Here is a 115,343-nt window from a genome sequence, read left to right on the forward strand (position 1 = left end):
AACACCAGAAGCTGTGTTTGATCAGTTGAATATGTTAGTCGGAATGTTTAAAGAAATCTTAGGGCAATTTGGTCAAGGAGATCGCTTGCAGTTGTTAGATAAAGACAAAGCAAACCCTCTGTTGATTCAAGATAAAACGCTGGCAAATTTAGAACCGCAAATCGCAGGTACTATTAAATTTTTAGTGGCATCTGGAAAATTCCCTTTCCCTATTACTGATGCTGAAATTGCCTTTATCGCTAAAAGTTTTGGACAAGCAAGACACGCTACGCAAAAAGATTTAATGCTATTGACAAGTAGAGCTCAAATTGGTGCTTCTTTTAATACCGGAAACCCGACAATGGACGCCATGCTGATTAAAGGTATTACCTTCCCAATTGACGATAAGTATGTATTAAATACCGTAGAACAACAGAAAGTTCAAGCTGCTACAATTGCGTTCAATACGATTATTAAATCTGTAGCAAACGAGAAAGGATTAGCTGTTGCAGATATGAATGAGTTGATGCGTAAAGCAGTAAGCGGGTTAAGAGTCGAAGATGGACAAATTTATACCGCAGACTACTTTAAAGGAATGGGGAACCTAAACACCGTGTTGTTTTCACTTGATGGAGTGCACTTAAATCCTAGAGGGTATGCTTTTATAGCTGCAGAAATCTTACGCGTGATTAACAACCACTACAACGCAAATATCCCCTTGGTTAATCCAGCTGTTTATCCTGGACCAACCTTAGTACTTCAGAACTAAAAAGAAAAAATATGAGTTTTATTATTCGATTATTAGTTACAACTGCCTTGGTCGTTTTCCTTTGTTGGTTGCTTCCAGGTGTTCACGTTACCGGATGGACTTCCGCACTTTGGGTTGCTGTGGTAATGGGGTTGCTCAATGTGTTTTTAAGACCTGTTTTGGTTTTTATGACACTGCCTGCTACTCTTGTGACCATGGGGCTATTTCTTTTCGTTATCAATGCAATCATCATTATGCTCAGTGCTTATTTTGTTGATGGATTTCAAGTGGACGGATTTTGGTATGCCTTGTTATTCAGCTTAATCCTCGTGTTTTGCCAATCGATAGTAAATGGGATTTTCTTAAAAGGAGAACCAAGAAAGATGTAAAAAATTTAATAGTTGAAAGACAAACACTTAAAAAGTTGGACGGGTTGTAAAAATAATTTATTTTTGCAACCCAATTTTATATGTAAATACATCAAAAAATGAATATTACAAGAAATAATGTAGATGCTCTTAATGCAATTGTTACTATTGAACTTGCAAAAGAAGATTACCAAGGTAATGTAGATACTGTGTTATCTAACTACAAAAAGAACGCAAATGTTCCTGGATTTAGAAAAGGTGCTGTACCGATGAGTTTAATTCAAAAACAATACGGAAAATCAGTATTGTTTGAAGAAGTAAACAAAATGTTGCAAGAGAAATTGAATAATTTTCTTGTAGATGAAAAATTAGATATTTTAGGAAATCCTCTTCCTGTAATGGATGAGAACTTTGACTGGGACGCCGATGTATTAAAATTTGATTTTGAATTAGGTTTAGCTCCTGAGTTTTCAGTAGACTTAGAAGGAAAATCAAATGTAACTAAATTTAATATCGTTGCTGATGAGGCGATGTTAGATGAACAAGTTGAATACATTCAAAAACAATACGGGAAATTAGTATCGAAAGAAGCTGTTGAAGAAACTTCTGAATTAGTAGGTACTTTTACAAACGAAGAAGAAGGAATCAACAAAGATGTAACAATCGCTGTTGCTGATTTCAGAACAAAAACGAACCAAAAGAAATTCTTAAACAAAAAAGTTGGTGATCAAGTTACTGTAAACACAAAAGGTTTATTCGAAGACGATCACAAATTAATGGATGTTCTAGGAATTGATCACGATAAAGTTCACGGATTAGAAGTTGATGTTGTATTTACAATCAATGAAATCAACGAATCTGAAAAAGCAGAATTAAACCAAGAACTTTTCGATAAATTGTTTGGTAAAGATGTTGTTACTTCTGTAGAGCAATTAAAAGAAAAAATCAAAGAAGATGCTGAAAAACAATTCGCTTCTCAAGCAGATCAAAAATTCTTAAACGATGTTTTTGAATCATTGTTAGAAACAACTTCTTTTGAATTGCCTTCAACATTCTTGAAAAAATGGTTAATGACTGCTGGTGATACTCCAATGACTGCTGAACAAGCTGCTGATGAGTATGAAAAATCAGAAAAAGGGTTACGTTACCAATTAATCGAAGGAAAAGTAATGACTCAATACGAGTTACAATTGACTTTTGAAGATATCAAAGCGTATACTACTAAATTAATCAAAGAACAGTTGGCTCAATTTGGTCAAACTGAACCAGATGATAAAACAGTTGAAGATATCGTAGCTAGAGTTATGTCAAACCAAGATGAGGTAAGACGTATTTCTGAACAAGCAATGAACGAAAAAATGTTAGCTTTATTTACAGATAAAGTAAAAGCAAAAGTGAAAGAAGTTTCTTACAAAGATTTCGTTAAGGAAATGTACGGAGAATAATTCTTTCCTGAAAAATAAGTATATTTGAGCGTCTATTTGAATGAATAGACGCTTATTTTTTTAATCATAAAAAGCAAAAGTTTATGGACTACGGAAAAGAATTTCAAAAATATGCGACCAAGCATCACGGTATAAATAGTATGTATTACGATAAAATCGTAAGTAGTATGACTCCTTACATCATTGAAGAACGCCAAATGAACGTCGCTTCAATGGATGTGTTTTCACGTTTAATGATGGATCGTATCATTTTTTTAGGAACTGCAATTGACGATTATGTGGCTAATATCATTCAAGCACAATTGTTGTTCTTGTCTAGTGTTGATAATGAAAAAGACATTAGTATTTACGTGAATTCTCCAGGTGGAGGAGTATATGCTGGTTTAGGTATTTACGATACAATGCAATTTATTAAGCCAGATGTAGCTACAATTTGTACAGGAATGGCAGCTTCAATGGGTGCTGTTTTACTTTGTGCTGGTGCAGATGGCAAACGTTCGGCTTTACCGCATTCGCGTGTAATGATTCACCAACCTTTAGGTGGAGCTCAAGGTCAAGCGTCTGATATCGAAATTACAGCAAGAGAAATTTTAAAATTAAAAGACGAATTGTATCAAATCATCGCTAAACATTCTGGACAATCTATGGAGAAAGTACATCACGACAGTGATAGAGATTATTGGATGATTGCAGAAGAGGCAAAAGCCTACGGTATGATTGATGAGGTACTAATTAGAGAATAATTTATGGCTAAAGAAGAGATGAGATGTTCGTTTTGTGGACGTCCAAAATCAGAAACGAATATTCTTATAGCAGGAATTGATGCACATATCTGTGATCGTTGTGTGGATCAAGCTTATGGGATCGTTCTTGAAGAAGAAGATGCCAAGCATTTAGAGGGGTTGTCTAATGCATTGTTGCTAAAGAAACCTATGGAAATAAGAGCCTTTTTAGATGAATATGTGATCGGTCAGGATCAAACGAAGAAGGTTATGGCTGTAGCAGTTTATAATCACTATAAACGCCTGTTGCAAGAAATAAATGGGGAAGATGAAGATATTGAAATCGAAAAGAGCAATATCTTGATGGTCGGACAAACAGGAACAGGTAAAACATTAGTAGCGAAAACAATTGCCAAAATGTTGAATGTGCCTTTAGCGATTGTTGATGCGACTGTTTTGACGGAAGCAGGATATGTAGGAGAAGATGTGGAAGGAATCTTAACCAAGTTGTTACAAGCTGCAGATTACGATGTAGAAAAAGCAGAACGCGGAATTATTTTTATTGACGAAATAGATAAGATTGCACGTAAAAGTGATAATCCTTCTATTACACGTGACGTGTCTGGAGAAGGAGTACAACAAGCATTGTTGAAACTATTAGAAGGAAGTATTGTTAATGTGCCACCTAAAGGTGGACGCAAACACCCAGATCAAAAATTTATCGAAGTAAATACAAAGAATATTCTATTTATTGCTGGTGGAGCTTTTGATGGTATTGAACGCATTATTTCTAAACGCTTGAATTTCCAGGCGGTAGGTTATAGCTCAATCAAAGAGGGAGATAAAGTTGATCGTACGAATTTGATGCAGTACATCATTCCTAAAGATGTAAAAGACTTTGGATTGATACCCGAGATTATTGGGCGTTTACCAGTTTTAACCTATATGAATCCGTTGGATAAAGAAACGCTTCGAGCAATTCTTACTGAACCTAAAAACGCTTTAATTAAACAATATGTGAAATTATTTGACATGGATAATATTGCTTTCTCTATTACAGACGAAGCTTTAGATTACATTGTGGATAAAGCATTAGAGTATAAATTAGGTGCAAGAGGTTTGCGTTCGCTTTGCGAGGCGATTTTAACAGATGCGATGTACGAGCTACCAAGTAAAGAAGAAGTGACAGAATTAGTCGTTGATTTGGCTTATACGGAGCAAGCGTTGAATAAAAACTTAATGCAAAGATTAGAAGCGGCAAGTTAGTCGTTGAACGTCGAAATAAAGGAATAAAGGAATAAAGGAATCCAATACTTGTATTGGATTCCTTTTTTTGTGCCTTTTTTGTGCGTTGTTGAAAACAAGTTTTTTCTCTTTTTAAGGAATAAATACCGCAAATAGGTGATTTTTTTGCAGGACCTTTTGTTTATATTTGCCCTTTTTGTTTTTGATTGTCTGATAATGAGTGTGTTGTGGTTTTTTTGAGATAGGTGAGCCTCGTTTTTATCACGAGTAGGAAGATCTGCTTTCTTTTTGAAAGAAGGAGGTACAGTGAAAAAAAATAGCAAGAGAACTGGTCAAGTATTTGATTTTCAAAAAAAGAAGAACATATCGAACTAACTTATTACTAAAAATACCACGTCATGAATACGTTATCTTATAAAGATTGGGTAAGCTTTCTAAATCAAGAGAATGTCAAAATGAACACCAAAGGGCAAAATTCTTCTCTAGAATCTAGAACATCTTATTACTTTATTTTCGATACAGCTGAAAATAATATTCCTTTTATTAGTTCTGCGTTTGCTCTGATTACAGGACATCAAATGAGCAGTGTTACTTCAGAGATGTTTATCAGTTGGATGCATCCCAATGATCGAAGTTATTTTTTTGAAAAAGAGCTCCAAGGCCAAGAGTTTACCAATAAATTGCGCAACGAGGAGTTGTTTAGGTATGTGTTTAAATATAGCTATCGCTTGAGAAAAGCCGATGGGAGTTATATCTTGGTTTTGCAAGAATATCAGGCGTTAGAGATCAATGAAGAAGGGTATTGGTGTAAATCATTAGTGACACATAAAGTAATGGATACAATAGTTCCTATTTGTTCGGAAACAGATTATAAGATTTATGATAAAGAATTGGGGGTGTACCTGGATTTAACCAATCGATTCAATCTTACGACTAGAGAGCAAGAAATTGTTCAACTCATTAAAGAGGGCTTAACGAGTAAGCAGGTCTCTGATTTACTGCATTTAAGTGTTAATACGGTGCTTACTCACCGCAAAAATATTTTAAGTAAAACGAATTCTACTAGTTTTATAGGACTACTCAAAAAACTAGAGGCTGTTCAGAAAAGTTAGGGTAGAGGAAGTATTTATTGGATGCAGTACAGCACAATAAAAAAGAGTATAAAAAAAGTCCTAAGTGTTAACTTAGGACTTTTGTACTCGAGGCGGGACTTGAACCCGCACGAACATTACTGTTCACTGGATTTTAAGTCCAGCGTGTCTACCACTTCCACCACTCGAGCCTCTGCTCATCAGTATTAGAACTGTTTTGCGAGTGCAAATATAGTATAAAAAGTACGTGTCACAAGAAAAAAATAAATTAAAATCAAACTTTTTTTTGATCTCAGATTCATTTTGCTGATAATCAGTATTTTGTTTTTTATTGAAGAGTGATTTTTTTTTACACTTTGTCTAGTCTTCTGGGAAATCTCCAAAAATATCGAGTGATAAATCGAGTGTTTCTGCCGAAACAAAGTTTTGAATTACTTCTTCAATGCCATTTTCAAAACGCAACTCAGTATTGAATCGACGACTTGTGCCGAATGTATTACCTTCAATAACGGTTTTAAAATAAAATTTTCCACTAGGTGTTTTGAAACGAATAGCCTCAACAGCCGTAAAGTTGTTTTTAAGGTAACTGATCGTTTCGTAAACTTCTTCTTTTGTGGCGTGTTCTTGGCTTGTAAGTAGAGTTCGTCCTCTGCGGTGTTCAAATGTGAACTTATACGTCTCATTTTCTTTCTGGCTAATAACGATTGCGCTCATAATAAAAATGTACTAAATTCAAGATTGTCAATATCAATGCGAATGAAATTCGCACGGGTATAAAAAAAAAGTCCCAAGCGTTAACTTGGGACTTTTGTACTCGAGGCGGGACTTGAACCCGCACGAACATTACTGTTCACTGGATTTTAAGTCCAGCGTGTCTACCACTTCCACCACTCGAGCGTAATTAAATTACTTGAGCGAAAAACGGGGTTCGAACCCGCGACCTCAACCTTGGCAAGGTTGCGCTCTACCAACTGAGCTATTTTCGCATTTTTTGTAAGATCGTGCATTACTTCTGTATTGCGAGTGCAAATATAGAATAGAATTTCTGCTTTTGCAAGTTTTTTGGTTATAAAAGTATAGCACTTTTGTTGTTTGTTGATAATGAAAGGGTTGTGTTTTTCTTTTTTATACACTCAAAGTGTATTGCGTCAAATACTCCTACAAAACAAACGGAAATGAAAGGATGCAAACCAAGTCTACAGGTGTTGTTTCAATGGCTTGCTTGTATATTTTCTATTTATTTTATTAAAAAAAAGTTAAATAAAAGAATATGTTTTTGTGTTTCGTGTTTCTATATTTATTAAATTGTTATTAAAAATCATTTTGTATTATTTATAGTGTTTTTTAAAAGTTAAAATAGTTTGTATATGTGATTTTTGTCTTGTGTTGAAATCTTAATCTGTAGAACTAAATAGTAAAATATGAATAACAGTACTAACCTTGTCGTTTTTAATCAAAAAAAACGGAAAATAACAAGAGGGCTTCACCTGCTACTCTTGTTTGCTACTTGTCTTATTGGGCAGGTATCTTTTGCTCAGTTTCCCTCACCCTATTGTGATGTAGACGCTTTTGATGTAGAAGAAATAACTAAAATTCAATTTGCAGGATTGACTATTGTCAATACCAATGAGGAAGATTTTTTAGTTAATCGTATCGCCGATGTTGCCAATGTGACTCGTGGACAGTCGTATACCTTGATTGTAGAAGGAAATACATATTATGACATGAATGAATTGGCAGCATTTATTGATTGGAATCAGAATGGTGTATTGGATGATGTAGGAGAAGTCTATAATCTAGGGGAACTGATTGAATCTAATGGTCATGATGATATAAACGTTTCATTGAGTATTCCAATTCCTGCTACAGCTGTATTGGGACAAACGCGAATTCGAATTACGAAAACTTGGACTTATGCCGAGTATGGTGGTTATTTAATAGAAGATCCGTGTTTTATTAGCTTTTTTGATCCTGATATTGAGGAAATTGATAGTTCTTATGGTCAGGCTTTAGATTTTACTTTAAATATTACAGATGGTACTACACCTCCTGAGGGAAATGAGGGGTGTGAAATAGAAATTAGCCTTACATTTCCAGAATTTGGTGATACCACGACATGGAAATTATTGGATGGCGCTGGTACTGTTGTTCTTCGTGGTGGACCTTACGAAGAAAGTGAGTTTATGATCTCGGAGTCTTATTATGGAACAAATCCTCCATATTCATTAGTGATTGATATTGATGATTCTATCTGGGGGTTTTGTGATAATGAAGTACAATATACAATTACAGTAGGAGACGTCGAAGATCAATCGGGCACAGTATCTGCTTGTGAAGAATTGGTTTCCGAAACAATTGCAATTGGTTCGTGTCCTCCAGGTTGTATGAAACCAGGCGTATTGAAAAAAAATAATATTACAGCTACAGGGTTTACTTTCTCTTGGGTGAGTGGTGGCAATGAGTTTGAAATAGAGTATGGGCCTCTAGGTTTTGTACAAGGTAGCGCGGACGGAACTATTATTTCTTCTATTACCACAACGTCTTATACGTTTTCAGATTTAAATCAAGATACAGCATATCAATTTTATGTTCGTCGAATCTGTTCGGATGAAGAAGGGGATCACAGTGCTTGGGCTGGACCTCTGACTTTTGACGAAATCATAACCACTCCCTCTCCTTGGCACGAAAATTTCGAAGCAAGCGATAGTTATCCATTAGCATGGCATCCTGTGGGGAATTCGCTCTGGGGGTTTGAATCGTATGATACAGATCATGGAACGAGTATGGTAACGATGTTATATAATTATATAATTTTTCCTCCTCGTGAAAAAGCTGAATTTACAACAATCAATGTCGGGCCTATTCGCACTGGGGATGTATTTTCTTTCAATTATCTTCTATTGGATGGTGCGGAATATCCCGCTTATGAAGGATTAGGGAATGTCGTCGTTAAATTATCAACAGATTTTGGCGCGACTTATTCTACTATTGAAACAATTGACGGTATTGAAGAAGAAGGTTGGCAAAACTTCTCTTTTGATCTTGAAGATTATGTAGGGCTTTATGTGAAAATAAAAATTGAAGCTAATGTTACAGATCTTTTTGAGGATTTTCTTGTTATTTTGGATGATTTCGATATATCAAATTCGGCGAATTGTAAGGAAATTACGTCGGCTGAGGTTGAGATGGATGCAACAGGGATGACGTTGAACATAGAATCTGAGGCTACTACATTTATTGTTGAATATGGACCAGCTGGATTTGAACAAGGAGAAGGTACCCTTGTCAACAATGTAACCGCTCCATATACGTTTACTGATCTTGAATTAGACACCGATTATGAAGCGTATGTACAAGCGCTACCTTGTGGAGATTGGTATGGTCCTGTACCATTTACAACTTTGCCTTTAACAGAACAAGTAATCACAGCTGAAGATGTTGCTAAAGTGTATGGTGAGGTTCCTTTTGCTCATGGAACTTCTAGCAGTGGTTTGCCGTTGAGCTATGTGATTGAAGATCCGACAATAGCGACTTTCCAAAATGGAAAATTTACAATTCGTAAAGTAGGAGTAACAGAGGTAACAGCAAGTCAAGCAGGGAATAGTTCGTTCTTACCTGCTGAAGAGGTAACCTTCACGTTGACGATAACTCCAGCGATGATAACTGTTACAGCCAATAGCGAACAAAGTAAACAGTATAGTCAAGTGGATCCTGTGTTGACGTATGGGGTTACTGGATTTAAATACAATGATACGGCTACTGTATTAACAGGAGCTTTGAGTAGAGAACCTGGAGAAGAAATAGGAACCTATGCGATAACACAAGGTACTTTAGCTGCAGAACCTAATTATGCGATTACGTTGGTTAGTGCGGATTTTAGCATTGGAGCGAAAGAAATTACAATTAAAGCGAATGGTCAACAAAAAGAGTACGGAGAAATAGATCCTGCCTTAACGTATGAGGTAATTGGATTGGAAGAAGGAATTTTACCAACAAGTGTTGTTGGTGGAGCATTAACCAGAATTGCAGGAGAAAATGTGGGCAACTATGCGATCAATATTGGTAGTTTGGAGGTTATTGATACGCATTATACAATGACATTCCAGGAAAGTCAGTTGAGAATTTACCCAGCAGTATTGAGTCTATACCCTGCTAGTGGTGCTCAAAAAGTATACGGACAAACTGATCCTGTATTTGAATTTACGGTTACAGGATTTAAATATAACGATACGAGAGAGGCTGTGTTAAGTGGTCGATTGGGCAGAATGACTGGAGAAAATGTAGGACAGTATATGTATACGCAAGGCTCTTTAGAAACAACGCATGGAAACTATAGCTTCACGGTAGCGAACCAAGAAAAGTTCAGAATTACTGTAGCTCCACTGCATGTTGTTGTCAACCAAAACCAAAGTAAATCCTATGGTCAAGCAGATCCTGTATTGACTTATACGTTAAACGGGTTGATGTTAGGAGATCACCAAGCCAACGCAACAAGAGGAAATCTTGTTCGTGAGGGAGGTGAAGAGTTAGGAGTTTACGCAATTCATCAAGGTAGTTTGGAAGCGCGTCCAAACTATGTTATCGCTTCGTTTGTAGGAGCAGATTTCGAAATTAAACAGAGTCAAATTACAGGAGTTGTTTTACCGTCTCAAACGTTTGTATATGATGGACAGGTAAAATCACTCGCGGTAACAGGAGTGGATCATCCAAATGCAACCATTACATATACCAATAATGATCAAGTGAATGTTGGCGTATATCAAGTAACAGCAACAGTTGATTATGGTTTGGATTATCAACCTTTAACAGTAAACGGCACATTGACTATTACAAAAGCAGATCAAATGATCGCTTTCCGCACCGTGTCTGTTGTTGTGATGGAAGATACACCAACCTTGCAATTAACCGCTTCTTCTAATGCTCAATTACCTGTTTATTACCGTATTAATAATGCGGACGAACAAGCGATAGCCTCAGTAGATGAACGTGGATTAGTTCGCTTCTTAAAACCTGGTTTTGTAACGATAACGGCATATCAAGATGGGAATGAGAATTACAATGCAGCAATGCCAGTTTCTAATACAATTGAAGTAACAAGTCGCGCTGTTAGTATTGAAAATCTACTTGTTGATGGAATTTCATATGGAAAACCAGAGAAAGATGTTTTTGTTGTGATTGGTTGCAATCAAGAACAAAATCAAGTGATTATTGAAGTTCAAGTTGCAGATGGTGTGGAAGTACTACCTTCAAAATACATTGTAGTACCTGTCAAAGAATATGGCGCGTATGAACAGCGTATTACGGTAATTTCTCCTCGCGGAATGGATGAGGAAACCTATGTCGTACACATTGAGAAACGCATTGATACCACACATTTGATCTATCAGAAATACAATAATGTATTGCTGGTAAATAACAACAAAGAAACCAATGGAGGTTATGTTTTTAAAGCATATGAATGGTTTAAAAATGGAGTGTCTATTGGACATAAACAATCGTATGCAGAAGGAAGTACGTCAGCAGATGTACTTGAAGTAGGAGCAGCGTATCATGTGGTATTAACCCTACATAACGGGAAGAAGATGGTGAGCTGTCCGATTTACATCGAAAATAAAGCAGAGGCAAATTGGGGCGTATATCCAAATCCAGTACAACGAACACAACAGTTGAATGTTCGTTTAGATGACGATCAGCAACAAGCCATGAGCTATGTAATTTACGATGCAAAAGGCCAAATGATACTAAAAGGAGATTTTATTGAAGGATCTACAGATAAGGAAATTCAATTGCCACCAACAGTAGCTGTTGGATCGTATTTCTTAGTATTAAAAGGTAGTGGAACACAAAAAAGTGTTCAGTTTGTTGTAAGAGAATAAACCTGCTAGATTTTAAAAAGATAGTTTTTACGATTACATGAAAAAGCCCGAAGCATTTTGCTTCGGGCTTTTTTTATGAAGAAGTTCTCTTGAAGTGAATTGGATTACTTGCGTGCATCAAATTCTTCTTGAGGAACAGGTAATTGAAAACGCTTGTCTAAGGGGGATAATGAAAGTTTTGTTCGGTGGTTGCCTGTGCGAGTGATTCCTCTTAACAATCGTTTCGCATCAAACCATTCTACTCCATTTTCACCATATAATTCTTTTCTTCTTTCAAGTAGAATAGCTTCCAATATGTCAGGACCTTGTATTGTACTTGATGTAGCAGCGGTATCTCTATTTTGACGAATTATATCTAATTGTTCACGCGCTTGCTTTTCTTTGCCTAAATGGTAAGAGGCTTCAGCTTCAATCAAAAGTAATTCTGGATATCGAATAATGGGAATATCTGCATCAAATGTAAACGTGAATTTTGAAGTGACATATTCTTGCCAATCTCCAGCGGTTTTTTCGTAAAAATTACTAAATAGATTGCGTACATCTGTTGCGCTAAATTGCTTCACAAAATCATCGTTAATAAATGTTCCGTGGTAGGCAACAGCCACGTGATCCATCATTGCATGAGGATGTGAGCGATAATATACTGTTTGATCCGTACTTTGAGGGAGCGCCCATAGCCATTCGGTCGCATTCATTGTGGAGAATCCTTTGTTGTACTCTCCTGCGTTTAATACATCAAGTGGGTGTCCTCCATACGCTTCTCTAGCGTTTTTTTCTGCCAGTTCCCATTTTCCCATGTATTGATAAACTTGAGCTAAAAAAGCATGTGCTACAGCTTTGTTGATATATGATTTGTTAACTCTTTCTTGAGGCAAACGATCACTGGCTTGCTCTAGATCTTCTACAATTCGATGAAAAAACTCTTCTTTAGTAGAAAAAGGAGCTGGTGTAGTGCTTGGCTTGATGTAAATAGGAGGAAAGACTGTATTCTCCGTAGCTTGGTAGGCTTCTCCAAATTCAATAGCTAATTGAAAGTAATAGTATCCACGTAAGGCTAATGCTTGTCCGATTAGCTCGTCTTTGTCTACTGCGTTAATTTTAGTACTTGCTTCTACACCTTGAATTAAATTGTTAACTTGATCAATGATCTTATAAGGCAAGCGCCATGAAAATATAGAACGTGTCCCTGTACTAACATAAACCTGATAGTCATAATCATCACCAAACCAAATTTGCTTTTGAATTAAATCAGCTCCTTTTACACTTCGAGCAAATAAAATGCTGTGAAGTCCAGAGGCTTCGTCGTTGATTAACGACATGCGTTGTAATCGCAAAATACCAGATAGAAAAGAAGTAGCTCCTTCTTTACTTCCAAAAACAACTTCTGGTGCTATACTGTCTTTGGGTTTTGGATCGTCTAAAAAATCAGATGAACAGCTGATGATTGTACCAGTTATTAAGGTGAGTACAATACCTTTTATGATTGATTGTATCATGAGTTTACGCGTTAAAAATTAATGTTTAATCCTATAGAAACTGTTGCAGATAAAGGAACACGATAGTTGGTTACTCCATTAATCGCTTGTTCTGGATCGATTCCTTTATGCGATTGAAACGTCAATAGATTTTCCCCTTGGATATACACACGAGCTTGTTTGAGTTTTATTTTCTGTAAATGCGCTACAGGAAGTGAGTATCCTATTGTTATGGCTTTGAGGCGCAAGTAATCGTTCTTGTATAAAAAACGCGTTGAGGTTGCTGCAAAGTTGTTTGATGCATTTAAAATTATCGGAGTGTTCGTCTTGTCACCTGGTTTTTGCCAACGATCAGCTAGGTCTGGTGAACTTTGATATCCTTTGGAAATACCTCCCATAAGACCAGCATAATCATTATCGTAGATATAACCTCCTAAACTAAAGTTGAAAAAAGCGCTGAAATCAAAATTTCGGTAAGACAAACTTGTGTTAAAACCACCTACAACCTTAGGCAGCGCAGATTGGTTGTAATAACGCGTTGCGTCGTCGTAGTTTTTGGTTGTTTCTCTTCCCGTTACTTTGCCCTGTGCATCGATCACATCTTTATACCACATTCCATAGCCGTCATTGGGGTCAACACCCGCCCATTCACGGATGTAAAAATCGTATAATGAACGACCTTCTTCCCAGCGATTCAAACCACTGATAAAACTATCTTGTGTCAGAGATTTAATCTTGTTTCGATCGATGGAGAAATTAAGAGTGGTATTCCATTTCCATTCATTTGAACGAAGAAGATGTGCTGTTAAACTGGCCTCTAATCCGTAATTTTCGATTGTACCTGCATTAGAGAGTATTTCGAGATTTCCTGTAGAAGAAGCCTGCGGAATAGCAAATAGCAAGTCAATAGAACGCTTTTTATAATAATCGATCGAACCTTCTAAACGGTTATTCAACAAGCTAAAATCCAAACCGATGTTGAATGAAGCTGTTTTTTCCCAAGTTAAATAAGGATCAGTCAAATCGCCTAAAATCACACCAGGACTATCTAATTGATTGTATCCGGTTTCGAATAACCTCAGGTAGGGAAAATATTTGTCTTTTAAATTGTTGTTACCCAACTCTCCATAAGAAGTTCTCAATTTCAATAAGTTGATAACGCTGCTCTGGGCTAAAAAGTTTTCAGAAGAAATAATCCACGATCCTCCGATAGAATAGAAATTACCTGTTCGCACAGATTTGTCAAAACGCGTACTTGAATCACGTCTAAAAGAACCTTCTACAAAATACGTGTTGTTGTAGTCATAACTTACTCTACCTAAGTAACTCGTTAATCGGTCTTCTACTTCATAACCTTCAATACGCTCAAGAGCCGTTCCACTGCCAATTTCTGCATTACCAGGCAGGTATCCCGTGGAGGATGCTTGGAACAGGTCCTGTTTAAAACGGTAAGCTTCTGTGATTCCATCTACTGAAAAATGATGATCTCCTACTGCTTTGTCATAGTGGATAGCATTGATGAAATTAATCGTTTCGGACGTGTCTTTTGACTTTTGTACACGTCCCTGTACACTAGATGCTTGACCATACTGAGCATTATTGTATTCTTTGACATTAAAATCGTATTTCTCATAGGATAAATTCGATTTAAAGTAAAGACCTTCTGCCAAGTCTACTTTAGCAAAACCATTCCAATTCAGTGAAGAACGTCGGTTGATAGTACTGTTGTTATACAAGATTCCCACAGCATTTTCTCCACTCATGATTGGACGGACACTGTTGCTTTCTTTACTTGATGCATTGCCATAATCGAATATGCTATCACCTGAAGCATCGTAAACGAGTTGACCTTTGCCGTCTCTTTTGTATACTGGAAAAACACGGGGCATAGCATAGATCCAGTTCATTGGACTATACAAGTTGGTTCCGCTTTGGGTAGGGTAGTTCTGATTGGAAACAGCATAGGCAGAATTAGCACCTACTTGTAACCAATTGTTGATTTGACTTTCTAGGTTTAAACGAACGGTCGTACGCTCAAAATTTGCAGTTTTAATCATACCATCTTGGTTGAGGTAGTTAGCTGCTAAGAAATAAGTAGTTCGATCGCTTCCTCCACCAATGTTGAAGTTGTACTCATTTCGAAAGGCTTGATTGCGTTGTAGCTCTTTTTTCCAATCCGTTTCCCATAATAAAGGGTCTTTTACCGTCCAATTCCCATTGTAATCAACCGGTTGATTGGTGCCAAAAGGATTGTAACCAAAATAGCTAACCAACCCATCTGAGGCGTTTTTTCGTGCTAGGGATTCTTCTTGACCTAGGATATAGTGATTGTTGTTTTTTCTACCCTCCCATAAATAGGTAGTGTAATCTTTTGAATCTAGCACCTTATGGGTTTGTACGGCATCAAAAGCAACACCCGAGCTCAGTTTTACCTGTACCGCTGGATCGCTATGGCGTTTTCCCATTTTTGTTTGGATTAAGATCACCCCGTTTGCTCCTCTAGATCCGTATAATGCAGTTGAGGAAGCATCTTTAAGAACATTTATCGCCTCGATCTGATCTGCGCTGATTGAGTTGAGATTTCCCGAATAAGGTGCGCCATCCAAAATGATGAGAGGATCAGCAGAAGCGTTAATTGAACCTATTCCACGTACACGTATAGTTGGACTTTCCCCTGGTTGTGAACTCGATTGAATAATGTTTACACCCGCAACAGTCCCTTGTAGTGCACTTACAACCGAAGTGGCTACCTGTTTGTCTAAGACATCACTTTTAATCTGACTTATGGCACCTACTACAGCTTTTTGTTTTTGGGTACCATAAGCTACAATGACAATATCGTCTAAATTAACGGCATCTTCAAGTAAAGTGATATCTACAGTCGTTTGGTTGGTTACTTGAATGACTTGCGACTGAAATCCGATATAATCGAATTGGAGTTTATCTCCCGTGTTGACAGTTAAACTATACGTTCCGTTTAAATCGGTTTGCACACCTTGAGTTGTGTTTTGTACATAAACCGATACACCAGGTAGTGATTCGCCATTTTTTTCACGTACTACACCTGTTACCGTTACTTGCTGGGCTAAGGCTATATTGCATAGCAATAGCAAACTACTTACGAGTAGCCGAAGTTGAATACTTTTCATTTTTACTAAAAATTTGATTATTTTTAGCAGCATACAGTTGACTATCGTTTTTTGCTGCTTAAAAAACGATACGAAAAAAAAAGGAGGCTCTACCAAAGCCTCCTTTTTCGTTTTATACAAAAAATTAATAAAGCTTTGTTTCTTTTAAGGCATAGACATGCCTGCCATATTCATTGAAAAATACGGCATAGGAAGTTGTTGATTGAGTGGCTTTGAAACGTTGGGTATTAATTCTTGCATGTGATTTATTTTTTTATCGAAAACAACAGTGCAAAGGTAATGTATTGGTTTTTTTATCTACTATAGTGAATTAAATAAGGATAAAAAACCTATATATGTTTAATTTTAAAGAATAAAGTTTTGTTTAAATAAACTCTTATTTACTAGAACAGAAAATTTTACTTTTTGAGATAACGGAAGAGGGGTGTTTTACAGAAAATAAAGGGGAATAATTGATTTTTAGCCGATGGCTTTTCTTTTGTAGTTCTTCTTTTTTGATCAAAAAAAAAAGTCCCAAGCGTTAACTTGGGACTTTTGTACTCGAGGCGGGACTTGAACCCGCACGAACATTACTGTTCACTGGATTTTAAGTCCAGCGTGTCTACCACTTCCACCACTCGAGCTGATAAATACTCTCGAGCGAAAAACGGGGTTCGAACCCGCGACCTCAACCTTGGCAAGGTTGCGCTCTACCAACTGAGCTATTTTCGCAAGCGTTGTATGATCGTGCATTATTTCTGTAATGCGAGTGCAAATGTACTATAATTTTTTACTTGTACAAATGCTTAAATGCATTATTTTTTGCTGTTTTTTTTAAGCGTTTGGAATTCAGTATATAAAAAAGCATATTTTTGATAAAAAAAAATCAGTTTAGCTCGTAAACTAAACCGATTTTGAGTTATAATGAGATACAAAATGTACCTATTGGATCATCTTTTTGAGCTCGTGTAGTTTCATTAATGCTTCTACAGGAGTTAAGGTATTGATATCAATCATGGATAATTCATCCTTTATACTAGCTAAAAGAGGATCGTCTAAGTTAAAAATACTCAATTGCAAATCTTGTTCCGCGGGCTTTAAACTCGTCGTTTCTTCACTGCGATGGTTTTGTTCCAATTGTTTCAACATTTTTTGTGCACGATTAATTACAATCTGAGGCATTCCTGCCATTTTCGCCACGTGAATACCAAAACTGTGCGCACTTCCACCAGGAACTAATTTTCGAATAAATAGTACATTGTCTTTGAGTTCCTTAACGGAAACATTGTAGTTTTTTACCCCTTCGAAATGCTCTTGCATATCATTGAGCTCATGATAATGGGTAGCAAACAGCGTTTTAGGTTTAGACGGATGTTGATGCAAGAATTCTGCGATGGCCCAAGCAATAGAAATCCCATCATAAGTACTTGTTCCTCTTCCAATCTCATCCAACAACACCAAACTTCGATCTGAAATATTGTTCAAAATAGAAGCTGTTTCATTCATTTCAACCATAAAGGTAGATTCACCCATAGAGATATTGTCCGAAGCACCAACACGGGTGAAAATCTTATCAACAACGCCTAATCGAACAGAGGCCGCTGGGACAAAACACCCCATTTGAGCTAATAAAACAATTAAAGCCGTTTGACGGAGGATTGCTGATTTACCTGACATATTCGGCCCAGTAATCATGATGATTTGTTGGGTTGTATTGTTTAAGTAAACATCATTTGTAATGTAAGGCTTATCCAGAGGCAGTTGTTTTTCAATTACAGGATGACGCCCTTCTTTTATTTCCAAATCATGGCTGTCGTCTAGTATTGGTCGAACATAGTTGTTCTCTAATGCCAATTGGGCAAAAGAGGAGAGACAATCCAGCTGGGCAATTAAATGAGCATTCAATTGAACTGGTTGGATGTACTGTGCACACCAATGTACAAATTCGTCATAGAGTTGACCTTCGATTTGACTGATTTTTTCTTCTGCACCTAAAATTTTATTTTCGTATGCTTTTAATTCTTCGGTAATATAGCGTTCGGCATTGACTAAGGTTTGCTTGCGAATCCACGTCGTAGGAACCTTGTCTTTATGTGTATTTCGCACTTCGATGTAATAACCAAACACATTGTTGAAAGCAATTTTTAATGAGGGAATACCTGTGTTTTGACTCTCTCTTTGTTCCATCTCGTCTAAGTATCCCTTGCCTGTAGAAGAAATATTGCGCAATTCATCTAGTTCTTCGTTCACTCCAAAAGCAATAGCATTTCCTTTGCTAATCGACACTGGAGCATCTGGATGAATGGTTTGTGCAATGCGTTCTCTCAACAAACCGCAATCGTGTAGTTGATCACCAAGACCTTTAAGCGAATCGTTTTTACTTTTTAAAGCTTGCTCTTTCACCGGAATAATAGCATCTAAAGATTCTTTTAAATACAAAAGTTCTCTGGGAGATACCTTTCCCGTAGCAATCTTTGATGTCAAGCGTTCTAAGTCAGATATCTTTTTAATCTGGCCTTGGAAATGGGCTAATGTATCTTGTTTTTGAGTAAGAAATTCAACTACTTCATGACGCTCAACAATGCTCTTTTTCTTTTTTAAAGGAAGTGCTAACCAACGTTTGAGTAATCGCCCTCCCATAGGAGAAAGAGTTTTGTCTATTACATCCAAAAGCGTAATCGCATTAAAATTGCTGCTTTGATATAATTCTAAATTGCGAATGGTAAAGCGATCCATCCAAACATAAGCATCTTCTGCAATGCGTTGAATGTTTGAAATGTGCTTAATACGCGTATGTTGTGTTTCAGACAGATAGTACAACACTGCACCACAAGCAATAATACCATCCGTTAAATCTTCAATACCAAATCCTTTGAGCGAATTGGTTTGAAAATGTTTGGTTAGTGATTCAAAAGCAAAATCTTCTTTAAAAACCCAGTCATCTAAGAAGAAGAGGTTATAAGCAGAACCAAATTGCTGTTGAAAGGGAATTTTATTGTTTTTTTGAACTAAAATCTCACTGGGATTAAAATTTTGCAAGAGTTTATCAATGTACTCTTCATCTCCCTCTGCCGTGAAAAATTCGCCCGTTGACACATCCAAAAAAGCAATCCCCAACGCTTTTTTGGCAAAGTGAATCGCACATAAAAAGTTGTTGGATTTGGATTGTAAAACTTCATCGTTTAAGGCTACCCCAGGTGTTACTAATTCCGTAACCCCTCGTTTGACAATTGTTTTTGTCATTTTCGGATCTTCTAGCTGATCACAGATCGCTACGCGAAGTCCTGCCTTAACAAGTTTAGGTAGATAAACATTTACTGCATGATGAGGAAAACCAGCTAATTCTGTTTCACTAGAGGTTCCTGCACCGCGTTTGGTTAAGGTAATTCCTAAAATTTGTGCTGTTCGAACGGCGTCTTCTCCAAAGGTCTCATAAAAATCTCCCACGCGAAACAATAGACAAGCATCGGGATACTTCGCCTTTATTTCGTTGTATTGTTTCATTAATGGAGTTTCTTTTGTCGCTTTTTCTTTGGCTGCCATAGATGTATTTTTTAGGTAGTAGTACGAATTTACAAATATACAGTAAGATTACTGAGATAGCTAAAAGCAAAAGATTTTTTACGATAGGGGAATGTCGTAATAGCGCTTTAATTGACGAATGGGAATAGAGGTAAGAATTACAATCATCAACCCAATTAGACACCCAATCGTAACTGCCAAAAAACGCAATAAAGGCGTCATTTCTGTTAAACCTGTACTGGGTTGAACCAGGATAATCACTAAGGCAACTAAAGCCACGCGTGCCATATTGAGAATTTTGAAAAAATAACAAATCAAGATGGTTAGTACAATTCCAAAGAGAATCACATACAAATTGGGCGTGTGAATTTCTAAACATATTAATCCTACTACAGATCCAACCAAATTTGATTTAAATCGCTCAATAGATAGCTTCTTCGAGTTTTGACCTTCAGGAGAAATAACCAGAATAATGGAAATAATCGTCCAAAGAGTCTCGTGATCTTTGAAGTGAATAAAAAGATAATAGCCAATGCAGAAGCCAATTAGACAACGAATGGTGTAAATGAAAACGGCAGAGGTAATTATTTTTTTGATTATTTCGTGAATCATAGCTGAATTTTAACCCACAAAATTATTGAACTCGTACAGGTTGAACAAGTATTCTGTATCAAAGATTAGTTAAAAGTACAGTAGTGTTCATAGTAAATTTGATAAAAATATGTTTTTTGTGTTGTTTTTTATTTTCCTGAGCTAAATAGTGGGCTGGTATAAGGATAATCAATATTTTTGCAGAAATATAGTACATACGCATGCGAAAATTAGCCAATAGCGAATTAGATAGAAAGAGTATTGACGAGTTTAAGTCATCCGATAAAACACCAATAATCATAGTATTAGACGATGTTAGAAGTTTGCACAACATTGGATCTGTATTCAGAACCTGTGATGCTTTTTTAATTGAAAAAGTGTATCTGTGTGGGATAACAGCTACTCCTCCAAATAAAGAAATACACAAAACGGCCCTAGGGGCAACTGAAACGGTAGACTGGGAGTACGCAAAGGATATTGTAGATGTGGTGCAGCGATTGAAGCAAGAAGGGGTTTGTGTACAAGCCATTGAACAAGTTGAAAATAGCGTGATGCTAACTGATTTTCAAGTTCAAGATCAAACCAAGTATGCTCTGGTTTTTGGAAATGAAGTAAAAGGAGTGTCTCAAAGTGTTGTTGACCTAAGTGATGGTGTTATTGAAATTCCTCAACTTGGTACCAAACACTCTCTTAATATTGCTGTTAGTGCAGGAATTGTAATTTGGGATTTGTTTCAACAGCTCCAAAAAAAATAATAAATAAAAAGCTCCAATAAGTTGTATTGGAGCTTTTTTTTATTGTTAGGATGTTAACTTTGACTCGATTTGATCTAAAATATAAATGTAATCCGCTTGGTTGGCAACAAAGTCTAAATCTGAAATATCAATGACTAACACTTTTTCGTTTGGAAGAGTTTTCATAAAATTGAAATAGCCTTGAGTTACTTTATCTAAATATTGCCCCGAGATGTCACTTTCATAAGAACGACCTCTTTTTTGGATATTCTCTAATAAACGACCGGTATTCTGATACAGAAAAACATATAAATCAGGTTTCGGAGTTTCTTTATACATAATATCAAAGACCTGCTGATATAAGCTAAACTCATCTTCTTCTAAAGTAATTTGAGCAAAAATCAACGATTTGAAAATATAATAATCAGCAATAATAAACTCTTTGAATAGATCAAATTGTGCTAGATCATCCGATAGCTGAGAATAGCGATCTGCTAAAAAAGACATCTCCAATGGAAATGCATAGCGATTCGCATCCTCATAGAATTTGGGTAAAAAAGGATTGTCCGCAAAGCCTTCAAAAATACTTTTGGCATTGAAATCTTCGGCTATGCGATGGGTAAGTGTTGTTTTCCCTGCCCCAATGTTACCTTCAATGGCTACAAAATTTAATTTTCGAAGCGGATGAGCTTGTAGTTTAGTAGGTAAAAGTTCTCCCTTTTTGAAGGTAGTTTGATCCTTACAGTCGCGTATCAATTGGGTACAGTTTTTCTTGAAGATTGGATGAATCCAATCTAGCTGTAAATCTGCCATAGGTTGTAACACAAAAAGGCGATCTTGCATCAAGGGATGAGGAACTACTAAATTAGGTTCATTGATGATCTCATCATTGAAAGCAATAATATCAATATCAATAACTCGAGCGGCATAACCCTCTTTTTCCGTGCGGATTCGCCCTAGCTTTTTTTCTATCTCTAAGATTTTAACAATCGCGGTTTGCGCGTCTAAAAGTGTATGCGCAACCAGAGCACAATTGAAAAAAGGCTCACTTTCAAATCCCCAAGCAGGAAATTCGTAAATTGGAGAAAGCGTAATGATGGTGCCTACTTCGTTGTGAATTAGGTCTATAGCTTTATTTAGGTTTGCTTTTTTGTCTCCTTGATTTGTCCCAAGAGATAAAAGTAGCATGTTCTGCGTATTCATAGAGCAAAAGTAAGTAAAAGAAAGTTGAATTAATGCTAACTTTGCGGAGATATTGAAAGGAAAATAAACTTTATTGTAACATTTGTTGGATCTAATCTACTAATAGACTAAAATATAATACTATGAAATTCTTAAGAAATTTGTTAGCAACCATAGTCGGATTATTTATCTTTTTCGGCTTGTTGTTTTTTATTTTTGTTGCCATTGCGGCTGCGGCAGGAAGCTCAGAAAAAGTGATTGTTAAGAACAACTCCGTTCTTAGCTTAGACTTGTCAACTGTGCAATATGATTACGGAGGGAAATTTAGCTATAAAGATTTTAGCTTTAACGATGAGAATAAAGATGGCGTATCTGATGTGTTGATGGCTATCGAACAAGCGAAAAACGACGATCGAATCAAGGGGATTTCCATGTTAAATAATGTGTCTACATTAGGATTTGTTCAGCGTAGAGAAATTAGAGAAAAATTACAAGATTTTAAATCAAGTGGAAAATTTGTTGTTTCTTATGCTAATGTGCTAACACAAGGAGAATACTACCTGAGTTCAGTAGCAGATACAGTATATGTAAATCCTGTAGGAGGAGTTGATTTTCGCGGATTATCAACTGAAATTCTATATTTAAAAGGATTGCAAGATCAAACAGGAGTACACATGGAGGTCATTCGTCATGGGAAGTATAAAAGTGCGGTTGAACCTTACTTAGAAAAGCAAATGAGCGAGGCTAATAGAGAACAAATTACAGTATTCCTAAATTCAATTTGGAGTACACTTGTAAATGACATTTCGAAAAGTAGAAATATTAGTATCGATCGCTTGAATGAGATTGCTACAAATTTAGCTGCTCGAACACCAGAACGCGCTTTGGAGGTGAAACTTGTGGATAAGGTAGCGTATGAGGATGAATACCATGCCGGAATTAAAAAAGCACTTGCTGTCGCACAAGATAAAGAGTACAATAAAATAGATATTTTGGAGTATATCAAAGCAGGTGGACCAACTACTAAAAAAACAACTAGTGATCAAATTGCGGTGATCTATGCGCAAGGGCAAATTTTAAGTGGAGAAGGGAATGTAAGCTTTATCGGTGAAGGGTCTATCAATAGAGCCTTGCAAAAAGCGCGTAAAAACGATAAAGTAAAAGCAGTCGTACTGCGTGTAAATAGCCCAGGAGGTAGTGCTTTAACTTCAGAACTTATCTGGAGAGAAATTGAATTGACGAAAAAGGTAAAACCTGTCATCGTATCAATGGGTGATCTAGCTGCTTCAGGTGGATATTACATCGCTTGTGGAGCAGATCATATCTTTGCTGACCCTGCTACAATCACTGGATCTATTGGCGTATTTGGGATGTTGCCAAACTTTAGTACACTAGCAACGAAATATGGCGTGAATGCGGAACAAGTAAAAACACATCAAAATGCAGCTTCATATAGCCCATTTAGAAAAGTAGACGAATCATTCAAATCGGAAATAACAGAAAGTATTGAGTTTATTTATGAAACGTTTGTTAATCGCGTGGCTGCAGGTCGTGGGATGACTTTCGAAAAAGTAGACGAAATCGCACAAGGACGTGTTTGGACTGGAATCGATGCAAAAGAAAAAGGTTTGGTTGATGAATTAGGCGGATTAAATGATGCAATTGCCTATGCAGCAAAAAAAGTTGAAATCGATGACTATAAAGTGGTAAGTTATCCAGAGTATGAGTTAAAAATCAACGATTTATTGCGCAATTTTTTAGGCGCTTCTATTATGCAAACACAAGATGAATTGCTGAAAGAAAAAATTGGACAAGAAAACTTCGAAATGATGGAACGATTAAACTACTTCAACTCGCTCAAAGGCGCACAAGCAATTATGCCGTTCGAAATTAAAATTCAATAGGTTAAGATTTACTTAATATACGGAAAGAGTCAACCCAGCACATGGAGTTGACTCTTTTTTTTGTTATTTTGTATAAAAATAATTGATTATGAAGAAGAAAATTTGGTTATGGATTGGTGGTGTTGTGCTAGGTATATTCCTATTACTCCTTGCTGCACCATTCTTGTTTAAAGGGAAAATTCAGGATTTAGTATTAAAAACAATCAATGACAACTTAACAGCGACAGTTTCGTTTGATAAGGTGAATTTGAGTTTGCTAAAAAACTTCCCAAAGGCAACGGTTAGTATTGAAGGATTAACTGTCGTTAATACGGCTCCTTTTGAAGGGGATACGCTGGTTTATGCACAGACAATAGGATTGAAAATGTCAGTGATGGAATTGTTCAATGGAGCAAATGAACCCATGAATATTGAGGAAATTCAATTAAAAGATGCCAAAGTCAATGTCATTGTTAATGAACAGGGAATTGCCAACTATGACATTGCCCTGAAAGAAGATGACGATAAAGAAGATGACGATGATAAAGAAGACTCTCCTTTTTCTTTAGCATTGAAGCATTATCAGATTGAGAATTCAACTATTGCGTACACTGATTTGAGCTCTAAAATGAAAGTGGTGATCGATGAATTTAATCACGAAGGAAAAGGAAACCTAACAGCGAACGTTTTAGATTTAGATACAAAATCTCAAGCGAAGGTTTCTTTTGTGATGGACGGAACTTCTTTCCTAAATCAAGTGCAACTTTCTTTGGATGCGATGATTGGTATGGATATGGATCAACAACGCTATACATTTAAAGAAAATAAAGCTTTAATTAATCAGTTGCCTCTAAAATTTGATGGTCAAGTACAACTGGTAGAACAAGGACAAGCTTTCGATTTGTCCTTTGCAACACCTGATTCGGATTTTAAAAACTTTTTGGGATTAATTCCAGAGGCTTATGCAGGTGGTTTAAAAGGAGTTACTACAACAGGTGATTTTAAAGTAGCAGGGCAAGTAAAGGGAATGCTAACGGAAACAACAATTCCAACCTTAGCGATTGAAATGGCAGCGAATAATGCTTCCTTTAAGTATCCTGATTTACCTAAAGCTGTTGAACAGATTGTTTTGGATATGAAAGTTGTCAATACAACAGGTTTGATGAAAGATACATATGTCGATTTGAATACGTTTTCTTTTAAGATTGATCAAGATGTATTTAAGGCCAGTGCCAATGTGAAAAATATTACAGAAAATCCTTTAGTAGATGCGAAGTTGAATGGTATTATAAATTTAGCAAATGTAACAAAGGCTTATCCTGTAAAGATGGATATTCCACTAACTGGAATTTTAAAAGCTAATGTGACAACAAATTTTGATATGAACTCGGTAGAGAAGAGCCAGTATCAAAACATCAAAAATGCTGGAGATATTAGTTTGTCTAATTTTCATTTTGCTTCTGATGCAATGGCAAAGCCATTGGATATCAAAGAAGCAGCGATTTCGTTTAATCCCAATCACGTTAGCTTAAATAAATTCGCTTTAGTTACTGGACAAACCGATGTAACAGCCGATGGACGTTTGGATAATTTATATGGCTTTTTGTTTAATAAACAAACACTGAAAGGGAACTTTACAGTTCATTCTTCTAATTTTATCTTAGCTGATTTATTGAAAGAAGATACTGCAGCTTCTACAACGGATAAACCAAAAGAACAAGTTCAAGCAACAGCCGAAGCTTTAAAAATACCAGCTTTCTTAGATTGTACAATTAATGCAGATGCGAAAACTGTTGTATACGATAATCTGACGCTAAAAAATGTAAAAGGACGTTTGATTGTCAAAGATGAAACCGCGCGTTTAGAAAATATGACAACGGATATCTTTGGAGGGAAATTGGCATTTGCTGGCGATGTGTCAACCAAAGAAAAACAACCAAAATTTGCTATGGATTTGGGCCTTCATACACTAAATATTAAAGAAACATTTACGCAATTTGAATTCTTGAAAAAAATCGCGCCAATTGCGGGGATTATAGCCGGAAATATCAATGCAAATATCAAGTTGAATGGACAGTTAGAAGGTAGCAATCTTTCACCTATTATGAATACACTTACAGGTGATCTGACAGGTGAAATCTTAAATTCACAAGTAAATGTTGCTAATTCAAAACTACTTTCTTCTTTAGATTCGGCAGTGAAGTTTATCGATTTGAGTAAATTGGATTTGAACAATAAACGCATTCACTTAAAATTTAAAGATGGAAAAGTGCAAGTATCTCCTTTTGATCTGAAAGTGAAAGACATGAATGTTCAAATTTCGGGAGAACACGGGTTTGATCAACAAATGAACTATGCCTTAGACTTTAAAGTACCAGCTAAGATGTTGGGGTCAGACGTTGCTAATATCCTTTCAAAATTGAGCCCACAAGAAAGTGCTAAATATGACGCTATTCCTGTTAAAGTTGATTTGACTGGAAATTTTAGCGCACCAAAGGTAGGAACGAATATGAATGAAGTAGTTACTAATCTTACGAAGCAAATTGCAGAAGATCAAGCAAATAAATATCTTGATAAAGGAAAAGATGCCTTAAAGGATTTACTCGGAGGAGGAACTAAAAATAAAGATAATGCAGAGGCAGGAGAAGGAGAAAAGAAAAAGAGTGAAACAGAAGAAGCAGTTGATAAAATAGGAAAAGGATTGAAAGATCTCTTTGGAAAAAAGAAAAGTGAATAAGTAAAAGGAGTGAAGCATTTTATTGCTTCACTCCTTTTTTAATGACGTGTATTTATTTGTTTATAATGTTTTTTTAAATTTATTTTGTCACAAAAAAGAATTATTTTTGTGACAAAATAAACTAGTTTAAAATGGTAAAATCAGTTCAAAATCAAATCGAAAACAAAATCGTACAATCCTATAAAGGACATGTTTTTTTTGCGGATGATTTTACCGCTTATGGCACAGCTGATAATATTCGACAAGTGCTTTTTCGACTTGAAAAGAAACAATGTATAGAACGAATTGCACAAGGTATTTACGTCAAACCTAAAGAAGATCATTTGTTGGGAAAGTTATATCCTAGTATAGAAGAGATTGCTCAAAAAATAGCCAAACGAGATCAAATTAAAATCGCACCTACTGGAGTTATGGCGCAATATTTGTTGGGATTAACTACTCAAATCCCCTTGAAAGCGGTTTATTTAACAGATGGTTCCCCTCGAAAAATTGCTATAGGCAGTAGAACTATTTATTTTAAACGCACAGTACCTAAAACATTTTTGATTAAGGATAAGTTATTATTTCTCCTTGTGCAGGCATTGAGAGCAAAGGAAAAAAAAGAAATTACTCCTTCTTTTCTCAATCTGCTGTTGCCTGCTGTAAAACAAGTAGGTCAAAATGCACGAGAGACCCAGCTGAAACACGCTCCAAGATGGATTCAAGAAATAATTAATCAACTTTATTCGTCAACGGTGTATGTGGAATGACCTGGAAAAAGAACAAAAAAAAATAGTCATAGAGCAAACGAGTCTTTCTTTGGGGATACCTCTTTTTGCGGTTGAAAAAGATTGGTGGGTATGTATTGTACTAAAAGCTATTTTTCAATCGAAATATGCAAATTTTGTTTTTTTTAAAGGAGGTACTTCATTGAGTAAGGCCTATCATTTAATTGATCGTTTTTCAGAGGATGTTGATTTAATTCTTGATAAAAAAGTACTAGGTTTTGATTCGGTTTCTTCAAAAACCAAAATAAAACAAGTAAGAAAAGCTTCAGGGAGTTTTATTATTAACGAGTTTAGGAAAGAGTTAATCGTGCAATTAGAAGCGTTAGGTATCTCTTCTAATCACTATAGAATTGAATATAATCTACATGTAGATGATACAAGTGATCCTAATACATTAGCGATTTTCTATTCATCAATAGTTCCTGATCCTTCAAATTATATTCAAAAACGAGTATTGTTAGAAATAGGAGCACGGTCATTAACAGAACCTATTGAGTTGAAGGACATAATGTCTTTCTTGGATAAACATTATAGTTCTGCTTTTTTTTCGATGGCTTCATTTAGCGTTCAGACTGTACTTCCTACTCGAACTTTTCTAGAAAAAGTATTGTTATTGCATGAGGAATTTTCTAAACCTATTGATACTATTCGAACAGAGAGGCTATCAAGACATCTCTATGATGTAGAGTGTTTGATGAGATCTCCTTATGGTTCACTCGCTATTGCAGATGATGTGTTATTTGATTTATTAGTAGAACATCGTCAGCTAATGACACCCATAAGAGGGTTAAATTACAGCAATCATAAAAAGGGTAAACTCAGTATTTTACCACCGGAAGAAGTGATGAATCGTTGGAAGACTGATTATGCTACGATGCAAGAATATATGATTATTGGTGAAAGTTTACCTTGGGTTGAATTGTTGAGAAGAATAAAAGATATTGAAAATAAACTGAACAGAAATGAAATATAAAAAATGCCCCAAAAAGAGTCTAACTTTTTTAGGGCACTTCTATTAGCTTCCTTTTATTATTCAATGTCAATTTGTACAACGTACCCTTCATAGGTTCTAATATTGAAAACAGTTCCGTCTTCAAATAGTAAATACTGACCTTTAACTCCTTTTAAAACACCTTGATAGGAAGGCGTTTTATCTAAGTTTAAACTTTTTATTTTAGAGGGAAATTCCAATACTGGATAGTTCAATTGATATACTTCTGCTGCGGTAGAAGCAAAGTAAGGCTGTACTTCTTCAGGAAGTTTATCGACCAATGTATTTCTTACGCTTACTAAATCGGTATCAATGATGTCATTTTGCAACATTTTGCGCCAGTTAGTTTTGTCTGTAAAGAGATCTTTCAATGCAACTTCAGTGATGCCTGCTAAATAGCGATTGGGAACTTCTACCAGAGCAATAGCACTTGAGGCTCCTTGATCAATCCAACGCGTAGGTACCTGTGTTTTTCTCGTTACTCCAACTTTAATGTCACTAGAAGCAGCAAGATAAACGATGTGAGGTTGTAGTTGTACTTTGCTTTCATAATCCAAATCACGGTCTGCGATACCTAAGTGAGCTGTACTCAATTCTGGACGCATAATCCAATCACCAACAGCTGGACTTGCATAAAAACACTCATAACAAAATCCTTGACGGAATATTTTTTTGTGTACTCCACAGTTCAAACACTCATAATCAACAAATGTAATTTTGAGCTGTCGATCAAGTACTTGGTTTAAATTAATGAAGTTATTTTGAAAGACTAAATAGTATTCAATCGGACTGCTCCATTCCGTTTGCATTTTGTTTAAAACTCCTTCGTATAGCATAAATAAAATTGTTATTTTTGGGTAAGGAGTAAAAGTACGAAAACAATTTTTATTGTTTAGATACCCTTTTTATAAGGAAAAGAAGATTACTTTATTAATAATGTAAATATGGCGCTGACAATTGTTAATTCTATTGCTTCATGGATTCTTAAAAAGAGAATTCATCAAATAGATTTATTTCGAAAGTACCCAAATGAGGTACAAAATGATGTTTTTTTAAGCTTAATCAAGGCAAATGAAAAAACGTTACTAGGTAAGCAATATGATTATGCTAGTATTAAAAGCTATGAAACATTTGCAGAACGCGTACCGATGTATACGTATGAAGAATTTGAACCTTTTATAGAGAGAGCAAGAAAAGGCGAAAACAATATTTTTTGGTCAGAACCTATTCGTTGGTTTGCTAAATCTAGCGGTACAACAAATGCCAAGAGTAAATTTATACCTGTAAGTAATGAAGCATTAGAAAATTGCCATTATAAAGCGGCAAAAGACCTTTTGTGTTTGTATCTAAATAACAATGAAAACTCTCAATTGTTTACAGGAAAAGGACTTCGCTTAGGGGGAAGTAAACAGCTGTATGAAGATAACAATACAATTTTTGGAGATTTATCAGCTATTTTAATCGACAATATGCCTTTTTGGGCGGAGTTTAGTAGTACACCTTCCAATAAGACTTCGTTGATGGCAGAATGGGAAACTAAAATGAATGCGATCATCAAAGAAGTACAAGATGAAAATGTTACTAGTTTTATGGGAGTTCCTTCTTGGATGTTGGTCCTTTTTAATAAGATTATGCAAGAAACAGGAAGAGGAAGTTTGCTAGACTTGTGGCCTAATGCAGAAGTATATTTTCACGGAGGGGTTAGTTTTGAGCCCTATAAAGAACAATATCAAAAATTATTACCTAGTGATTCATTTAAATACTATGAGATTTACAATGCATCGGAAGGTTTCTTTGCGATTCAAGATCAAAACGGATGTAACGAGCTCTTATTGATGTTGGATTACGGTATTTTTTACGAATTTATTCCTATGGATACATTCGGTACAAGTAACCAACGAATAATATCTTTAAGCGATGTTGAATTGGGTAAAAATTACGCCATGCTCATTACAACTAATGCAGGGTTAGTACGTTATTTAATTGGAGATACTGTCCGCTTTACAAGTCTATTGCCTTATCGAATTAAGATTACAGGACGAACAAAACACCATATTAATGTTTTTGGTGAGGAGTTGATGGTTGAGAATACAGATCGAGCATTAGCTAAAGCGTGTTCTTTATTTCAAGTAGAAATTGCCGAATATACAGTAGCGCCAATTTTTATGGTAGGAAAAGAGAAAGGAGCACACGAATGGATCATTGAATTTACGAAAGCACCACAAGATTTAACCAAGTTTGCTGAGGTATTAGATCAGTGTATTCAAGAGGTGAATTCTGATTATGAAGCGAAACGCTACAATAATATGACATTAAATCCATTGGTGTTGCACCAAGCTCGTCAAGGATTGTTTTATGATTGGTTGAAGGTAAGTGATAAATTAGGAGGGCAACACAAAGTTCCACGTTTATCAAATGAAAGAAAGATCATGGAAGAATTGCTAGATCTAAATAAATAAAAAATAGAAACGAATATAAAAAAGAAAAGCCCCCACCTTGTGGGAGCTTTTTTTTATTGCTAGCTAAAATTATTTAGCAACTTCTTCTGTAGCTGGAGCTTCTGTAGCTGGAGCTTCTTCTGTAGCAGGAGCCTCTTCAGTTACAACTTCTTCAGTTGCAGGAGCTACCTCAGCTGGTGCTACTACTTCTTCTGTAGTTGTTACTTCTTCTTGAGCTGGTTCTTTTGCAGTGTCTTTACAAGAAACAAAAGATACTCCCATCATAGCTACTAAAGCAATGCTTAATGCGATTTTTTTCATTTTACTAAAGTTATAAAAGTTAATTATTAATTCGATACAAATATAGAAAATATATTATTCAATAATTTGTTTTTGTAAAATATTTTTCTATAAAAATTTATTTTATAAATAACTGAAAATCAACTAGTTATTTTTTGTTGTTTTTCGGATTTACCAATTTCATCTCATTTATCAGGTGTTTTGCATCTGCAAACTTGTCAATGATGAATAAAATATAGCGAGCATCTACCATAATATTTCTACATATAGCAGGATCATAATAGATGTCACTCATGGTACCTTCCCAAACGCGATCAAAATTTAATCCAATTAAATTTCCATGAGCATCGATTGCCGGACTACCAGAGTTTCCTCCTGTAGTGTGGTTTGTAGCAATGAAATTTACAGGTAATTTTCCGTCTTCTCCATATACTCCATAATCTTTTGTATTGTAAAGCTCAATTAGTTTAGCTGGTACGTCAAATTCGTAATCTCCAGGAACATATTTTTCAATGATTCCTTCTAAGTGTGTTACTGGCTCGTAGTAAATGGCGTCTTTAGGTCCGTAACCATCAACTTTTCCATATGTTACACGTAATGTACTATTTGCATCAGGGAAAATTCTAGCATCAGGATAAAGTTCCAACTGTGCTTTCATATAGGTGCGTTGAAGGGCTTTAATCTCGCGATCTAATTCTTCGTATTTTGGAAGAATGTTTGTTTCGTAGTTGTCAAATAAACTCTTTGCAAAAACATATCCTTTATCTGCTTGTAAGGCTGCTTTTACTTGGTTTGCGTCTCCATGTAATAATTCTTTCAAACCTTCGTAAGAGGTCAACTTACTTTGTGTGTAAATTTCTTGTGTTAGAGAAGCTACATCTGCTTGTTGTAACGCAGGAGCTAAATAAGCTTTTGGCGCATGTTCTTTATACAAAGTAACAATAGCTTTGAATACATCTTGGTCTACATTTTTATTGTAGTTTTTGTAGAAGCGCTCTTGTGATTGTAATAGATTGTTTTTTCTGCTTTCAAATTGCGCTTGATTGTCTAAAGCACGTTCAACAGCCGATAAACGCCAAGCTGTAGCTAGTAATTCTCCATTGCGCAAAGCAACTTCCATGAAGTAATCTCTACTTAATGAATACGGTGCAATTTCGCGATATAATTTTTCGAATTGGGGTAGAATAGCTGTGTATTCTTTTGCGTTTTTACTTTTCTTTGCTCTAGTAATAAAGTCTTGTTCAAAGGTTTTTTTAGCTGCTACTGCGTTGCTCTTTTTTAATCCTTGGCTTTCTCCAATCCACTTTTTCCAATAATTAGCTGTTCCAGCATATTTAGAGGCGTATTGAATTTTGATCGCTTGATCATTACGCATGTATTCATCTGTGATCTTTAAAGCAACATCTCTTACTCCAATTTTAGCCGGATTTAAGTCATTGATGATTTGTTCAATCGCATAAGAAGGCAAGTACTCTTGCGTTTGTCCAGGATATCCAAATACCATAGTGAAATCATCTTGTGCAACTCCATCTAATGAAATAGGGAAGAAGTGTTTCGGAGTGTAAGGAACGTTGTCTTTAGAATAAGCAGCAGGTCGATTGTTTTGATCTGCATAAATGCGGAATAAAGCAAAATCTCCCGTGTGACGTGGCCATACCCAGTTGTCCGTATCAGAACCAAATTTACCAATAGAAGAAGGCGGTGCTCCTACCAGACGAACGTCTGTAAATGTTTCTGTTACAAATAAAATATATTGATTCCCTTCGTAAAAAGATTTAATCTTGTTTTCTTGCCAATCTTTTTTAGGAAAAGTAGCAACAGTACGAGAAATATTCGCTTTTATTTTTTCTTGTTTTTGGATTTCTGTATCCTTTGCTTTTATTCCGTGCATAACTGCAGCAGTAACATCTTCAATGCGCACAATAAAAGTAACTTCTAAGTTGTCATTTGGCAATTCTTCTGCTTGGGATTTAGCCCAAAAACCATCTGCTAAATAGTCGTGTTCTACTGAAGAGTGCGATTGAATTTGACCATATCCACAATGGTGATTTGTCAATAGTAGTCCTTGTGCAGAAATGACCTCTGAAGTACACCCTCCATTAAAATGAGGAACCGCGTCTTTCATGCTGGAATTATTTACATCGTAAATATCCTGAATTGACATTTTCATTCCTAAGGTTGTCATTTCTTTTTCATTCATCCCTTCTAATAATGAGGGAATCCACATTCCTCCTTGTTGTCCATAAACAGGAACAATAAGAAGTGCAACGAGCAGTTTAAATGCGTTTTTTAATCTTAAGTTCATAAAATTGTTCGTTATATTTTTATGCAAGGCAAGATACAACTATTCATCTAATAGGTGCGATAGTTTGACAACGCTTCCTTTATTTTAAGTGTATTTTGAGAAAAAAAACATACTTTTTTGAAGTGATGGTAAATAAAAATGTGGTTTTTAATAGTGTATCAGATGAAAATTAAAGTGAAATCACTTAGATATTGCATTATTACTAGTTTTTCTTTTACTTGGTCTGACTGTAATTAAAAGCCGTTTACTCATGTGACAATTGGCGAATCGCAAAGCGTGTTAAAAAAAAGAGGATTCAATAGTCGTTTCTATTAGGGGGGGAGAAAAAACCGAAATCAACCTTAAATAGAAATGCAATAGATAAAAAATCAAGTATTTAGTAGCTTAGTTTTTAGAAATCAAATAAAAACTGTTGTGTCAATCGATAATTTGACTTATCTTGCTCATTCGGTATTGACCTAATTTTTATATACCTCTAACTTTCTATAAGTTACCTATAGTGTAATTATTAATTCATAGTATAAAAGGTAAGTAAACAAAAGTGTTTACTTACCTTTTTTTGTCTTTTAAAGGATATCTCCGGTAGTAGTTCACTAAGTTATCAACATTCTTTTTTAATTTCAATTGATCTGATTGTTAATAACTTTTTTGATTTCTTTTAATTGGTTTTTGTTTTGTAACTACTTGTTTTTTAATTAAATATATGTTTGAATATCTTTTTTGTTGCAGCTTTATTGGCTAGAATAAACGAGGAACTGATATCATTTAATTCACAACGATATGCATCATTTGTTAATAACTTTGATAAATTGTTAATAAAGTCATCTTCGTTGTTGATAACTATACAACTACCCAGTTGAATAAGGTCTTTTGCCTCTTGAAATTTCTTGAAATTCGGTCCGATAAGAATAGGGACACCAAAGGTTGCTGCTTCTAATATATTGTGAATTCCTGCACCAAATCCGCCACCGACGTAGGCAATAGTAGCATAACTGTATGCTTTAGTCAATAAACTATAAGCATCGATAATGTAAACTTGGGTTTGACTTAAATCGGTTGTCCCTGCTATATAGTTAGAATGAAGTTGCTTGGGTTTTTGTATGGATTCATACAGTTGTTTAATTTGTTCTGGTTTGATATTGTGTGGGGCAATGACAATTTTTAATTCGCTATCTGCTGTTTGGTTGATATAGTCAACGATAATCTTTTCATCTTGTGGCCATGAGCTTCCTACAAGGAGTGTTTGTTTGGTTTTTCCTTGTGTAAGTTCCTCTAAAAAAGGCAAAGTGTTGTCATTCTCTAAGATCTGACTTACACGATCAAAACGCGTGTCACCCACTACTTCACTGTTGTTTAATTGTATGCTAGATAGCAATTCTTTAGATTGTTGATTTTGTACAAAAAAATAGGTAAACGCAGTCAATGCCTTTCTGTAAAAACCACCATACCATTTAAAGAATACTTGATTAGGCCTGAAAATACCCGATATCAAATAGGTTTCAATGGATTGTTTTTTTAATTGATCAAGATAATTTGGCCAATACTCATATTTGACGAAAAATACTTTTTCGGGATGAACTAGTTTGAGAAAAGTTTCCGCATTCTTTTTCGTATCCATTGGTAAATATAGCGTTGCGTCTGCCAGTGTGTTGTTTTTTTTAACCTCATACCCCGAAGGCGAAAAAAAGGTGAGTACAATTTTATGGGTAGGAAATCGCTTTTTCAGTTCTTCCATAATAGGAAGCCCTTGTTCATATTCTCCTAAGGAAGCAACGTGGATCCAAAATACGCGGTCTGCAGGATTAATTTTTTGTTTTAAAATAGAGAAAGACGCTTGTCGTCCCTGAACAAATAACTTAATCTTTGCATTAAATAACGCAATGATTGGCAAGATTGCCACGGAAATATGAATAAGTAGATTGTAAAGAAATAGCATATAGAATGATTTATCTAGCGAAATTACATTTCTTTTGGTAAAGAAAAGATTTTTGAAGTAAAGAAATTAGTATTTTTGTGGTTATAAAAACATATCGACGGTCGAGTTATTTTGCTCTAGAAATAAGGAAGAGCAAGAGACTTAGAGATACTAAATCCAATGTGATGAAACAAATTCAAATGGTTGACTTAAAAAGTCAATATGAAGGAATTAAAGAAGAAGTTAATCAATCTTTTCAAGAAGTTTTAGAATCTTCTGCATTTATCAACGGCCCTCAAGTGCATACTTTTCAAGCAAATTTAGAAAAGTATTTAGGGGTTAAGCATGTGATTCCATGTGCAAATGGAACAGATGCGTTACAAATCGCGATGATGGGACTAGGTTTACAGCCTGGTGATGAGGTAATCACCGCTGATTTTACTTTTGCAGCTACAGTGGAAGTAATTGCCTTATTACAGCTTACTCCTGTTTTAGTTGATGTTTGTCCGAATACAATGAATATTGATGTTGATGCAATTAAAAAAGCAATTACTCCTAAAACAAAGGCAATCGTACCAGTACATTTATTTGGTAATGTAGCTAATATGGAGGAGATTATGAAGATTGCAGCAGCACATAATTTGTATGTAATTGAAGATAATGCACAGGGTATTGGTGCAAGTTATACTTTTGCCAATGGTAAAAAAGTAAAAACTGGAGGAATTGCTCATGTTGGAGCTACTTCTTTCTTTCCGTCTAAAAACTTAGGATGTTACGGAGATGGTGGAGCTATCTTTACGAATGACGATGAATTAGCACATATTATGCGTGGAATTGTAAATCACGGAATGTATGAGCGTTACCACCACGATGTAGTTGGAGTAAATTCTCGTTTAGATAGTTTACAAGCCGCTGTGTTAAATGCAAAATTACCGCGTTTAGATCAATATAATAAAGCGAGAAGAGAAGCAGCTAATCAATACTCAGCAGCTTTGGCGAATCATCCAAATGTGATTACTCCAATAGTTGAAGGAGATGTAGATAGTCATGTGTTTCATCAATATACGCTGCGCATTGTGAATGCAGATAGAAATGGATTAATGGCACATTTACAATCAAAGGGAATTCCTTGTGCTATTTACTATCCAATTCCGTTGCACAACCAGAAAGCTTACTTGGATCCTCGTTATAAAGAAGAGGATTTTCCAGTTACGAATCAACTGGTAAAAGAGGTATTGTCTCTGCCAATGCATTCTGAATTAGAAGCAGATCAGATTAAATTTATTACGGACGAGATTAAAGCATTTTTAGGATAGTCCAATTGATATAAAAAAAGCCTTGAGAAATCAAGGCTTTTTTATTTGCGATTGTTGTGTCATTGTGTTGATGAGTAGAGAGCAGAGTGCACAAGCCGCTAAGGAAAGTGCTACAATGTGCATGGAGCCATCATTCAAAGTATTCAATAAAACAGAAGTCAAAAAGGTAAAGGCCAATTGAGAAGCACCAAATAGCGCAGAGGCAATACCCGATTCTGCTTTAAAAGGTGATAAAGCCAAGGTTGTTGCCGTAGGGAAAAGCATTCCCAAAGGCATAACAAAAAAGAAAAGTGGGATAAGTTGGTAGTAAATAGAAATTTCCATTAAGATAAAAGCCAATAGGAGTAATGCAGCGATCAGTTGTATGCTTGTTCCAAAGGTGATGATTTGCTTGGCTTCTAGACGCTTTCTTAAAATAGAAGAGGTCAGGAATGATCCGAGCATCAAACCGCAAGAATTAATCATAAAAACAAAGCTAAATGCAGTACTGCTCAAACCACCTACTTCCATTACGAGTACAGGTGAATTGGAGATGTATAGCATCAAGCAACTAAAAGCAATACTTCCTATGAATGTATAGGTAATGAACGTTTTGTTTTCAAACAACTTACCATAGTTTTGTAGGATGGATTTTACCTCCAAAGTAGGTAATCGATTAGAGAAATCTTCTTTTAGAAAGGTAAAGGTCATCGCAATACTCAGAAGAGCAAACAGTCCCATTGCAGTAAAAATATGAGGCCAGTCAAAATAGTTTAAAACGGTATTACCAAGGATAGGCGCTACTATGGGAGCAATCCCTCCAACAAGAGCCAAGATACTGAATATTTTTAGTGTTTTATCTTTGTCAAAACGCTTGTTGACGATCGATCGAGCGATGACTAACCCTCCGCTACTACCAAAAGCTTGTAGAAAGCGATAAGCCCACATCATTTTGATGTCCGAAACATATAGGCAAGCAAAAGAAGTGAGTATAAAAATAGTTAAGGATAGGATAATTGGTTTTTTTGCGCCGTATTTATCCGAAATAGGCCCCCAGAATAGTTGTCCAATGGCAAGACCACCTAAGAATGTTGATAGTGATACTTGAACGTAGCTGACATCCGTTTGTAAGTCAGCAGCTATTTTTGGGAAAGCTGGTAGGTACATGTCGATCGCTAGTGGTCCTAAGGCGGTCAGACTGGCGAGTGTGAAGATTAATACCCACTCTTGAAGTGATAGTTTTTCCAAGATTGTAGATGAAATAGAAAATCCTTGATTTTTTTGAGATCAAGGATTTGTGATATATTGTAATTGTTTGTATTAGATGTTGAATGTTTCAGCGTCTTTATCAATTTTTTTGATAAGACCTGTCAATACTTTTCCAGGGCCTACTTCTGTAAAACTACTAGCACCATCAGTGATCATTTGTTGTACAGATTGCGTCCATTTTACAGGAGCAGTTAATTGTACAATTAAATTCTTTTTAATCACTTCAGGATCGTTTACAGCAGCAGCAGGTACATTTTGATATACCGGACAAGTTGGTTGGTTGAATGTTGTAGCTTCTATTGCAGCAGCTAATTCTGTACGAGCAGGTTCCATCATTGGAGAGTGAAATCCACCACCTACAGGAAGTAATAAAGCTCTTTTTGCCCCTGCTTCTTTTAATTTTTCACATGCTTTTTCAACAGCTACAGTTTCTCCAGAAATTACTAATTGTCCCGGACAGTTATAGTTAGCAGCAACTACAACACCTTCTATTTCGCTACATACTTGTTCTACAATTGCGTCTTCTAAGCCCAATACAGCCGCCATAGTAGAAGGCGTGATTTCACATGCTTTTTGCATAGCCATTGCGCGTTGTGCTACTAATCGTAAAGCATCTTCAAAAGCTAAAGTTCCATTGGCAACTAAAGCGGAGAATTCACCTAAAGAGTGTCCTGCAACCATTTCAGGTTTGAAGTTTTCGATTGTTTTAGCCAATATAACAGAATGTAAAAATACAGCAGGTTGAGTAACTTTCGTTTCTTTCAATTGTTCTGCAGTTCCTTCAAACATGATGTCAGTGATATTGAAACCAAGAATATCATTTGCTTGATCAAATAACGCTTTAGCGATAGGAGAACTTTCGTATAAATCTTTACCCATTCCTGTGAATTGAGCACCTTGACCAGGGAAAACGTATGCTTTCATATGTATCTTATTAATATAAAGGTTTAGGCAAAAATAAGGTATTTTTCTTACTTAAACGAAAAGGAATAAAAAAAGCCATCTAATTGTAGATGGCTTTTGATATGATTTATTGGATAATTCCAAGTCTGTTGTCTTTAATTTTAGCTTGATCTTTTAAAGCTTGTAATACTTTAGAAGTAGCACTTGAACGAACTACAGCTTCTGTTTTAGTTTTGTAGCTGTTGTAGTGATCTAAGTTTGGAGCTAAAGTAATTAGAGTTGTTTTAACCATATAAACTCCTTTAACACCATCGATCAATTTTGAACTTTCATTTTTAGTAGTAGCGAAAGCTGTACCTACAACTAAAGGTTCATTACCAATGTTTGTGATTAATGGATTTTGTCTTGTTGCATCCATAATAACCGCAATTGAAGCATTTGTTTGTTTAGCTACTTCTTCAACTGTAGAGCCTGTCATTTTTTGTCTAATGATTTGAGCTTTTTTCTCGTTCATTAAGATAGGTTCTACTATTTTTCTAGCTTCTTCAACTGATAATAGACCTGTGTTGTTTGTAGAAGCGATTTTAGCAATAATGTATCCATCTGGAATATCAAAACGCTTCACATCACCATCTTTTGAATCTTTGTTAAATGCCCAAGAAACAATCTCGCTTCTTGCTCCAACTGCTTGTAAATACTCATCAAAAGGACGAACTGTAACGTCTTGTTGAACAATTGCATTTAATTTTTCAGCTTCAGCAACAAAGTTTCCTGTTGATGCTGCTGATTCGATAGCTGTTGCTTTTGCGAAAGTATCATCAGCTGTTGCTTCAGAAGCTTCAATTTTTCTAGCTAAAGTAGCAATTTGTACTCCTTCTGATTTTCCTAATACTTGGATAACGTGGAAACCGTAATCTGTTTCTACTACACCAATTTTACCTGTAGGGTTGTTGAAAATAAAGTCTTCAAATGGTTTTACCATTTGCCCTTTAGAGATGTCTTCGTACTTCCCTCCGTTTGCTTTTGATCCTGGATCTTCTGATTCAGCTTGCGCTAATTCTGCGAAATTAGCAGCAGTAGCTTTTTTCAAAATCTCATCTGCTTTTGCTTTTGCTTCTTCTTTTGTTCTTGTAGCAGCGCTTTGAGGAGCACCAGCATAAGAAATTAAAATGTGAGCAGCATTTGCCTTAGCACCTGCTTTTTTGTTTACAACACGTGAAATACAGTAGTGGTCATTAAATAAATAAGGTCCAAATACTTCTCCTGGTTGTAAGTTGTATAATTGTTCTTGATACTCTAATGGTAAATCTTTTTTCGCATAAAATACGCTGTCAAATTTAACATCCGAATTTGCATTAACGAAAGCCGCTAAATCTCTAGTTGCTTTGAATCCTGCAATTGTATCGTTTTTCTTAGTTTCAGCATTGTATTGTACGGTAGGCATTAAGAACGCTTGAACTGTTTCTTTTACCTCTTCTTTATCTTTGTCTGAAGGTTTGCTTTCTACATAAGCATAAGTCAACTCGCGAGTAGGCTCAGATTTGAATCTATTCTCGTGTTTTTTCATGTAGTTAGTGATTTCAGTATCACTTACCTTAGCCTCATCATCATTGATTGTGCTATAAGGAACAGTTACGTAATCAAATGTTACTTTACTGTTTTCTCCATGGTATGAGTATTTAGCTTCTGTTTGCGTAGTGTATAAACCACCTTTGATTAAGGCATCATACATTTGTTGCAAACCGAATTTCTCTAATTCTACTTCATAGTTCAACCAAGCTTGCCATTGTTCAGGACCTGCTTGTTTCATTTGCATTACCCATCCATTGAATTTTGCAACGTCAAATTGACCTAATTGGTTTTGGAATTCAGGACTATTAGCAAACATAGGGTTGGTTTTCACTACGTTGATTAATTGTTCTTTTCCGATTTGTAAACCTAATTTTTCGAACTCCGTTTTTAGCAGTATATTATTCACTTCGTTATTCCAAACCATTTGAAAGGCTTGATTTCTGCTCATTTGATTCCCTTGCTCCGCTTGGGAAACTTTCTGTTGAAAAATCTGCGTATTGATGTCTTCACCATTTACGCTTCCAATATTTCTCGAAGAACCAGCACCTCCGCTTCTAACTACGTCTCCAATAACGAATGCTAATAAAGCAATACCAATTACTGCAATTAACAGCGCCGACTTTTGTCTAATTTTTGATAAAACTGCCATGTTTTTTTATTATGTGTAATTTTTTTCAGAGAGCGAAAATACAATTATCTCTTTAATAATAAAAGGGGTAAACCTATTATTTTAGAGAAAGAATGCGTTTCTCGACGATTTTTACTGTTAAAAAATAAAATTTTTTACTTAATGCTTGATTCTTGCTAGTAAAAAACAGGTGAGATCCCTAAATTTTTGAAAAAGATAAATAGGGGATAGACGAAAAAAAAACGCCTTGTTGAAGTTAACAAGGCGTTTTGATTTATTTTTTTTTGTAGTGATCTACCATTCTTTTGCTGTATTTTCTTCTAAAGAAGAACATAAAAACAGCGATACCCGCAACTAAAAAACTTGTCCAATAGTCTGAAAAAGGAACGCCCTCAGTTATTTTGTGAATGGCGTCAAAAATAAAGAGACAAGCAATGAATAAATATAAAAAGGGTATGATTTGTAATGCTTTCATGATCTAGTTTTCTTTTTTAATACTTTCGGCATAGCTATTTCTAGCTTTTATTACGTTTAGCTTTCCGTCGAAATCAACGCCTACACCTTGTGTGAAGTTGTCGCGATCTGTGGAAGCTTTGTATTTGCCATTGGTGTAAAACCAATCGCGCTTTTGATCGTAATACAATTGATCAGATTCTAATTTTTTATTGTCGTGTGTAGTGATAACTACATTACCTCTTAAATCTACAAGCTCTGTTGCTGTATATTGTACGGCGTAATCTGCTACTACAGTATTCTTGTTGTTATCATTGTCAAAGAAGGTTAAATGTATGCCTTCCGGAAATTCTGTGAACTTGTATCTTACGGTTGAATAATCAAGCATTTTATCGCTAACTAAAATGGCTTTTACTCTTCCAGAATCGACATACTGACCTTGCATTTTTTCTGCTATTCCCGCAGGATAAAACGGCGCTTTGTTGTGTATCTTTTGAATGTCTTTGAAATTGCTTTCGCAAGAAAAGACAGTGAAGATACAAAGTGCTAAAAGAATGAAAGGCGTTTTCTTAACTACTAGCATGAGTAAGGTGTGTTAGTCGAATTTGCGTTTTAAGAACCAGAAGTCATTCAACGATAAACCGATAGATAAATTAAAGTAGTTTTCTTTAATTAAACCACTGTTTTTTGTTCCTCTACTTCCATATTCAAGCCCAATGTTAATGTTAGATAACGTACGACCAAATAAAGGTAAACCAGCACCAACAGAGAAAGCGTAATCGTTGATTGATTCGTTTTTCAATACTAATCCCGTGTTTTCATAGCGGAATCCTGCACGGTAAACTACACGGTCAAAATAGCTAGTAAACGAGTTGTATTTTGGAATATAAAATCCACCAACAGAATAGCGTTTGGTATCTTCAAACTGAGAATATTGAGATGTATTCCAGCTTGTAGATAATTTGCTGTTTTCAATATAAGTGAATTGTCCTGAAACGAACCACTTTAAGTGTTTTCCAATACCTGCTCCAAGAGCTAATTCTTGCGGTTTTGTCAACTTCGTACTCGCATTGAAGATCTCTTTAGAATCAATAATAGCACCAGTGCTATTTAACAGCCTTAAATTCGTTAAATTATCTGCCGTTAGTTTTGTTTCTGGGCTATAGGTAAGGTTGGCTTGCCAATCGTAATCTTTGTATTTCCCTTGGTATTGAACAGCTCCGCGAATTTCATATCCTTTGTAATCGATTCTTCTAGTTTCGTTCGTTCTTGAAATTAAACCAAATCCATCTCCTGCATCTACCATAGAGAGCAATGTTGTGTGATCTGTATTTCCGAAGTAATAACTCGCTTGAACTCCAACTTGTATTTTTTTGTTGATTTCATATCCTGTTCCTAAGAACACGCGATTAATTCCACCTTTACCTTCCAGTTGGCTTTGTGTTTTTTGTCCAAGATCATTGGTTAACTCACGTTCGATTTTGTATCCCGTATTTGAGTATGGCTGTAACCCGAAAACGACGGTTGTTTTTCTATTAATAGGTAAACCTAAAGCAAAATAATCAAGAGATTGACGCTTTATGTTGTCACTATTGTCGTTAGATTTAAAATTGTAGAATTTTGAGGTAGATCCAATAGACAGCGTCGTAGCTTTTAATTGGCTAATAGCAGCTGGATTCATCAAGTTTAAGTGTAAACTGTCCGAATACACACTATTACCTCCCATAGCTTTATATTCATTTGTACCATGGTAACCTAAATCTCCGATCCCGTAATACGAATAGGGAGAAGCGGTTCCTTGCTGAGCGAAAGCTTGAGCGGATAAAATAAGGCTAAAGCTAAGAATGATTCTTTTTATCATTTTCAATTATGTATTGATATATATGGTTCAAACTTTCGGAAAGAAAGTTTGGATTAGCAAATATTATATTTTTTAATCTTTTTGCCAAAAAAACTGTATCCCCACCCGTTAAAATTATTGTTAAATCGGCATAATCTTTTTTATAACGATTAATAATATTGTCGATTTCTGCAATAATTCCGTTGATGACGCCCGATTGAATTGATTCTTGCGTATTTTGTCCAATATAGTAAGAAATATCTTCTGGTTGGAGATAAGGAAGTTTTGCGGTATAATCATTTAATGCTTTATACCTCAATTGGAGACCTGGAGAAATGGCTCCTCCCAAATATTCATTTTCGGCATTGACAAAGTCATATGTAATACAGGTACCTGCATCGATGATTAAACGTGCCGTATTGGGATATTGGATGGTTGCTCCTGCAGCTACCGCCAAACGGTCGATACCTAATGTATGTGGCGTTTTGTATTTATTGATCAGGGGTAGAGGAGTACTAGAGGTAATCTGAACTAAATCGGTGTTAGTTTGAAGCCAATTTTGAAGATTTGGATCAAGGTGAACCACACTTGCCAGTACAATTTTAGGCTTTGTATCATTTTTTTTTAAAAAAAATAATAATTCTTCTTGCAAATTTTTGGTTGAAAGATATTCGGTTTTTAAAAGGCTATTGTTTTCAAACATAGCGAGTTTGGTTCTGGTGTTTCCGATATCAAGGGTGTAGATCATGGTTTGATTGCTTTGTAGAACAAAGATAAATAAAGAAAAATTGACTTGGATGTTTTGTAAGAATAAAAAAGTATTATATATTTGCAACCGCTTAAGAGAACAAAAGTTCACTACTAAAAGCCAATTGGTGCCTTAGCTCAGTTGGTAGAGCAAAGGACTGAAAATCCTTGTGTCCCTGGTTCGATTCCTGGAGGCACCACAAAATTAGCTTTTAGTATTCTTAGTTTAAAACTGGTGCCTTAGCTCAGTTGGTAGAGCAAAGGACTGAAAATCCTTGTGTCCCTGGTTCGATTCCTGGAGGCACCACAAATTTTAAACTAACACAAGCAACTGGTGCCTTAGCTCAGTTGGTAGAGCAAAGGACTGAAAATCCTTGTGTCCCTGGTTCGATTCCTGGAGGCACCACACAAGTAAAACCGATAACAAACGTTATCGGTTTTTTTTTTTCTTATTAAATTAATATTCTTCTATGTAAATACTGAATAATTTCAAATATCTCCATAAAAAAGGACAGATAATTGATAGTCGTTTTTTTACAATTTTAAAAAAAACGAGCAGTACATGAAAGGAGAGTCTATAAAAAGATCAAAAGAGAATAAAGAGAACAGCAATAGCCCGAGGAACACTCACCAAAAGAACGTAGATGGAATTACAGCGCAGATGGCCTCTCTTTCCATACAAGAATCTACAAATTCTACTAAGACACAAGAGAAAAGAGAGGAACAGAATGCAACTGCGATTTTAAAATGTTTTAGACCAGGTATTCATCATCTTGTTGACTTAACACTGGTGGTAGAAGGACAGGTTTTGCGTAACTACAAAAGTTTTGATCTTAGACAAAGCATACGAAAACATCATGAATTTGAACTTGAATTATGTCATGATGCTTTAAAAGGGGAAGAAACCTATGAGATGAGTCAGGCACAACACCTGCTTGGCAAACGGATACTCGTTACATTTCAATACAAAGGGGTAAGGGATAAACCCGAACGAGATTTTTATGGTATTATTACCAATGTATCTTTTAAACAAACTCATGGAAACAAAGGCAATATTGTTCTAAAAGGATATAGCCCTACTATACTTCTAGATCAAGCTCCACATATTCAAAGCTTTGGTGGTAAGGAGCCTGAATCTCTTCAATCAATTGTACAACGAATATTGCAAGAGGGGTATACTTGTGGAGGAAAATACAAGGCATTGGTTGAACTAAGTAAGAACGTCAACTTATCGTATACGTGTCAATATAATGAAACCTCATATAATTTTTTAGCCCGTACTGCAGAAGCTTATGGTGAACAATTCTTTTACAATGGTGAAACACTGCATTTTGGCGATTTACCAGTGGGGGATAAACCTATACAGCTTGTTTATGGACGTGATGTCGAAGACATTACAATCCGCATGCAAGCAAAACATGTCAATCGATTGTTATATGGTTACAACAGTCATACGAACAAAAAGTTAAGCGCAGCGAGTGACTCCAAACTACAGGTCAAAGGAACTTTGGCGAAAGTTGCCTATCAAAAGTCAGAAAAAATATTTACTTCTCCTTCTCTACAATTAGCTCCAATAAAAGCTTCTACGGATCAAGATGTGTTACAAGCACAAAAGGGAATTATTGGAAGTGAAGGACTAGGGGTATTTGTAACTTCAGGTGTAACTTCTGTTCCTTTTTTATATCCTGGTTGTATTGTAGAGTTAGCTATGTTAGACCCAATAACCAAGGCGAATAATCACTTTACAACACTGATGATTACCGAAGTTACTCACAACGTTGATTCACTTGGTCGATATCAGGGGTATTTTGAAGCAGTAGATGCGCAAACAGGGTTTATTCCGCGTATAGTTTATACTAATCCTTTAGCAGAACAGCAAATTGCCACTGTGGTCAATAATACAGATCCCCAAGAGAAAGGACGGGTACAGGTACAGTTTGACTGGCAAAATAGAACGCAAGCTACAGAGTGGATACGCGTGATGACTCCCGATGCAGGTCGAAGTGATCAGGTAAACAAAAATAGGGGGCTGGTAGCTATACCCGAAGTGGATGATCAGGTGATGGTCAGTTTTATAGGCAACCACCCTGATAGGCCTTTTGTGTTAGGAGGACTATTTCACGGCGAGATTGCTGCCGGGGGAGGAAAGGATAATGCTATTCGCAGTTTTAGTAGTAAGAGCGGTAATACACTCAAGTTTAACGATACAGAAGGAAGTGTAATGCTACAAGATAAAGGGACGGTACAATTGCTCTTTGATGGAACAGGGAACGCTATTTTACGAGCGGATTTAAATTATACCGTTCATGCAGGACTAGCTTATGAAGTATACGCAGGAGCAACAGAAGAAGAACCTGCTCAAGCGGGTCTGAAAGTAGATGCAGATGGGAATATTCTTCTCGATGCGAAGACGAGTATTGTTTTTAAAGTTGGGGAAAATAAGATTTCAATTGATCAACAAGGCATTATAACGCTGGCGGGTTGTGGTAAAATTGAAACTATAGCGAAAAACGGACAAATAAGTATTAAAAGTGTTACTGATGATGTAATGCTAGAGAGTGAAGCTGCTGCCTTGTACGTAAAAGGTGCAGTAGAAACAAACTTGGGTGGTGGTTCCTCTACGAACTTGACAGGCGAAATTGTAAATACTAATGAAATATAAGAATGAAAAAGCGTATTCTAGATTTCTTTAGTATCGATATTTCGCCTAAAGAATTAAATAGCGAATTAAACACGTATGTTGTTGAGGGCAAGACGCAAACAAGAGCTGGAACCTTGTTTATTGAAAACGAATATACCTCACTTGTACGCTATAAAGATGAAAATAAGGGAACACAGCGAATAGCAACCTATCAGGTTGAGGATTATAAGCAATCGTGTTCGGGGTTCGTATTTCAACTCACAGAAAGATTAAACGATATTACTTCTGATTTAATAGTAAGGCTAAATGCAAATTACGAGGTAGAGGAAATAGTAAATCACCAAGCTATTTTAGCGAAATGGGACGTAGAAAAAAGCAAGATAAAAGAACAGTTTAGCTCCATACCCGATAGTGAAGAACTTTTTGAACGATTTGAAAATGCTTTGAACAACGAGGAAAAGTTGAGACAAACTTTGTTTTATAACGGCTTAACTCAACTTTTTTTTCCGCGTATCAAACAAATGCTGGAAGATATTGAAGTGTCAAAAAAGTATAAACGCAAGAGATTTTTAGCGGGGATTCCCTTCGGATTACAGCTTCCAATACTAGAAGAATTACGGGTTCAGAAAATAGATGATCATCAATTTTCAGCAACGATAAAAGGGACACTGAATAAGGATGAGATCACCGATAAAAAAGAGTTTCTATCTGTTTTTAAATTCTTATATGGAGAAGATAAAACCCTAGACGATTTGCACTTTCGTTCCAAAGAATACTATGTGTTTGACGAGCACTTGATCTATCAATCGGGGTCGATAGAAGAATACTTTGAGGTAAAAGGGGTACACTTTAAGCAAGACAATCGAACCTTCAGTAAAAATGGAAAAAGATGAGTGAAGAGCATAAGAAGTACATTTCAGAGGGTGTGTTTTTAGTTTGCGATAAAGGAGATATCCCGTCTCAATTACTTGCAAATCCTCGTCAAATCAAACTCCATGGTTTAACTCAAGTAACGGAGAAAGACAATGTGTTTGGGAAAAATATCCTTCCCTTTGGAAGTTGTAAGACCTTACAGAGCCCATGTGCATTTGGATGTGTAACCTGGTCTAAAGTAAAACAAGGAAATTATTTCATCAATGGAGAAAAGCCACTGCTAGAACATTCGGAAGCAACTTGTCCAACAGGTGGGGGAAAAATTAAGCTGTATTTAGATCAATATGATGCAGAAAAATCAGTAAAGAAGAACAACGAAACACCTATCATTGCAGATAAGATATCTTCTCTATTGATGGATGTTTTTTTAACAGGCGATTTATCAAGTGTATGGAAACTAGCCTCAAATGAAGAGAGCCATAAAAAAGAGGGAGGTCAAGAATTTAAGAAAAGTATTGAGGGGACAGCAAATTTTTTGCTGGAAGAAATGTGGAAGACCGAGATTTGGAAATCCATGGACGATACATTGGTTATTGGTGTATCACATGCAATACCCCATTCAACACCTGGTGTTGATCAGGCTTATTTTTTCTTAGGTTGGTTAGACGCGGTATGTGGCACTGAATTTGCCAAAAATAAACTTCAGTTGGAGGCAAAACTAGAACAATCGGTAAATAAAACGATCGACACCTATCAACGAGAGCATAATGAAACTAAAGGTAAGACTTCGGAATTGGTTAGTTATACCGTTGTAGATGGATTAATCGGTAGTAAAGGAGCTGGGGTAGTCGCCGAAGGGTCAACGTCTTCAGAAAAAAAGAAAATTCGCGAAGGTAGAGTAGGGCAAATATCTACAAATGTTACTAAATTCGCTAGAGCTGTTCGAGGAGGGGGAATCAAGGTTGTTCGCGTTGGTGGGAAAAAGGCTACGTTCCATATGCCTTTGATTGAAAAGGTACTAGAGGAAGCAAAGCGAATTGTTAAAACAACATCTGCCAAAAGTAGAGGACCTTGTCTTTCTGGTTTATATGATCCGGCTACAGGAAAGACTTTTTTTGGGCTTAATTTTAAAGGAAACCCAACAGGTAAGACTGAATATGCTAAATGGATTGAAGATCCAGCTGAAAGAGGAGGAGCAGATCCCATTATTAAAGAATTGGTCAACGAGTATAAAGCTAAAATAGCAAGTGGAGCAATTGTGCTTAAAGAGGTAACGGATACGAAGTATGCTGCACATTCTGAATTAAGAGCATTGGATCAAGCACTTAAAGCGAGAAGAGCAAAGAAAATTCCAGTTGACCGAAATTCTATAAAGGAAATGAGTTTAAGTAATAGAGATTTACAACCAAAAGTAATAGAAAGAAACAATAATATACCTCCACTTAAAGCAAGGTGTCAAAACTGTGAATATTTGACAAATGGGATTCTACTACACGGACATAATTAAAAAAGGTAAACATGAATAAAAATAAAAAGAGACTGGAAGATATTGATGATTCTCTCTATTCAGAAAATGATGTAAATGGTGTGGTATCTTATTATCTAGACCCAGCATTGACACAACCATATACCGGAATAATTTACACTAAGTTTGGAGGAAAAATAGAGAGTGAAGCAGCGTATATTGATGGGCTAATGAATGGACTAGAGTATGTGTATAATGAGGAAGAAGAACTAATACAACTTACTGAATGTAGAGGGAATGTGCACTTTGGAGTTTCTAAAGAATTTGAAAATGAAAAACTTAGCTTGGTCTGTATTAATTATAACGGTAGTTTAGTAAAAGTTGTCTATTTAGGAGAGAATCAAGAGATAGTAAGTACTGAAAAATACTATTACGATGTGACGAAAGGGGATGAAGTTCCCCAAGGATATAGTGCATTAACTAGAATTTCGTATGAAGAATTACCACAGTATATTCAATTATTATTGGAATTATCCGATCAAGAGTTAGTCGATTATGAGTTCCAAGAAGAGAATCCCTATTTAAGACCCCCTTACACGAAGTAAGGAATATAAAAATACAAAAGGATAAAGGTATGAAAAGATGATTGTAGCAGTAGATGTATATTATTTTGAAACAGGGGCAAAAGTAGTAGGCGTGTTGTTTGATTCTTTTCTCGCTACAACCCCTTCTGCTATCTTAGAGAAAATGTTACCACTCCAAGAAGAGTATGAACCAGGAGCTTTTTATAAACGAGAATTACCTTGTCTATTACAATTACTTCATACGCTAAATTTAGAGGAAATCGAAGTTGTAGTAGTTGATGGTTATGTTTACCTCGATGAAGATAAAAAGAGCGGATTAGGGTATTATCTCTACCAAGCTTTAGGTGAAAAGATTCCTGTTGTAGGCGTGGCGAAGTCTTATTTTTTTGCTTCAACGAATCTTGTTAAAGAGGTTTATAGAGGAGAAAGTAAAAAGCCTTTGTATGTTTCGGCAGTAGGACTAAGTTTGGATGTGGCACAATCAGCTATCCAGCAGATGTATGGCGATTTTCGAATGCCTTATCTCTTGAAACTTATGGATACGGAAACAAAGAAAATTGAAAAGTAACGGTTCGCCGTTGAGCAATAAACCATAAACTAAAAAAGCGAAACCTAAGTTTCGCTTTTTTTTTATTTTGTTAAATTTTCGTATTTGTATTCTTCTGCTTTAATTTCAAATTCCAAATTAGCAATTTCTGTTTGATACTTATGCAATTTAGTTTTGATCTTTAATTCCTGAACTGGAGCAATTTTCCCTAATGCCATGTCACGGTTAAAAGCGTCGTTTTCTTTGTTGTATTTGGCTTTTGTTTTGTTTAGTTTGTCCGTTAGTTTTTGGATTTTCTTTTGACATTTAGCGATCTCTTTTTGCTTTTTAAGCTCAGCTTTTCGCTCGCGTTCAATTTGTTTTTGTTGTTGATTGAAAGCTTTTAATTCTTCAGCAGTCATCGTTGGAACTTCCGATACAACACTTTCCACTACTTCTACTACGGGTCCTTCTGGAAGTATTGTAGTAGATTCTTCTTTTTGTACCTCTTGAGCTTGCATAGCAACCGAGCTAAGTAGCAATAAACCTGCGATTACACTTGTTTTTTTCATTTCTTCTTCTCTATTTTTGTTTTATTGTTGTTCTAATAATTACCATTCATTAATTCTATTTGCGTCTAATTTTAGAAAAATGAATAGCAGTAATGTAAAGGCAATTAAACTCGAACCTCCATAAGAGAAAAACGGAAGAGGAACACCAATAGTAGGAAATAATCCTACAAGCATGCTAATATTGAATGCAAAGTGAATAAACAAAAAGCTTACTACACAATAACCGTACACCTTGTTGAATCTCTTTTTCTGTTTTTCGGCGAGGTAAATCAAACGAAAAAATAAACAAAGAAATAAAACAATAATTGTACTAGATCCAACGAATCCCCATTCTTCTCCAACGGTCGTAAAGATATAATCGGTGTGTTGTTCCGGGACAAAACCTCCTTTGGTTTGCGTTCCTTGTAAGAATCCAGTTCCGTACCAACCTCCAGAACCAATCGCAATTTTTGATTGATTTAGGTTATATCCTTCGGCTTGAAGGTCTACATCTTCACCGAGTAAAACGTTTATCCTATCCTTTTGATGGGGTTCAAGAACATTGTCATAAACATAATCAACGGATAAAACAAAGCCGCACATTACGGTGGCTAAAATAAGATAAATAAAGGGGTTTCTATTGATGTTTTTGTTAAAGTAGTAGTGTAGGAGTGTTAATACTGCAATGGTTGTGATGATTAGTGATGGCTTTACTACTAAAGCTGCAATAAATAAGAGAATAGTAATGAAACCTGTCCACAAATACCAAGAGGGTAATCCTTCTCGAAATAGCACAAATACTAAAGAGGCAAATAACATAGCACTTCCTGTATCGTGTTTTAAGATAAGCAAAGTTGGTACTCCAATGATAATAAAGGCAGTTACTTGTTCCTTTAGCGTCTTTAAGGTTCCTTGATTATCTGAGAAATATTTTGCTAGTAGTAGAGCTGTAGTTGTTTTTACAAATTCAGAAGGCTGTATTCCCAGTCCTCCTATTTGATACCAGTTTGTTTGTCCTTTGACAGATTTACCGAAAACAAATAGTCCAAGTATAGATAGAATACCCAGAATGTAAAAAATGAGGGCATATTTTTCGTAAAACTTAGTATCTAAGGCCAAAATGAGAATAATGAGTGGAATACACGTCAGGATAAAAACTAATTGTCTACCATATATCTGACTAAAATCAAATATACTTGCATCTTCATTCGGGAGAGAGGTAGAATAAATATTAACCCATCCCGCAACGACAAGTAAAAGGTATAACAAAATAGTTATCCAGTCTATATGTTTTTGTACGCTTCCGCTTCTCATTGTTTTTTCGGCTTATCTGCTAAATTATATAATTGTAAAACTTTGTTGTATTCGCTTTCCAAACTTCCTTCTAGCATGCGTTTTTCTAAATCTGTGCGAACAATCTCAGGAAGTAAATATTTTTGAAGCATTAAACTCGTGATAGGTGCTGCCCATCGCGCTCCCCAAACTCCATTTTCAATAAAAACAGCAATAACAATTTTAGGATCATCAACTGGAGCAAATGCTACGAATACAGAGTGATCGGCTAATTGATAGCGCTTGCCATTAATACGAGTAAAGTTTTCTACTGTTCCTGTTTTTCCGGCCATTTCTAGTTGCGGAACGGCTACACTTCTACCTGTACCAACGTGGAAAACTTGATTCATTCCTTGGATAATAGGATCAAAGTGTTTCGGATCAATTGTAGTCACCTGCTTGGTTACAAACTTTTTGTCGATATTGTGGTCTTCAATGTTTTTGATGATATGAGGAGTGTAGTAGTAGCCTTTATTTGCTACAGCTGCCGCCATATTTGCTAACTGCATAGGAGTCATGATAACCTCGCCTTGTCCAATAGCGTTGGAAATGGTCGTTGTACTTTTCCATCCCTTGTTGGGATACCAACGATCATAATAGGCAGAATTGGGAATATGCCCTTTTCGGCCTTCAGGTAAATCATATCCTAAAAATTGACCCAATCCAAAACTTTCTAAATGCTTACTCCAACGGTCAATACCTTCTGCTGGGGTTTTGTATTTTTCAATGATTTTTTTATAGGTTTGTGCAAAGTAAGTATTACACGATAATGCTATAGCATGACGCAAACTCCAGGTCCCAGAATCGTGACAACCCATCCATGCTCCTCGACCATAGTAAAAACCTCTACTACAGCTAAAAGCAGTATGTTCGGTAATAACCCCCTCTTGTAAACCAATTAATCCCGTGAGGATTTTAAATGGTGAACCTGGTGAATATTCTCCTGATAATACGCGATTGTATAAGGGTTTTGCTAAGGAGTCATTGTATAGTTTGGTGTAGTTTTTTGAGCGCTCTCTCCCAACTAACAAGCTAGGATCGTAGGAAGGTGCGTTGATTAAGGCTAAGATTTCACCTGTTTTGGGTTCAATCGCTACGATTCCTCCGCGTTTGTTCTTCATTAAAAGCTCACCATAAGCTTGTAGCTCATTGTCAATGGTAAGGGTAATATCACTTCCTTTAATGGAAATAGTGTCATAAACTCCATCCTTAAACGAACCAATTTCACGGTTGAAACGATCGCGTTGAATGTATTTTACTCCCTTAGTTCCTCTTAAAATTTCTTCATATTGTTGTTCAACCCCTTGAATACCGATTAAATCTCCAGATCGATAGTAAGGGTTGTTCTTAATATTGTCTTCGTTTACTTGGCGGATATAACCGAAAATATTCGCTCCTGAGTGTACTTGGTAGTCTCTTAGCGAACGTTTTTGCACATAAAAGCCGTTGAAATGACGAATCTTTTCTTGAAAGGCAGCATATTCTGATTTGCTCAATTGAGCTAAAAATACAGAAGGTAATCGCGGACTGTAAACCGTTGCCTTTTGTAATTTCGTATTAAACTCTTCCAGGGTTACATCAAGTAATTTACACAAGGCTAGGGTGTCAATATCCTTTACCTCTCGAGGGATTACCATGATGTCATAGGAGGGTTGATTCGCAACGAGTAATTTCTTGTTTCGATCGAATATATAACCTCTTTCCGGATACTCATAGACAATCTTTAGTGCGTTGTTTTCTGATTTTTTAATATACGTATCGTCTACGACTTGTAAATAGAAAAGTCGAATAAGAATAGTTATAGTTACTGCAACTATGATAATAGGAAGTAATAACTTTCTCATCTTTTAGACGGTTTGATCAAGTATATAATTAAAATGCAACTGAGTAAAGTAGCTATTGTTGTTAATAACGTACGCAATAGGATTTCCCAAATAAAATTAAAGCGAAGAAATTCTAATGCAAACAAGACTACGTGATGAATAACTACGGTAAAAATTAAGTAACCAAATACCTCCATGGATGAAAAAAGATCTTTAGTCACCTTTTTTAAAACATTAAGATTGTGGTATTGGTAACTAATACCAAAGGAAAATTTAAGAACGAGTGGTCTACTGAAGGCTAATATTAAGGAAGCCGCGGCGTGTACTCCACCAGAGTTCTCAAACATGTCTATGGTTAGTCCTAATAAAAAACTAGAAACATAGAACAGTGCTTTATTTCCATCCGTCGGATAGAGGATGATAAATAAAATATACGGGAATGGATTTATAAAAGATAATAAATCCAAGTTGTTAAATATTAATACTTGTGCGATTAATAAGAAAACAAAGCGAGTTATATTTGAAATAGCACTATTCATTTCGAGTTGCTTCTTCTAGTTCGTTAATTTCACCAAGATCGTTATTTTTAATCACATAAACATACCCTAAGTTTGTCATGTCATTAAAAAGTTTAACTTCAATCGTAAAGTAATTAGAGCTTTCTGTGGTATAAGCCTTTTCGATGGTACCAATAGGAATATTCTCAGGAAAGATATCTGAGATACCTCCTGTAACAATTGTATCTCCTTGAAAAAGTTCAGCTAGACGAGGGATGTCATTTAATTGAACATATCCTGTACTTTTTCCATCCCATTGCAATGTTCCAAAGTGATTAGAACCTTTAATTTTTGCATTGATCTTGGATTTCGCGTTCAAGATACTTTGTACGGTTGAATATTTTTTGGATGATTTTTGGATAATACCTACAATTCCGTTGCTGTTGATTACTCCTAAATCTTTTGTAATACCTTCTCGTTCTCCTCCTTTTATGGTTAAATAGTTCTCTTTCGTGTTGAATTCATTTTTAATTACTTTGGCTACAATTACATTGTAAATTTCTTCTTGATCGGAAAGAAGAGGTAATTCGACCACAGTAGAATCTGCCGTAATAGAACTATTAAAGGCTTGTTTTTTTAGTAGGGCATTCTCCAGAACTAAGGCGTCATTTTCTGTTTTCAGACGCATGTATTCTTTCAAATTATTTACATTTTCATAGACGTAACCCGTCACACCATTGGCCGAGCTAATAAATGAACTCTTGTGAAAGGTATGAGTTCGAAGTACTAGGACAAATGATATAACTAAAAGCAGCAAAAACAGTAACTTAGTACTGTTTTTTATAAAGAAATTAATTATTTGCTGCATAGGTTAGTTTATTTTATCAATACACTTTTGTATTTGTCAATATTTTTGATGGCAAGACCTGTCCCGCGTACAACAGCACGCAATGGATCTTCCGCAATATAAACAGGTAAATCAGTTTTTTGAGAGATTCTTTTATCTAATCCTCTTAACATAGATCCTCCACCTGCTAGGTAGATTCCTGTATTATAAATATCAGCTGCTAATTCAGGAGGTGTTTGAGAAAGTGTCTCCATGACAGCATCTTCGATACGTTGTATTGATTTGTCTAATGCTTTTGCTATTTCGCGGTACGAAACCGTTACTTGTTTTGGTTTTCCAGTTAACAAGTCACGTCCTTGAACGAGCATATCTTCTGGAGCAGTTTCTAAATCTTCTGTTGCAGCTCCTGTTTGAATCTTGATCTTTTCTGCTGTGCTTTCACCAACAAATAAGTTGTGTTGTGTACGCATATAGTAGATGATGTCATTGGTAAATACGTCACCCGCAATTTTTACAGATTTATCACAAACAATACCTCCAAGAGCAATAACAGCAATTTCAGTTGTTCCTCCTCCGATATCTACAATCATGTTTCCTTTTGGTTGCATGATGTCTACACCAATACCAATAGCTGCAGACATAGGTTCGTGTATTAAATAAACCTCTTTACCATTCACACGCTCACAAGATTCTTTTACCGCACGCATTTCCACTTCTGTAATACCAGATGGAATACATACAACCATGCGTAGTGCAGGGGTAAACATTTTCTTTCTCAGTGCAGGAATGCTCTTGATAAAGAGGCTTATCATTTTTTCTGATGCGTCAAAGTCAGCAATAACTCCGTCTTTTAAAGGGCGTATTGTTTTGATGTTACCATGAGTTTTCCCCTGCATCAAACTCGCTTCTTTTCCAACGGCTATGATTTTTCCCGTTGTCCTATCTCTAGCAACGATTGATGGATTGTCAACGACAACTTTCCCATCGTGAATGATTAGGGTGTTCGCAGTTCCTAAGTCGATTGCGATATCTTCCGTCATGAAATCAAAAAATCCCATAAATATAAAAGGCTTTTAGAGTTAATATTTTTGTTGTTCTACAAAATTAGTAAATTAATGTTTAAAATGACGAATTCCAGTGAAAACCATTGCGATTTTATTTTCGTCACAATAGGTAATACTTAACTCGTCTTTAATTGAACCACCTGGTTGAATTACTGCCGTAATCCCAGCCTTGTCTGCAATTTCTACACAATCAGGGAAAGGGAAGAATGCGTCACTCGCCATAACAGCACCTTTTAGGCTGAATTCGAATGAATTAGCTTTTTTAATCGCTTGACGTAATGCATCCACTCTCGATGTTTGTCCTGTTCCAGAAGCACATAGTTGTCCGTCTTTTACTAAAACAATCGTATTTGATTTGGTGTGTTTACAGATTTTAGAAGCAAATAATAAATCGTCTACTTCTTTTGTTGTAGGGGTTACTTTAGTAACTGTTGTTAAGTGGTCTTTATTGTCTGTAACATTATCTTTATCTTGTACTAAGATACCATTTAAACAAGTACGAACGTGTTTCGCAGGTAAATCAATTTCGTTTAAGATTAAGATGATTCTGTTTTTCTTTTCTTTTAAAATTTCAATTGCAGCCGCTTCATAAGCTGGTGCAATAACTACTTCACAAAACAATTGGTTGATTTCTGTTGCTGTAGCTGTATCAATAGTGCCATTTGCAATTAAAACACCTCCAAAAGCAGAAGTAGGATCTCCAGCTAATGCATCTACATAAGCTTCTTTCATTGTGCTTCTTTGCGCAACTCCACATGCGTTATTGTGTTTTAAGATCGCAAATGTTGGTTGCTCTCCTTTGAACTCATTCATTAAGTTTACAGCAGCATCAACATCCAAAAGGTTATTGTATGATAATTCTTTTCCATTTAGTTTTTCAAATAACTGATCGAAATTACCAAAGAAATGCCCTTTTTGATGTGGGTTTTCTCCATAGCGCAACTCAATGCCTTCTGCATGACTGATTTTTAATGTATCGTCTGCTTCGTTGAAGTAATTGAAAATAGCTCCGTCATAGTGTGAAGAAACATGGAACGCTTTTGTTGCTAACAAACGTCTCTGTGCTAATGTTGTTGAACCATTGTTCTCAACAATCATTTGCAAGAATAATGCATATTCGTTAACTGAAGGTACAATAATCGTATCTTGAAAGTTCTTAGCTGCAGCGCGAATTAATGAAATTCCACCAATATCAATTTTTTCAATGATATCTGCTTCACTAGCTCCTGAAGCAACCGTTTTTTCGAAAGGATACAAATCAACAATTACTAAATCAATTTGAGGAATATCAAATTCTTTCATTTGTTGAACATCTCCTTCGTGATTTTGTCTATTTAAGATTCCACCGAAAATTTTTGGATGTAAGGTTTTTACTCTTCCTCCCAATATTGAAGGATAAGAAGTGACGTCTTCTACAGGTACTACTGGTATACCTAAATCTTTAATGAAAGTTTCTGTACCTCCTGTAGAATAGATAGTTACCTCGTTTTTGTGTAATTCTCTTACAATAGGTTCTAATCCGTCTTTGCTAAAAACAGAAATTAATGCCGATTGAATCTTTTTAGTTGTGTTCATTGTGTGTTATTAATTAAACGGCAAAAATAACTAATGTCTAGGTATTTATAAAGTTAATAGAGAAGTTTTTATTTTAATTTTAAGAGACGTAAATTGTCTTGTTTTTTAGAAGAAAAAGAAAAGTAGATGTAACTTTTATCTTCTTCTTCTACTAATAAGAATGTCGTTGAACTTATTGCTATGATACTATATTTTAGACTTTTACTCAGTAGTTTTCAATTTGCTGTTAATGCATTGAGAACTAATAAACTAAGAACTTTGCTCTCTTTGTTAGGGGTAACAGTAGGTATTTTTTCAATTATTGCTGTTTTAGCAGCAGTAGATTCAATGGATCGCATGCTGAAATCAGAGCTGAGTGGTTTTGATCGAAATATGATTTATGTGTTTAATCATTCCTTCGGACCGTCTGAAATTCCCCGTTGGAAGATTGATCAATTTCCCAATGTAACTTATGAAGAATATGATTATTTGAAGCGCAATTTAAAAGAGGTAGAATACGCGTCTTTTAATTTTTTTGTGGGCAGTGAAAATATGAAGGCGGATCGTTACTATGCCAATGATGTTATTGTTCGCCCGTGTAGTTCGGATATGCAGTATTTAGATAATGTGAAAATGGCGAGTGGACGATTCTTCAATGAAGCAGAAGCCGTGAATGGCAGTGCTGTAATCGTGATTGGAAACGAAATTGCCAATACGCTTTTTCCCGGTCAAGATCCTCTTGGTAAAAGTGTGCGTTTGTATGGCAGGCGATTTGCGGTTATCGGTGTTCTGGATAAACAAGGAGCAATCTCTATTGGAGGTGGACATGATGAAACCGCTTATATTCCCGTAAATCTCTTTCGACAAATGTTTGGAGATAACATCAAGGCATATACTCCTGTGATTATTTTAAAGCCAAATGATCGAACGGATATCAAACTATTTGAAGATGATATAACGTCTAAATTACGCTCTTTTAGAGGTTTGAAAGTAGGAGAGGATACGAATTTCTTTGTCAATGTATTTGGAGGGATGATGGAGTTTTTAGACAATATCATTAGCCAAATGAATTTAGTAGGCTGGATTATCAGTATGTTTTCTCTACTGGTTGGAGGCTTTGGAATAGCTAACATTATGTTTGTGTCAGTAAAAGAACGCACCCATTTAATCGGTATACAAAAAGCAATCGGTGCAAAGCGACGTATTATTTTATTGCAGTTTTTATTTGAGTCAATTATACTAGCACTTATTGGTGGATTGGTCGGAATTATTTTGGTTTGGATGATTGCCCAAGGGGTGAGTGTATTGTTAGATTTTGAGTTTGTACTAAGCTTTTTTAATGTTGTTTTAGGACTAGGATTGTCTATGATTATCGGACTAATTTCGGGGTATCTACCTGCTCGTTCTGCGGCAAAATTAGATCCAGTAGAAGCAATTCGTTCAGGAATGTAAGATGGTTGATTGTTGATGGTGGTTTATCGATAACTGATAACCGATCACAGCTAACAGATAATAAAAAAAGTCTTCCGAAAGGAAGACTTTTTTTATTATCTAATAGGACGATTTAAAATCAAATCTAAGTATAGATTTACATTTTTCTTTAACTCTTTACGGTGTGTAATAAAGTCTAAGAATCCGTGTTCTAACAAGAATTCCGAAGTTTGGAATCCTTCTGGTAAATCTTTACCTGTTGTATCTTTTACAATACGCGGTCCAGCGAAGCCAATTAACGCACCTGGTTCAGCGATATTGATATCACCTAACATAGCGAAAGATGCAGAAATACCTCCTGTAGTCGGATCTGTACAAAGTGAAATATAAGGTATCTTAGCATCACTTAGTTGAGTCAACTTAGCAGAAGTTTTTGCCATTTGCATCAATGAAAAACCTGCTTCCATCATACGAGCTCCTCCTGATTTAGAAATCATTAGAAAAGGAATTTTATGCTTTAAAGAGTAGTCAATACCTCTAGCAATTTTTTCACCTACTACTGAACCCATAGATCCACCAATGAAAGCAAAATCCATTGCAGCAACAACTAATTTTTCTCCTTTTGAATTTCCAACAGCTACACGCACAGCATCGTTAAGTTGTGTTTTTGAAGTAGCTTCTTTTAAGCGATCTACATATTTTTTTGTATCCTCAAACTTCAGCATATCTTTTGAAGATAGGCTTTTTGCTATTTCTTTGTAATCGCCATTATCAAAAAGAATTTCAAAATATTCTTTACTGCCAATTCGAACGTGGTAACCATCTTCTGGACTTACCCAAAGATTTTTTTCTAATTCTTCAGAGTCAATAATTTTACCTGTTGGTGATTTGTACCATAATCCTTTTGGTATATCCTTTTTGTCCTCAGTTGGTGTTTGAATTCCTTTTTCTTTTCTTTTAAACCAAGCCATAAATGTCTGTTTTGTTTATACTATGTTAATAGGTTTATGCAAGAAATTACAACGTATTCACATTGTTTAAGTCTTTGAATGCCTCTTCTAAACGAGTATTGAAAGTGATTTCTCCTTGTCTTACCCATGCACGTGGATCGTAGTACTTTTTGTTTGGTACATCCGCTCCTTCAGGGTTACCTATTTGTGTTTTTAAATATTCAATTTTGGAAGTCATATAGTCTCTGATTCCTTCAGTATAAGCAAACTGCATATCTGTATCGATATTCATTTTGATTACACCATAAGAAATAGCTTCTCTAATTTCTTCTAATGATGAACCAGAACCACCATGGAAAACAAAATCAACAGGATTGTGTCCTAAGTTGAATTTTTTCGCTACATAATCTTGAGAATTTTTCAAGATAATAGGCGTAAGCTTTACGTTTCCTGGTTTGTAAACGCCATGTACGTTTCCAAAAGCCGCTGCAATGGTAAAACGAGGGCTTACTTTGCTTAATTCTTCATAAGCGTAAGCTACTTCGTCTGGTTGTGTATATAGTTTAGAAGAATCTACACCAGAGTTATCCACTCCGTCTTCTTCTCCTCCTGTAATTCCCAATTCAATTTCTAAAGTCATCCCCATCTTGTCCATTCTTTCAAGGTACTTTTTAGAGATTTCAATATTCTCTTGGATTGGTTCTTCTGATAAATCAATCATGTGTGAACTAAATAAAGGTTTACCATATTTAGTCATGTGTTCTTCACTAGCATCTAGTAAACCATCAATCCAAGGTAATAGTTTTTTTGCACAGTGATCTGTATGTAAAATAACAGGCACACCATAAGCTTCAGCTAAAGCGTGTACGTGTTTTGCTCCTGCAATAGCCCCCGCAATAGCAGATTTTTGATTTTCGTTTGATAAACCTTTTCCTGCCATAAAAGAAGCACCGCCATTCGAAAACTGAATAATAACGGGCGCATTTAGTTTTGCTGCTGTTTCCAATACACCGTTAATAGTACTAGAACTAGTCACGTTAACAGCCGGTAAAGCAAAACCTTTCTCTTTTGCATAGTTGAATATTTCTTGCACTTGATCTCCAAATGCTACTCCAGGTTTAATATTGTGTGCCATAGTCGTGTGTTTAATTTATTGGACAAAAATACTAATTATTATTTGATTAGAATGGATAATTAATACCAACATTCAAGACAGACTCCTTGAAGCTAAATTCTCCAAACCATTTGTGTTTGGAGTAAATCGAAGGATCGTACGTCTTGAATCCCATATCTAATCGGAATACAAAGAAACTAAAGTCATAGCGAATTCCAAAACCCGAACTTACGGCTAAATCCTTTAATGAGCTTATTCCATTGAATGTGTAGTTCTTATCTTCAACATTGTCAAATACATTCCAAATGTTACCTGCATCGACAAAGAAAGCACCATTCCACTTACCCGTGATATTAAAACGGTATTCGGTACTGAAGAACAGCTTCATATTGGCTTCATTGAAATCATTGATGCCTCCGCTTTTACCTGGCCCTAAACGATAGGATTGCCATCCGCGGTTGTCGTTTGATCCTCCAGAAAAATAGCTTCGAGAAAAAGGGATGGAGTTGGCATTGCCATAAGGAACGGCTAAACCACCAAATAAGCGAACCGCAACTACTTGTTGACGACCTAGATCCCAATATTTTACATAGTCTAACTCCGTTTTAATATATTGAGAATACTCAACGTCAAATAGTGTTCTCTTTCCAGTATGTCCTTCTTTATCACTTACCTTATTCATGATCAAATCAAGTAACCCACCAGCTGCTTCTACTTTTGCGCGAACAGTATAAAAACTATTGTCATTAATGCCTGTTCTGGTGGAGGAATTGAATGAAATATTAGAGGCTAAAATTAAGTTGTTTTCAGAAAGTCGAACTTTTCGCTCCTGAATACTTCTGATTTCATTGTAATCTTCCGGAGAAATACCCATAGGATTGTTAGTCGCTAAGGCATCTGATATGAATCGATTAGCACCTTCTCCTTGGATGGTTAAATTTCCGTTCTCATCTACATAATCCGTTGGTATTTCATATTCTTTCGAAATCTGATTTAACGTATTGTAAGAAGATTTATATACACTAAAGTAGTTGTTAGGGTTGGTGTTTCTAACATATTGAATATTGGCAACGTCTACACTAAATGAATTGGTACGCGAAGGATACCAGCTGTAATTAATGATGCCTGTAAAATTGTCCTTATCTAATCCGATGTTTCGCTGTCTCGCAAATCCAAAACTCATTGATGTGGTTGGTAACATGGTTTTCGGAATGATTTTATTGGACGCAAAAGGGAATAAGAAACGAGGAAAGGTTAGTTTGATATCTGCTCCATATTCTGTGACATTGAAAAAAACATCATTAGGATTGCTCATTTGTCGAGAAGAACCAATAGTTCCTCTCAATCCGAATTCTAATATTTCTGCTCCTCTAAAAACATTTCGAAACAACAATCCCATACTCCCTCCAATACCAAAATCTTGTATGTTCGAATGGGTGACATCTAACGAAGGGTTAAACGTCATCTTTTTTCTAGAGGTCAAGTAGATATTGCTAATTAAAGTTTTTCCTTCAGGATCACTAGGGTCTTCTAAATACTCAATTACGGGATAATTGAAGATGCGCAAGTTGCTAATAGAGCGCGAGGTTAGAATACGTCTTGAATCACTAAAAGTGCTTTGAGGTGTAATAAAGATCGCATCTGTCAAAGCTTTGGGCTTATATTGTAGTTTTGTTGAACTGTAAATATTGAAGCCATTATACTGTAAACTATCTAAAACATAAGCTTTGTTTTTGGAAACATTGTCCGTAAAAATATTAACCTTGCTTATTTGGTAAATTTTAAACGGAGCTTGCGCTAAGGTATCTCCAGATTTAACCGTTTGTTGATCAACGATTAAAAGAACGTTTGCTTTGTTTTTTTGCTCTAAAATTGTATCTACTTCATAGCGAATATTGATTTCTTGAAAGTGATAAGCCCCATTATTTCTGAAGATCGTGGTTAATCTTTTGCGCTCTTCTTCAAAGTTGCTTACATCAAATACCGTGTTTTCTTTCAATGCACTCTTGGCTTTGTTGTCTTCGTAAAGTGTCTTTAAAGCCGGTGTAGAGATTAAATGTGAGATACTGTCAATGAAATAAGGATTTCCGGTTGTTACATAGTAAGAATTAGTCACTTTTTGATCTCCAGTGCGTTTCTTTTCATTGGCCACTTTTGTATCGAAAAAACCCTTGTTGAAGTAGTAATTTTTTAAACGGCTCAAGGATTTTTCTGTTTTTAGACTATCATATAACACAGGAGGTTCTCCTGTTTTCATCAGAAAATTGTTAAAACCCGAAATGGCGAACGATTGACCAAGACGATTGACTTGTTTTTTAGAAAGCAATCCTTCTAAAGCATTATTCGTTTTTGGGTGTTTGTTTAACCATGCATGATAGTTGGAATCAGCGTCTTGTTTGGCTAGGTTATACAAATTAAGTCGTAAACGTGTGCCAATAACTGGAAATTTACTATTGGGCTGTTGGTAGAGTTGATTGTGAATTTCCTCTTTGGAAGTTTTTTTGTCATTAATGACAATGGTGTTCTCCATCAATAGATCATAGTCCTCTGGCACATTCTTCGTTAAGGAACACGAAAAAAAACATGCAGCGGTTATGATAATAAGTGCTATTTTTGATAAATATTTGCCCAACTTGATTACATAGATAAATATAGATCAAAAATACATTTTTTTATGGTTACCAAAAACCAAATTAAGCTAATAAAAAGCCTACATCAAAAAAAATATAGAAAAGAGCATCAATTGTTTATAGCAGAGGGAGTTAAAGTTATAGAAGAACTTTTGCGATCTTCTTTTGTCTTAGAGCATTTGTATGTGACAGATCAGGTGAAATTTAATGTGCCCAAACATCAAGTTACCATAGTTTCACAAGAAGATCTTAAGAAGATGAGTGCATTGACAACAACGCCTAATTGCTTAGCTGTTTTTCATTGCTTACCAAGCAAAACTATCGATTTTTCTGATTGGGTAGTTGCATTAGATGATATTCGCGATCCGGGTAATTTAGGAACAATTATTCGTTTGTGTGATTGGTTTGGCATTCGCCATTTAGTGTGTTCATTAGAAACCGTAGATGTGTACAACCCAAAGGTTATTCAAGCAACTATGGGATCTGTTTCTCGCGTAAATATAGAATACACCGATCTGTCTGCTTTGATGCAAACACTTGAGGTTCCTGTATACGGTACTTTTTTGGGAGGTGAAAATATCTATGAAATGCGAGAGGTACAGCCAGGTGTGATTGTTATGGGAAATGAGGCCAACGGTATTTCGCCCGTTATAGAACAACTCGTATCAAGAAAGATCACCATACCGCGTTTTGGCGATTTACAACAAACAGAAAGCTTGAATGTAGCAATGGCTGCATCCATTGTTTTAAGCGAGTTTAGGAGAACTGTTTTTAGTGAACAGTAAAGTTTAAGAAAATACCTTTTGTTTTCATCGAGGTGATGTGACCTGTCCATGGGCTGTCTGGATTTTTGTCGCGAATTAATTCGTCGTTTAATCCAAATACGCCGCGAATAGAAGGACTGAATTTGAAGTATTCAAAGTAAATATCAATACCAACACCCAATTCATAGTTAGTTGTCCATTGTTTCATTCTCCAAACGCCTTCGTAATTGTCATCATCCGATTTATGGTTGCTACTTAAGTTTAAGTCAGCAGAAAATCCTCCTAAAACATAAGGGCGAATATTTCCTGTTCTCAAAGCAGAAAACTTGACTAATAAGGGTAGGTGAATTAAGGTAGTGCTAATTGATTTATTACTAGAATTAAGTAATTCTTGAATCGAAGGTAGGTGTTCTAACGGTACATTTTTGGCGTAATAATCCATAATCAAGGCACTAGGGAATTTTAAATCCCTTTTAGAGTATACTAATCCTGGCTCAAAGCGCAAATCAATGTATTCCGTTATGCGAAGATTTCCTACAAGACCAACATTAAAACCCATATTTCCAGTTACTTGTATTTCTGAATGGTCTGTTCCGTATTGATTGGCCAAGCCTTTGACCTTGTCATGATACTGTTTATCGTATGAATAACTGAAATTCAAAAAATTTGAACCTAGATAATATCCGTAGTGAACGCGTTGTTTGTCCCAATCCGGTTTGTTTCGGATAGGGTTTTTTCCAAAAATCCACTGTGCAGATACATTTGCAGAGGTGAATAGAATAACAAATAAAATAAACAGTTTTCTCATAACTACTTTGAAGCAGAATATATGGTTGCTATACCCATCGTTTGTGGACGGTGTTTTACAGTCTTAAACCCAACTTTCACTAAAATATTGTTCAATTCTTGACCAAAAGGGAAATTTTTAGCAGAATCGGATAAATATTTATAAGCATCTTGATCTTTTGAAAACAATTTACCCATGAAAGGCATGATGTTTTTAGTGTAAAAGAAGTATCCTTGCTTAAATGGAAACTTAGTCGGAACTGAGGTTTCTAAGATAATAAAAATTCCATTAGGTTTTAATACTCTTAAAATTTCTGTTAAACCTTTTTCTAAATTTTCAAAATTTCGTATTCCAAAGCCTACTGTTATGGCATCAAAAGAGTTGTCTTCGAAAGGTAAATTCTCAGAATCTCCTTGAATCATCTCAATGCGATTGTCTAGATTTAGAGCTTTTATTTTTTTTCTACCTACCTCTAACATCCCTGCAGATAGATCTAAACCTGTGATTTTTTGAGCGTTTGTCTTGGATAAAAGAATAGCCATGTCACCAGTACCTGTTGCGATGTCCAAAATGGTGTCCGGATTTGTTTCAGCTACGAATTGTAGTACTTTTCTTCTCCAACCTTGATCCGTCCCTAAAGAGATCATTCGATTCAAATTGTCATAATTTCCAGAAATTGTATCGAACATTTGCTCTACTTGTTGTTTTTTGCCAAGTTGAGAATCTTTATAGGGCGTGATATTTTTACTCATTGTCATTATTTTTAGGCAAATATAAATAATCTCTACCAAAAAGAAGAGTTCTCAGGAGGAATAAAGATAAGGGATTAAAAAAGGGAATACCACTTCGGTATTCCCTTGTATCAATTAAAATTGAATGTACATGTGATAGTATTCTCCACCAACAAAATCAAGCTGTTTGCCCTGTACGAATCCCAAGCGTGAATACAGCTTCATTGCGTTTGGATTCTCTAGGTCAACAATTAAACCAATCTGTTTATATTGTTGGCTTTTTGCAAAGTCGGTAGCGGCTTTGAGCAGGTGACTGCCAACGCCTTTTCCTTGAACGAGTGGTGATACAGCAACTGTATCTAAATAATACTCGCCACCTTCTGTTTCTGGTTCAGGAATCATGTCATTGTTGTACTTCTTTTTCATTAGTTCCAACACAGGTTCTCTGAGTTTGTGAAAATCATCTCCATTATATCCTGTAATAGAACCAACTACATTATCTTCTTCATCAACTGCTACGAAAGTATTTTGGAAGCTGTATAAGTTATCAGGTTGTTTAAATAGTGTGGTAAGGAAGTTAATGGCTTCTTCAATATCCTCTTGTTGAATGAAACTAAACACGATGTCTTCCATCGCTTGTAACATTAATTCAGGTACAACATCAAAATCTTCCCTTTGTGCAGGTCTAATAGTGTAATGCATGACTTTTATTTTTTAGTTGAGACAAAGGTAGAAAAGAGTTTGCTGTCTTTAGTTAACTTTATTTTTCTTTTAGTATTCTTTGCCAAATAGCACTGGCATTTTTAATTTTTAAACGTTCCGGATCAAAGATTGGGTTGATTCCTTGTTTGTATTGTGCGATATAATCATTTAAAGCAATGATTGTCGGTTTATGCAAAAGAAGAATAACGGTAAAGTTAATCCAAGCCATAAGTCCAACACCTATATCTCCAATGCCCCATGCAATAGAAGAGTCGTTAATTGAGGCGTAGAAGACCGTTCCTAAAAGAGTCAGACGCATGATCCAGCGCAGTATTATTTTAGGTTGATTGGTCAAATAATTTAAATTAGATTCAGCTATAAAGACATAAGACATAATGGTAGTGAAAGCGAAAAAGGTCAAAGCAATTGCGATGAATTGACTGGCAAATAAAGGAAAGTGCACTGCAATGGCTTTTACCGTATAAGCAGATCCTACTTCTACACCCGGTATGTTGTTTACAATGTAATTTCCTGCTTCATCAAAAACATTGTATTGATGTGTAAATAAAATCATTAATGCGGTTGCTGTACAAACAAATAAGGTATCAATATATACGGAGAACGCTTGTACAAGTCCTTGTTTGACTGGGTGAGAAGTTTCGGATGCGGCAGCGGCATGTGGTGCTGTTCCTTGTCCGGCTTCGTTGGAGTAAATACCCCTTTTAACCCCCCAAGCAATGGCAGCTCCAAAGATACCGCTGAAGGTGGCTTCTAAATTAAAAGCAGAGCGAAAGATTAAAGCAAATATACCTGGGATTTCTTTGGCGTTAAGCGCAATAATAATAACCGCCATTACAATGTAAATGATCGCCATAAAAGGAACAACGACCTGTGCAATTCGTCCAATTTTTTTTGCACCTCCAAATACTGTCAGGCTGAGTAATACACAAGTTGCTAATCCTGTTATCCATTGTGGAACGTGAAAAGCATCTTTGATACTGATAGAAATACTGTTTCCTTGAATGCTAGGTAAAAAAAGTACACAACTAATAAGGGTTACAAAGGCAAAAAGCAACGCAAGCTTTTTGTTGTTTAACCCTTTCTCAATGTAAAAAGCCGGACCTCCGCAGTATTGTCCATTTTTTTCTTCTTTGTAAATTTGTGCTAAGGTTGATTCGACAAAAGCAGAAGCACTTCCTAAAAAAGCAATCATCCACATCCAAAAAATGGCCCCAGGTCCTCCATAGGCAATAGCTGTTGCTACACCAACGATATTTCCTACTCCCACACGTCCGGCTATTGCAATGCTAAATGCTTGAAATGGACTAACTCCTTTTTCTGAAGATCCTTCTGTAAATAGTAATTTCACCATTTGTCTGATGTAACTCACTTGGACAAATCGCGTTTTAATTGTGAAAAATAATCCCGCCCCTAAGCATAAGAGAATAAAAATAGTAGACCAGACAATGCTGTTGATAAATTTAATAGCTTCTTCCATTTGACTTAATTTGAAATGAAAATAAGGAATTTTTTATCAAATGCATTGTTTTGTTGTGATTATTGTGTGTGATTTGGTTGTTTTATTTGTATTTTGAATTAAAAATCGGTTTTTTATGTGGAATTTTAAGGTGATTGTTCGGTTTTATATTAAATAAATTTTTATAGTTGGCTTTTAGTGATTACTAGGGGGAGTAGGGTAGTTAGGGTATGATAAAAAAATATTTTACTTAGGTATGTTTAATCCTTAGCGAATAATTAATAACCAAAAAAGCCACCTAATTTAGGTGGCTTTTGTAAGTATTGTGTGAGAGTTTACTAGTAACGGATACTAAATAAACCTTCTGCTTTGTTTTCTAAGTTGTTGAAACGAGCTGTACATTCTTGAATCATTTTGATTGCAGCAGCTTTGTCTCCAAAACCATTTGTAGTAACTTTTTTATTCTCTAAGTCTTTGTATACTTTGAAGAAATGCTCTACTTCTTGTTTGAAGTGTTCGTTTACGTCATTGATGTCGTTTAATTTGTTCATCAATGGGTCAGATACCGGAACACAAAGAATTTTTTCATCTTGTCCTTTATCGTCAGCCATGTAGAAAATACCTACTGGTTTAACTTCTACAACCATTCCTGGAAGAGATGGTTCAGTAAACATTACTAATACATCAAGTGGATCTCCATCTAAAGCTAAAGTTTCTGGAATAAAACCATAGTCTGCTGGATATCTCATGTTTGAGTAAAGTAAACGGTCGAATCTCAAACGTTTTAAATCGAAATCGTATTCATATTTATTTCTGCTACCTGCTGGGATCTCAACAAAGGCATCAAAAGTTTCGAATGTACTCATATTCATTTATTTTATAATCAAATAACTTAATAATGGGGGCAAAAATACTTTAATTCGTGTTGTTTAGCAAGTTTTATCTTTAATATTAGAAATAAATTGCAAAAGAACCTCGGATAGCAAACCTTCTTGCGTCTGGCATATCTAGATAATTTCCTCTCCAGCTTAAGTCAAGTCTAAAAACTTTAAAGATATTTCCTACGCCCACATAGTATTCGTAATAAAAATCTTCAGGCGCTTTATAAACCAATTGAGATGCATTCAAATCAATATTTTCTTGTGATATTTTTCCGTAAATACCTCTAATCCCTACAATCTCTCGTAGGTTTAAATCTCTAAACCACGGGATTCTCGATAATAATCGACCTCCAAAATTGTGTTCTAAGTGGATCGAAGCATACTCATTGGTAACGAATTCATAGTAATTCAGGTTTGCAAAGGTATTCTCAATGTTAAACCACGATTGGTTACCTGGTACAACGCTGAGTAGACCTAGAGGTACTTCGCCAAATGTTTTTCCAGCTTCAAATGTAGTTGTGAAGGTTCCGAAACCACCCAACAGAATTGGTTTTCTAGCATAGAGCTGTAATTTGTCGTATTGGAAGTTGCTGTCAAAAGCCCCTTTAAATCCATGACTATAGCGAAGGTATAACTTTAAGTATTTCTTGTCAATGTCATTTCGATCCACACCATAACCAATAGTTCTTTTGCCTGGAGTATAGTCAATCGCCATTTCAATTTCTGACTGTTTCGTCTCGTTGGAAATGATGTTGCGCTCTTTATCAATATAGTAATCCAAGTTAAAGCGATCAGATGCAGGTTTTAATGTGCGATAGCTAAAGGTCGTTAATAAACGAAGGTTTTTAACGGGCTCAATTTCCAATCCAATGGTAGATAGATTAATATCAGTCAGTTTGGAGTTGTCTCCACTAGCAAATAGTGAACTGGAAGCGAAGCTTCGTCCAAGTACATCATTTGTCTCGGTCAGGCTTACTCCAATTTGTTCTACATCTCGACGATTTCCTCCAAAAAGAATAAAACGAGAAGGACTGTGTAGCAATACTTTTCCGCTAATACCATATTTGAATTTATTGTCTTTGAAACCATAGGCACCATAACCTTCTAATCTCCATCTATCATTCGGACCGAAGTAGGTTCTTCCTCCTGCACGCATGCGCAGCCCTTCTATATCATTGTAACCAAAGGTGGAAAAGATAGGCCCGTAGTCAAATTTATATTTAGGTATATTGTAGTAGTTACTTGCAATAGTAGAGGTAAGGTCAAATAAAAATCTGAATTTAGGTACCGTTTTTAGAGTATCTAACATCTTGTAAATTCCAAATTCATCTTTACTCAACGGTTCGAAGCGATAAGATTGCCAAAACTCATCCGATTTTTTGTAGATCGATTCGTCGTATTTGTTTACATCTTCTCTATAAAACTCGTCTGGATGTTTAATGTTGAATTCGTGATTGCGGTATACCGTTGTTCGTTTACCGTATATTCCCTTAGATTCGTCCTTTTTAGAAAGGGCAAAATCAGACATAAAATGATCTCTAGTAAGTAAGAATACCGAGTCGTTTAAAACGTCAAACTCTTGTTCAATATAAATTTCTTTGATCCAGTTGATATTGGCATCTCTACTGGCTTCCATATTGATTTTCTTAATAGCAAATGTCGAATCATTTACCCAAAAATCCCCTTTAAATGTAAGCTCTCCTTTTCTTCTAGGGTAATAAACAATATTATAACACCATTTGTCGTCGATGTAAGCACTATCCGCTAATACATAGTTGTATACATTGATTCCAGTTCGCGATAATGGGCTTACAAAATCTTTGTCAAAGATCTTGATATAGTTGTTGTAGATATTATATTCAGCATATAAATCTTTTACAAATTCGATAATATGTTGATTCGTGTCAAATCCAGAGTTTTTGTTACCCAGCGTTTTTTCTCTTTTTCTGTTGTTAACATTGTCACCATACACTTGAGCAATATTTTCATTAATGAAAATAGGAAGATAGGTTTTTCCTGTGATGCGATTGGTGTCTACTTGATCGAAAATAAACTCCATACCTTTGAAGAGTTTTTTCTTGCGATAAGCGCTGTCGATCGAGTTTAAGTCAAATTCAATTTTTTCGTATTTGTCAAATTCATATTGGCTAAACATATACAACCCATTTTTTTTCTTGCGTTCCCATATCTTTCGCAAGATATCCAAGGCTGGGTTGTTCTTTTTTGATGTTTTTCCTGTGAAAATACGCACTTCTTCAAGCATGTTATCTTCTTCCAAGGTAATGCTTAAATCAAGGTTAGTACGGTTTTTTAGTGGAACATAAGCGGTCTTATATCCAACGAAAGAAACGACTAAAGTGTCGTAGTTATTTTCAGTTTCCAGATAGAACTTTCCAAGTTCATTTGCAACTACTCCTTGCGTAGAGTTTTTGAAATATACGCTAGCATACGATACTTCTACATTGCTCGTGTCTTTAATTTTACCACTTACCTTTGTTTGTGTAAAGCCTTGAAAATGAGCTAATAAAATAAAGGTTAGGTAAAATAATATCTTTTTCTTCATAGTCAATAGTGGAGTAAATAAAAAAACTCCATCTTACCAAGATAAGATGGAGTAATTCAAATATACAATTTTTTTTTACTTAAAAAAGTTTATCTGTATAGTACTTTTTTCACTGCTTTGATTACATCATTAGCATTAGGCAACCATTGCTCTAATAATACTGGTGAATAAGGAGCAGGAGTATCAGCTGTTGTAATTCTTTGGATAGGAGCATCTAAGTGATCAAATGCTTGTTCTTGAACCAAGTAAGTGATTTCTGAAGAAATACTTCCAAACGGCCAAGCCTCTTCTAAAATAACCAAACGATTTGTTTTCTTTACTGAAGTTAAGATAGCCTCTTGATCTAATGGACGTACTGTACGTAAATCAATTACTTCACATGAGATACCTTCTTGTGCTAATTCTTCAGCTGCTTTTAATGCTTCTTTGATGATTTTACCAAAAGAAACAATCGTCACGTCTTTTCCTTCTCTTTTAATATCAGCAACACCTAATGGAATTGTGTATTCTCCTTCAGGTACTTCGCCTTTATCTCCATACATTTGCTCAGATTCCATGAAAATTACTGGATCATTGTCGCGAATTGCTGATTTTAATAACCCTTTAGCATCATATGGTGTTGAAGGTACTACAACTTTTAATCCAGGTACATTGGCATACCAGTTTTCAAAAGCTTGTGAGTGTGTTGCACCTAATTGTCCTGCAGAAGCTGTTGGTCCACGAAATACAATTGGAATGTTGAATTGACCACCTGACATTTGACGCATTTTAGCTGCGTTGTTTATGATTTGGTCGATTCCTACTAAAGAGAAGTTGAATGTCATAAATTCAACAATTGGGCGGTTACCATTCATCGCTGAACCAACACCAATTCCTGCAAAACCAAGTTCTGCAATTGGAGCGTCAATTACGCGTTTAGGACCGAATTCGTCCAACATACCTTTTGAAGCTTTATATGCACCATTATATTCTGCTACTTCTTCTCCAATTAAATATATTGTTTCATCGTGGCGCATTTCTTCGCTCATGGCTTCACATACGGCCTCTCTAAATTGAATCGTTCTCATAAGTTCTTATTTTCCGTAAATTATTCAATAGGAGCAAAAATAGGAAAAATATCATTATCTCGCTTATGTTGTTTGGGGTTTTGTTTTTTTTAACGAGTAGAAGTCTTGTGATTTATTTTATTTGCATCTAATACGTCAATAACCATTAAGTCCTGTGTGTTTTTATTAGAAAACCAAACAACTCGGTTGCCTTGTGCCCATCATGCGAAGTTGCCAATTTTCGATTAAACCTTGACACTGAGTGCAAAAGATTGTAAAGACGAGAATTTTTTTGTTTTTATTGATGTATTTATGAAATAACATGGTTATGTGTGGTCTGTTTGGGGAAAAAATACACAAAGTGATGTACTTTTTCTGATTTGATTAAAAAATTTGTAATTTTTCTGTAGAGTTGTTTTATTTGCTTTCTGAAAACATTAATAAAAACCACAAAGTATGTTAAGAAAAGCAAAAGTTGTACTAGTATGTGCAATGGTATCCATGGGAATTTTTTCATGTAGTAGTGATGATAGTTCATCAAGCAGTGAAGCATATGAAATTGTAGCTAAGACATCTGATAATGCGGTAATAAACAATATCGTAGTGGTGGAAGATGGGGCTACAGAGTCAATTGCTGACTTAGGTAAAAAAGAATGGTCTAAATCTTTTTCTGGAAAGAAAGTTGTTGCTGTTTCTGTAACTGGAGGAACAATTGATAATGATGATCAATCAGGAGTATTGACGTTAGAAGTTGTTAAAGAAGGAAAAGTTGTGAAAACTTCTAAAGCTAACGGAAATATCTTGGTAGCAACGATTTCAATGTAATTGATTTTTTTGAAATTTAACGTGTAGTATAAGCACGATAGAAAAGAGTTCAGCGCAGCTGAACTCTTTTTTTTGTTCTTTATTTTCTAGTGCAAGCAGTTTAACGATGCGATTCAAGCAATACTTTCAGATTTCAATTAGAGAAGGGTAATTACTGATAAAATTAATGAACAAAAAGCAATTTGGTTTTTTTTTTGCTGTTTAGTTTTCAAGTGGACTTTGAACAAGCAAAGTCAAGTATTAACTACAAAAATGAGAATTATGGTAAAAAAAATGAAGAGGGCTTTGTGGGGGAGCTTATTGATTGCTCTAGGCGTGATCGTCTACAATCAACAAATGTATGCGGGACAAGAAGAAGTTCGTTACGATGTCGTTGCTAGAACTTCGTCAAATGCTAAAATAATAAGTATTGTGGTCAAAGAAGGAGATCAAGAAGAGGTTGTTGTTGATTATGATGAAACTGCGTGGAATCGAACGTTTACAGGGAGACTTCCCGTGGTAGTTAAAATTAAAGGACGAGCATTACAAGGCAATGATAGTTCGTCAAAATTGACTGTCCAAGTGTTTAAAAATAATGAACTCTATAGAAATTCAATTGCAGAAGGAGCAAATTTAGAAGTGAATCTCGCATTCTAAAGGAAATAGAGAGAAAAATGAATGTGTTTAGCTGTAAAACTGAACACATTTTTTTTTGAATAACAATGGATTCTTCTGTAAATAGAAATTACAAACTTTTTAATTTTTTGTTATTTATTTTTTGTTTAAAAATCAAATATAATTATATTTTTTCGTTATTAATTCAATTGTTTTCTGGTTTTTTTACCATATTTTATAAAATATGGTATGTTTTGTGTATTTTATTTTAGAGCAATTTCTTGTTTGCTATGATTTGTGATTAGAATATCAAGAGTTATGACATGATTTTCGAGTACAGCTACTCTTTTACATATAGATATACAATCTATCTTACTAGGAGTTGAATTCTAGAAAATCTGTAAAATAAGATGCTTTGCCGTGAGTATATAAATAATGTAATTGACAAAAATTAAATATAATATGGTATGTGTGTAAGGAATAATGATTTAGTCGTGATTTTAGGAAATCACGAAAATAATGAGTTTTATGTGAGTATTAGTATACTATTAAAAAAAATTGGTTTAAAGACTCAAATGTTAGTATTAGATGTTAACAATCTTTTTTTTTCAAAGTTGCTTGAACTCAAACCTTTGATTGTGCTTTTTACGCCATCCGATTTTTCAAAAATACAAAATGTATATAATGAATTTGGAATTATTCAAGGATTTTTAGAATGTCATAATATAAAGTATTCTGGATCGGGATCTATCGCTTCTATTTTGGGATCAAGTAAATATTTGTCTAAAGTATTGTTTAGATCTCTAGGGTTAAAAACCCCTAAGTGCATATTTGTTAGAAAAAATCAAGTGCCACCTAAATATTATAAAGTAGTAGAAGAGTTAGGTAAGAATATTATAATTAAACCAAACAGTTTAGGCGATTCAGTAGGTGTTAGTATTATTAGGGATGAATTTGATTATCTCTTATGTATTGATGTACTTAAACAAAAGTATAATGGTGATTTTCTTTTAGAAGAATTGATAGATAACAATAAAATAGAGTATACCACTGGTATTTTTGAACGTAAAAATGAAGTAATTCAATTACCCATTTGTAAAACAACCACATTCACCGATTTTTTCTCCTATGAATCAAAAAAAATAGGTTTAAATAAAAAGGAATTTATTTCGCATGATGATGAAGATATCCATAAAGAGATGCAACGTATTGCATATTTATTGCATAAAGAATTTAATTGTAAAAATTTTTCGCGTACAGATTTTTTGGTTGATAAAGAACGCAATATTTATGTTTTAGAAATTAATTTATTACCTGGCTTACAACCAAATTCTATTTTTCCTCAATTATGTGAAAAGGAAAAAATTTCTTATGACGAAATTCTGTTTTCTCTAGTTGAGGTGTAGGATATAAACAATTTAACACATAAAGATATGAGTACAAGTGATTTAATAGAAAAAACAAAAAAAATATTGAATAATCATGAGAAGTGGATGTGTAAAACCATAAATCTTATTGCAAGTGAGAATTTGCTAAGTCCATTCGCTAAAAAATGTTTGACTTCTGATTTAGGAAATAGAGTAGCTGAGGGTTGGATAGGTGAAAGAATTTTTCCAGGTATTAAGTACTATGATGAAATTGAGCAAATAGGTATAGATGTAGTCAAGGAAATGTTTCGTTGTGATTTTGTTGATTTGCGACCTATTTCAGGTACTCACGCTAATATGATAGTCTATACTGCTTTTACTAAACCTAATGATAAAGTGCTATCTTTTTCAATAAAAAATGGAGGTCATATAAGTATGAGTGGAGGCACTCCTAAAAATATGTTTAAGTTGCAGGTTTTAAAGATTCCTACTTGCAATGACGGTTTTACTATTGATGTACCAAGTACTTTAGAGCTTCTTTTACAAGAAAAACCAAAATTATTAATTTTGGGAGGATCGGTGTTATTGTTTAAACAAGAAATTAAGGCAATAGTCCAGCTTTGTAAGTCTTTAGAAATAATAACGGTTTTTGATGCCTCTCATGTAGCTGGTTTAATTGCTACAGGTGATTATGAAAATCCAATGGATGTTGGAGTGGACATAATGACATTTTCAACGTGTAAGACAATACCTGGACCACAACATGCAGTTATTATAGCTAACGGCAAATATGGTGACATTATTAAAAAAACGACTTTTCCGTCAACAGTATCAGGGCATCATTTACACGAAACAGTAAGTGCTATAGTTACTTTACTTGAATTAAAGGCTTTTGGAAAATTATATATACAAAATGTAATTCAGAATTCAAGAACTTTAGCTAGAAGTCTTAGTGAGCTAGATTTGAATATCCTGTTTAAGGATAGAGAGTTTACCGAAACACATATGTTATTGATGAAAAATGAATCAAAATATGAGACAGCTTCTCTAGAAAAAAGATTCGAAAATGCTAATATTATTTTTAATAGAAATATTTTACCAGGAGATTTAAATTTTAAAAATCCTTCAGGATTTAGAATTGGGACACCTGAAATAACTAGGATTGGTATGACAACGGCTGATATGCCTCTTATTGCCCAATTCATAGCAGATGTTTATTTTGATAGAAAAAAGATTGAAAAGATCAAAGAAGAGGTTATTTCATTTAGGGAAGATTTTCAAATTGTGAAATATTGTTATGAATAATGGAGGAAAGTAAATATGAAAGTGGAGATTTTGTTAACGCATATATGGCATTGTGGTCCTATGGTTATTTGAATAATTTAGCTTATTCAGAAGGATTGTATAGAACTATTATATCGTTGGTTGTTAGTAATTTAGGAGCAATGAATAAAGCGAAGATTTTAGATGTTGGATGTGGTGTTGGAAGAACAACTTTTGATTTAGCAAATATTTATAAAAAAAGCTGTATTACATCTATTGATCAATCAAAAAAAATGATTGAGACAGCTAGACAAATTAATTCCTCTTGTTTTAAAGAGAAAAAAATTTCTTTATGGAATAGAGGGTTTAAAGATTTAAAATTGCCTTACTTTTCTTATTTAAATATCGAGTTCTTATGCGAAAATTTTGAACTATACGATTTTGCAGAAAAAGATTTTGATTTAATTGTAAATGTGAATTATTTGGACAGATGTAACTCTATTGAATCTAGTATCAAAAAGTTTTTTGATATTTTAAAAGAAGGTGGACTAGTTGTTGGCTGTACTCCAATGAATTTTACAAACAAAGATTCATGGGAAATGTGCAAAGATGTAGAAAGTTTAAAAAAAGTAATGAATAAAACAGGTTTCGAAATAGTTGATCTGTTTGATAATCTCGTTTATAAAGAAATCTTAGATGTTAGAGAATCATTTGAGGAGTATAAGGTTGTTTGTTATGTTGTAAAGAAAAATAAAGCAATATTATGAAACAAAAAATTGCAATAGCTTTTGGAGGAAATTCGCCAGAACATGAAGTGTCTTTACGCTCAGCTACGTATATTTTTAATTCACTGGATTCCTCACAATTTGAAATTCTTTTGCTAGGAAATGATAAAAAGGGAATTTGGTATTATGATCCTAATTATGCAAAAAAAACGATTGATTTAGTAGCTGAGAATTATTTTACAAAAGCTCGAAAAGTATATATAAAAGGAAATTATGGAAATGGAATTATAGTTGATGACGAAACTAATGAAACTCTAACAAGTTTTGCTCTAGTTTTTCCTATTATTCATGGTGCTTTTGGTGAAAATGGAACCTTGCAAGGTTTTTTTGATTTCTTAGATATTTCTTGTATAGGAACTGGAGTGTTAGGGTCCTCCATCTGCATGGATAAAGAAATTGCGAAACGAGTTTTACGTGATAATGGAATTCCGATTGCTCGTTTCAGAGTGTTGTATCATACGGATAAAAATGCCTTGTCTTTTAATAAATTGAGAGAAGAATTAGGTGTTCCTTTTTTTGTTAAGCCTTGTAATTCAGGGTCTTCATTTGGTGTAAGTAAAGTATGTACTAAAAAGGAGTTGATCACTGCTATTGATGTTGCTTTCCAATTTGATCGAAAAATTTTAATAGAAGCAGCAGTTAATGGAAAAGAAATAGAGTGTGCTATTTTGGGCAATGAAAACCCTGTAACTTCGGTTTTGGGTGAAATTACTACAACAGAAGGCTTTTATTCTCATGAAGTAAAGTATATTCAAACTTCATCTGTCGTAATGAAAATTCCTGCTGAAATTCCAGAAGATATTTCAAATGAGATCAAACACTATGCTATAAAATCTTATCTAGCTACTTGTTGTCAAGGACTGGCACGCGTTGATTTTTTCTTGAAAGATGATGGAAGTTTCGTAGTTAATGAAATTAATACGCTTCCTGGTTTTACTGCTTTTAGCATGTATCCAAAACTTTTTGAATATTCTGGTTTAACCTCTAGTGACCTTCTTGCGAAGCTTGTTTATTTGGCTTTGCAAAAGAAAAAATAAGTCAATCAATTCAAAAGTTATAATTGTATTCGTTGTTTTATCTAATGTATAGGAAATTACAAACTTTTTAATTTTTTGTTATTAGTTTCATAGAATGGTTATTTGAAAAACGAAATCCCATAAAAGATATTGATTTATTAGGTGATTTAGTAAATTATATTTGGTTAATTCAAATCAATTTAATATGCTTGCATAGTAAAATATTGAAAATTAATTCTTATTTTCGTTCACAAGTAATATTGTAAAACACAAAAACTATAATAATAATGAAGATATTAGTTTGCATCAGCCACGTGCCTGATACTACATCAAAAATCAATTTCACAAATGGTGATGCTGAATTTGATACAAATGGAGTACAATTTGTGATCAATGCTAACGATGAATATGCATTAACACGTGCCATTTGGTTTAAAGAAAAACAAGGAGCTACAGTAACAGTAGTTAATGTTGGAGGAGCTGACACAGAACCGACATTGAGAAAAGCATTAGCGATTGGAGCTGACGAGGCAATCCGCGTAAATGCAGTGCCTACGGATGGTTTATTCGTTGCAAAACAATTGGCGGAAGTAGTGAAAAACGGTGGATATGATTTAGTATTGGCTGGAAAAGAATCATTAGACTACAATGGTGGAATGGTTCCAGGAATGTTGGCAGCTATCTTAGGTTATGACTTCATTAACTCTTGTGAGGGAATGGAAGTTGACGGAACAGCGGTTAAAGCAATTCGTCAAATTGATGGTGGTAAAGAAACAATATCAGGAAAATTGCCAATGGTTATTGGTGGGCAAAAAGGTTTGGTAGACGAGAAAGATTTGCGTATTCCAAATATGCGTGGGATCATGGCTGCTAGAACAAAAGCGTTAACAGTTCTTGAACCAGTAGGAGCAGATGCTGCAACTAAAGCAGTGAAGTTTGAAAAACCAGCTGCAAAATCAGCTTGTAAAATGATCGCTCCAGATAACTTAGATGAGTTAATCAACTTATTACACAACGAAGCAAAAGTTATCTAATCTAGTAGTTTTTAACCTTAAAAAGAAAAAGTATGTCAGTTTTAATATATGCTGAATCAGCAGAAGGAAAATTTAAAAAAGTAGCATTAGAACTAGCTTCTTATGCAAAAAAAGTAGCAGAATCATTGGGAACAACAGTTACAGCTGTAACTGTTAACGCTTCTGATGTTAGCGAATTAGGAAAGTATGGTGTTGATAAAGTACTAAAAGTATCAAGTGATAAATTAGCTACATTCAACGCTAAAGCTTATGCAGATGTTATCAAACAAGCGGCTCAAAAAGAAGGAGCAAAAGTAGTGGTATTATCATCTTCAACAGATAGTTTGTATGCAGCACCTGCAGTAGCTATCGGATTGAACGCTGGTTTTGCTTCAAACGTAATTGCTCTACCTGAAAGCACAACTCCATTTGTTGTGAAAAGAACAGGTTTCTCAAACAAAGCATTCAACTTTACTGAAATCACTTCTGACGTGAAAGTAATCGCTTTAGGGAAAAACTCTTTTGGATTAGTAGAAGCTTCGGGAGCAGCTGCTGCTGAAGATTTTGCACCAAGCTTAAATGATGCTGACTTTAGCTTAAAAGTTGAAGGAGTAGAAAAAGTATCTGGAAAAGTGACAATCGCTGATGCAGATATCGTAGTCTCTGGTGGACGCGGTATGAAAGGACCTGAAAATTGGGGAATGTTAGAGGATTTAGCAGAGGTTTTAGGTGCTGCTTTAGCTTGTTCTAAACCTGTATCTGATGTGGGATGGAGATCACACGAAGAACACGTAGGACAAACAGGAAAACCAGTAGCAGCTAATCTTTATATTGCAGTAGGTATTTCTGGAGCAATTCAACATATTGCAGGAGTTAACTCTTCTAAAGTAAAGGTGGTAATCAACACAGATCCTGAAGCTCCTTTCTTCAAAGTTGCAGATTACGGAATCGTAGGAGATGCTTTCCAAGTATTGCCACAGTTAGTTGAAAAATTAAAAGACTTCAAAGCGAAAAACGCCTAAGTAGCATTTTTTGATTTAGATAATTTTACCAAGACAGTAACTAAAATCTAAAGATTGTTTATCTTTGATTTAGTTACTGTTTTTTTGTTTTTATAAAGAAAATTATGAGTTTGATTAAGCTAACAGTTAAAGGTATTTCATATAGCCATTCTCAAAATGGAGCATATGCTTTGATCTTGGATGAGGAGCATGGGGATAGAAAATTGCCCATTGTTATTGGAGCTTTTGAAGCACAAGCAATTGCAATCGCAATCGAAGAGGAAATTAGACCTCCAAGACCTTTGACACACGATTTATTTAAGAGTTTTGCAGATACATTTGATATTCAATTGAAACACGTGATTGTACACAAATTAGTGGATGGTGTGTTTTTTTCTAGCTTAGTTTGGGAGAAAAATGGAATTGAAGAAATGATGGATGCCCGTACATCAGACGCAATTGCTTTAGCTATTCGCTTTTTTGCACCGATCTATACCTATCCTGACATCATGAATAAAGCCGGTATTATTTTAAGTGGAACACCTGAAGTAGAAGAAGAACCTGCCGATGATGATATTGCAAGTCAAGTAGAACAATTCCTTGAACTTGATATTGAAGGAAAAGGGTATAGCAAATACGGACTACAAGATTTACAGCGATTGCTAAATGAAGCCATTGGCAATGAAGATTACGAAACAGCAGCGCGAATTAGAGATGAAATTAGTAAGCGATCATAGTTAATAAGGAGAAAGAATGAAACAATACTTAAATTTAGTACAAGAAGTTTTAGATAAAGGGGTACAAAAAGGCGACCGCACTGGAACGGGAACAAAAAGCATTTTTGGCCATCAAATGCGCTTTGATTTAGCAGAAGGTTTTCCTTTGGTTACGACAAAAAAAGTACATTTAAAGTCAATCATCCACGAGTTATTATGGTTCTTAAAAGGAGAAACAAATATTGCTTACTTAAAAGAACACGGTGTTCGAATTTGGGATGAATGGGCAGATGAAAATGGAGATCTCGGACCCGTTTATGGTTATCAATGGCGCAACTGGAACGGAGAGGGAATCGATCAAATCAAAGAGGTAATTGATACCTTGAAAACGAATCCCGACAGCAGACGTATCATGGTTTCTGCTTGGAACCCAAGTGTTTTACCCGATACAAGCGTTTCTTTCGCTGAAAATGTAGCGAATAATAAAGCTGCATTGCCTCCCTGTCATTCCTTTTTTCAGTTTTATGTTGCAGAAGGAAAGTTGTCTTGCCAGTTGTATCAACGAAGTGCAGATGTATTTTTAGGTGTGCCTTTTAACATTGCTTCTTACGCACTACTAACCATGATGGTCGCTCAAGTTTGCGATTTAGAAGTAGGTGATTTTATTCATACGTTTGGCGATGTACACATCTATAATAACCATATCGAACAAGTGAACTTACAATTGAGCAGAACACCTTATGCTTTGCCGAAAATGAAGATCAATCCAAATGTGAAGGATATTTTTAGCTTTACCTATGAGGATTTTACGTTAGAAGATTACGTATCTCATCCCGCTATTAAAGGTCAAGTATCTGTATAATTTCTAATCCAAAAATGCTATGGAAAAAACGGAAGCAATTAAACAGTATGAATATGCGAAAAATAGAATTAAACAGCGAAAAACGTTATTGTTTCATTTCGTTGTTTTTCTGTTGGGATCGCTTGTGTTGTACGCAATTAATATGTGGGTTAAAGACCCTCTAGTTGTCGGAGTTTGGTGGGGGTACGCAGTTGGGGCTTGGGCCTTACTTGTGTTTATTCACGCTATAAATGTATTAGTTGTTAATCGATTTATGGGACCAGCTTGGCAAGAACGTGAAATAGAGCGATTGATCGCACTACAGCAAGAGAAAATAAAACAATTACGCGCCAAAGTGGAAAAAGATTTTCCTTTGGTAGATGTAAAACGAGACTTAAATCAAGAAGATTCAAAATAATACGACAATGGTTATCCTAATTGCAGCTATCGCAGAAAATAATGTATTAGGTAAAGACAATGCGATCATTTGGCATTTACCCGATGATTTTAAACACTTTAAATCGCTAACTTCTCATCATTATATCATTATGGGACGCAAGACGTTTGAGTCTTTTCCAAAACCTTTACCCAATAGAACTCATGTTATTATAACCAGACAAAAGGACTACGTCGTTCCTGAGAACTGTATCGTTGTGCATAGTTTAGAAGAGGCTTTAGCCCTGACAAAAAACGAAAAAGAAGTCTACGTTATTGGAGGAGGAGAGATTTACAATCTCGCACTGCCTATAGCAGATCAATTAGAATTAACTCAAGTACACGCCTCTTTTGATGGAGATGCGTTTTTTCCTGAATTCTCAACTTCCGATTGGCAATTGGTGAAAGAGAATTATCATCCAATAGATGAGAAACACGCCTATGCTTTTACTTTTCAAACTTATACTCGAAAGTAAATATGAAAAAGATTATTGCTTTTCTCTTGCTATGGACAAGTGGAACTGCTTTAGCGCAAGAAGTGATTAAGACTCAATTTTTAAATAGCGAATCGCTCAAAGAAAAAGAAGTCTTTTTAAGTAAAGATATTTTTGATAATACCTTTACACAAGAAGAAAATACATTGCGTAAACGCAGTAAATACACAGCAGAAAATTTTAGCTTGCCGAAATTGGGATCGCTTCAAATGATCGATCTTACTAATTCACTGTTTCCCGTCCTGTTTTATAAGGATTTTAATACTATTGTTTTACTCAGTAAGGAATTGGCCTTGTTGAATACCATTGAGCTAACTGGGCGATTTTCTGCAATGGATCCCGCTTATATTGGTACAAGCACCCAAAAAAATCTATGGATTGTTAATCAAGCCAATCAAAGTGTTTTGCGCTATAATCTTAGTACTTTAGAAGTACGAAATATTTATACAATCAAAGAAGAACAAATTAAAACGTACCAATCGACCTTAAACTATCTTTATCGAGTTACTTCGGATAATCAGATAAAAGGAATTGATATATATGGTAATGAAGTTTTAAATTACTCCTTGCCTTCCGATTATGAGCAGATTCAAATTCTAAATAATAAACAAGTATTTTATTTGTATCTAAATAAGCTATATTATGTTGATATGGAGAAGAATAAGGTTTTTGAAATCTCAGTTGATGTAAAAAGCATTTTGCGCTTCTTTTATAACACTCAAAAATTGAGTATTTTTGCCGAACAGAAAGTAAATAATTATCAAATAAAATTACCGTAATGCACATAGCAATTGCTGGAAATATTGGAGCGGGAAAAACAACACTAACAAACTTATTAGCAAAACATTATGGATGGGAGGCACATTATGAAGATGTAGTCGACAATCCGTATTTGGATGACTTCTATCACCAAATGGATCGTTGGTCATTTAACTTGCAAGTTTATTTTTTGAATAGTCGTTTTCGCCAGGTACTTCAAATCAGACAAAGTGGAAAAACAATTATACAAGATCGGACAATTTATGAGGATGCTCATATTTTTGCCCCAAACTTGCATGCGATGGGATTGATGTCTAATCGTGATTTTAAAAATTATGCAACCCTTTTTGACTTAATGCAAGATTTGGTTGCTGCACCTGATTTGCTAATTTATTTGAGAAGTACGGTTCCTAATTTAGTGGGACAAATTCACAAAAGAGGACGTGAGTACGAAAATTCAATTTCGATCGAATACTTAAGTGGATTAAACGAACGCTATGAAAACTGGATCAAAGGCTATGACAAAGGAAAATTATTAGTCATTGATGTAGATCGTTTAGATTTTGTTGATAAACCAGAAGATCTTGGTTCTATTATCGATAAGATTGATGCAGAAATTAATGGATTGTTTAAAAACAATAAATAAAAAAAAAGAGCCTTGTGCTCTTTTTTTATTTTTATTCTTCGCTCGCTGTTGTGGTAAATTCCTGAAACAGCTTTTCTAAATTTTTGTTCTTTGGTTGTAGAGAAAGGGTTTTTAATCCCTGTTGTTGGGCAAAATCATATACCGTAGCTCGATAATCCTGATCTGTAGGGAAAACAAGTTCCCATTGTGTATCGTGTACGTGGTTGGCTTTGAGTAGATGAGGAATGCGGTTAACAAATTCAATTTCAATCTTAAAGTCAAATTCAACAGCGATGATTTGTTCGTTTTGATTTTCGAGTAAATCACATAAAAATTGATCAGCAACAATGTGTCCTTTTTTAATGATGATTACACGTTCGCAAATGGCTTCTACTTCTTGCATGATGTGCGTAGAAAGAAAAACCGTTTTGTCTTTTCCCACCGTCTTGATTAATTCTCGAATTTCAACTAATTGATTGGGATCCAATCCTGTTGTAGGTTCATCCAAAATTAATACTTCCGGATCGTGAAGCAAAGCTGTAGCAATCCCCACGCGTTGGCGATATCCCTTCGAAAGTTGTCCGATTTTTTTATGCGCTTCAGGAGTTAATCCCGTTTGTGTGATTACTTCTTCAATGCGTTCTTTTTTTAGCTTGTAAATTGAAGCGTTAAATTGTAAATATTCTCTCACATACATATCCAAATACAACGGGTTGTGTTCAGGTAGGTACCCGATAGATTGTTGTACTTTTTTTGCCTGTGTAGACACGTTGTATTCGTTGACATAAGCTGTTCCTTCGTCACTGTGAATAAAGGTTGTAAGTATTTTCATCAGTGTAGATTTTCCCGCTCCATTTGGACCAAGAAAACCGACAATTTGCCCTTTCGGAACCGTGAAGTTAATGGCACTCAACGCTTGTTGTTCACCGTAATATTTACTTATGTTTTCTACTTTAATAGACATATATAATGGGTGGTTAGTAAAAACAAATGTAGGTAAATTAATGAGAAAAACCGAAAGACACGCTAAGAATGATCACTGCTATTACAATTAGGGTAATCACTACGTACAACTTGTCTTTTTCAAGGATAAAAGAAAATAAAGACAAAAGTAAGCGCAGGGCAGGAGTTAAGAATAGCAGAAGTATTCCCAAGAAGATAATCGACGCTCCATCCCACTCTTTTACTCCTTGTAGGATTGTTTGAAAAACGACAAATAGGTTTTGATCTTTTTCCACAAAAGTAGAAAAGGAGACTACTTGTTGAGCATCTTTTGCCAAGAGAATAATACCTCCAAGTAGTGTTACGGTTAATGCACTTAGGACACCATAACGCAATACATTTCCGATGATGTTTTGTAACTGATTATCTGTAAATTTAGTTGTACTCATAGTTTCTCTTTTTTAAATTTTCCCTGTAATTCCGTTGTAAATCATGTTCAAGGCAATGATGAAAATCAAAACGGCGAAGAACAATTTTAGTTTTTTGGTATTTGCTTTCATTAGTACTTTAGCGCCTACCATTGACCCAAGAAGTACTCCAATAATAACGGGCATGCAAATAGAGGGTTCTATATATCCCTTTTGAAGGTAGATTACCGAACTGGCGATCGCTGTTACTCCCATCATAAAATTGCTGGTTGTAGTCGACACTTTAAAGGGAACTTTCATAATGGTATCCATAGCAATTACCTTAAAAGCACCAGATCCTATACCCAATAATCCTGACATCATACCAGCAACGCCCATCATACTAAAACCACCCAGAATATTGGTCATGCTGTAATGAACCTTTTCTCCGTTCGCAACAGGATAGTTTCCTGCGAGTTTGAGTTTCTTCGCGAAGAAGCTACCTTGTTCAGGGAGGATGAGGTGATCTTCTTTTTTTCGAATGGAATTCAAAGAAGAGAAGATTAGGGTTGCACCAAATATGATTGCAAGTAAAGAAGTAGGAGCATTGGTTGAGAGTAAAGCTCCTACTACGGCACCAATAGTTGTAGCGATTTCGAGAAACATCCCCAATCGCATATTGGTTATTCCTTCTCGTACGTAAGCAGATGCAGAACCGGAAGAAGTTGCAATAACAGCAACTAATGCAGTTCCAATGGCATAATGCATGTCTACGCCTAGGAATACAGAAAGTAAAGGGATTATAATAATTCCGCCTCCAAGTCCTGATAATGAGCCAATAAAACCAGCCGCAAAAGCACCCAGAAACATAATTAAAATAAAAGTTAGTAATGACATGTTAGGTTGAATTTTTGATGAAAAGTAAAAGTATTAATTATTATAAAAAACAACGTACAAAAAATGGTTTATCTGGATTTTCAGGTTTTATGCCTTCGGAAATTTTCCGTTTTGTAGAATATAACTCGTAAATTTGTATCAATTGAAATTGTAAACTATGAGTAAAGATTGGTTAGCTACTTTTCAGGGCCAAGCCCCTGCAATAATTGCAGGTCCTTGTAGTGCTGAAACACCGGAACAATTGTTGCAAATTGCACGTGCCTTGCCTAAAGAAGTAAAAGTATTTCGAGCAGGTATTTGGAAACCAAGAACAAAACCGGGTGGATTTGAAGGTGTTGGCGCAATTGGTCTGGATTGGATGAAACAAGTTAAACAAGAAACAGGTTTACTCTTGGCAACAGAGGTTGCAACAGCAGAACATGTAGAATTGTGTCTTGCGAATGATGTTGATATTTTGTGGATTGGTGCGCGTACTGCAGTAAATCCTTTTTCTGTACAAGAAATTGCAGATGCGCTAAAGGGAACAGATAAAATTGTGATGATTAAGAACCCTATTAACCCTGATCTGTCTCTATGGATGGGAGGGCTAGAGCGATTGGAAAAAGCTAATATCAATAAATTAGGATTGATTCACCGCGGATTTAGTACCTACGAGAAAACGAAATATCGCAATATTCCTGAGTGGCAAATTCCACTAGATATCAAATCGCAATTGCCTCATATTCCTATTTTTTGTGATCCTTCTCACATTACAGGACGTCGAGATCGAATTCAGGCTGTCTCTCAATTGGCATTGGATTTAAATTTTGATGGATTGATGATAGAAACTCATTGTAATCCTGATAAAGCGTGGAGTGACGCCGCTCAACAAGTAACACCAGAACAGTTGACGGAAATTATTCATACCCTGAAGTTGCGCAATATTACAGACGATACGGAAGAATATATGCAAAAACTACAGACCTATCGCATTCAAATCGATGATATGGATAGTAAGATTTTAGATCTTTTGAAAATGAGAATGATGATTTCAGATGAGATTGGATCACTAAAACGCGAACGAAATGTTGCTGTTTTTCAACAGGAAAGATGGAATAGTATCGTAGAAAAAATGATGAAAGAAGGGGAGCATCTCGGATTTACGGATGAGTTTATTCGCACAATTTACACCGCCATTCATCAAGAAAGTATTTATCGCCAAGATCAGGTCATTAATAGAAAAGAAGAGTAAGAAATAATACAAAGGAAAAAGTAGACGAGGTTTTTTCTACTTCGTCTCTTTTTTTTGCATGGATTTTTAAAATATATTTGCCCCATGAAAGGAACAGTTTATAAATCAACAGGAAGCTGGTATGTTGTCAAAGGTGAAGATGGGCAGTTTTACAATTGTCGCATCAAAGGAAAGTTTCGCTTAAAAGGGATTAAAAGTACAAATCCCATTGCGGTAGGTGACCATGTGTCATTCGATCTAGAAACTACCAATGACGCCGTAACAGGAGTGATTAACGATATTGCGCCACGTATGAATTATATTGTGCGTAAATCTGTAAACTTATCCAAACAAGTGCATATCATTGCATCGAATATCGATACAATGTTTTTAATTGTAACAATTGATAATCCAGTTACTACAACAAGTTTTATCGATCGTTTTTTAGTAACAGCAGAAGCTTATGGCATTAAAACAGTGCTAGTCTTTAACAAAATTGATACTTATTCAGAAGAGGCTTTAGACGAACAACTGTATTTGCAGTATATCTATTCGCAAATTGGTTATGAGTGCTTGCGTGTTTCCGCCCTAGAATCTAAAGGATTAGATGCCATTAAAGAACGCATGATCGGAAAAGTTTCCATGTTCTCAGGACACAGTGGTGTTGGAAAATCAACATTAATCAATGCTATAGAGCCAGGACTTAATCTGAAAACAGCTCAGATCTCAGAACAACATCAACAAGGACAGCATACTACAACTTTTGCAGAAATGTTTGATTTGTCCTTTGATGCTGCTATTATTGATACTCCCGGGATTAGAGGGTTTGGTGTGGTTGATATGGAACCACAAGAAGTAGGAGACTATTTTCCAGAATTCTTTGCTTTAAAAGGTCAGTGTAAATTCAATAACTGCTTGCATAAAGAAGAACCTCACTGCGCGGTAAAAGAAGCCTTAGATAACGATGAATTAGCATGGTCGCGGTACAAAACGTATATTCAAATTCTCGATGGAGAAGAAGAACACTATCGTACGGATATTTATAAAGATGGGAAAAATCAAGAAGAATAAATTATTTTTTTGCTATAAATGAAAGCTGGCTCTACAAAGAACCAGCTTTTTTTATTCGCGTTTGTTTTTACTTTTTTCTATTGTTTGTTGTTAAGTAAATGGCTGTTTGTACATGTAAAAATTAGAGTCCTCTTTTTGTTTTTCAGTTTCATTTTTAAATCCTCGCTAAAATAGCGAGCTATACAACAGGAGTTTTGTATTTTTGGTTAGGATAATAAAAATGCCATATAGGAAATGAACAAGATTGTATTTGTTGTGTTGGGGATTTTTAGTTTAAGTACTTATGCTCAAGATGCACCAAACCAAAGGTTAAGTAATGTACAAAGAGAAGAGCCTCAAGAGGTCTTACAGTTGAACAAAGCAGATGCCGTAGTATTAAATGAAGAAGGAATCATTGAATATCAATTTTCGGAGGAAGAAGGATTTTCTATTTTACTAAAAGTGAAACGACTCATTCAAATTAATTCAAAAGAAGGCATTAGTCACGCAAGTTTATTGGTTCCTTTTTATTCTAATCGCTATACAAGAGAAGAAGTTGAGGTTGAATCATATGAAATTCATCGAACCGCTAACGGAAAAGAAGAAGTTATTGCTGTTAATACAGCGAGTAACCGACTAATTGACGATGGTTTTTATCTAAAAGAAATTATAGTAAATGACATCCGAATTGGAGATGTCATCGCATATAGCTATGTGAAAAAAATCGATAATATCGATGTGATTCCAACGTGGTATTTTCAAGAAGATATTCCGAAACTAAAAAGTAGTTATACGGTTAGGATTCCCGATAATCTGACGTATTTAATCACTAATACAGGTGGAATTAAGGTAAAAGAAACGAAAGAGGTTACAGAAACTACTCGCGATTTAACGAAAAACAAATGGGGTACATCGTATCGATTTAAAGAAGCAATTCTCAAGTTTGAAGCGAAAGAGGTACCTGCTTTTGTTTATGAACCATTTATGGATAATATCAAAAATGCCAAGAGTGGGATCCGTTTTGATTTAATCCAATTTCAGTATCCTATGAGCCCATCTGTTGTTGTTCCACATGAACCTGTGGCTGTAGCAAAAGAGTTGAATAAAGATAGAAATTTTGGCGGAGAACTAAGACAAGAGAAGTATTGGAATAAATTGATTGCAGAGCTAAATCTAGATGGATTAAACCAACAAGAAAAAGCAGAACAAATAGTTTCGTTTATTCACTCCAAGATCAAATGGAATCAACAATATGGATATTGGACTGAACAGGGGGTGAAAAAAGCAATGGCTCAAGGAAAAGGAAATAGCGGAGATATAAACATAGCCCTTATAGGCGCTTTACGTGCTGCCGGATTTGTTGCTGAACCGATTGTATTAAGTACTCAATCCAATGGTAAAGCACCTATTCTATTTGCCCGATTCTTGAATCAAGTGATTGTGGGACTCCAAATTGACAACCAATTTTTTGTAGTAGACGGAACAATGGATCAGCCGATTTTAAACGTCTTGCCATTTGAAGATTTAAATGAAGATGGATGGATGATAACAGAGCAAAATGAAGTGTCTAAAGTGGATCTAATACCGAAACAATTCTCGTTTAAGCAGGAAGAGTTTGCCGTAAATCTAAAGGAAGATGGAAATGCCGAAGGAAGCATGAAAAGTACCAGGACCCGCTATGAGGCAGCAGCTTTTAGAGCAAGATACGGCGAGAGCATGCTCAATCGCAGTCGCAGTGACATTGAAGCACGTTCAAATCAATTCTTTTTAAGTCAAGGTGAGATTAAACCATTGAAAAATGGAGATATTGAAATGCAATATCAAGTGCGAAAATTTAACTTTGCAACGAAGAATCCTCAAAGTGGTGAATTGACATTTAATCCGATGGAGTTGTATGCGGAAAAGCAAAACCCATTTAATGAGAGAACCAGACAATCGGATATTCATTTGCTGTATCCCTCGATGGATATGTATAAAATAGTGGTTCAACTACCTGAGGGGTATCAAGTAAAAAATTATCCCACGGATGAAGTGTTTACTAGTGAAAAAACAGGTGCAAAGTTGATTTATGAAGTAAAACTTTTGGACGGAAATAAAATACAAGTGGGAATGAGCTTACGCTTGCAAAAAACGGTAATTGCCAAAGAGGATTACCTGGAGTTTCGTCAATTGTATAAGATCGTGCAGCAAAGAATAAATGAGATGCACATCGTAATAGAGAAAGTAAAATAAGTAGAAAAAAGAAGACATTGAGAATAGTTATACAACGCGTAACAGAAGCTTCTGTTACAGTAGAAGGAGAGACCATAGGGAGCATAGGAAAAGGTTTACTTGTGTTAGTGGGGATCGAAGAAATAGATACCAAGCAAGATATTGATTGGCTTTCGGGAAAATTGGTGAATTTGCGTATTTTTGAAGATGAACAAGGGGTGATGAATAAATCTGTTTTAGACATCGATGGAGAGGTGTTAGTTGTGAGTCAATTTACCTTACACGCTTCAACAAAAAAAGGCAATAGACCTTCGTATATTAGAGCTGCAAAACCCGATTTCGCTATTCCTATGTATGAGCAATTTGTTGCACAAGTTACTTGTGATTTAAATAAAAAAGTACAAACAGGACAATTCGGAGCGGATATGAAAGTAGCCCTGCTCAATGACGGTCCTGTAACGATTTGTATTGATTCTCAAAATAAAGAATAATGAAAAAAACACTGATTAAATTTAGCCTGTTTACGGTTATTTACGTTTTATTTTCTTGGTTCATTTCTACAGATTTTGTCTGTGCATTGAAAGGAGATCCACTTTGCATGCAAAACGTAGCAATTCGCTATGTCATATTTATGGTGCTCATGTTTGTATATGAGAAATGGGTTAAAAATAGGTTGTTTAAAAAAAATAAATAAGAATAAGATGAATATTAAGGACGCTCAAGCAGCAGTAGACACTTGGATTAAAGAACACGGTGTTCGCTATTTTAATGAATTGACCAATATGGCTCAATTAACAGAAGAAGTAGGAGAAGTAGCGCGTATTATTGCACGTCGTTATGGCGAACAATCGGAAAAAGAAAGTGATAAAAATAAAGATCTAGGAGAGGAATTAGCGGATGTTGTTTTTGTGGTTTTGTGTTTAGCGAATCAAACAGGAGTTAATTTACAAGAAGCATTTGACAAGAAGTTAGATCTTAAAACAAATAGAGATCACGATCGTCACCACAATAATGAAAAATTGAAATAAAAGAGAACGCATGCAGGTCTACCTCCAAAAGTCATCGATAGTATCAGAACAAACCCTTGTTATTTCAGGAAGTAAATCTGAAAGCAACCGCTTGTTGTTGTTGCAAAAGATTTTTCCTCAACTCACGGTGGAGAATTTAGCAGATTCAGATGATGTGGTAGTCATGCAAGAAGGATTGGCAACGTCAAAGCGCATGGTGAATGTGCACCATGCAGGAACAACTATGCGATTTTTAACGGCTTATTTTGCTTTATGTCAAGAACAAGCTGTTGTGTTAAAAGGCAGCGAACGGATGCACAACCGTCCTATAGAGATTTTGGTGGATGCCTTGCGCGAATTGGGAGCTCAAATTACCTATCTTGAAAAAGAAGGTTTCCCTCCTTTGGCTATTGAAGGAAAACAAGTAACAGGCGGTAGTATTCGCATTCCTGCTTCGGTTAGTAGTCAATATATTTCTGCATTGCTCTTAGTGGGAACACAGCTTAAAAATGGAATTCAACTTGAACTCATTGGCGATATTACTTCTCGACCTTACATCGAGATGACACTATCCTTAATAGAAGAGTTAGGTGCAGAAACTAGTTTTGAAGGGCAAACCATCGCCGTTCGACCACCAAAACAAATCCAAAAAACACAATTCACGGTTGAAGCAGATTGGTCATCAGCCTCGTACTATTATTCACTTATTGCCTTATCTCCATTAGGTACTTCTATGCGCCTGGGGAAATACAAAGCGGTAAGCTTACAAGGAGATGCTATATTGCCTGAAATTTATGAGAAACTTGGTGTCGAAACTACTTTTGAAACACAAGATTATATTCGATTGACAAAAATAGCCCAAAGACAAGACTGCATAGACGAAGACTTTTCGAATACACCTGATTTGGCTCAAACAGTGGTAGTAACGTGTTTTGGATTGAAGATTCCTTGTGCTATCAAAGGATTGCATACACTGAAGATCAAAGAAACGGATCGCTTAGTGGCTTTACAACAAGAGTTGAAAAAACTAGGAGGAACACTGCACATTACCTCTAATGCACTATCACTAACTACAACAAGAGAAGAACCAGAAGAGCCAGTAAGGATAGACACCTATCAAGATCATCGCATGGCTATGGCTTTTGCTCCTCTAGTCACACAAAGAGATTTAATTATAATGGAGGCAGAAGTAGTCAGTAAATCTTACCCCATGTTTTGGAAAGACCTTCAAAAACTGGGAATTAGGTTGCATGAATCCAATTGAAAAATAAAAAAATAGTGCTAAATACTTGACAACGCCTATCTCAAGGTTGTATATTTGTAAAACTTGAAAAGAGCTAACCTCTTTTTATTGAACTAATTAAAATTGTTTTTCAATGAAGTTATCAAACTTTAATTTTGATTTGCCAGAAGAATTATTGGCAGAATTTCCAGCTGAGAATAGAGATGAGGCGCGTTTAATGGTGATTGACCGTAAAGCGGGAACTATCGAACATAAATTATTCAAAGATGTTGTAGATTATTTTGGAGAAGGTGATGTAATGGTTTTAAACAATACGAAAGTATTTCCTGCACGTCTTTATGGAAATAAAGAAAAAACAGGTGCTAGAATTGAAGTTTTCTTATTGCGTGAATTGAATGAAGAACAACGTTTATGGGATGTTTTAGTAGATCCAGCGCGTAAGATTCGAATTGGAAATAAGTTGTACTTTGGAGAAGACGATTCATTAGTTGCGGAAGTTATTGATAACACAACGTCTAGAGGTAGAACATTGCGCTTTTTATACGATGGTTCATACGAAGAGTTCAGAGCTAAATTGCAAGAACTTGGAGAAACTCCAATTCCAAAATACATCAATAGAGAAGTTGTTCCAGAAGATGCTGAACGTTACCAAACGATCTATGCAAAAGAAGAAGGAGCCGTTGCTGCACCAACTGCAGGTTTGCACTTCTCTAAGCACTTGATGAAACGTTTAGAAATTAACGGAATTAAATTTGCTGAAATAACACTTCACATCGGATTGGGTACATTTAACCCAGTAGAAGTAGAAGATTTATCGAAACACAAAATGGATTCAGAAGAATTCGTAGTGTCTCAAGAAGCTTGTGATATTGTGAATCAAGCCAAAGAAGAAAAACACAGAGTATGTGCCGTAGGAACAACTTGTATGAGAGCTTTAGAAAGTTCAGTTTCTTCAAGTCAAACGCTAAATCCATACAGAGGATGGACTAATAAATTTATCTTCCCTCCTTATGATTTTAGTATCGCAGATTGTATGATTACAAACTTCCACATGCCGAAATCTACCTTATTGATGATGATTTCTGCTTTTTGTGGACATGATTTGATGATGAAGGCATACAAAGAAGCAGTTGAAGAAGGATACAAATTCTATTCTTACGGAGATGCAATGTTGATTTTATAAAATCAATAAAAAATATCATATCACTAAAAAATCCCTTGCTATCCCAGCAGGGGATTTTTTATAAGTAGAAAAGAGTGGAAATATTGATAAAAATTCTACTTTTACAAAAACCAAAAATATAAACCATGAAATTTGAGAATACGTTAGCTTTTGCTCAAAGTCTTGATGCTAAAGATACCTTAGCAAACTATAGAAATGAATTTAACTTTCCAAAAGTAAACGGAAAGCAAGTGATCTATTTTACAGGAAATTCACTGGGGCTTCAACCAAAAAAAGCCGTAGAGTATGTGAATGAAGTAATGACGGACTGGGCAGAGTTAGCCGTAGAAGGACATTTTTATGCCAATAAACCTTGGTGGGATTACCACGAGAGATTTAGTGCGCCTTTGAGTAAAATCGTGGGAGCAAAACCATCGGAAGTAACAGTGATGAATACATTAACAGTGAACCTACACGTGTTAATGGCAACTTTTTATAAACCTTCTGGAAAACGCATAAAAATTTTATGTGAAGAAAAAGCATTTCCAAGTGATCAATATTTAATTCAAACCCAAGTGAAATGGCATGGATTAGATCCAAAAGACGTAATTGTTGAGGTAAAACGCAGACCCGGAGAACACAACTTCAGATTAGAAGATATTTTAGCGAAGATCGAAGAAGTAGGAGATGAGTTGGCATTAGTATTAATGGGCGGGTTGAATTACTATACTGGACAAGTACTCGACATGAAAACCATTACCGCAAAAGCACATCAATATGGCGCTTATGTTGGATGGGATCTAGCACATGCTGCAGGAAATATCAACCTAGAATTACATGATTGGGATGCGGATTTTGCTGCTTGGTGTAGTTATAAATACATGAATTCAGGACCAGGAAATGCTTCTGGATGTTTTATTCATGAAAAACACCATGCGAATAAAGACTTAGTGCGTCTTGGTGGATGGTGGGGACACAATAAAGAAAGACGCTTTTTGATGGAACCAAATTACGATCCAATTGAAGGAGCACACGGATGGCAAATTAGTAATTTACCTATTCTATCTCTTGCTCCTTATTTAGCATCAGTAGAAATGTTTGCCGAAATTGGTATGCCTAAGTTAATTGAAAAACGCAATCTCATTACTGCTTATTTAGAGTTTATAATCAATTCGATTGCTGCTGAAGTAGGGGGTAATTTTGAAATTATAACACCTTTGGAACAAAGCGAACGCGCAAGTCAATTGTCTATATTATTACATGGAGAAGGACGAGCAATGTTTACTTATTTAATGGAAGCAGGTGTAATTGTAGATTGGAGAGAACCGAATGTGATTCGCTTAGCACCAGTGCCTTTATATACGAGTTTTGAAGATATGTACCATTTTGGGCAAATCTTGAAACAAGGGATACAAAGTCAGAAATAATTTAGATAGTACGACTGTAATTTAATTCATAAATTTGCAGCGAAAAATAACAGCTTAATACATATGTCAACAAAGCAGCAAAAAATAGAGACTTTTGATCCGTCTCAACCTGGATTAGCCGATGCAACAATCTATGGATTGCCTTTTACAGCAGAAGAAAGTGAAATCATTGTAGTTCCTGTGCCTTGGGAAGTAACGGTAAGTTACGGAGCTGGTGCATCAGAAGGACCAGAAGCAATTTTAGAAGCTTCGTATCAAGTGGATTTGTTACATCAGAAATATCCTGAACTTTGGAAGTTGGGAATTTATTTTGATGAAGCACCTGCACATTGGCATGAGCAAAGTGCTCAATACAAAACTCTAGCTCAACCAATTATTGAGGCTTTAGAAAATGGAGAGAACTTAGCAGATCATCCAGCGCTACAAGCGAGTTTAGATACAATTAATCAAGTGTGCGCAACGTTACACAAAGAAGTAGAAGAGAAAGTTGCCAACTGGATGAGCCAAGGAAAACGCGTTGTTTTATTAGGAGGAGATCACAGTACACCTCTAGGTTATTATAATGCTGTTGCAAAAAATCACGATTCTTTTGGAATCTTACATTTTGATGCACATATGGACTTAAGAGATGCATATGAAGGATTTACATATTCACATGCGTCTATTATGTTTAATACTTTGAAATTACCACAAGTTGAAAAAATTGTTCAAGTGGGAATTCGCGATTTTTGCGAGCAAGAAGTTGAGGTAGTAAAAACGTCTGGTCGTGTTTTAGTTCATACAGATGCAGATTTGAAAAAAGACGAATTCGAAGGAATGAGTTGGAAAGATAAATGTGATCAAATTATCGCTTCTCTACCTCAAAAAGTAGTGATTAGTTTTGATATTGATGCGTTATTACCTTGGTATTGCCCAAATACAGGAACACCAGTGCCTGGAGGATTAACCTTTGAGCAAGCAACTTATATGATTACCAGACTTTCTGAAACAAACAAAGAAATTATTGGTATGGACTTAGTTGAGGTTGCACCAGGGGAAGATGATTGGGATGGAAACGTTGGCGCACGACTATTGTTCCACATGTGTGGAGCATTTGCTAAGTCACAAGGATTGACCGTTGGAAAGGAATTAACGTTTGAAAAATAATTAAATAATCCCTTTTTTAAGGGATTATTTTTTTGGACCTTCTTTTAAACTAAGGTTGAGTAAGGTTAAAAGGATGGCAAGTATCAATAAACTGTATACGAGTATACCTTCAAAATCTAAAATAAACTGACAAATGTACCAACAACCCGTCAGTAAGATAACGATAATCCAAATTAAGTTTTTCATTGTTCTTAAGCGTGTGCTTAAAAGTAGTAGATAATACATCAAGGAAAAAACACTATTCAAACATTGAATAGGTAATTATATTAAATATTCAAATATTTAAACGTAGTATGGGGAAAAGTATTGCAATTGTAGGAAGTGGTTTGGTAGGAACTGTACTAGCCATTGCATTAAAACAGCAGGGGCATCAGGTTTTTGTTTACGAAAAAGGAGAGGATATTCGTACCCTTGATTTTTCTGGGCGTTCTATTAATTTGGCGCTTTCAGAACGCGGATGGAAGATGTTGAAACGCATAGGGCTAGAAGATAAAGTTCGTCAGTTTGGAATTCCCATGTACCAACGAGCGATTCACCATATCGAAAAAGAAGAAAAACAACCGTACGGCATTCACGGAGAAGCTATTTGGGCAGTTTCTCGTGGAGGATTAAATAAAAAATTGGTCGACTGGGCAGAAGAAGTAGGGGTACAATTTGTTTTTAATACACCTATTTGGAGTCTTGACATCAAAAAGGGACTTTTATATACGAGTGAGTATGAGCATCAAGAATGGAAAGCCATTCAGCATGATGTGATTTTTGGTGCTGATGGTGCTTATTCTAAAGTGAGAAGCCGCCTACAAAGAAGAAGCCGATTTGAATACCAACAATCGTACTTGCCTATTGCCTATAAGGAACTTGTTATTCCGGCAAAAGAACAGGGAACTTTTGCAATGGATGAAAATTCATTCCACATTTGGCCAAGAAAAGACTTTATGTTAATTGCTTTACCCAATATGGATGGATCTTTTACTTGTACTCTTTTTATGCCTTATGAAGGAGAGGTGTCTTTTAACGCGATTCAATCAGAACGTGAAATTCACCATTTTTTTCAAACCAATTTTCCAGATGCATTACAATTGATGCCTGATTTACTGGAATTGTATCAGGCGAATCCTGTCAATTCACTCGTTACAACCACTTGTTTTCCGTGGGTATACAAAGATAAAGTAGCCTTAATTGGAGATGCTGCTCATGCGGTTGTACCTTTTTATGGGCAAGGGTTAAATGCAGGACTAGAAGATGTGGATGTTTTGTTAGATTGTTTGGTAAGTGAACCAGACAATTGGGAAAAAGCATTAGATGTTTATCAACATTCTCGAAAGGTAAATGCGGATGCAATAGCAGAGCTATCGTATCGAAATTTTAAAGAAATGAGTGAGCAAACAGCAAATCCGCTATTCTTGTTGCGCAAGAAAATAGAGAGCAAGTTTGCTAAGAAATACCCTGATCTGTGGTTGCCCCTTTATGATCGAGTGACTTTCAGTAAAGGAAGTTACCAAGAAGCACTAGCCATTGGCGACAAGCAGGCAAAAATCATGGATGTAATCATGACAGCTGAAAATATTGAAGAACGCTGGGATAGTCTTGAAATAGAAGAACATTTAAAACAATTGATAAACGAAAATAGAGGATTTTAATCCTCTATTTTCGTTTCTTGGCGGTTGTGGTTCTCGACGTCTTTGTTGAACGAGAAGAACTATTTGATCCACCCATTACTTTAGAAAGCAAACTAAACGCTCCTTTAATAAAGGTAGCACTGGTTACAACTTTTAAAATACTTTTTGTAATGGTGTTGTCTTCTTTCTTGGGTTTACTTGTGCTTGAAGTTTGAGTTGTAGATTCCTCTTGCTCATTTGTAGGAACTTTGCGTTGTTCTAGTTTTTCAAATGCACTTTCGCGATTAACCGTCTGATTGTATTTTTGTACCAATTTCGATTGGCTGAGAATTTCTCCAATCTCTCCCTCGGATAAAATATCCATTCGACTCATTGGTGCACGTAAGGTACACACAACTAAAGGCGTCGGAATTCCCTTTTCATTTAGTGCCGTAACTAAGGCTTCTCCAGTTCCCAATTGTGTGATGATTTCATTGGTCGTATAATATGAGGTAGAAGGGAAGTTTTCAGAAGCAGCTTTAATCGCCTTTCTGTCTTTTTCAGTAAATGCACGTAGGGCATGTTGGATTTTTAATCCCAATTGTGCCAAAACTCCGTTGGGAATGTCTGTCGGATTCTGGGTAATGAAATAAATACCAACCCCTTTTGAACGAATTAACTTAACAATGGTTTCAATTTGATTTAACAGCGCCTTGCTTGCTTCATTGAAAATTAAATGAGCTTCATCGATAAAAATAACTAATTCAGGCTGACCACTATCTCCTTGTTCAGGTAACTGATTGTACACTTGCGTTAAAAGATTCAACATAAAAGTAGAGAACAGCTTAGGCTTATCTTGAATATCTGTCAGACGTACAATATTGACAAAACCCTTGCCGTTATCGTCATAGCGCATTAAATCGCGAATATCAAACGAAGGTTCTCCAAAGAACAAATCAGCACCTTGTTGTTCTAATTCGATTACTTTTCTCAAAATAGCATTGGTAGACGCTGGTGAAATACGACCATACTCGTTCTCAATTTCTGCTTTTCCTTCATTGGTTAGGTATTGTAACAACTTCTTGAAATCTTTTAAGTCAACAAGTTCTAAGTTGTGATCTTCTGAGAATTTAAACAATAAAGCAATAATTCCAGCTTGTGTATCATTTAATTCCAAGATTCGACTAAATAAAATAGGACCAAATTCTGCAATTGTAGCACGTAAACGAACCCCGTTTTGTTGCGAAAGTGTTAATAACTCGACAGGAAAAGCGCTAGGATGAAAAGGTAAATTCATCTGTTCGTGACGATTTGTAATAAAATCATTCGCTACTCCGGCTTTGGCAATCCCGCTAAAGTCACCTTTAATATCCATCATAAGTACGGGAATCCCTTTGTCTGCCAGTTGTTCAGAGAGTACTTGAATGGTTTTTGTCTTTCCTGTTCCCGTTGCACCAGCGATTAAACCGTGGCGATTTAACGTTTTAAGTGGAATGTTTACAAAAGTGTCTGCTATAATTTTTTGATCCAAATTTGCACAGCCAATGGTAATAAAATCACTTTTATGACTATAACCATTAATGATGTCCGTTTTGAAATTTTCTATGCTCATTTTATATATTTTATATAATTAAAGGTGATTATTAGATAAATACACAAGTTTACATGTGGATTTGTTATAATTATCAAATGTTAAATGTGTTCTTTGTGATGAAATAAAGATAGTAAAATTCATTTAGACTTATTATCTTTACCACTGCTTACTTTTTTTCTAATGTTAAGGTAAGTATAAAATAATCTTATGTTAAGTCTAGGTTAGCTTATTTTAAAAAAATGGATTTTAATTTTTTTATTTCGTCTAAAAACATAAATTTGCGACACTGATGACTTTAAAAAAGTAAAAAAGTAATAAGTAATAATTGAAAAAAAAGAATTAAATTTTAAAAAGATGACAAACGTATCAAACGAATCAGTTGAAAAAGTAGGGTCAAGCTCAGGAGCAAGTAGATTATTTGCATCATTAGCTGTAGTATTATGTATTGTTTTTGGTTATATCATTTGGCAATTCGTAATGGGTAATCCAGCGAACTTCGAGAATGGTGATCCAGCAGGGCACCCACTACCAGGTAACTTCATGGGAATGGTTTATAAAGGAGGACCAGTAGTTGCTGTGTTAATTGGTTTATTAACTATGACAATCGTTTTCTCAATTGAGAGATTTTTAGTTATTTCTAAAGCTTCTGGAAAAGGAGATGTTGGAAAATTCGTAAAAGAAATCCAAGTTTCAATCAACGAAGGAAGAATCGAAGAAGCTATGGAAGCATGTGATACTCAAAAAGGATCAGTAGCTAACGTTGTTAGAGCTGGTTTAGTTAAGTATCAACAAATGAAAAAAGAAGGATACAATAGCGAAGAAGCTACTGAAGCTATCCAAAAAGAAATCGAAGAGGCTACAACTCTTGAGATGCCAATGTTAGAGAAAAACATGATCGTATTGGCTACATTAGTATCAATTGGTACATTATGTGGATTATTAGGTACAGTAACAGGGATGATTAAAGCGTTCTCAGCTTTAGCAACTTCTGGTACTCCTGACTCAGCTGCATTAGCAACAGGTATTTCTGAGGCGTTAGTATGTACTGCTACAGGTATTGGTACTTCAACATTAGCGATTGTAATGTATAACTCATTTACTACAAAAATTGATAGATTAACTTATTCAATTGATGAAGCTGGATTTGCTATTACTCAAGCATACAGAAGATTCAAAGGATTAGTAAAATAATTTTAGAATAAGTATTAATAATCTTATATTGAAAAATATAGGAGTTAAAAAATTTATCAATGGCTAAAGGTAAAATGAAAAAGAAGAGTATGAGCGTAGATATGACCGCGATGTGTGACGTGTCATTCTTACTCTTAACTTTCTTCGTATTAACATCGACAGCAAAGCTTCCGGAGCCATTACCAGTAGATACACCAAATTCAACCGTTCAAACGAAATTGCCAGAAAGTAACTTAGCAACAGTTACTATTGGAGGAGAACCAGGTGCAGAAAAGGTTTTCTTTGGAGTTTTGGGAAAAGAAGATCGTATTGCTACGCTTGAAAAAATGGGCAGTCGTTATCAGATTGAGTTTAATGATGAAGAGAAGCAAGTATTTGCTTATACTGAAGGTATCGGAACTCCTATTAACGAATTGAAGAAATTTTTAAATCTACCTGCAGACGTTAGAAATAAAATTGGAGCGGACCAACCAGGTGTTCCAACTGACTCTGTAAACAATCAATTAAAAGATTGGGTAGAGATGGCACGTATTGTTGCAAAAGAAAACAATAACAAAGTTTTAGACGTTGCAATTAAGGGAGATGCAGAAGCAAACTACCCTGCAGTGAAAAAAGTTATTGATATCTTGCAAGAGCAACGTGTAAATAGATTCTTCTTAGTTACAGGACTTAGAAACGAAGATTTTTAATCATTAAAAAATTAAACTGTAAATGGCTGAATTAAATACAGGCGGCGGAGGCAATAAGGATAAAAAAGTAAGAAGTAAGAAACAAAATGCCGGAGTAGATTTAACTGCGATGGTGGATTTAGCGTTCTTATTGATTACGTTCTTTATGTTGACAACATCTATGAATAAGCCTCAGTCTATGAATCTTGCAATGCCTGATAAGGACGCAGACAAGACTCAAGAAGATGAGAAAACGAAAGTAGATGAGAACCGCACAATGACTATACTAATTGGCGGAGACAATAAAGTAAAATGGTATATGGGTATGGTTAACAGCCCAATTGAAGGACCAACAGATCAAACTTATGGTAAAGCAGGTATTCGTCAAGTATTGTTAGAGAAAGACAAACAAGCTATTGCATACTCGAGAGAAGCAGACAAAGGTTTGATCGTGATCATCAGAGCAAGTGAAAAAGCTACATATCGCAATTTAGTTGATATTTTAGATGAGATGGCTATCTCAGGTATTAAATCATATGCTTTAGTAGATATCACTCCTGAGGATTTAGAAATATTAGGTGAGAAGTAGTTAACGTTCTGAGAAATTAAGAAATTATGTCAAAATTAAATATCTTTAAAAAGGATTGGGTTGATATTATCTTCGAAGGACGTAACAAGTCTTACGGAGCATATCAATTGAGATCTGAAAACCCAAAAGTGACAACTGTAGCTTTGTTCTCAGGGATTGCTTTGTTCGGTTTAGCATTGGTATCACCAATGTTAATCGAGATGGCAAAAGGAACTTTTGGAAACAATAAGGTGGAGAAATTGGATAAGGTTATCGAAATGGAAAATTTAAATTTACCAGATGATATCCCACCACCACCACCGCCACCAGAGGATGTACCACCACCTCCACCACCTCCACCAGCAGATGAGGTAAAATCAATAAACGATACGAAAAAGTTTACTGAACCTGAAATTGCTAAGAAAGAGGAAGTGAAAGAGGAGATTGTTTCTCAAAAAGAGTTGGAAACAGCTGATGTAGGAACAAAAGACATGAAAGGTGATAAGGACAAAGGTGAGATCAAGATCAAAGAAAAAACTGGAGAAGCCGACAAGGGAACAGGTTCTGGTGGTGACGGAGATGGAAACGAAGTTTTCATTGCTGTACAAGTACCAGCTGAATACCCAGGAGGTATGCAAGCGTTTAATAAACAATTTATTCAACGATTCAGAACTCCAGAAATTGATTCAGGTGTGAAATCTATCCGTGTTATCGTTATGTTTATCGTTGAAAAAGACGGTTCATTAACAGATATCAAAGTTGTACGTGACCCAGGTTACGGAGCTGGAAAAGAAGCAGTACGTGTATTATCTAATATGCCGAAGTGGAAACCAGCCGTACAAAACGGAAAAACAGTTCGATCACAGTTTACATTACCAATTACAATTCAAGTTCAATAGTAATGTTTAACAATAAATTCAAACAAAAATCGCTATTACAGCGATTTTTGTTCTTTTTTGGACTATTGTTTTTTCTTCTTTATTTGTTTTGTGGTATTGCCTTGATTGTTAGTAAGTCACTGCCCTTTCAAATGGAAGATAACCATCGAATCCTTTTCGGTGTCGTTTTAATAGTCTATGGTTTTTTTAGATTCTACCGTTTGTGGAATACTAATATGGGAAAAGATTAAAAAGCTTCGATTTATTCGAAGCTTTTTTTATTGTTTGATATTTATGTTAAAAACTGATTTTATTTTTTGCTTCTTCCAAAGAATATCTATCTTAGACGAAAGAAAATGAGCGAACTAGGTTTTGCTCTTAATTTATTTTATATGATTCGAAGAAAAAGCGCTGCTAGAATAGGAATTTTAGCCGGTGTTTTAGCAACAAGTAGTTTGTTCTTTCAGTGTAAGGATAAGCATGCAACAACGAATGAAGCTTCTAGTGAAACAGTTGCTCCTGAAGAAACATTACTCAGCGGAACACTTACGCTTGGAGTTGATGAATCTATTTTCCCTATTGTTGAAGATGTTACCATCCTCTTTGAAAATGAATACAAACGCGCCAAAGTAAACTTACTCCCTAAATCAGAAAAAGAAATTCTTCAATTACTTTTCTCTGATTCTATTCGTGTAGCTGTACTTCCTCGTATGTTAACAACAGAAGAAATGAAGCATTATGAAGGGGTAGTAGCACCAAAACAAACCCACTTTGCTAGTGATGCCATTGTTTTTGTGACGAGTAAGAATGCGATGGATTCGATTGTTGATTATCAAGTTATCCTGCAACAACTCGAGAAAGGAAATGCCGCTACAGCAGATTCTTTTTTGGTTTTTGATAGCTACAATTCCAGTGTTTCTTCTGCCTTTAGAGAAGCAACTGGATTTAAGTCTTTCCCTAAAGATTATGCTTATTTTTTAAACACGACAGAAGAAGTAATTGATTATGTTGTAAAAAATCCAAAGGCAATTGGAGTGATCGGTTTAAACTGGTTAACCCAACCTACGAAAGAAATGCAAAGTAATATTGACCAGGTGAAGGTATTGGCTGTGAAAAATGACAGCGATCAAAAGTATTATAAACCAAGTCAGAACAATATTGCTGAAGGTACTTATCCTTTAATTCGCAAGCTTTACGTTTTGGATATGCAAGGAAAGAATGGTTTAGGAACCGGATTTGCTTCGTATATTGCAGGATATAAAGGACAACGTGTTGTATTAAAGTCTGGATTATTTCCGTTCAATACACCACCTCGCGAAATTGTAGTAACCAAAGAGATTAAATAAAACCACATACTTGTAAAACAATAACGATATATTATGAATAAAAAGTATTCTATTTCATTGTTGACTTTAGCGTTAAGTAGTTCTTTTGCTTTTGCTCAAAGTATTAATGAAGCAAAAACAGCAATCAATGCAGAACAATTTGATAAGGCTAAAGTGATTTTAAAAGATTTAATTGGTAAGAAGCCAGCAGAGGGAATTAATTATTTCTATTTAGGTGATGTGTTCTTAAAAGAAGATCAATCTGATTCGGCACGTTACTATTTTGATCAAGGAGTTTTAGCTAAAACAAAAGGATCTTTAAACTACATTGGTTTAGGTCAAATTGAATTAGATAATAATCGTTCGGCAGAGGCTGTAGCTAATTTTACAAAAGCGGAGAAAGACATTAAGAAGAAAGATTACAACGAACAATTGTTAATCGCCGCTGCTTATTTGAATTCAAAGAATCCAAATGCTAAAGAAGCACAAAAAATTGCTGCTGATGTTGTAGCAAAAGAGTACAATAATCCAATGGGTCATTTGTTGCTAGGTCGTGCATTCTTAGAACAAAAGAACTTAAATGATGCATACTCTTCATTTAGAAGTGCTTATGATTTAGATAATTCACTTGTAGAGGCGAAGTTGCAAATGGCAATGATTACAAAACGCGCTCGTGCTTATGCTGATGCTATTAAAGCTTGTGAAGAGATCTTAGCGACTACACCTAATTATGCACCTGCTTACAGAGAGATCGCAGAGATTTCTTATATGTGGTCAAAAGTAAATGCTCCTAAAGAGAAAGAATTGATTGCTCAAGCAGGAGAAAATTATAAAAAGTTTATTAAGGCAACAGATAACTCAATTGATTCTCAAATGCGTTACGCAGATTTCCTAGTATTGACGGAAAACTATCCTGAATTGGAACGCTTGGCGATGCAAATGAAAGATATCAAAGGAGTGAATCCTCGTATCCACAGATATTTAGGATATGCTGCTTATGAAAATAAAAACTATAGCGTAAGTGCTGATGCATTAGATAAGTTCTTAAAAGTGTATTTAAAAGAGTCTAAAAGCTTAAATGCAATTGGTAGAGATTATTTATACTTAGGGTTATCTGAAATTGGTTTATCCAACTACGGTGAAAACAAAGAAATGTATCACAAAGGGTTAAACCATTTAAAAGATGCAGTTAACGTAGAAATCGCTATTGCAGGTGAATTTAATCGCTTTGGATTGGATTTATTCCGCGCTAAAAAATACCAAAATGTAATCGATATTTTGAGTATTTCTGCTGATGTAAAAGAATCAAGTGGTTACATTTACGATAACTACTATGTAGGATATTCATACTACCTATTAGGTTCAGAAGATCGTTCGGATAATGAAGAATTATTGAAAAAAGCAGATGAGTATTTAGCTCGTACAATCGAAGCTTCACCATTAACTCAAGAAGCTTATTTCTATAGAGCACGCGCTAATCGCTATATCGATCATGTAGATGCTTATGATAGAATGTTTGAATCATACAAAGGATTCCTTAAAGTATTAGGAGAGAAGAATGAGTTGAAAGATGCTTCTAATAAAGATCAAATCATCGAAGCTCATACATCAATTGCGACGTATTATGCAAACAAAAACAGAAATGCAGAAGCAATTGAAGAGTTTAAAAAAGTATTAAACTTAGATCCTTCGAATAGCTTTGCTAAGAAAACAATTGAAGCAATTAGCAAATAATTGCCAGTAAAATAAGTGAAAAGGCCAATTACAAAAGTAATTGGCCTTTTTTTATTTGATTGCTATTGTAGTTTTCCTAATCCTACTATATTTGCCGGATGCAATTATCTGTAATTATTTTAAACTACAATGTTCGATACTTTTTAGAACAAGCTATTAAATCTGTGCAAGCTGCTACTAAGGCAATTGATGCAGAAATTATAGTTGTAGATAATAATTCACAAGATGATAGTACAACAATGATGCAGGATGTTTTTCCTGACATCTTGTACCTTCAAAACAGTGATAATCTCGGATTTCCAAAAGGAAACAATATAGGAGTAAGTCATGCTAAAGGAAAGTACATATGTATTCTGAATCCAGATACCGTTGTTGCAGAAGATACCTTTTTAGAGCTTCTAAAGTTATATGAACACAAGCCGAATTTGGGTATTGTTGGTTGTCGATTGATCGATGGAAGAGGTAAATTCTTGCCTGAATCCAAAAGGGGAATTCCAACCTATTGGCGTTCTTTGATGAAGATAACAGGAATTTACAAATTGTTTCCATCCAGCTCCATGTTCAATGGCTATTATGCAGCCCATTTAGCGCAACATCAGAGTGGTCCTGTAGAAATTTTAGTTGGCGCCTTTATGTTTATGCCTAAGGCGCTCTATGAAGAAATAGGAGGTTTTGATGAGCGGTTTTTTATGTATGTTGAAGATACCGATTTATCTTATGCCTGTTTAAAGGCCGGATATGAAAATTATTACTATGCTGATACAACGATCATTCACTACAAAGGAGAAAGTACAAATAAAGATTTAGCGTACGTAAAGCGATTCCACCAAGGAACTCAAATATTTTACGAAAAACACTTTAGAAAATCGTTTCTATTTGAGGTACTCATGCGCCTAGTTACTTTTGTTTTTTTACTTTTTAAACAAAAGAAAAAAAGCCCAAAATTGGCTGTAGTCAATCAAGTGATGGTTGTATGTGCTCAGGAAGCATTTAAACGCCAAGTTGAAGTCGCTATGGAAAAGACCGTACTTCAGGTGAGAGATTTGGCAAGTTTGCAACACGCAATAGATCAAAAGAGTAAAAATAATGGCGAATTGATGGAAATTATCTTCGATGGCGATTATTTAACTAATAAAGAGATTATTACCTTTATGCATAAAAATTGTAGATCAGAAATAATTTATAAAATTAAACCTGTGAATTCTTCGTTTTTGATTGGTAGTAATGATAGTAATAGTAAAGGATCCGTGATAATTTTAGAAGAATGATAATTTTATCTTTACGTGGAAAAAGTCCGAAATATTATTAAATTTGTAATCTGAATTAAGAAACACAACCTTAGGTTATAAATATGGCAAAGTTCGAATTGAAATTACCCAAAATGGGAGAAAGTGTTGCGGAAGCAACCATTACAAACTGGTTGAAGAATGTAGGGGATCGCATTGAGGCTGATGAGACAGTATTAGAAATCGCAACAGATAAAGTTGACAGTGAAGTTCCATCAGAAGTAGAGGGAACTTTAGTTGAAATATTATTTCAAGTAGACGATGTTGTTCAAGTAGGACAAACAATCGCTATTATTGAAACAGAAGGAGGAGAAGTTGCTTCAACTCCAGCAGCTGCTTCTACACCAACTGTAGCAGCAGTAGAACAAACAGTACAAGTAGCACAAGACGTTGCTGCACCAGTAGATTTTTCGGCATCAGAAAAATTCTTTTCACCGTTAGTTAAAAACATCGCAAAAGAAGAAGGTATTTCTATTAGTGAGTTAGAAGCTATTCAAGGAACAGGAAAAGAAGGAAGAGTAACGAAAAACGATATCTTAGCTTATGTTGAAACAAGAGGATCTCAACCACAAGCAGTAGCGGCTCCAGCTGCTAAGGTAGAAGTAGCAAAACCTGCTGCTGCTCCAGCTGCAAAAGCTACTCCAGTATCCGTAAACGGCGGAGATGAAATCGTTGAAATGGACCGTATGCGTAAACTGATCTCAGGATACATGGTACAGTCGGTTCAAACATCAGCTCACGTACAATCGTTTATTGAAGTTGACGTTACGAATATCGTTAAATGGAGAGATAAAGTAAAAGGAGCTTTCGAAAAGAGAGAAGGAGAGAAATTGACGTTTACACCAATCTTCATGGAAGCAGTTGCTAAAGCGTTAAAAGATTTCCCTGGAATGAATATTTCTGTTGATGGAGATTTCATCATCAAGAAAAAGAATATCAACTTAGGAATGGCTGCAGCTTTACCAAACGGAAACTTAATTGTACCTGTAATCAAAAATGCAGATCAATTGAACTTAGTTGGCATGGCTAAAGCAGTTAATGATTTAGGAAATCGTGCAAAAGCTGGTAAATTAAAACCAGACGATACACAAGGAGGTACATATACGGTGACGAACGTAGGTACGTTTGGTAGCGTTTTCGGTACGCCAATCATCAACCAACCACAAGTAGGTATTTTAGCTTTAGGAGCTATCAGAAAAGTTCCTGCAGTTATTGAAACACCAGAAGGAGACTTCATCGGTATCCGCCAAAAAATGTTCTTATCACACAGTTATGATCACCGTGTAGTAGATGGAGCATTAGGAGGTTCATTTGTGAAGCGTGTAGCAGACATTTTAGAAGCTTGGGATATCAATAGAGAAATCTAATTTGGTTTACGGTGAACGGTTTACAGTTCACGGTAGCGATATAAATATAAAAGGGATTGTCTAAGTGACGATCCCTTTTTTTGTATTAGATGTTTTGGCTTTTACCTTTTGACTATTTATCATTTGGATATACGTTGTTTCTTTTTAGAAGGGAGCAAAAAAAGCAAAGGAAGAAATCCTGCGACTAGGGCGATAACCATAAAATAGGATCCTAAACCTTCTGCATTGCCCAAAGCCGTTTGAATGGTTTGAAATTGCAGATAAAAGAGAATAACTAAGGTAGCAAGGTTTAGAATACGCATCATGCGCATGGCTTTGCCGTACTGTTCTTGAGCATTTTCTTCTGTTATTGTTGTTGGGTAATTATACAGGTGGGGTTTATTTTGAAAGTAGCGTAATAAAATAAAAATCAATAGAGCAATTCCCAAGAGTAGAAAAATAGAAACTTTATCTCCGTAAGCATCAGGTTCTCCTGCAGCATTGAAGTGTGTAGGGATGGTTTCAGGTAATGAAGCATAGTAAAATACTGTTATACCGAAAAAGGCAATCAACAACAATAAGCTAATTCCATCTAGGCAACGATCTAAAGGAGTAGAAGTGATTTTTACAATAGGTCTTTGGTTCATAATGTAAATGTGAGTTAATAAAGTTAAATACAAACATAATAAAATTAAGTTAATTTTTAATAAAATTTAATTTACCTACTTTTCTTTTCTTTATAAGGCCGTTCACTAGCGTTCCTCTTTCAAATAATGTTGATGCATTTTCTCCACGCGTTTGGCAATTTGTCGTTGTAAGTGACGAGGTGAAAGAACGACAATCGCTTCTCCAAAACCTAATATCTCACGTTCTAATTCAAAATTGAGTACTACGTCCAAGCGAATTTTAATTCCCTTCTCATTTTCCTCTATCAATTGTTGTGAGCTGTGTAAAGGTTTAGTCTTGACATAAGGCGCATGGTATTGATTGACCCAGAGAATCACTTTTTGCGCTCGATCTTGTTCTGTTTTGGTTACACCTAAGGTATCTTCAAAGTAACGATCAAAATCAACTCCTTGATATTCTTTGTACGGTTCGTTGAGAAGGGAATGTACGTTGACAATTCGGTCCAAAGCTAAAGTAAGGAGATGACGCCCTTTACTTGCTCTAGTAACTAAAAACCAACGGTTGCGGTACTCTTTCAGCAAATAAGGATAATAAAACTGTTTAGAAGCCTCTTTGGACTTAAATGACTTGTATTCGATCAGCAAGGTTTGCTTGTTCTTGATCGCTTCGTATAAAGGGCTAATGAACTTAATTCCCTTTAACAACGGATTGCCTTCCATCTGAATGTAGTTTGGTGCTTGCGTGCTACGCGTCAATAAACTATTGTCTAACTTGGCAATGACTTCACTCATCTCCCCTACTTGGCTAAATCCATTGAGGTGTTTTAAAATCGAAACCACCTCTTTGAGTTTTTCCATATCCGCATCGTTAATGGGCGAATTTTTGATGCTGTACTGTGGGTCTTCATACGTATAGTACTTTCGATCTACGACAACAATAGGAGCGTTATAACCCAAACTATCACTTCGCATAGTTTGTATATCCATCTGAATGGTACGCTTACTGATACCACTATCAATCCCTTCGTATTCGTATAACCCATCAGCTACCTTTTCGATTAGGTCATTTAACGTCCATTTTCTGAATCGATTCTGTAAACATTCATCGATAATGCGGTAGCGCAAAAGCGCTAATTTGTTTGTTGCCATTGATCTGTTGGTCTATTTTTCACTTCAAATATAGCATATTTTAAATGTAAGTACGCAACATGCTTGCGCACTTACATTTATTTTAGAAAAAATGTTGGTTTTAATTAGTTGTTATATAGTGTTTTGTAAAATAATTTTCATTTATTTTTTAGTACGCAGTTATCTTGCGTAGTTAGGGGTGCATCTTTGTACTGTTCGAAAGATACAAACCTCGGAAGCGTTTCTGTATAGCGCGGAAGTAAGGCACAATCGTTCCCCTTATCCTGTTTGTATGTGGAGAAAAATGAGGTTCGACTCCTCACATTCGTTTCGGTGAATGACTAGTGGTTTAGTTACGTTATTTGGGTCGTAGGTTCGAATCCTACTATTGCAGTAGCAATATAACTCAGTTGGTTAGAGTAAAATAGCAATTGCCTTAAAAGCAATCTTTGGTGAAGATGGAGAACTTCAATAAAAAATCTCCTCCATAAAAAAGTTCAGTCAACTCGTGTTTCTGTTTTTAGACGTCCTTCTCTAGAGAAAGACAACCAAAAACACTTTGTCAAAGCCTGTAAAAACAAGTGAGACGATAAAAAGAGAAAGAGGGAGACTATAGGGTGAATCACTTGCTTGCTGAGGGATTCCAGGCTATAGACCAAATCATTCAATTTTTAAGTCAACTTCTTTTTCCGCCGACCACAAAGGAAGCCGAGTTCGATCTGTTCTTTATACAAATGACATAAAAAATAAAAAAGATAAAAATGAAAAAGTTACAAGTAAAAACCAATCACGTAGCCCTTGTGTTTAACCAAGGAGAATTGCAAAAAGTATATACTGCTGGTCAGTATTGGCTGTGGGGAAACAAAGAAGTCATCGAATACAACCAAGCCGAACTATTTCCGATGCGCCGAGATATGGATGCCTTGTTGAAAAATGAGCAATTAGTTGCGATGTTGGATATTGTGGATGTAATGGATGATGAAATCATTGTAGTATACAAAAACAAGGTGTTCTATACGGTATTTTCCGCAGGGCGTTATATCTTTTGGAAAGATACAAACATCTATTCATTTGAACGTTATCAAACAACGGCCTTAGAGGTACCAACATCAATTGCTAGAAACATCAGAACCAAAGGCAATATGCTAAACTTCTTGCGTATGTATACGGTTGGAGCAAATGAAAAGGGCTTGCTGTTTGTCGATGAACAATTTCAAGGTATCTTGAATGCAGGGGACTACTGCTATTGGAAAAACGAGATTAAAGTGCAAATTATCTTTGTCGATGTACGTCAGCAAAGTATGGATATGAATGGACAGGAAATCCTGACCAAAGACAAAGTGCAATTGCGCATTAATTTCAACATCGTTTATCAAGTACAAAACATGTTAACGGCTTATGTAGAAAACAAAGAAGTGGAGAAACAAATGTACAATGCCATTCAATTGATGTTGAGAGAGAAAATTGGACGTTTGTCTTTTGACGAGCTAATGGAAAACAAAGAGAATGTCTCTCAATCCATTTTAGAGGCAGTACAAGAAAAAATTACAGCTTTGGGTATTGACTTGAAAACTTGTGGCATCAAAGATATTATCCTGCCAGGTGATATTCGAGAGATTATGAATCAGGTATTGATTGCTGAAAAGAAAGCGCAAGCGAACATGATTACAAGACGAGAAGAAACAGCCGCTACTCGCAGCTTGCTGAATACAGCGAAATTAATGGAGGAAAATGATATGCTGATGCGATTGAAGGAAATGGAGTATATTGAAAAAATTGCTGATAAAGTTGGTGAAATCAGCTTGTCAGGTGGCGGAAATGTATTGAAACAATTGAAAGAGGTATTTGGGAGGTAGGTGATTGTTGATGGTTGTTTGTCGATGGTTGTTTGTCGATGGTTGATTGTTGTTCGTTGATGCACACAACATACAACACACCTCACCATCTCATCACCTCACCATCTCACCACCTCACCATCTCACCACCTCACCACCTCACCAAACAAAAAAAATATGAAAGAAAATACATCAATAAACGGAAACGATTTAATAGCCTTAGGATATCCACAAACTAAATTGTTGGGTATAGCATTAAAGGCAAATAAAAAGAGAACAGGGTTAACAAAAATAGAAATGTTAGCCCATTACAAAATGGTTTTGGATAATGCCGAAGACTATATCAACCATAAGATATTTGGAAAACTAGCAACAGCTATTATCGAAGGAGTTGGTCAGCGAGAAGAAGAAGACGTAATTCCCTTGAGAGAAGAAGCAGTAGCTTATAGCGTTTATGGCGCTCAGCATATTGAAGAAGGAGCAATCCGACAAATGCAAACCGCAGTAAAATTACCTGTAGCGGTTGCGGGGGCTTTAATGCCTGATGCCCATCAGGGGTATGGATTGCCTATTGGAGGGGTGTTAGCCACAGAAAATGCGGTGATTCCTTATGGTGTAGGGGTAGATATCGGGTGTCGAATGGCACTGTCTATTTTTGATATTAAGGAAGTAGAGTTCTACGGAATGGAAGCTTTGTTAAAAGAACAATTAATCAAACATACCAAGTTTGGAGCGGGACATGGATTCCACGGACAATATAAAGCACAACATGAAATTTTAGATCGAGGAGAGTTTAATCTAAACCCTTTCATCAAGAATTTACAAGACAAAGCGTGGGAACAACTGGGATCATCAGGAGGTGGAAATCACTTTGTAGAATGGGGGTTGATGGAGTTTAAGCAACGCGATGAGATCTTGAATATCGAAGAGGGAACGTACTTAGCCTTGTTGACTCATTCAGGATCCAGAGGAATGGGGGCCATGATTGCGGGACGTTATACCCAAATTGCCAAAGGACAGTGTAAGTTACCACAGGAAGCTCAAAATTTAGCTTACTTGGATCTGAATTCAGAAGCCGGACAAGAATATTGGGCCTTGATGAATTTGGCTGGAGATTATGCTTCCGCTTGTCATGAGGTAATTCACGCTAAATTGACTAAAGCCATTGGAGCAGCAGTACTCGCTAAAATTGAGAATCACCATAACTTTGCTTGGAAGGAAATGTACCAAGGGAAAGAGGTGATTGTTCACCGTAAAGGAGCCACACCTGCGAGTAAAGGGGTGATGGGAATTATTCCAGGATCGATGACTGCCCCAGGATTTTTGGTGAGAGGAAAAGGAGAAGAAGAGGCTTTAAACTCCGCCTCCCATGGTGCAGGAAGACAGATGAGCCGTACACAAGCTATTAAGACGCTAAAATCAAGCGATATTAAGGCTGTTCTACAAGATCACGGCGTAGAACTCATCGGAGCAGGAAAAGACGAAGCACCGATGGCGTATAAAGATATTCACCAAGTGATGGCCGCACAAGGAGACTTAGTTGACGTGGTAGCAATGTTTACGCCCAAAATTGTCCGTATGGCCGATGATGGAAGTAGAGAGGATTGATGATTGATGCTTGTTGATTGTTATGGGGGATTAGTTAAAGGTTAAGGGGAGAATTTTCTGATTTAAGCTTAATTCTTCTTTAAACGATAATCCCATCATAAATCGAAGCAAACCTCACAAAGCACAAACCTCACCAATAAACCCATTTCTCAATTTGTTTGTTTTAATTTAGCGCGCTTATTTAAAATGACAATGTAACCAAAACGAAATGATGATGAATAATAAGAATGAAACCCTTTGGATTGCACATCCCCTTGTTTTAGAAGGAGAGCATATTCGACTTATTCCTTTGGAGGGTCAGCACTTAGAAGAATTATATGAAAAAGCAGCAGATCGAAAGCTATGGGAATTAGTTCCAACTGATTGTTCTCAGCGAGAAACTTTTTTTGAGAACTATACTCAAGCCCTAGCTGCAAGAGATAAGGGAATTCAGTACCCTTTTGTTATTCAACATAAACAAACGGGTGAGTTAATTGGTTCTACTCGATTTTTTGAAATGTATGAAGCCGACAAAAAATTGGAGATTGGTTGGTCGTGGAT

At 35.6% G+C, this 115,343-nt stretch carries 98 protein-coding genes and 8 tRNA genes (2 of these 106 only partly in view); 60 read left to right on the plus strand and 46 right to left on the minus strand.

Translation table 11 applies throughout. The annotated features are described in order from the left end of the window. The 6 genes from H4K33_RS02425 to H4K33_RS02450 form a co-directional block, all read left to right on the plus strand. Positions 1–748, plus strand: the end of a protein-coding gene (locus H4K33_RS02425) for a hypothetical protein (RefSeq protein ID WP_182646918.1). The gene continues 872 nt to the left of window position 1, outside the view; only the last 748 of its 1,620 coding nucleotides appear in the window; the start codon falls outside the window, past its left edge; its stop codon occupies positions 746–748. Between the two features lie 11 nt (positions 749–759). Next, complete coding sequence (locus H4K33_RS02430) at positions 760–1,116, plus strand: phage holin family protein (RefSeq protein ID WP_182646919.1); 357 nt, start codon at positions 760–762, stop codon at positions 1,114–1,116. A gap of 98 nt (positions 1,117–1,214) precedes the next feature. Next, positions 1,215–2,540, plus strand: a complete 1,326-nt coding sequence (gene tig, locus H4K33_RS02435) for a trigger factor (RefSeq protein WP_182646920.1) — start codon at positions 1,215–1,217, stop codon at positions 2,538–2,540. Between the two features lie 83 nt (positions 2,541–2,623). Then, positions 2,624–3,283, plus strand: a complete 660-nt coding sequence (clpP, locus tag H4K33_RS02440; protein WP_182646921.1) for an ATP-dependent Clp endopeptidase proteolytic subunit ClpP — start codon at positions 2,624–2,626, stop codon at positions 3,281–3,283. Between the two features lie 3 nt (positions 3,284–3,286). Further along, the gene (gene clpX, locus H4K33_RS02445) at positions 3,287–4,528 is read left to right on the plus strand and encodes an ATP-dependent Clp protease ATP-binding subunit ClpX (RefSeq protein WP_182646922.1); all 1,242 of its coding nucleotides are present in this window, start codon (positions 3,287–3,289) and stop codon (positions 4,526–4,528) included. A 377-nt stretch (positions 4,529–4,905) separates the two neighbouring features. Next, positions 4,906–5,619, plus strand: a complete 714-nt coding sequence (locus tag H4K33_RS02450; protein WP_182646923.1) for a LuxR C-terminal-related transcriptional regulator — start codon at positions 4,906–4,908, stop codon at positions 5,617–5,619. A gap of 84 nt (positions 5,620–5,703) precedes the next feature. Here H4K33_RS02450 and H4K33_RS02455 read toward each other — a convergent pair. From H4K33_RS02455 to H4K33_RS02470, 4 genes are all read right to left on the minus strand, one after another. Next, positions 5,704–5,789, minus strand: a tRNA-Leu gene (locus tag H4K33_RS02455). A gap of 169 nt (positions 5,790–5,958) precedes the next feature. Further along, a complete protein-coding gene (locus tag H4K33_RS02460; protein WP_182646924.1) occupies positions 5,959–6,312 on the minus strand; it encodes a hypothetical protein in 354 nt (117 codons plus the stop codon). 97 nt (positions 6,313–6,409) lie between these two features. Further along, a tRNA-Leu gene (locus tag H4K33_RS02465) sits at positions 6,410–6,495 on the minus strand. A gap of 16 nt (positions 6,496–6,511) precedes the next feature. After that, positions 6,512–6,584: transfer RNA gene (locus H4K33_RS02470), tRNA-Gly, on the minus strand. Between the two features lie 435 nt (positions 6,585–7,019). On the opposite strand from H4K33_RS02470, the gene H4K33_RS02475 reads away from it, so the two are divergent. After that, complete coding sequence (locus tag H4K33_RS02475) at positions 7,020–11,474, plus strand: MBG domain-containing protein (protein WP_182646925.1); 4,455 nt, start codon at positions 7,020–7,022, stop codon at positions 11,472–11,474. Between the two features lie 104 nt (positions 11,475–11,578). Here H4K33_RS02475 and H4K33_RS02480 read toward each other — a convergent pair whose 3' ends face one another. From H4K33_RS02480 to H4K33_RS02505, 6 genes are all read right to left on the minus strand, one after another. Then, positions 11,579–12,970, minus strand: coding sequence for a RagB/SusD family nutrient uptake outer membrane protein (locus H4K33_RS02480; protein ID WP_182646926.1), 1,392 nt, complete (start codon positions 12,968–12,970; stop codon positions 11,579–11,581). 11 nt (positions 12,971–12,981) lie between these two features. Beyond that, positions 12,982–16,098 carry a TonB-dependent receptor gene (locus H4K33_RS02485; RefSeq protein WP_182646927.1) on the minus strand — a complete coding sequence of 1,039 codons (3,117 nt, stop codon included), beginning with the start codon at positions 16,096–16,098 and terminating at the stop codon, positions 12,982–12,984. Between the two features lie 537 nt (positions 16,099–16,635). Beyond that, a tRNA-Leu gene (locus H4K33_RS02490) sits at positions 16,636–16,721 on the minus strand. A 15-nt stretch (positions 16,722–16,736) separates the two neighbouring features. After that, a tRNA-Gly gene (locus tag H4K33_RS02495) sits at positions 16,737–16,809 on the minus strand. Between the two features lie 210 nt (positions 16,810–17,019). Further along, a complete protein-coding gene (gene mutS / locus H4K33_RS02500) occupies positions 17,020–19,620 on the minus strand; it encodes a DNA mismatch repair protein MutS (RefSeq protein WP_182646928.1) in 2,601 nt (866 codons plus the stop codon). Positions 19,621–19,698: 78 nt separating this feature from the next. Next, the gene (locus H4K33_RS02505) at positions 19,699–20,211 is read right to left on the minus strand and encodes an aromatic acid exporter family protein (RefSeq protein WP_182646929.1); all 513 of its coding nucleotides are present in this window, start codon (positions 20,209–20,211) and stop codon (positions 19,699–19,701) included. A 200-nt stretch (positions 20,212–20,411) separates the two neighbouring features. Between H4K33_RS02505 and H4K33_RS02510 the strand changes: the two genes are divergently transcribed. After that, a complete protein-coding gene (locus H4K33_RS02510; protein WP_182646930.1) occupies positions 20,412–20,945 on the plus strand; it encodes an RNA methyltransferase in 534 nt (177 codons plus the stop codon). Between the two features lie 45 nt (positions 20,946–20,990). Here H4K33_RS02510 and folK read toward each other — a convergent pair whose 3' ends face one another. Beyond that, entirely contained in the window at positions 20,991–22,127 is a 1,137-nt protein-coding gene (gene folK / locus H4K33_RS02515; protein WP_182646931.1) for a 2-amino-4-hydroxy-6-hydroxymethyldihydropteridine diphosphokinase, read from the minus strand. Between the two features lie 122 nt (positions 22,128–22,249). Between folK and sppA the strand changes: the two genes are divergently transcribed. The 4 genes from sppA to H4K33_RS02535 all read left to right on the plus strand — a co-directional run bounded on the left by sppA (position 22,250) and on the right by H4K33_RS02535 (position 28,466). Next, positions 22,250–24,010, plus strand: coding sequence for a signal peptide peptidase SppA (sppA, locus tag H4K33_RS02520; protein WP_182646932.1), 1,761 nt, complete (start codon positions 22,250–22,252; stop codon positions 24,008–24,010). An 88-nt stretch (positions 24,011–24,098) separates the two neighbouring features. Continuing rightward, a complete protein-coding gene (locus H4K33_RS02525) occupies positions 24,099–26,726 on the plus strand; it encodes an AsmA-like C-terminal region-containing protein (protein ID WP_182646933.1) in 2,628 nt (875 codons plus the stop codon). 131 nt (positions 26,727–26,857) lie between these two features. Further along, on the plus strand, positions 26,858–27,475 hold the full coding sequence (locus tag H4K33_RS02530) for a DUF6088 family protein (RefSeq protein ID WP_182646934.1): 618 nt from the start codon (positions 26,858–26,860) through the stop codon (positions 27,473–27,475). Further along, positions 27,465–28,466 (plus strand): nucleotidyl transferase AbiEii/AbiGii toxin family protein, encoded by a 1,002-nt coding sequence (locus H4K33_RS02535; RefSeq protein WP_182646935.1) that lies wholly within the window; start codon positions 27,465–27,467, stop codon positions 28,464–28,466. Before H4K33_RS02530 ends, H4K33_RS02535 begins: the two co-directional genes overlap by 11 nt. A 56-nt stretch (positions 28,467–28,522) precedes the next feature. On the opposite strand, the gene H4K33_RS02540 is transcribed toward H4K33_RS02535, so the two are convergent. After that, complete coding sequence (locus H4K33_RS02540) at positions 28,523–29,320, minus strand: DUF2797 domain-containing protein (protein ID WP_182646936.1); 798 nt, start codon at positions 29,318–29,320, stop codon at positions 28,523–28,525. A gap of 108 nt (positions 29,321–29,428) precedes the next feature. Here H4K33_RS02540 and H4K33_RS02545 point away from each other — a divergent pair, with 108 nt between their 5' ends. Further along, complete coding sequence (locus H4K33_RS02545) at positions 29,429–30,943, plus strand: GH3 auxin-responsive promoter family protein (protein ID WP_182646937.1); 1,515 nt, start codon at positions 29,429–29,431, stop codon at positions 30,941–30,943. A 69-nt stretch (positions 30,944–31,012) separates the two neighbouring features. On the opposite strand, the gene H4K33_RS02550 is transcribed toward H4K33_RS02545, so the two are convergent. From H4K33_RS02550 to H4K33_RS02560, 3 genes are all read right to left on the minus strand, one after another. Next, entirely contained in the window at positions 31,013–31,243 is a 231-nt protein-coding gene (locus H4K33_RS02550; RefSeq protein ID WP_182646938.1) for a hypothetical protein, read from the minus strand. 127 nt (positions 31,244–31,370) lie between these two features. Continuing rightward, a complete protein-coding gene (locus tag H4K33_RS02555; protein ID WP_182646939.1) occupies positions 31,371–33,527 on the minus strand; it encodes a S46 family peptidase in 2,157 nt (718 codons plus the stop codon). 691 nt (positions 33,528–34,218) lie between these two features. After that, a complete protein-coding gene (locus H4K33_RS02560) occupies positions 34,219–35,463 on the minus strand; it encodes a 3-deoxy-D-manno-octulosonic acid transferase (protein ID WP_182646940.1) in 1,245 nt (414 codons plus the stop codon). A gap of 164 nt (positions 35,464–35,627) precedes the next feature. On the opposite strand from H4K33_RS02560, the gene H4K33_RS02565 reads away from it, so the two are divergent. Further along, complete coding sequence (locus H4K33_RS02565) at positions 35,628–36,758, plus strand: DegT/DnrJ/EryC1/StrS aminotransferase family protein (protein WP_182646941.1); 1,131 nt, start codon at positions 35,628–35,630, stop codon at positions 36,756–36,758. A gap of 30 nt (positions 36,759–36,788) precedes the next feature. Here H4K33_RS02565 and H4K33_RS02570 read toward each other — a convergent pair whose 3' ends face one another. The 7 genes from H4K33_RS02570 to H4K33_RS02600 all read right to left on the minus strand — a co-directional run bounded on the left by H4K33_RS02570 (position 36,789) and on the right by H4K33_RS02600 (position 44,150). Beyond that, positions 36,789–37,985 (minus strand): multidrug effflux MFS transporter, encoded by a 1,197-nt coding sequence (locus tag H4K33_RS02570; protein ID WP_182646942.1) that lies wholly within the window; start codon positions 37,983–37,985, stop codon positions 36,789–36,791. 72 nt (positions 37,986–38,057) lie between these two features. After that, a complete protein-coding gene (fabD, locus tag H4K33_RS02575) occupies positions 38,058–38,930 on the minus strand; it encodes an ACP S-malonyltransferase (RefSeq protein WP_182646943.1) in 873 nt (290 codons plus the stop codon). Between the two features lie 106 nt (positions 38,931–39,036). Beyond that, a complete protein-coding gene (locus tag H4K33_RS02580) occupies positions 39,037–41,130 on the minus strand; it encodes a peptidylprolyl isomerase (protein WP_182646944.1) in 2,094 nt (697 codons plus the stop codon). Positions 41,131–41,383: 253 nt separating this feature from the next. Then, on the minus strand, positions 41,384–41,584 hold the full coding sequence (locus H4K33_RS02585) for a hypothetical protein (protein ID WP_182646945.1): 201 nt from the start codon (positions 41,582–41,584) through the stop codon (positions 41,384–41,386). Positions 41,585–41,587: 3 nt separating this feature from the next. After that, a complete protein-coding gene (gene lptC / locus H4K33_RS02590) occupies positions 41,588–42,145 on the minus strand; it encodes an LPS export ABC transporter periplasmic protein LptC (RefSeq protein ID WP_182646946.1) in 558 nt (185 codons plus the stop codon). Positions 42,146–42,157: 12 nt separating this feature from the next. Then, positions 42,158–43,423 (minus strand): hypothetical protein, encoded by a 1,266-nt coding sequence (locus H4K33_RS02595; protein WP_182646947.1) that lies wholly within the window; start codon positions 43,421–43,423, stop codon positions 42,158–42,160. Next, the gene (locus tag H4K33_RS02600) at positions 43,401–44,150 is read right to left on the minus strand and encodes a type III pantothenate kinase (protein WP_182646948.1); all 750 of its coding nucleotides are present in this window, start codon (positions 44,148–44,150) and stop codon (positions 43,401–43,403) included. Before H4K33_RS02600 ends, H4K33_RS02595 begins: the two co-directional genes overlap by 23 nt. A gap of 126 nt (positions 44,151–44,276) precedes the next feature. Between H4K33_RS02600 and H4K33_RS02605 the strand changes: the two genes are divergently transcribed. The 8 genes from H4K33_RS02605 to H4K33_RS02640 all read left to right on the plus strand — a co-directional run bounded on the left by H4K33_RS02605 (position 44,277) and on the right by H4K33_RS02640 (position 50,280). Then, positions 44,277–44,349 (plus strand) — tRNA-Phe (locus tag H4K33_RS02605). Positions 44,350–44,383: 34 nt separating this feature from the next. Continuing rightward, positions 44,384–44,456 (plus strand) — tRNA-Phe (locus H4K33_RS02610). A gap of 26 nt (positions 44,457–44,482) precedes the next feature. Then, positions 44,483–44,555: transfer RNA gene (locus tag H4K33_RS02615), tRNA-Phe, on the plus strand. Between the two features lie 156 nt (positions 44,556–44,711). Then, complete coding sequence (locus H4K33_RS02620; RefSeq protein WP_182646949.1) at positions 44,712–46,811, plus strand: type VI secretion system Vgr family protein; 2,100 nt, start codon at positions 44,712–44,714, stop codon at positions 46,809–46,811. 2 nt (positions 46,812–46,813) lie between these two features. Beyond that, a complete protein-coding gene (locus H4K33_RS02625) occupies positions 46,814–47,683 on the plus strand; it encodes a hypothetical protein (RefSeq protein WP_182646950.1) in 870 nt (289 codons plus the stop codon). After that, complete coding sequence (locus tag H4K33_RS02630) at positions 47,680–49,170, plus strand: DUF4280 domain-containing protein (RefSeq protein WP_182646951.1); 1,491 nt, start codon at positions 47,680–47,682, stop codon at positions 49,168–49,170. Before H4K33_RS02625 ends, H4K33_RS02630 begins: the two co-directional genes overlap by 4 nt. A gap of 80 nt (positions 49,171–49,250) precedes the next feature. Further along, positions 49,251–49,733, plus strand: coding sequence for a hypothetical protein (locus H4K33_RS02635; protein WP_182646952.1), 483 nt, complete (start codon positions 49,251–49,253; stop codon positions 49,731–49,733). Positions 49,734–49,770: 37 nt separating this feature from the next. Then, on the plus strand, positions 49,771–50,280 hold the full coding sequence (locus H4K33_RS02640; protein ID WP_182646953.1) for an endonuclease V: 510 nt from the start codon (positions 49,771–49,773) through the stop codon (positions 50,278–50,280). 62 nt (positions 50,281–50,342) lie between these two features. Here H4K33_RS02640 and H4K33_RS02645 read toward each other — a convergent pair whose 3' ends face one another. From H4K33_RS02645 to purH, 7 genes are read right to left on the minus strand one after another with little or no spacing between them, the layout of a single operon-like run. Beyond that, complete coding sequence (locus H4K33_RS02645) at positions 50,343–50,810, minus strand: hypothetical protein (RefSeq protein ID WP_182646954.1); 468 nt, start codon at positions 50,808–50,810, stop codon at positions 50,343–50,345. 39 nt (positions 50,811–50,849) lie between these two features. Next, entirely contained in the window at positions 50,850–52,103 is a 1,254-nt protein-coding gene (rodA, locus tag H4K33_RS02650; protein WP_182646955.1) for a rod shape-determining protein RodA, read from the minus strand. Then, positions 52,100–53,965 carry a penicillin-binding protein 2 gene (mrdA, locus tag H4K33_RS02655; RefSeq protein WP_182646956.1) on the minus strand — a complete coding sequence of 622 codons (1,866 nt, stop codon included), beginning with the start codon at positions 53,963–53,965 and terminating at the stop codon, positions 52,100–52,102. Before mrdA ends, rodA begins: the two co-directional genes overlap by 4 nt. After that, positions 53,962–54,483, minus strand: a complete 522-nt coding sequence (locus H4K33_RS02660; protein ID WP_182646957.1) for a rod shape-determining protein MreD — start codon at positions 54,481–54,483, stop codon at positions 53,962–53,964. The genes mrdA and H4K33_RS02660 overlap by 4 nt, the downstream gene beginning before the upstream one ends. Then, entirely contained in the window at positions 54,476–55,309 is an 834-nt protein-coding gene (mreC, locus tag H4K33_RS02665) for a rod shape-determining protein MreC (RefSeq protein WP_182646958.1), read from the minus strand. Before mreC ends, H4K33_RS02660 begins: the two co-directional genes overlap by 8 nt. Positions 55,310–55,317: 8 nt before the next feature. Then, positions 55,318–56,346, minus strand: coding sequence for a rod shape-determining protein (locus H4K33_RS02670; protein ID WP_060872609.1), 1,029 nt, complete (start codon positions 56,344–56,346; stop codon positions 55,318–55,320). Positions 56,347–56,400: 54 nt separating this feature from the next. Next, positions 56,401–57,927, minus strand: a complete 1,527-nt coding sequence (purH, locus tag H4K33_RS02675) for a bifunctional phosphoribosylaminoimidazolecarboxamide formyltransferase/IMP cyclohydrolase (RefSeq protein WP_182646959.1) — start codon at positions 57,925–57,927, stop codon at positions 56,401–56,403. Between the two features lie 180 nt (positions 57,928–58,107). On the opposite strand from purH, the gene H4K33_RS02680 reads away from it, so the two are divergent. Continuing rightward, complete coding sequence (locus H4K33_RS02680; protein WP_182646960.1) at positions 58,108–59,358, plus strand: ABC transporter permease; 1,251 nt, start codon at positions 58,108–58,110, stop codon at positions 59,356–59,358. Between the two features lie 95 nt (positions 59,359–59,453). Here H4K33_RS02680 and accD read toward each other — a convergent pair whose 3' ends face one another. From accD to H4K33_RS02695, 3 genes are read right to left on the minus strand one after another with little or no spacing between them, the layout of a single operon-like run. Then, positions 59,454–60,308, minus strand: coding sequence for an acetyl-CoA carboxylase, carboxyltransferase subunit beta (gene accD / locus H4K33_RS02685; RefSeq protein WP_182646961.1), 855 nt, complete (start codon positions 60,306–60,308; stop codon positions 59,454–59,456). A gap of 46 nt (positions 60,309–60,354) precedes the next feature. Then, positions 60,355–61,422, minus strand: coding sequence for a class II fructose-bisphosphate aldolase (fbaA, locus tag H4K33_RS02690; RefSeq protein ID WP_182646962.1), 1,068 nt, complete (start codon positions 61,420–61,422; stop codon positions 60,355–60,357). Between the two features lie 46 nt (positions 61,423–61,468). After that, positions 61,469–63,931: a BamA/TamA family outer membrane protein gene (locus H4K33_RS02695; protein WP_255493528.1), complete on the minus strand. Its 2,463-nt coding sequence runs from the start codon at positions 63,929–63,931 to the stop codon at positions 61,469–61,471. A 144-nt stretch (positions 63,932–64,075) separates the two neighbouring features. Between H4K33_RS02695 and H4K33_RS02700 the strand changes: the two genes are divergently transcribed. Beyond that, a complete protein-coding gene (locus tag H4K33_RS02700; RefSeq protein ID WP_182646964.1) occupies positions 64,076–64,816 on the plus strand; it encodes an RNA methyltransferase in 741 nt (246 codons plus the stop codon). Here H4K33_RS02700 and H4K33_RS02705 read toward each other — a convergent pair. The 7 genes from H4K33_RS02705 to H4K33_RS02735 form a co-directional block, all read right to left on the minus strand. Then, positions 64,803–65,603: a porin family protein gene (locus tag H4K33_RS02705; protein WP_182646965.1), complete on the minus strand. Its 801-nt coding sequence runs from the start codon at positions 65,601–65,603 to the stop codon at positions 64,803–64,805. The genes H4K33_RS02700 and H4K33_RS02705 overlap by 14 nt on opposite strands. A 2-nt stretch (positions 65,604–65,605) precedes the next feature. Next, on the minus strand, positions 65,606–66,334 hold the full coding sequence (gene ubiE / locus H4K33_RS02710; RefSeq protein WP_182646966.1) for a bifunctional demethylmenaquinone methyltransferase/2-methoxy-6-polyprenyl-1,4-benzoquinol methylase UbiE: 729 nt from the start codon (positions 66,332–66,334) through the stop codon (positions 65,606–65,608). A 114-nt stretch (positions 66,335–66,448) separates the two neighbouring features. After that, a complete protein-coding gene (locus tag H4K33_RS02715; protein ID WP_182646967.1) occupies positions 66,449–67,015 on the minus strand; it encodes a GNAT family N-acetyltransferase in 567 nt (188 codons plus the stop codon). Between the two features lie 58 nt (positions 67,016–67,073). Further along, complete coding sequence (locus H4K33_RS02720) at positions 67,074–68,513, minus strand: sodium:alanine symporter family protein (protein ID WP_182646968.1); 1,440 nt, start codon at positions 68,511–68,513, stop codon at positions 67,074–67,076. 317 nt (positions 68,514–68,830) lie between these two features. Then, the gene (locus tag H4K33_RS02725) at positions 68,831–69,358 is read right to left on the minus strand and encodes an inorganic diphosphatase (RefSeq protein ID WP_182646969.1); all 528 of its coding nucleotides are present in this window, start codon (positions 69,356–69,358) and stop codon (positions 68,831–68,833) included. 85 nt (positions 69,359–69,443) lie between these two features. Next, positions 69,444–71,936 carry a DUF5686 and carboxypeptidase-like regulatory domain-containing protein gene (locus tag H4K33_RS02730; protein WP_182646970.1) on the minus strand — a complete coding sequence of 831 codons (2,493 nt, stop codon included), beginning with the start codon at positions 71,934–71,936 and terminating at the stop codon, positions 69,444–69,446. A gap of 89 nt (positions 71,937–72,025) precedes the next feature. Then, complete coding sequence (locus H4K33_RS02735; protein WP_182646971.1) at positions 72,026–73,003, minus strand: pyruvate dehydrogenase complex E1 component subunit beta; 978 nt, start codon at positions 73,001–73,003, stop codon at positions 72,026–72,028. A gap of 435 nt (positions 73,004–73,438) precedes the next feature. Between H4K33_RS02735 and H4K33_RS02740 the strand changes: the two genes are divergently transcribed. The 14 genes from H4K33_RS02740 (at position 73,439) to H4K33_RS02805 (ending at position 84,737) form a co-directional block, all read left to right on the plus strand. Continuing rightward, complete coding sequence (locus H4K33_RS02740) at positions 73,439–73,807, plus strand: hypothetical protein (RefSeq protein WP_182646972.1); 369 nt, start codon at positions 73,439–73,441, stop codon at positions 73,805–73,807. A 273-nt stretch (positions 73,808–74,080) separates the two neighbouring features. Next, a complete protein-coding gene (locus H4K33_RS02745) occupies positions 74,081–74,443 on the plus strand; it encodes a hypothetical protein (protein ID WP_220485287.1) in 363 nt (120 codons plus the stop codon). 452 nt (positions 74,444–74,895) lie between these two features. Then, positions 74,896–75,807 (plus strand): D-alanine--D-alanine ligase, encoded by a 912-nt coding sequence (locus tag H4K33_RS02750; protein ID WP_370576651.1) that lies wholly within the window; start codon positions 74,896–74,898, stop codon positions 75,805–75,807. A gap of 27 nt (positions 75,808–75,834) precedes the next feature. Next, a complete protein-coding gene (glyA, locus tag H4K33_RS02755) occupies positions 75,835–77,073 on the plus strand; it encodes a serine hydroxymethyltransferase (protein ID WP_182646975.1) in 1,239 nt (412 codons plus the stop codon). After that, positions 77,073–77,798 (plus strand): class I SAM-dependent methyltransferase, encoded by a 726-nt coding sequence (locus tag H4K33_RS02760; RefSeq protein ID WP_220485288.1) that lies wholly within the window; start codon positions 77,073–77,075, stop codon positions 77,796–77,798. Before glyA ends, H4K33_RS02760 begins: the two co-directional genes overlap by 1 nt. Next, entirely contained in the window at positions 77,795–78,853 is a 1,059-nt protein-coding gene (locus H4K33_RS02765; RefSeq protein ID WP_182646976.1) for a D-alanine--D-alanine ligase family protein, read from the plus strand. Before H4K33_RS02760 ends, H4K33_RS02765 begins: the two co-directional genes overlap by 4 nt. Before the next feature lie 266 nt (positions 78,854–79,119). Continuing rightward, positions 79,120–79,866, plus strand: coding sequence for an electron transfer flavoprotein subunit beta/FixA family protein (locus H4K33_RS02770; protein WP_182646977.1), 747 nt, complete (start codon positions 79,120–79,122; stop codon positions 79,864–79,866). 32 nt (positions 79,867–79,898) lie between these two features. After that, on the plus strand, positions 79,899–80,867 hold the full coding sequence (locus tag H4K33_RS02775; protein ID WP_182646978.1) for an electron transfer flavoprotein subunit alpha/FixB family protein: 969 nt from the start codon (positions 79,899–79,901) through the stop codon (positions 80,865–80,867). 104 nt (positions 80,868–80,971) lie between these two features. Then, entirely contained in the window at positions 80,972–81,583 is a 612-nt protein-coding gene (locus H4K33_RS02780; protein ID WP_182646979.1) for a bifunctional nuclease family protein, read from the plus strand. 16 nt (positions 81,584–81,599) lie between these two features. Beyond that, on the plus strand, positions 81,600–82,424 hold the full coding sequence (locus H4K33_RS02785; RefSeq protein ID WP_182646980.1) for a thymidylate synthase: 825 nt from the start codon (positions 81,600–81,602) through the stop codon (positions 82,422–82,424). Positions 82,425–82,443: 19 nt separating this feature from the next. Further along, positions 82,444–82,821: a 2TM domain-containing protein gene (locus tag H4K33_RS02790; protein WP_182646981.1), complete on the plus strand. Its 378-nt coding sequence runs from the start codon at positions 82,444–82,446 to the stop codon at positions 82,819–82,821. A gap of 7 nt (positions 82,822–82,828) precedes the next feature. Continuing rightward, entirely contained in the window at positions 82,829–83,314 is a 486-nt protein-coding gene (locus H4K33_RS02795; protein WP_182646982.1) for a dihydrofolate reductase, read from the plus strand. 2 nt (positions 83,315–83,316) lie between these two features. Further along, positions 83,317–84,111, plus strand: a complete 795-nt coding sequence (locus H4K33_RS02800; RefSeq protein ID WP_182646983.1) for a hypothetical protein — start codon at positions 83,317–83,319, stop codon at positions 84,109–84,111. Beyond that, positions 84,111–84,737 (plus strand): deoxynucleoside kinase, encoded by a 627-nt coding sequence (locus tag H4K33_RS02805; protein ID WP_182646984.1) that lies wholly within the window; start codon positions 84,111–84,113, stop codon positions 84,735–84,737. Before H4K33_RS02800 ends, H4K33_RS02805 begins: the two co-directional genes overlap by 1 nt. A 31-nt stretch (positions 84,738–84,768) precedes the next feature. Here the strand turns inward: H4K33_RS02805 and gldA are convergent, their stop codons facing one another. From gldA to H4K33_RS02820, 3 genes are read right to left on the minus strand one after another with little or no spacing between them, the layout of a single operon-like run. Next, positions 84,769–85,680, minus strand: coding sequence for a gliding motility-associated ABC transporter ATP-binding subunit GldA (gene gldA, locus H4K33_RS02810; protein WP_182646985.1), 912 nt, complete (start codon positions 85,678–85,680; stop codon positions 84,769–84,771). A gap of 37 nt (positions 85,681–85,717) precedes the next feature. Next, complete coding sequence (locus H4K33_RS02815; RefSeq protein WP_182646986.1) at positions 85,718–86,107, minus strand: DUF1634 domain-containing protein; 390 nt, start codon at positions 86,105–86,107, stop codon at positions 85,718–85,720. A 12-nt stretch (positions 86,108–86,119) separates the two neighbouring features. Beyond that, entirely contained in the window at positions 86,120–86,962 is an 843-nt protein-coding gene (locus H4K33_RS02820; protein ID WP_182646987.1) for a sulfite exporter TauE/SafE family protein, read from the minus strand. 157 nt (positions 86,963–87,119) lie between these two features. Here H4K33_RS02820 and H4K33_RS02825 point away from each other — a divergent pair, with 157 nt between their 5' ends. The 10 genes from H4K33_RS02825 to H4K33_RS02870 all read left to right on the plus strand — a co-directional run bounded on the left by H4K33_RS02825 (position 87,120) and on the right by H4K33_RS02870 (position 97,418). After that, positions 87,120–88,193, plus strand: a complete 1,074-nt coding sequence (locus H4K33_RS02825; RefSeq protein ID WP_182646988.1) for a chorismate mutase — start codon at positions 87,120–87,122, stop codon at positions 88,191–88,193. A gap of 84 nt (positions 88,194–88,277) precedes the next feature. After that, positions 88,278–89,243 (plus strand): ribosome small subunit-dependent GTPase A, encoded by a 966-nt coding sequence (rsgA, locus tag H4K33_RS02830; RefSeq protein ID WP_182646989.1) that lies wholly within the window; start codon positions 88,278–88,280, stop codon positions 89,241–89,243. 234 nt (positions 89,244–89,477) lie between these two features. Next, complete coding sequence (locus tag H4K33_RS02835; RefSeq protein ID WP_182646990.1) at positions 89,478–91,454, plus strand: DUF3857 domain-containing protein; 1,977 nt, start codon at positions 89,478–89,480, stop codon at positions 91,452–91,454. A gap of 17 nt (positions 91,455–91,471) precedes the next feature. Further along, entirely contained in the window at positions 91,472–91,924 is a 453-nt protein-coding gene (gene dtd, locus H4K33_RS02840; RefSeq protein WP_182646991.1) for a D-aminoacyl-tRNA deacylase, read from the plus strand. Continuing rightward, the gene (locus H4K33_RS02845) at positions 91,924–92,127 is read left to right on the plus strand and encodes a hypothetical protein (protein WP_182646992.1); all 204 of its coding nucleotides are present in this window, start codon (positions 91,924–91,926) and stop codon (positions 92,125–92,127) included. The genes dtd and H4K33_RS02845 overlap by 1 nt, the downstream gene beginning before the upstream one ends. A 7-nt stretch (positions 92,128–92,134) precedes the next feature. Then, positions 92,135–92,461 carry a nucleotide pyrophosphohydrolase gene (locus H4K33_RS02850; RefSeq protein WP_182646993.1) on the plus strand — a complete coding sequence of 109 codons (327 nt, stop codon included), beginning with the start codon at positions 92,135–92,137 and terminating at the stop codon, positions 92,459–92,461. Between the two features lie 10 nt (positions 92,462–92,471). Further along, a complete protein-coding gene (locus H4K33_RS02855; protein WP_182646994.1) occupies positions 92,472–93,704 on the plus strand; it encodes a 3-phosphoshikimate 1-carboxyvinyltransferase in 1,233 nt (410 codons plus the stop codon). 112 nt (positions 93,705–93,816) lie between these two features. After that, the gene (gene queA / locus H4K33_RS02860) at positions 93,817–94,866 is read left to right on the plus strand and encodes a tRNA preQ1(34) S-adenosylmethionine ribosyltransferase-isomerase QueA (RefSeq protein WP_182646995.1); all 1,050 of its coding nucleotides are present in this window, start codon (positions 93,817–93,819) and stop codon (positions 94,864–94,866) included. A 125-nt stretch (positions 94,867–94,991) separates the two neighbouring features. Continuing rightward, positions 94,992–96,272: a kynureninase gene (gene kynU / locus H4K33_RS02865; protein ID WP_182646996.1), complete on the plus strand. Its 1,281-nt coding sequence runs from the start codon at positions 94,992–94,994 to the stop codon at positions 96,270–96,272. A 63-nt stretch (positions 96,273–96,335) separates the two neighbouring features. Next, positions 96,336–97,418: an agmatinase family protein gene (locus H4K33_RS02870; RefSeq protein WP_182646997.1), complete on the plus strand. Its 1,083-nt coding sequence runs from the start codon at positions 96,336–96,338 to the stop codon at positions 97,416–97,418. Positions 97,419–97,442: 24 nt separating this feature from the next. Here the strand turns inward: H4K33_RS02870 and H4K33_RS16425 are convergent, their stop codons facing one another. Next, positions 97,443–97,604 carry a hypothetical protein gene (locus tag H4K33_RS16425; RefSeq protein WP_220485289.1) on the minus strand — a complete coding sequence of 54 codons (162 nt, stop codon included), beginning with the start codon at positions 97,602–97,604 and terminating at the stop codon, positions 97,443–97,445. A 107-nt stretch (positions 97,605–97,711) separates the two neighbouring features. On the opposite strand from H4K33_RS16425, the gene H4K33_RS02875 reads away from it, so the two are divergent. Further along, positions 97,712–99,058 (plus strand): NAD(P)/FAD-dependent oxidoreductase, encoded by a 1,347-nt coding sequence (locus H4K33_RS02875; RefSeq protein ID WP_182646998.1) that lies wholly within the window; start codon positions 97,712–97,714, stop codon positions 99,056–99,058. A 4-nt stretch (positions 99,059–99,062) separates the two neighbouring features. Here the strand turns inward: H4K33_RS02875 and H4K33_RS02880 are convergent, their stop codons facing one another. Next, positions 99,063–100,628 carry a helicase HerA-like domain-containing protein gene (locus H4K33_RS02880; protein WP_182646999.1) on the minus strand — a complete coding sequence of 522 codons (1,566 nt, stop codon included), beginning with the start codon at positions 100,626–100,628 and terminating at the stop codon, positions 99,063–99,065. Positions 100,629–100,964: 336 nt separating this feature from the next. Here H4K33_RS02880 and H4K33_RS02885 point away from each other — a divergent pair, with 336 nt between their 5' ends. The 8 genes from H4K33_RS02885 (at position 100,965) to H4K33_RS02920 (ending at position 109,627) form a co-directional block, all read left to right on the plus strand. Beyond that, positions 100,965–101,801 carry a MotA/TolQ/ExbB proton channel family protein gene (locus tag H4K33_RS02885; protein ID WP_182647000.1) on the plus strand — a complete coding sequence of 279 codons (837 nt, stop codon included), beginning with the start codon at positions 100,965–100,967 and terminating at the stop codon, positions 101,799–101,801. 59 nt (positions 101,802–101,860) lie between these two features. Further along, complete coding sequence (locus tag H4K33_RS02890; protein ID WP_182647001.1) at positions 101,861–102,490, plus strand: biopolymer transporter ExbD; 630 nt, start codon at positions 101,861–101,863, stop codon at positions 102,488–102,490. A 22-nt stretch (positions 102,491–102,512) separates the two neighbouring features. Continuing rightward, entirely contained in the window at positions 102,513–103,058 is a 546-nt protein-coding gene (locus tag H4K33_RS02895; protein ID WP_182647002.1) for a biopolymer transporter ExbD, read from the plus strand. A gap of 26 nt (positions 103,059–103,084) precedes the next feature. Then, on the plus strand, positions 103,085–103,936 hold the full coding sequence (locus tag H4K33_RS02900) for an energy transducer TonB (RefSeq protein WP_182647003.1): 852 nt from the start codon (positions 103,085–103,087) through the stop codon (positions 103,934–103,936). Positions 103,937–104,307: 371 nt separating this feature from the next. After that, a complete protein-coding gene (locus H4K33_RS02905) occupies positions 104,308–105,261 on the plus strand; it encodes a PstS family phosphate ABC transporter substrate-binding protein (protein ID WP_182647004.1) in 954 nt (317 codons plus the stop codon). Between the two features lie 33 nt (positions 105,262–105,294). Beyond that, complete coding sequence (locus H4K33_RS02910; protein WP_182647005.1) at positions 105,295–106,974, plus strand: lipopolysaccharide assembly protein LapB; 1,680 nt, start codon at positions 105,295–105,297, stop codon at positions 106,972–106,974. A gap of 98 nt (positions 106,975–107,072) precedes the next feature. After that, entirely contained in the window at positions 107,073–108,242 is a 1,170-nt protein-coding gene (locus H4K33_RS02915; protein ID WP_182647006.1) for a glycosyltransferase family 2 protein, read from the plus strand. Between the two features lie 83 nt (positions 108,243–108,325). Then, positions 108,326–109,627, plus strand: a complete 1,302-nt coding sequence (locus H4K33_RS02920; protein ID WP_182647007.1) for a dihydrolipoamide acetyltransferase family protein — start codon at positions 108,326–108,328, stop codon at positions 109,625–109,627. Between the two features lie 119 nt (positions 109,628–109,746). Here H4K33_RS02920 and H4K33_RS02925 read toward each other — a convergent pair whose 3' ends face one another. Both H4K33_RS02925 and H4K33_RS02930 read right to left on the minus strand, forming a co-directional pair. After that, positions 109,747–110,253 carry a DUF1648 domain-containing protein gene (locus H4K33_RS02925; protein ID WP_220485290.1) on the minus strand — a complete coding sequence of 169 codons (507 nt, stop codon included), beginning with the start codon at positions 110,251–110,253 and terminating at the stop codon, positions 109,747–109,749. 105 nt (positions 110,254–110,358) lie between these two features. Continuing rightward, positions 110,359–111,381, minus strand: coding sequence for a YafY family protein (locus tag H4K33_RS02930; protein ID WP_182647008.1), 1,023 nt, complete (start codon positions 111,379–111,381; stop codon positions 110,359–110,361). Positions 111,382–112,121: 740 nt separating this feature from the next. Between H4K33_RS02930 and H4K33_RS02935 the strand changes: the two genes are divergently transcribed. The 3 genes from H4K33_RS02935 to H4K33_RS02945 all read left to right on the plus strand — a co-directional run. After that, positions 112,122–113,216 carry a slipin family protein gene (locus H4K33_RS02935; protein WP_182647009.1) on the plus strand — a complete coding sequence of 365 codons (1,095 nt, stop codon included), beginning with the start codon at positions 112,122–112,124 and terminating at the stop codon, positions 113,214–113,216. Between the two features lie 156 nt (positions 113,217–113,372). Then, a complete protein-coding gene (locus H4K33_RS02940) occupies positions 113,373–114,803 on the plus strand; it encodes an RtcB family protein (protein ID WP_182647010.1) in 1,431 nt (476 codons plus the stop codon). Between the two features lie 214 nt (positions 114,804–115,017). Then, on the plus strand, positions 115,018–115,343 hold the 5' portion of the coding sequence (locus tag H4K33_RS02945) for a GNAT family N-acetyltransferase (protein ID WP_370576653.1). 289 nt of this gene lie beyond the right edge of the window; 326 of the gene's 615 nt are visible here — the first part of the coding sequence; its start codon is at positions 115,018–115,020; its stop codon lies beyond the right edge, outside the window.

The organism is Myroides sp. WP-1 (genome assembly GCF_014145635.1).
Lineage (GTDB): Bacteria > Bacteroidota > Bacteroidia > Flavobacteriales > Flavobacteriaceae > Flavobacterium.

What these genes read in the sequence shown, in the direction of transcription:
- H4K33_RS02430 (WP_182646919.1), top strand. Translation starts at nt 760, where the DNA reads ATGAGTTTTATTATTCGATTATTAGTTACAACTGCCTTGGTCGTTTTC.
- tig (WP_182646920.1), top strand. Translation starts at nt 1,215, where the DNA reads ATGAATATTACAAGAAATAATGTAGATGCTCTTAATGCAATTGTTACT.
- clpP (WP_182646921.1), top strand. Translation starts at nt 2,624, where the DNA reads ATGGACTACGGAAAAGAATTTCAAAAATATGCGACCAAGCATCACGGT.
- clpX (WP_182646922.1), top strand. Translation starts at nt 3,287, where the DNA reads ATGGCTAAAGAAGAGATGAGATGTTCGTTTTGTGGACGTCCAAAATCA.
- H4K33_RS02450 (WP_182646923.1), top strand. Translation starts at nt 4,906, where the DNA reads ATGAATACGTTATCTTATAAAGATTGGGTAAGCTTTCTAAATCAAGAG.
- H4K33_RS02460 (WP_182646924.1), bottom strand. Translation starts at nt 6,312, where the DNA reads ATGAGCGCAATCGTTATTAGCCAGAAAGAAAATGAGACGTATAAGTTC.
- H4K33_RS02475 (WP_182646925.1), top strand. Translation starts at nt 7,020, where the DNA reads ATGAATAACAGTACTAACCTTGTCGTTTTTAATCAAAAAAAACGGAAA.
- H4K33_RS02480 (WP_182646926.1), bottom strand. Translation starts at nt 12,970, where the DNA reads ATGATACAATCAATCATAAAAGGTATTGTACTCACCTTAATAACTGGT.
- H4K33_RS02485 (WP_182646927.1), bottom strand. Translation starts at nt 16,098, where the DNA reads ATGAAAAGTATTCAACTTCGGCTACTCGTAAGTAGTTTGCTATTGCTA.
- mutS (WP_182646928.1), bottom strand. Translation starts at nt 19,620, where the DNA reads ATGGCAGCCAAAGAAAAAGCGACAAAAGAAACTCCATTAATGAAACAA.
- H4K33_RS02505 (WP_182646929.1), bottom strand. Translation starts at nt 20,211, where the DNA reads ATGATTCACGAAATAATCAAAAAAATAATTACCTCTGCCGTTTTCATT.
- H4K33_RS02510 (WP_182646930.1), top strand. Translation starts at nt 20,412, where the DNA reads ATGCGAAAATTAGCCAATAGCGAATTAGATAGAAAGAGTATTGACGAG.
- folK (WP_182646931.1), bottom strand. Translation starts at nt 22,127, where the DNA reads ATGAATACGCAGAACATGCTACTTTTATCTCTTGGGACAAATCAAGGA.
- sppA (WP_182646932.1), top strand. Translation starts at nt 22,250, where the DNA reads ATGAAATTCTTAAGAAATTTGTTAGCAACCATAGTCGGATTATTTATC.
- H4K33_RS02525 (WP_182646933.1), top strand. Translation starts at nt 24,099, where the DNA reads ATGAAGAAGAAAATTTGGTTATGGATTGGTGGTGTTGTGCTAGGTATA.
- H4K33_RS02530 (WP_182646934.1), top strand. Translation starts at nt 26,858, where the DNA reads ATGGTAAAATCAGTTCAAAATCAAATCGAAAACAAAATCGTACAATCC.
- H4K33_RS02535 (WP_182646935.1), top strand. Translation starts at nt 27,465, where the DNA reads ATGTGGAATGACCTGGAAAAAGAACAAAAAAAAATAGTCATAGAGCAA.
- H4K33_RS02540 (WP_182646936.1), bottom strand. Translation starts at nt 29,320, where the DNA reads ATGCTATACGAAGGAGTTTTAAACAAAATGCAAACGGAATGGAGCAGT.
- H4K33_RS02545 (WP_182646937.1), top strand. Translation starts at nt 29,429, where the DNA reads ATGGCGCTGACAATTGTTAATTCTATTGCTTCATGGATTCTTAAAAAG.
- H4K33_RS02550 (WP_182646938.1), bottom strand. Translation starts at nt 31,243, where the DNA reads ATGAAAAAAATCGCATTAAGCATTGCTTTAGTAGCTATGATGGGAGTA.
- H4K33_RS02555 (WP_182646939.1), bottom strand. Translation starts at nt 33,527, where the DNA reads ATGAACTTAAGATTAAAAAACGCATTTAAACTGCTCGTTGCACTTCTT.
- H4K33_RS02560 (WP_182646940.1), bottom strand. Translation starts at nt 35,463, where the DNA reads ATGCTATTTCTTTACAATCTACTTATTCATATTTCCGTGGCAATCTTG.
- H4K33_RS02565 (WP_182646941.1), top strand. Translation starts at nt 35,628, where the DNA reads ATGAAACAAATTCAAATGGTTGACTTAAAAAGTCAATATGAAGGAATT.
- fabD (WP_182646943.1), bottom strand. Translation starts at nt 38,930, where the DNA reads ATGAAAGCATACGTTTTCCCTGGTCAAGGTGCTCAATTCACAGGAATG.
- H4K33_RS02580 (WP_182646944.1), bottom strand. Translation starts at nt 41,130, where the DNA reads ATGGCAGTTTTATCAAAAATTAGACAAAAGTCGGCGCTGTTAATTGCA.
- H4K33_RS02585 (WP_182646945.1), bottom strand. Translation starts at nt 41,584, where the DNA reads ATGAAAGCATTACAAATCATACCCTTTTTATATTTATTCATTGCTTGT.
- lptC (WP_182646946.1), bottom strand. Translation starts at nt 42,145, where the DNA reads ATGCTAGTAGTTAAGAAAACGCCTTTCATTCTTTTAGCACTTTGTATC.
- H4K33_RS02595 (WP_182646947.1), bottom strand. Translation starts at nt 43,423, where the DNA reads ATGATAAAAAGAATCATTCTTAGCTTTAGCCTTATTTTATCCGCTCAA.
- H4K33_RS02600 (WP_182646948.1), bottom strand. Translation starts at nt 44,150, where the DNA reads ATGATCTACACCCTTGATATCGGAAACACCAGAACCAAACTCGCTATG.
- H4K33_RS02620 (WP_182646949.1), top strand. Translation starts at nt 44,712, where the DNA reads ATGAAAGGAGAGTCTATAAAAAGATCAAAAGAGAATAAAGAGAACAGC.
- H4K33_RS02625 (WP_182646950.1), top strand. Translation starts at nt 46,814, where the DNA reads ATGAAAAAGCGTATTCTAGATTTCTTTAGTATCGATATTTCGCCTAAA.
- H4K33_RS02630 (WP_182646951.1), top strand. Translation starts at nt 47,680, where the DNA reads ATGAGTGAAGAGCATAAGAAGTACATTTCAGAGGGTGTGTTTTTAGTT.
- H4K33_RS02640 (WP_182646953.1), top strand. Translation starts at nt 49,771, where the DNA reads ATGATTGTAGCAGTAGATGTATATTATTTTGAAACAGGGGCAAAAGTA.
- H4K33_RS02645 (WP_182646954.1), bottom strand. Translation starts at nt 50,810, where the DNA reads ATGAAAAAAACAAGTGTAATCGCAGGTTTATTGCTACTTAGCTCGGTT.
- rodA (WP_182646955.1), bottom strand. Translation starts at nt 52,103, where the DNA reads ATGAGAAGCGGAAGCGTACAAAAACATATAGACTGGATAACTATTTTG.
- mrdA (WP_182646956.1), bottom strand. Translation starts at nt 53,965, where the DNA reads ATGAGAAAGTTATTACTTCCTATTATCATAGTTGCAGTAACTATAACT.
- H4K33_RS02660 (WP_182646957.1), bottom strand. Translation starts at nt 54,483, where the DNA reads ATGAATAGTGCTATTTCAAATATAACTCGCTTTGTTTTCTTATTAATC.
- mreC (WP_182646958.1), bottom strand. Translation starts at nt 55,309, where the DNA reads ATGCAGCAAATAATTAATTTCTTTATAAAAAACAGTACTAAGTTACTG.
- H4K33_RS02670 (WP_060872609.1), bottom strand. Translation starts at nt 56,346, where the DNA reads ATGGGATTTTTTGATTTCATGACGGAAGATATCGCAATCGACTTAGGA.
- purH (WP_182646959.1), bottom strand. Translation starts at nt 57,927, where the DNA reads ATGAACACAACTAAAAAGATTCAATCGGCATTAATTTCTGTTTTTAGC.
- H4K33_RS02680 (WP_182646960.1), top strand. Translation starts at nt 58,108, where the DNA reads ATGATACTATATTTTAGACTTTTACTCAGTAGTTTTCAATTTGCTGTT.
- accD (WP_182646961.1), bottom strand. Translation starts at nt 60,308, where the DNA reads ATGGCTTGGTTTAAAAGAAAAGAAAAAGGAATTCAAACACCAACTGAG.
- fbaA (WP_182646962.1), bottom strand. Translation starts at nt 61,422, where the DNA reads ATGGCACACAATATTAAACCTGGAGTAGCATTTGGAGATCAAGTGCAA.
- H4K33_RS02695 (WP_255493528.1), bottom strand. Translation starts at nt 63,931, where the DNA reads ATGGAGAACACCATTGTCATTAATGACAAAAAAACTTCCAAAGAGGAA.
- H4K33_RS02700 (WP_182646964.1), top strand. Translation starts at nt 64,076, where the DNA reads ATGGTTACCAAAAACCAAATTAAGCTAATAAAAAGCCTACATCAAAAA.
- H4K33_RS02705 (WP_182646965.1), bottom strand. Translation starts at nt 65,603, where the DNA reads ATGAGAAAACTGTTTATTTTATTTGTTATTCTATTCACCTCTGCAAAT.
- ubiE (WP_182646966.1), bottom strand. Translation starts at nt 66,334, where the DNA reads ATGAGTAAAAATATCACGCCCTATAAAGATTCTCAACTTGGCAAAAAA.
- H4K33_RS02715 (WP_182646967.1), bottom strand. Translation starts at nt 67,015, where the DNA reads ATGCATTACACTATTAGACCTGCACAAAGGGAAGATTTTGATGTTGTA.
- H4K33_RS02720 (WP_182646968.1), bottom strand. Translation starts at nt 68,513, where the DNA reads ATGGAAGAAGCTATTAAATTTATCAACAGCATTGTCTGGTCTACTATT.
- H4K33_RS02725 (WP_182646969.1), bottom strand. Translation starts at nt 69,358, where the DNA reads ATGAGTACATTCGAAACTTTTGATGCCTTTGTTGAGATCCCAGCAGGT.
- H4K33_RS02730 (WP_182646970.1), bottom strand. Translation starts at nt 71,936, where the DNA reads ATGAAGAAAAAGATATTATTTTACCTAACCTTTATTTTATTAGCTCAT.
- H4K33_RS02735 (WP_182646971.1), bottom strand. Translation starts at nt 73,003, where the DNA reads ATGAGAACGATTCAATTTAGAGAGGCCGTATGTGAAGCCATGAGCGAA.
- H4K33_RS02740 (WP_182646972.1), top strand. Translation starts at nt 73,439, where the DNA reads ATGTTAAGAAAAGCAAAAGTTGTACTAGTATGTGCAATGGTATCCATG.
- H4K33_RS02745 (WP_220485287.1), top strand. Translation starts at nt 74,081, where the DNA reads ATGAAGAGGGCTTTGTGGGGGAGCTTATTGATTGCTCTAGGCGTGATC.
- glyA (WP_182646975.1), top strand. Translation starts at nt 75,835, where the DNA reads ATGAGTACAAGTGATTTAATAGAAAAAACAAAAAAAATATTGAATAAT.
- H4K33_RS02760 (WP_220485288.1), top strand. Translation starts at nt 77,073, where the DNA reads ATGGAGGAAAGTAAATATGAAAGTGGAGATTTTGTTAACGCATATATG.
- H4K33_RS02765 (WP_182646976.1), top strand. Translation starts at nt 77,795, where the DNA reads ATGAAACAAAAAATTGCAATAGCTTTTGGAGGAAATTCGCCAGAACAT.
- H4K33_RS02770 (WP_182646977.1), top strand. Translation starts at nt 79,120, where the DNA reads ATGAAGATATTAGTTTGCATCAGCCACGTGCCTGATACTACATCAAAA.
- H4K33_RS02775 (WP_182646978.1), top strand. Translation starts at nt 79,899, where the DNA reads ATGTCAGTTTTAATATATGCTGAATCAGCAGAAGGAAAATTTAAAAAA.
- H4K33_RS02780 (WP_182646979.1), top strand. Translation starts at nt 80,972, where the DNA reads ATGAGTTTGATTAAGCTAACAGTTAAAGGTATTTCATATAGCCATTCT.
- H4K33_RS02785 (WP_182646980.1), top strand. Translation starts at nt 81,600, where the DNA reads ATGAAACAATACTTAAATTTAGTACAAGAAGTTTTAGATAAAGGGGTA.
- H4K33_RS02790 (WP_182646981.1), top strand. Translation starts at nt 82,444, where the DNA reads ATGGAAAAAACGGAAGCAATTAAACAGTATGAATATGCGAAAAATAGA.
- H4K33_RS02795 (WP_182646982.1), top strand. Translation starts at nt 82,829, where the DNA reads ATGGTTATCCTAATTGCAGCTATCGCAGAAAATAATGTATTAGGTAAA.
- H4K33_RS02800 (WP_182646983.1), top strand. Translation starts at nt 83,317, where the DNA reads ATGAAAAAGATTATTGCTTTTCTCTTGCTATGGACAAGTGGAACTGCT.
- H4K33_RS02805 (WP_182646984.1), top strand. Translation starts at nt 84,111, where the DNA reads ATGCACATAGCAATTGCTGGAAATATTGGAGCGGGAAAAACAACACTA.
- gldA (WP_182646985.1), bottom strand. Translation starts at nt 85,680, where the DNA reads ATGTCTATTAAAGTAGAAAACATAAGTAAATATTACGGTGAACAACAA.
- H4K33_RS02815 (WP_182646986.1), bottom strand. Translation starts at nt 86,107, where the DNA reads ATGAGTACAACTAAATTTACAGATAATCAGTTACAAAACATCATCGGA.
- H4K33_RS02820 (WP_182646987.1), bottom strand. Translation starts at nt 86,962, where the DNA reads ATGTCATTACTAACTTTTATTTTAATTATGTTTCTGGGTGCTTTTGCG.
- H4K33_RS02825 (WP_182646988.1), top strand. Translation starts at nt 87,120, where the DNA reads ATGAGTAAAGATTGGTTAGCTACTTTTCAGGGCCAAGCCCCTGCAATA.
- rsgA (WP_182646989.1), top strand. Translation starts at nt 88,278, where the DNA reads ATGAAAGGAACAGTTTATAAATCAACAGGAAGCTGGTATGTTGTCAAA.
- H4K33_RS02835 (WP_182646990.1), top strand. Translation starts at nt 89,478, where the DNA reads ATGAACAAGATTGTATTTGTTGTGTTGGGGATTTTTAGTTTAAGTACT.
- H4K33_RS02845 (WP_182646992.1), top strand. Translation starts at nt 91,924, where the DNA reads ATGAAAAAAACACTGATTAAATTTAGCCTGTTTACGGTTATTTACGTT.
- H4K33_RS02850 (WP_182646993.1), top strand. Translation starts at nt 92,135, where the DNA reads ATGAATATTAAGGACGCTCAAGCAGCAGTAGACACTTGGATTAAAGAA.
- H4K33_RS02855 (WP_182646994.1), top strand. Translation starts at nt 92,472, where the DNA reads ATGCAGGTCTACCTCCAAAAGTCATCGATAGTATCAGAACAAACCCTT.
- queA (WP_182646995.1), top strand. Translation starts at nt 93,817, where the DNA reads ATGAAGTTATCAAACTTTAATTTTGATTTGCCAGAAGAATTATTGGCA.
- kynU (WP_182646996.1), top strand. Translation starts at nt 94,992, where the DNA reads ATGAAATTTGAGAATACGTTAGCTTTTGCTCAAAGTCTTGATGCTAAA.
- H4K33_RS02870 (WP_182646997.1), top strand. Translation starts at nt 96,336, where the DNA reads ATGTCAACAAAGCAGCAAAAAATAGAGACTTTTGATCCGTCTCAACCT.
- H4K33_RS16425 (WP_220485289.1), bottom strand. Translation starts at nt 97,604, where the DNA reads ATGAAAAACTTAATTTGGATTATCGTTATCTTACTGACGGGTTGTTGG.
- H4K33_RS02875 (WP_182646998.1), top strand. Translation starts at nt 97,712, where the DNA reads ATGGGGAAAAGTATTGCAATTGTAGGAAGTGGTTTGGTAGGAACTGTA.
- H4K33_RS02880 (WP_182646999.1), bottom strand. Translation starts at nt 100,628, where the DNA reads ATGAGCATAGAAAATTTCAAAACGGACATCATTAATGGTTATAGTCAT.
- H4K33_RS02885 (WP_182647000.1), top strand. Translation starts at nt 100,965, where the DNA reads ATGACAAACGTATCAAACGAATCAGTTGAAAAAGTAGGGTCAAGCTCA.
- H4K33_RS02890 (WP_182647001.1), top strand. Translation starts at nt 101,861, where the DNA reads ATGGCTAAAGGTAAAATGAAAAAGAAGAGTATGAGCGTAGATATGACC.
- H4K33_RS02895 (WP_182647002.1), top strand. Translation starts at nt 102,513, where the DNA reads ATGGCTGAATTAAATACAGGCGGCGGAGGCAATAAGGATAAAAAAGTA.
- H4K33_RS02900 (WP_182647003.1), top strand. Translation starts at nt 103,085, where the DNA reads ATGTCAAAATTAAATATCTTTAAAAAGGATTGGGTTGATATTATCTTC.
- H4K33_RS02905 (WP_182647004.1), top strand. Translation starts at nt 104,308, where the DNA reads ATGATTCGAAGAAAAAGCGCTGCTAGAATAGGAATTTTAGCCGGTGTT.
- H4K33_RS02910 (WP_182647005.1), top strand. Translation starts at nt 105,295, where the DNA reads ATGAATAAAAAGTATTCTATTTCATTGTTGACTTTAGCGTTAAGTAGT.
- H4K33_RS02915 (WP_182647006.1), top strand. Translation starts at nt 107,073, where the DNA reads ATGCAATTATCTGTAATTATTTTAAACTACAATGTTCGATACTTTTTA.
- H4K33_RS02920 (WP_182647007.1), top strand. Translation starts at nt 108,326, where the DNA reads ATGGCAAAGTTCGAATTGAAATTACCCAAAATGGGAGAAAGTGTTGCG.
- H4K33_RS02925 (WP_220485290.1), bottom strand. Translation starts at nt 110,253, where the DNA reads ATGAACCAAAGACCTATTGTAAAAATCACTTCTACTCCTTTAGATCGT.
- H4K33_RS02930 (WP_182647008.1), bottom strand. Translation starts at nt 111,381, where the DNA reads ATGGCAACAAACAAATTAGCGCTTTTGCGCTACCGCATTATCGATGAA.
- H4K33_RS02935 (WP_182647009.1), top strand. Translation starts at nt 112,122, where the DNA reads ATGAAAAAGTTACAAGTAAAAACCAATCACGTAGCCCTTGTGTTTAAC.
- H4K33_RS02940 (WP_182647010.1), top strand. Translation starts at nt 113,373, where the DNA reads ATGAAAGAAAATACATCAATAAACGGAAACGATTTAATAGCCTTAGGA.